Annotated in this window: 104 protein-coding genes, 2 tRNA genes and 1 pseudogene (2 of these 107 cut by a window edge); 48 read left to right on the top strand and 59 right to left on the bottom strand. The window is 58.3% G+C overall.

The genetic code is table 11. The features are described from left to right. The 10 genes from ubiE to WG29040_RS03990 form a co-directional block, all read left to right on the top strand. On the top strand, window positions 1-501 hold the 3' portion of the coding sequence (gene ubiE, locus WG29040_RS04035; RefSeq protein ID WP_003438744.1) for a bifunctional demethylmenaquinone methyltransferase/2-methoxy-6-polyprenyl-1,4-benzoquinol methylase UbiE. The gene continues 270 nt to the left of window position 1, outside the view; the window shows 501 of its 771 coding nt (coding positions 271-771); its start codon lies off the left edge, out of view; its stop codon occupies window positions 499-501. Continuing rightward, window positions 501-1,124 (top strand): SCP2 domain-containing protein, encoded by a 624-nt coding sequence (locus WG29040_RS04030; protein ID WP_127195701.1) that lies wholly within the window; start codon window positions 501-503, stop codon window positions 1,122-1,124. Before ubiE ends, WG29040_RS04030 begins: the two co-directional genes overlap by 1 nt. After that, a complete protein-coding gene (gene ubiB / locus WG29040_RS04025; RefSeq protein WP_127195700.1) occupies window positions 1,121-2,725 on the top strand; it encodes a ubiquinone biosynthesis regulatory protein kinase UbiB in 1,605 nt (534 codons plus the stop codon). The genes WG29040_RS04030 and ubiB overlap by 4 nt, the downstream gene beginning before the upstream one ends. A gap of 89 nt (window positions 2,726-2,814) precedes the next feature. Continuing rightward, window positions 2,815-3,216, top strand: coding sequence for a phosphoribosyl-AMP cyclohydrolase (gene hisI / locus WG29040_RS04020; RefSeq protein ID WP_003438738.1), 402 nt, complete (start codon window positions 2,815-2,817; stop codon window positions 3,214-3,216). Beyond that, window positions 3,209-3,541, top strand: a complete 333-nt coding sequence (locus tag WG29040_RS04015; protein WP_003438737.1) for a phosphoribosyl-ATP diphosphatase — start codon at window positions 3,209-3,211, stop codon at window positions 3,539-3,541. The genes hisI and WG29040_RS04015 overlap by 8 nt, the downstream gene beginning before the upstream one ends. A gap of 22 nt (window positions 3,542-3,563) precedes the next feature. Then, on the top strand, window positions 3,564-3,842 hold the full coding sequence (locus WG29040_RS04010) for a twin-arginine translocase TatA/TatE family subunit (protein ID WP_003438734.1): 279 nt from the start codon (window positions 3,564-3,566) through the stop codon (window positions 3,840-3,842). Window positions 3,843-3,852: 10 nt separating this feature from the next. Then, window positions 3,853-4,269: a Sec-independent protein translocase protein TatB gene (tatB, locus tag WG29040_RS04005; protein ID WP_127195699.1), complete on the top strand. Its 417-nt coding sequence runs from the start codon at window positions 3,853-3,855 to the stop codon at window positions 4,267-4,269. Window positions 4,270-4,273: 4 nt separating this feature from the next. Then, on the top strand, window positions 4,274-5,074 hold the full coding sequence (gene tatC, locus WG29040_RS04000; RefSeq protein WP_003438731.1) for a twin-arginine translocase subunit TatC: 801 nt from the start codon (window positions 4,274-4,276) through the stop codon (window positions 5,072-5,074). Continuing rightward, the gene (locus tag WG29040_RS03995) at window positions 5,071-5,781 is read left to right on the top strand and encodes a 16S rRNA (uracil(1498)-N(3))-methyltransferase (protein WP_010656296.1); all 711 of its coding nucleotides are present in this window, start codon (window positions 5,071-5,073) and stop codon (window positions 5,779-5,781) included. The genes tatC and WG29040_RS03995 overlap by 4 nt, the downstream gene beginning before the upstream one ends. 244 nt (window positions 5,782-6,025) lie before the next feature. Next, window positions 6,026-7,942: a methyl-accepting chemotaxis protein gene (locus WG29040_RS03990; protein ID WP_127195698.1), complete on the top strand. Its 1,917-nt coding sequence runs from the start codon at window positions 6,026-6,028 to the stop codon at window positions 7,940-7,942. 44 nt (window positions 7,943-7,986) lie between these two features. On the opposite strand, the gene WG29040_RS03985 is transcribed toward WG29040_RS03990, so the two are convergent. The 15 genes from WG29040_RS03985 to hutC all read right to left on the bottom strand — a co-directional run bounded on the left by WG29040_RS03985 (window position 7,987) and on the right by hutC (window position 26,961). Further along, window positions 7,987-8,721, bottom strand: a complete 735-nt coding sequence (locus tag WG29040_RS03985; RefSeq protein WP_003438721.1) for an amino acid ABC transporter ATP-binding protein — start codon at window positions 8,719-8,721, stop codon at window positions 7,987-7,989. Next, a complete protein-coding gene (locus WG29040_RS03980; RefSeq protein WP_372238774.1) occupies window positions 8,714-9,673 on the bottom strand; it encodes an amino acid ABC transporter permease in 960 nt (319 codons plus the stop codon). The genes WG29040_RS03985 and WG29040_RS03980 overlap by 8 nt, the downstream gene beginning before the upstream one ends. A gap of 103 nt (window positions 9,674-9,776) precedes the next feature. Next, on the bottom strand, window positions 9,777-10,574 hold the full coding sequence (locus WG29040_RS03975; protein WP_003438717.1) for a transporter substrate-binding domain-containing protein: 798 nt from the start codon (window positions 10,572-10,574) through the stop codon (window positions 9,777-9,779). A 274-nt stretch (window positions 10,575-10,848) separates the two neighbouring features. Then, window positions 10,849-13,401, bottom strand: coding sequence for a glucans biosynthesis glucosyltransferase MdoH (gene mdoH, locus WG29040_RS03970; protein ID WP_003438715.1), 2,553 nt, complete (start codon window positions 13,399-13,401; stop codon window positions 10,849-10,851). Then, a complete protein-coding gene (locus WG29040_RS03965) occupies window positions 13,394-15,115 on the bottom strand; it encodes a glucan biosynthesis protein G (RefSeq protein ID WP_127195696.1) in 1,722 nt (573 codons plus the stop codon). The genes mdoH and WG29040_RS03965 overlap by 8 nt, the downstream gene beginning before the upstream one ends. A 231-nt stretch (window positions 15,116-15,346) precedes the next feature. Next, entirely contained in the window at window positions 15,347-15,784 is a 438-nt protein-coding gene (gene dtd, locus WG29040_RS03960; RefSeq protein WP_010656300.1) for a D-aminoacyl-tRNA deacylase, read from the bottom strand. Continuing rightward, window positions 15,781-16,752 (bottom strand): prolyl aminopeptidase, encoded by a 972-nt coding sequence (gene pip, locus WG29040_RS03955; RefSeq protein ID WP_003438707.1) that lies wholly within the window; start codon window positions 16,750-16,752, stop codon window positions 15,781-15,783. The genes dtd and pip overlap by 4 nt, the downstream gene beginning before the upstream one ends. 148 nt (window positions 16,753-16,900) lie before the next feature. Continuing rightward, window positions 16,901-17,701 (bottom strand): N-formylglutamate deformylase, encoded by an 801-nt coding sequence (gene hutG, locus WG29040_RS03950; protein ID WP_127195695.1) that lies wholly within the window; start codon window positions 17,699-17,701, stop codon window positions 16,901-16,903. A gap of 11 nt (window positions 17,702-17,712) precedes the next feature. Then, a complete protein-coding gene (hutI, locus tag WG29040_RS03945; protein WP_127195694.1) occupies window positions 17,713-18,918 on the bottom strand; it encodes an imidazolonepropionase in 1,206 nt (401 codons plus the stop codon). 27 nt (window positions 18,919-18,945) lie between these two features. Then, window positions 18,946-20,346: an amino acid permease gene (locus WG29040_RS03940; RefSeq protein WP_010656302.1), complete on the bottom strand. Its 1,401-nt coding sequence runs from the start codon at window positions 20,344-20,346 to the stop codon at window positions 18,946-18,948. Between the two features lie 74 nt (window positions 20,347-20,420). Then, entirely contained in the window at window positions 20,421-21,953 is a 1,533-nt protein-coding gene (hutH, locus tag WG29040_RS03935; RefSeq protein WP_003438698.1) for a histidine ammonia-lyase, read from the bottom strand. A 69-nt stretch (window positions 21,954-22,022) separates the two neighbouring features. Beyond that, window positions 22,023-23,492, bottom strand: coding sequence for a cytosine permease (locus WG29040_RS03930; protein ID WP_003438696.1), 1,470 nt, complete (start codon window positions 23,490-23,492; stop codon window positions 22,023-22,025). 141 nt (window positions 23,493-23,633) lie between these two features. Next, a complete protein-coding gene (gene hutU, locus WG29040_RS03925; protein ID WP_060781838.1) occupies window positions 23,634-25,331 on the bottom strand; it encodes a urocanate hydratase in 1,698 nt (565 codons plus the stop codon). Between the two features lie 344 nt (window positions 25,332-25,675). Then, the gene (locus tag WG29040_RS03920; protein WP_003438691.1) at window positions 25,676-26,254 is read right to left on the bottom strand and encodes a HutD family protein; all 579 of its coding nucleotides are present in this window, start codon (window positions 26,252-26,254) and stop codon (window positions 25,676-25,678) included. Beyond that, complete coding sequence (gene hutC / locus WG29040_RS03915; protein WP_165439545.1) at window positions 26,251-26,961, bottom strand: histidine utilization repressor; 711 nt, start codon at window positions 26,959-26,961, stop codon at window positions 26,251-26,253. The genes WG29040_RS03920 and hutC overlap by 4 nt, the downstream gene beginning before the upstream one ends. Window positions 26,962-27,106: 145 nt before the next feature. Between hutC and WG29040_RS03910 the strand changes: the two genes are divergently transcribed. Further along, entirely contained in the window at window positions 27,107-28,471 is a 1,365-nt protein-coding gene (locus tag WG29040_RS03910) for a formimidoylglutamate deiminase (RefSeq protein ID WP_127195693.1), read from the top strand. Between the two features lie 65 nt (window positions 28,472-28,536). On the opposite strand, the gene WG29040_RS03905 is transcribed toward WG29040_RS03910, so the two are convergent. Beyond that, window positions 28,537-30,480 carry an ATP-dependent DNA helicase RecQ gene (locus tag WG29040_RS03905; protein WP_127195692.1) on the bottom strand — a complete coding sequence of 648 codons (1,944 nt, stop codon included), beginning with the start codon at window positions 30,478-30,480 and terminating at the stop codon, window positions 28,537-28,539. A 260-nt stretch (window positions 30,481-30,740) separates the two neighbouring features. Between WG29040_RS03905 and WG29040_RS03900 the strand changes: the two genes are divergently transcribed. Together WG29040_RS03900 and WG29040_RS03895 are read left to right on the top strand one after the other, a co-directional pair. Continuing rightward, window positions 30,741-31,778 (top strand): S8 family peptidase, encoded by a 1,038-nt coding sequence (locus tag WG29040_RS03900; RefSeq protein WP_127195766.1) that lies wholly within the window; start codon window positions 30,741-30,743, stop codon window positions 31,776-31,778. A gap of 114 nt (window positions 31,779-31,892) precedes the next feature. Continuing rightward, a complete protein-coding gene (locus WG29040_RS03895; RefSeq protein WP_003438683.1) occupies window positions 31,893-32,243 on the top strand; it encodes a DUF1493 family protein in 351 nt (116 codons plus the stop codon). Between the two features lie 66 nt (window positions 32,244-32,309). Here WG29040_RS03895 and WG29040_RS03890 read toward each other — a convergent pair whose 3' ends face one another. The 3 genes from WG29040_RS03890 to WG29040_RS03875 form a co-directional block, all read right to left on the bottom strand. Further along, complete coding sequence (locus WG29040_RS03890; protein ID WP_003438681.1) at window positions 32,310-33,851, bottom strand: phosphoenolpyruvate carboxykinase; 1,542 nt, start codon at window positions 33,849-33,851, stop codon at window positions 32,310-32,312. Window positions 33,852-34,030: 179 nt separating this feature from the next. Continuing rightward, window positions 34,031-34,933, bottom strand: coding sequence for an Hsp33 family molecular chaperone HslO (gene hslO / locus WG29040_RS03880; protein WP_003438680.1), 903 nt, complete (start codon window positions 34,931-34,933; stop codon window positions 34,031-34,033). Between the two features lie 208 nt (window positions 34,934-35,141). Further along, the gene (locus tag WG29040_RS03875; protein WP_003438678.1) at window positions 35,142-35,549 is read right to left on the bottom strand and encodes an RNA-binding S4 domain-containing protein; all 408 of its coding nucleotides are present in this window, start codon (window positions 35,547-35,549) and stop codon (window positions 35,142-35,144) included. 256 nt (window positions 35,550-35,805) lie between these two features. Between WG29040_RS03875 and WG29040_RS03870 the strand changes: the two genes are divergently transcribed. Together WG29040_RS03870 and rimK are read left to right on the top strand one after the other, a co-directional pair. After that, window positions 35,806-36,288, top strand: coding sequence for an ATP-dependent zinc protease (locus tag WG29040_RS03870; RefSeq protein ID WP_003438674.1), 483 nt, complete (start codon window positions 35,806-35,808; stop codon window positions 36,286-36,288). Beyond that, window positions 36,285-37,190, top strand: a complete 906-nt coding sequence (gene rimK / locus WG29040_RS03865; protein WP_003438671.1) for a 30S ribosomal protein S6--L-glutamate ligase — start codon at window positions 36,285-36,287, stop codon at window positions 37,188-37,190. The genes WG29040_RS03870 and rimK overlap by 4 nt, the downstream gene beginning before the upstream one ends. A 65-nt stretch (window positions 37,191-37,255) precedes the next feature. Here rimK and WG29040_RS03860 read toward each other — a convergent pair whose 3' ends face one another. Together WG29040_RS03860 and ompR are read right to left on the bottom strand one after the other, a co-directional pair. Then, window positions 37,256-38,569 (bottom strand): ATP-binding protein, encoded by a 1,314-nt coding sequence (locus WG29040_RS03860; protein WP_003438670.1) that lies wholly within the window; start codon window positions 38,567-38,569, stop codon window positions 37,256-37,258. Window positions 38,570-38,680: 111 nt separating this feature from the next. Then, window positions 38,681-39,421: a two-component system response regulator OmpR gene (gene ompR, locus WG29040_RS03855; protein WP_003438667.1), complete on the bottom strand. Its 741-nt coding sequence runs from the start codon at window positions 39,419-39,421 to the stop codon at window positions 38,681-38,683. 357 nt (window positions 39,422-39,778) lie between these two features. Between ompR and WG29040_RS03850 the strand changes: the two genes are divergently transcribed. The 3 genes from WG29040_RS03850 (at window position 39,779) to gshA (ending at window position 44,273) form a co-directional block, all read left to right on the top strand. Further along, complete coding sequence (locus WG29040_RS03850; RefSeq protein ID WP_003438664.1) at window positions 39,779-42,103, top strand: Tex family protein; 2,325 nt, start codon at window positions 39,779-39,781, stop codon at window positions 42,101-42,103. Further along, window positions 42,100-42,483, top strand: coding sequence for a PaaI family thioesterase (locus WG29040_RS03845; RefSeq protein WP_003438660.1), 384 nt, complete (start codon window positions 42,100-42,102; stop codon window positions 42,481-42,483). Before WG29040_RS03850 ends, WG29040_RS03845 begins: the two co-directional genes overlap by 4 nt. 206 nt (window positions 42,484-42,689) lie before the next feature. After that, a complete protein-coding gene (gene gshA / locus WG29040_RS03840; protein ID WP_010656312.1) occupies window positions 42,690-44,273 on the top strand; it encodes a glutamate--cysteine ligase in 1,584 nt (527 codons plus the stop codon). A 54-nt stretch (window positions 44,274-44,327) separates the two neighbouring features. On the opposite strand, the gene argA is transcribed toward gshA, so the two are convergent. Both argA and argE read right to left on the bottom strand, forming a co-directional pair. After that, entirely contained in the window at window positions 44,328-45,626 is a 1,299-nt protein-coding gene (gene argA, locus WG29040_RS03835) for an amino-acid N-acetyltransferase (RefSeq protein WP_003438654.1), read from the bottom strand. A 156-nt stretch (window positions 45,627-45,782) separates the two neighbouring features. After that, window positions 45,783-46,925: an acetylornithine deacetylase gene (argE, locus tag WG29040_RS03830; protein WP_003438651.1), complete on the bottom strand. Its 1,143-nt coding sequence runs from the start codon at window positions 46,923-46,925 to the stop codon at window positions 45,783-45,785. 156 nt (window positions 46,926-47,081) lie between these two features. On the opposite strand from argE, the gene WG29040_RS03825 reads away from it, so the two are divergent. After that, window positions 47,082-48,470, top strand: a complete 1,389-nt coding sequence (locus WG29040_RS03825; RefSeq protein WP_003438648.1) for an inorganic triphosphatase — start codon at window positions 47,082-47,084, stop codon at window positions 48,468-48,470. 49 nt (window positions 48,471-48,519) lie between these two features. Here WG29040_RS03825 and WG29040_RS03820 read toward each other — a convergent pair whose 3' ends face one another. The 4 genes from WG29040_RS03820 to WG29040_RS03805 form a co-directional block, all read right to left on the bottom strand. Beyond that, window positions 48,520-49,089, bottom strand: coding sequence for a lipocalin family protein (locus tag WG29040_RS03820; protein WP_003438640.1), 570 nt, complete (start codon window positions 49,087-49,089; stop codon window positions 48,520-48,522). A gap of 19 nt (window positions 49,090-49,108) precedes the next feature. Further along, window positions 49,109-49,363 (bottom strand): outer membrane protein assembly factor BamE, encoded by a 255-nt coding sequence (bamE, locus tag WG29040_RS03815; protein ID WP_003438636.1) that lies wholly within the window; start codon window positions 49,361-49,363, stop codon window positions 49,109-49,111. 191 nt (window positions 49,364-49,554) lie between these two features. Continuing rightward, entirely contained in the window at window positions 49,555-50,565 is a 1,011-nt protein-coding gene (locus WG29040_RS03810) for a class 1 fructose-bisphosphatase (RefSeq protein WP_003438633.1), read from the bottom strand. Window positions 50,566-50,799: 234 nt separating this feature from the next. Next, a complete protein-coding gene (locus WG29040_RS03805; protein ID WP_003438630.1) occupies window positions 50,800-53,247 on the bottom strand; it encodes a glycogen/starch/alpha-glucan phosphorylase in 2,448 nt (815 codons plus the stop codon). 265 nt (window positions 53,248-53,512) lie between these two features. On the opposite strand from WG29040_RS03805, the gene WG29040_RS03800 reads away from it, so the two are divergent. After that, on the top strand, window positions 53,513-53,950 hold the full coding sequence (locus tag WG29040_RS03800) for a YkgJ family cysteine cluster protein (protein ID WP_029612548.1): 438 nt from the start codon (window positions 53,513-53,515) through the stop codon (window positions 53,948-53,950). Window positions 53,951-54,496: 546 nt separating this feature from the next. On the opposite strand, the gene typA is transcribed toward WG29040_RS03800, so the two are convergent. Together typA and thiI are read right to left on the bottom strand one after the other, a co-directional pair. Further along, complete coding sequence (gene typA / locus WG29040_RS03795) at window positions 54,497-56,317, bottom strand: translational GTPase TypA (RefSeq protein WP_003438614.1); 1,821 nt, start codon at window positions 56,315-56,317, stop codon at window positions 54,497-54,499. 139 nt (window positions 56,318-56,456) lie between these two features. After that, on the bottom strand, window positions 56,457-57,911 hold the full coding sequence (gene thiI / locus WG29040_RS03790) for a tRNA uracil 4-sulfurtransferase ThiI (protein ID WP_029612550.1): 1,455 nt from the start codon (window positions 57,909-57,911) through the stop codon (window positions 56,457-56,459). Window positions 57,912-58,244: 333 nt separating this feature from the next. Here thiI and glnA point away from each other — a divergent pair, with 333 nt between their 5' ends. The 4 genes from glnA (at window position 58,245) to ntrC (ending at window position 62,897) form a co-directional block, all read left to right on the top strand. Continuing rightward, the gene (gene glnA, locus WG29040_RS03780; protein ID WP_003438610.1) at window positions 58,245-59,651 is read left to right on the top strand and encodes a glutamate--ammonia ligase; all 1,407 of its coding nucleotides are present in this window, start codon (window positions 58,245-58,247) and stop codon (window positions 59,649-59,651) included. Window positions 59,652-59,869: 218 nt separating this feature from the next. Further along, on the top strand, window positions 59,870-60,157 hold the full coding sequence (locus WG29040_RS03775) for a hypothetical protein (RefSeq protein ID WP_127195691.1): 288 nt from the start codon (window positions 59,870-59,872) through the stop codon (window positions 60,155-60,157). Between the two features lie 224 nt (window positions 60,158-60,381). Further along, the gene (glnL, locus tag WG29040_RS03770) at window positions 60,382-61,467 is read left to right on the top strand and encodes a nitrogen regulation protein NR(II) (RefSeq protein WP_003438604.1); all 1,086 of its coding nucleotides are present in this window, start codon (window positions 60,382-60,384) and stop codon (window positions 61,465-61,467) included. Beyond that, complete coding sequence (ntrC, locus tag WG29040_RS03765; protein ID WP_010656315.1) at window positions 61,464-62,897, top strand: nitrogen regulation protein NR(I); 1,434 nt, start codon at window positions 61,464-61,466, stop codon at window positions 62,895-62,897. The genes glnL and ntrC overlap by 4 nt, the downstream gene beginning before the upstream one ends. 407 nt (window positions 62,898-63,304) lie before the next feature. On the opposite strand, the gene WG29040_RS03760 is transcribed toward ntrC, so the two are convergent. Then, entirely contained in the window at window positions 63,305-63,742 is a 438-nt protein-coding gene (locus WG29040_RS03760; protein WP_010656316.1) for a hypothetical protein, read from the bottom strand. On the opposite strand from WG29040_RS03760, the gene WG29040_RS03755 reads away from it, so the two are divergent. After that, window positions 63,741-64,196 carry a tRNA (cytidine(34)-2'-O)-methyltransferase gene (locus WG29040_RS03755; RefSeq protein ID WP_003438595.1) on the top strand — a complete coding sequence of 152 codons (456 nt, stop codon included), beginning with the start codon at window positions 63,741-63,743 and terminating at the stop codon, window positions 64,194-64,196. The genes WG29040_RS03760 and WG29040_RS03755 overlap by 2 nt on opposite strands. Before the next feature lie 148 nt (window positions 64,197-64,344). Here WG29040_RS03755 and secB read toward each other — a convergent pair whose 3' ends face one another. The 3 genes from secB to WG29040_RS03740 are packed head-to-tail and all read right to left on the bottom strand — an operon-like array spanning window position 64,345 to window position 65,542. Continuing rightward, window positions 64,345-64,830, bottom strand: a complete 486-nt coding sequence (gene secB / locus WG29040_RS03750) for a protein-export chaperone SecB (protein ID WP_003438592.1) — start codon at window positions 64,828-64,830, stop codon at window positions 64,345-64,347. A 41-nt stretch (window positions 64,831-64,871) separates the two neighbouring features. Further along, window positions 64,872-65,126, bottom strand: a complete 255-nt coding sequence (gene grxC / locus WG29040_RS03745; protein ID WP_003438589.1) for a glutaredoxin 3 — start codon at window positions 65,124-65,126, stop codon at window positions 64,872-64,874. Between the two features lie 2 nt (window positions 65,127-65,128). Continuing rightward, window positions 65,129-65,542, bottom strand: coding sequence for a rhodanese-like domain-containing protein (locus WG29040_RS03740; RefSeq protein ID WP_003438586.1), 414 nt, complete (start codon window positions 65,540-65,542; stop codon window positions 65,129-65,131). 148 nt (window positions 65,543-65,690) lie between these two features. Between WG29040_RS03740 and gpmI the strand changes: the two genes are divergently transcribed. The 4 genes from gpmI (at window position 65,691) to WG29040_RS03720 (ending at window position 70,811) form a co-directional block, all read left to right on the top strand. After that, entirely contained in the window at window positions 65,691-67,226 is a 1,536-nt protein-coding gene (gpmI, locus tag WG29040_RS03735) for a 2,3-bisphosphoglycerate-independent phosphoglycerate mutase (RefSeq protein ID WP_003438583.1), read from the top strand. Window positions 67,227-67,391: 165 nt separating this feature from the next. Next, window positions 67,392-68,678 carry a murein hydrolase activator EnvC gene (locus tag WG29040_RS03730; protein WP_127195690.1) on the top strand — a complete coding sequence of 429 codons (1,287 nt, stop codon included), beginning with the start codon at window positions 67,392-67,394 and terminating at the stop codon, window positions 68,676-68,678. Window positions 68,679-68,713: 35 nt separating this feature from the next. Continuing rightward, the gene (locus WG29040_RS03725) at window positions 68,714-70,027 is read left to right on the top strand and encodes a S41 family peptidase (protein WP_003438574.1); all 1,314 of its coding nucleotides are present in this window, start codon (window positions 68,714-68,716) and stop codon (window positions 70,025-70,027) included. Window position 70,028: 1 nt separating this feature from the next. Beyond that, window positions 70,029-70,811 (top strand): divergent polysaccharide deacetylase family protein, encoded by a 783-nt coding sequence (locus WG29040_RS03720; RefSeq protein ID WP_003438572.1) that lies wholly within the window; start codon window positions 70,029-70,031, stop codon window positions 70,809-70,811. A 140-nt stretch (window positions 70,812-70,951) separates the two neighbouring features. Here the strand turns inward: WG29040_RS03720 and WG29040_RS03715 are convergent, their stop codons facing one another. The 7 genes from WG29040_RS03715 to WG29040_RS03685 all read right to left on the bottom strand — a co-directional run bounded on the left by WG29040_RS03715 (window position 70,952) and on the right by WG29040_RS03685 (window position 76,728). Then, window positions 70,952-71,707 (bottom strand): ABC transporter substrate-binding protein, encoded by a 756-nt coding sequence (locus tag WG29040_RS03715; RefSeq protein WP_010656320.1) that lies wholly within the window; start codon window positions 71,705-71,707, stop codon window positions 70,952-70,954. Window positions 71,708-71,770: 63 nt separating this feature from the next. Next, window positions 71,771-72,541 carry an imidazole glycerol phosphate synthase subunit HisF gene (gene hisF / locus WG29040_RS03710; RefSeq protein WP_003438568.1) on the bottom strand — a complete coding sequence of 257 codons (771 nt, stop codon included), beginning with the start codon at window positions 72,539-72,541 and terminating at the stop codon, window positions 71,771-71,773. Window positions 72,542-72,551: 10 nt separating this feature from the next. Continuing rightward, the gene (hisA, locus tag WG29040_RS03705) at window positions 72,552-73,289 is read right to left on the bottom strand and encodes a 1-(5-phosphoribosyl)-5-[(5-phosphoribosylamino)methylideneamino]imidazole-4-carboxamide isomerase (RefSeq protein ID WP_003438566.1); all 738 of its coding nucleotides are present in this window, start codon (window positions 73,287-73,289) and stop codon (window positions 72,552-72,554) included. Between the two features lie 111 nt (window positions 73,290-73,400). Further along, complete coding sequence (locus WG29040_RS03700; protein WP_003438564.1) at window positions 73,401-73,658, bottom strand: DUF2164 domain-containing protein; 258 nt, start codon at window positions 73,656-73,658, stop codon at window positions 73,401-73,403. Further along, window positions 73,658-74,296, bottom strand: coding sequence for an imidazole glycerol phosphate synthase subunit HisH (hisH, locus tag WG29040_RS03695; protein ID WP_003438562.1), 639 nt, complete (start codon window positions 74,294-74,296; stop codon window positions 73,658-73,660). The genes WG29040_RS03700 and hisH overlap by 1 nt, the downstream gene beginning before the upstream one ends. Then, window positions 74,296-74,889, bottom strand: a complete 594-nt coding sequence (gene hisB, locus WG29040_RS03690) for an imidazoleglycerol-phosphate dehydratase HisB (RefSeq protein ID WP_003438561.1) — start codon at window positions 74,887-74,889, stop codon at window positions 74,296-74,298. The genes hisH and hisB overlap by 1 nt, the downstream gene beginning before the upstream one ends. A 177-nt stretch (window positions 74,890-75,066) precedes the next feature. After that, entirely contained in the window at window positions 75,067-76,728 is a 1,662-nt protein-coding gene (locus tag WG29040_RS03685; RefSeq protein ID WP_003438560.1) for an OFA family MFS transporter, read from the bottom strand. 294 nt (window positions 76,729-77,022) lie between these two features. Here WG29040_RS03685 and WG29040_RS03680 point away from each other — a divergent pair, with 294 nt between their 5' ends. The 6 genes from WG29040_RS03680 (at window position 77,023) to WG29040_RS03655 (ending at window position 82,320) form a co-directional block, all read left to right on the top strand. Beyond that, the gene (locus tag WG29040_RS03680; RefSeq protein WP_127195689.1) at window positions 77,023-79,236 is read left to right on the top strand and encodes an AsmA family protein; all 2,214 of its coding nucleotides are present in this window, start codon (window positions 77,023-77,025) and stop codon (window positions 79,234-79,236) included. After that, the gene (gene mutY / locus WG29040_RS03675; RefSeq protein ID WP_003438558.1) at window positions 79,233-80,300 is read left to right on the top strand and encodes an A/G-specific adenine glycosylase; all 1,068 of its coding nucleotides are present in this window, start codon (window positions 79,233-79,235) and stop codon (window positions 80,298-80,300) included. The genes WG29040_RS03680 and mutY overlap by 4 nt, the downstream gene beginning before the upstream one ends. Further along, window positions 80,297-80,569: an oxidative damage protection protein gene (locus WG29040_RS03670; protein WP_003438557.1), complete on the top strand. Its 273-nt coding sequence runs from the start codon at window positions 80,297-80,299 to the stop codon at window positions 80,567-80,569. The genes mutY and WG29040_RS03670 overlap by 4 nt, the downstream gene beginning before the upstream one ends. 104 nt (window positions 80,570-80,673) lie before the next feature. Beyond that, a tRNA-Phe gene (locus WG29040_RS03665) sits at window positions 80,674-80,749 on the top strand. Window positions 80,750-80,914: 165 nt separating this feature from the next. Further along, window positions 80,915-81,385, top strand: coding sequence for a hypothetical protein (locus tag WG29040_RS03660; RefSeq protein WP_003438556.1), 471 nt, complete (start codon window positions 80,915-80,917; stop codon window positions 81,383-81,385). A gap of 59 nt (window positions 81,386-81,444) precedes the next feature. Continuing rightward, window positions 81,445-82,320 carry an alpha/beta fold hydrolase gene (locus tag WG29040_RS03655; RefSeq protein WP_127195688.1) on the top strand — a complete coding sequence of 292 codons (876 nt, stop codon included), beginning with the start codon at window positions 81,445-81,447 and terminating at the stop codon, window positions 82,318-82,320. An 804-nt stretch (window positions 82,321-83,124) separates the two neighbouring features. On the opposite strand, the gene WG29040_RS03640 is transcribed toward WG29040_RS03655, so the two are convergent. The 3 genes from WG29040_RS03640 to WG29040_RS03630 form a co-directional block, all read right to left on the bottom strand. Continuing rightward, window positions 83,125-84,417, bottom strand: coding sequence for an arsenic transporter (locus WG29040_RS03640; protein ID WP_003438542.1), 1,293 nt, complete (start codon window positions 84,415-84,417; stop codon window positions 83,125-83,127). A gap of 19 nt (window positions 84,418-84,436) precedes the next feature. After that, window positions 84,437-84,790, bottom strand: coding sequence for a metalloregulator ArsR/SmtB family transcription factor (locus WG29040_RS03635; protein WP_003438539.1), 354 nt, complete (start codon window positions 84,788-84,790; stop codon window positions 84,437-84,439). Window positions 84,791-84,866: 76 nt separating this feature from the next. Then, a complete protein-coding gene (locus tag WG29040_RS03630; RefSeq protein ID WP_003438536.1) occupies window positions 84,867-85,115 on the bottom strand; it encodes a DUF1272 domain-containing protein in 249 nt (82 codons plus the stop codon). A gap of 207 nt (window positions 85,116-85,322) precedes the next feature. Between WG29040_RS03630 and WG29040_RS03625 the strand changes: the two genes are divergently transcribed. Further along, window positions 85,323-85,928, top strand: a complete 606-nt coding sequence (locus WG29040_RS03625) for a biliverdin-producing heme oxygenase (RefSeq protein ID WP_127195687.1) — start codon at window positions 85,323-85,325, stop codon at window positions 85,926-85,928. Next, entirely contained in the window at window positions 85,925-88,198 is a 2,274-nt protein-coding gene (locus WG29040_RS03620) for an ATP-binding protein (RefSeq protein WP_127195686.1), read from the top strand. Before WG29040_RS03625 ends, WG29040_RS03620 begins: the two co-directional genes overlap by 4 nt. A gap of 12 nt (window positions 88,199-88,210) precedes the next feature. Here the strand turns inward: WG29040_RS03620 and gltS are convergent, their stop codons facing one another. The 4 genes from gltS to gabP form a co-directional block, all read right to left on the bottom strand. Next, window positions 88,211-89,419, bottom strand: coding sequence for a sodium/glutamate symporter (gene gltS, locus WG29040_RS03615; RefSeq protein WP_003438528.1), 1,209 nt, complete (start codon window positions 89,417-89,419; stop codon window positions 88,211-88,213). A 58-nt stretch (window positions 89,420-89,477) separates the two neighbouring features. Further along, entirely contained in the window at window positions 89,478-90,416 is a 939-nt protein-coding gene (hutG, locus tag WG29040_RS03610; RefSeq protein ID WP_127195685.1) for a formimidoylglutamase, read from the bottom strand. A 20-nt stretch (window positions 90,417-90,436) separates the two neighbouring features. Then, a complete protein-coding gene (locus tag WG29040_RS03605) occupies window positions 90,437-91,162 on the bottom strand; it encodes an IclR family transcriptional regulator (protein WP_003438523.1) in 726 nt (241 codons plus the stop codon). A 190-nt stretch (window positions 91,163-91,352) separates the two neighbouring features. Further along, complete coding sequence (gene gabP / locus WG29040_RS03600; protein WP_010656840.1) at window positions 91,353-92,744, bottom strand: GABA permease; 1,392 nt, start codon at window positions 92,742-92,744, stop codon at window positions 91,353-91,355. A 535-nt stretch (window positions 92,745-93,279) separates the two neighbouring features. On the opposite strand from gabP, the gene WG29040_RS03595 reads away from it, so the two are divergent. From WG29040_RS03595 to WG29040_RS03575, 5 genes are read left to right on the top strand one after another with little or no spacing between them, the layout of a single operon-like run. Next, complete coding sequence (locus tag WG29040_RS03595) at window positions 93,280-94,053, top strand: ABC transporter ATP-binding protein (RefSeq protein WP_003438521.1); 774 nt, start codon at window positions 93,280-93,282, stop codon at window positions 94,051-94,053. Window positions 94,054-94,066: 13 nt separating this feature from the next. Beyond that, window positions 94,067-94,819 (top strand): transporter substrate-binding domain-containing protein, encoded by a 753-nt coding sequence (locus WG29040_RS03590; protein WP_003438520.1) that lies wholly within the window; start codon window positions 94,067-94,069, stop codon window positions 94,817-94,819. 58 nt (window positions 94,820-94,877) lie between these two features. Next, the gene (locus WG29040_RS03585) at window positions 94,878-95,570 is read left to right on the top strand and encodes an ABC transporter permease (RefSeq protein WP_003438519.1); all 693 of its coding nucleotides are present in this window, start codon (window positions 94,878-94,880) and stop codon (window positions 95,568-95,570) included. Beyond that, window positions 95,570-96,259, top strand: a complete 690-nt coding sequence (locus WG29040_RS03580) for an ABC transporter permease (RefSeq protein ID WP_003438518.1) — start codon at window positions 95,570-95,572, stop codon at window positions 96,257-96,259. The genes WG29040_RS03585 and WG29040_RS03580 overlap by 1 nt, the downstream gene beginning before the upstream one ends. After that, the gene (locus WG29040_RS03575) at window positions 96,240-97,463 is read left to right on the top strand and encodes a methyltransferase (protein WP_127195684.1); all 1,224 of its coding nucleotides are present in this window, start codon (window positions 96,240-96,242) and stop codon (window positions 97,461-97,463) included. Before WG29040_RS03580 ends, WG29040_RS03575 begins: the two co-directional genes overlap by 20 nt. Window positions 97,464-97,501: 38 nt before the next feature. Here WG29040_RS03575 and uraH read toward each other — a convergent pair whose 3' ends face one another. Together uraH and WG29040_RS03565 are read right to left on the bottom strand one after the other, a co-directional pair. Next, complete coding sequence (gene uraH / locus WG29040_RS03570) at window positions 97,502-97,912, bottom strand: hydroxyisourate hydrolase (RefSeq protein ID WP_127195683.1); 411 nt, start codon at window positions 97,910-97,912, stop codon at window positions 97,502-97,504. A gap of 32 nt (window positions 97,913-97,944) precedes the next feature. After that, window positions 97,945-98,424 carry a heme-binding protein gene (locus WG29040_RS03565; protein ID WP_127195682.1) on the bottom strand — a complete coding sequence of 160 codons (480 nt, stop codon included), beginning with the start codon at window positions 98,422-98,424 and terminating at the stop codon, window positions 97,945-97,947. Between the two features lie 135 nt (window positions 98,425-98,559). Between WG29040_RS03565 and WG29040_RS03560 the strand changes: the two genes are divergently transcribed. After that, the gene (locus tag WG29040_RS03560; protein WP_010656843.1) at window positions 98,560-99,234 is read left to right on the top strand and encodes a heavy metal response regulator transcription factor; all 675 of its coding nucleotides are present in this window, start codon (window positions 98,560-98,562) and stop codon (window positions 99,232-99,234) included. Next, entirely contained in the window at window positions 99,227-100,606 is a 1,380-nt protein-coding gene (locus tag WG29040_RS03555) for a heavy metal sensor histidine kinase (RefSeq protein ID WP_127195681.1), read from the top strand. Before WG29040_RS03560 ends, WG29040_RS03555 begins: the two co-directional genes overlap by 8 nt. Here the strand turns inward: WG29040_RS03555 and WG29040_RS03550 are convergent. After that, entirely contained in the window at window positions 100,555-101,307 is a 753-nt protein-coding gene (locus WG29040_RS03550) for a DUF72 domain-containing protein (protein ID WP_127195680.1), read from the bottom strand. The genes WG29040_RS03555 and WG29040_RS03550 overlap by 52 nt on opposite strands. Next, window positions 101,304-101,735 (bottom strand): DNA methylase, encoded by a 432-nt coding sequence (locus tag WG29040_RS03545; protein WP_127195679.1) that lies wholly within the window; start codon window positions 101,733-101,735, stop codon window positions 101,304-101,306. The genes WG29040_RS03550 and WG29040_RS03545 overlap by 4 nt, the downstream gene beginning before the upstream one ends. 147 nt (window positions 101,736-101,882) lie before the next feature. Between WG29040_RS03545 and WG29040_RS03540 the strand changes: the two genes are divergently transcribed. The 4 genes and pseudogenes from WG29040_RS03540 (at window position 101,883) to WG29040_RS03520 (ending at window position 105,616) form a co-directional block, all read left to right on the top strand. Beyond that, window positions 101,883-101,958 (top strand) — tRNA-Thr (locus WG29040_RS03540). Between the two features lie 172 nt (window positions 101,959-102,130). After that, window positions 102,131-103,453: an integrase arm-type DNA-binding domain-containing protein gene (locus WG29040_RS03535; protein ID WP_127195678.1), complete on the top strand. Its 1,323-nt coding sequence runs from the start codon at window positions 102,131-102,133 to the stop codon at window positions 103,451-103,453. Window positions 103,454-104,364: 911 nt separating this feature from the next. Next, window positions 104,365-105,344: pseudogene (locus WG29040_RS03525) on the top strand (integrase domain-containing protein). After that, a complete protein-coding gene (locus tag WG29040_RS03520) occupies window positions 105,341-105,616 on the top strand; it encodes a hypothetical protein (RefSeq protein WP_127195676.1) in 276 nt (91 codons plus the stop codon). The pseudogene WG29040_RS03525 and the gene WG29040_RS03520 overlap by 4 nt, the downstream one beginning before the upstream one ends. Window positions 105,617-105,924: 308 nt before the next feature. Here the strand turns inward: WG29040_RS03520 and WG29040_RS03515 are convergent, their stop codons facing one another. The 8 genes from WG29040_RS03515 to WG29040_RS03475 all read right to left on the bottom strand — a co-directional run. Continuing rightward, complete coding sequence (locus WG29040_RS03515; RefSeq protein ID WP_127195675.1) at window positions 105,925-106,611, bottom strand: HIT family protein; 687 nt, start codon at window positions 106,609-106,611, stop codon at window positions 105,925-105,927. Beyond that, window positions 106,604-108,346: a prenyltransferase/squalene oxidase repeat-containing protein gene (locus tag WG29040_RS03510; RefSeq protein WP_127195674.1), complete on the bottom strand. Its 1,743-nt coding sequence runs from the start codon at window positions 108,344-108,346 to the stop codon at window positions 106,604-106,606. Before WG29040_RS03510 ends, WG29040_RS03515 begins: the two co-directional genes overlap by 8 nt. Window positions 108,347-108,348: 2 nt before the next feature. After that, window positions 108,349-109,395, bottom strand: a complete 1,047-nt coding sequence (locus tag WG29040_RS03505) for a hypothetical protein (RefSeq protein ID WP_127195673.1) — start codon at window positions 109,393-109,395, stop codon at window positions 108,349-108,351. Window positions 109,396-110,807: 1,412 nt separating this feature from the next. Next, entirely contained in the window at window positions 110,808-111,557 is a 750-nt protein-coding gene (locus WG29040_RS03495; RefSeq protein ID WP_177412919.1) for an amino acid ABC transporter ATP-binding protein, read from the bottom strand. Between the two features lie 14 nt (window positions 111,558-111,571). Then, on the bottom strand, window positions 111,572-112,231 hold the full coding sequence (locus WG29040_RS03490) for an amino acid ABC transporter permease (RefSeq protein WP_010656847.1): 660 nt from the start codon (window positions 112,229-112,231) through the stop codon (window positions 111,572-111,574). Between the two features lie 10 nt (window positions 112,232-112,241). Next, window positions 112,242-112,889, bottom strand: a complete 648-nt coding sequence (locus tag WG29040_RS03485) for an amino acid ABC transporter permease (RefSeq protein WP_003438446.1) — start codon at window positions 112,887-112,889, stop codon at window positions 112,242-112,244. 62 nt (window positions 112,890-112,951) lie between these two features. Continuing rightward, complete coding sequence (locus WG29040_RS03480; RefSeq protein WP_127195672.1) at window positions 112,952-113,740, bottom strand: ABC transporter substrate-binding protein; 789 nt, start codon at window positions 113,738-113,740, stop codon at window positions 112,952-112,954. 156 nt (window positions 113,741-113,896) lie between these two features. Next, window positions 113,897-115,343, bottom strand: the end of a protein-coding gene (locus WG29040_RS03475) for an aminotransferase class III-fold pyridoxal phosphate-dependent enzyme (RefSeq protein WP_127195671.1). The gene runs 1,601 nt beyond the window's last position; 1,447 of the gene's 3,048 nt are visible here — the last part of the coding sequence; the start codon falls outside the window, past its right edge; its stop codon occupies window positions 113,897-113,899.

Raw genomic sequence — 115,343 nt, 5'->3', positions numbered from 1 at the left:
GGCCCGACCGGCCAGGTAGTGCTGGCAGATATCAACGCCTCCATGCTCAAGGTTGGCCGTGACCGCCTGCTGGACAAAGGTGTGGCCGGCAATATCGAGTTCGTTCAGGCCGACGCTGAAAAGCTGCCGTTCCCGGACAACCACTTCGATTGCGTGACCATCGCCTTCGGCCTGCGCAACGTGACCCACAAGGAAGACGCATTGCGCTCCATGCTGCGGGTACTCAAGCCGGGCGGGCGCTTGCTGGTGCTGGAGTTCTCCAAACCGACCAACCCATTGATGTCCAAGGTTTACGATGCTTATTCGTTCGCCTTCATGCCGATGGTGGGCAAGCTGATCCTCAATGACCCGGAGAGCTATCGCTACCTGGCCGAGTCGATCCGCATGCACCCGAACCAGGAAACACTGAAGTCGATGATGGTCGAGGCCGGGTTTGACCGGGTGACCTATCACAACATGACTTCAGGCATCGTTGCGCTGCACCGCGGCATCAAGCCCTGATGTTGCTCCGCGGCCTTCTCGCCAGCGTCGAAAACGGCGTCAATCGCATTTTGCGGCTGGACAGCACGGCCATGGCGCGCTTGCAGCCTTTGACCGGCAAAGTGATTGCTGTCGAATGCGCGGCTCCGGCATTGCAGCTGTTTATCCTGCCCAGCGATGAAGGCCTGCTGCTGGCCACCCAATGGGCTGCCGATGCCGATTGCACCCTGCGTGCACCTGCTGCCAGCTTGATGCGTCTGGTCCTGAGCAAAGACAAGACCGCCGTGCTGCACAGCCCTGAAGTAGACCTTGAGGGCGACAGCCACGTGTTGATGGCGCTTGCCCAGGTGCTGCAAGACCTGGAGCTGGACTGGGAGTATGAACTCTCGCACTGGCTCGGACCGGTTGCCACGGCACTGATCGGCGGTCATTTGCGCAGCCGCGCCAACTGGTATCAGCAAGGGTTCGCCAGCCTTAATCAGAATCTGGCCGAATACCTCAGCGAAGAAGCCCGCACCTTGGTCGGAGAACGTGAAGCGCAAGCGCGTTTTGACGAACTCGACCAACTCAAACTCGACCTGGACCGCCTTGAGGCGCGCTTTGAGCGCCTTGGCCGATCCCTCAATTCCAGCGATAACGCATGAAGCTGCTTGCCATACGCCGTTTGTTCCGCATCCAGCGCGTCGTCATTCGCTACCGCCTTGATGACTTGCTGTTCGCCCTGCCCTTGCCATGGTGGATGCTCTCGCTGCGCTACGCGCTGCCGTGGCGCTGGTTCCCGCGCAAGAAGCTGGAGCTGAGCCGGGGCGCTGCGCTGCGCCTGGCGCTGCAGGATCTGGGACCGATCTTTATCAAGTTCGGGCAAATTCTCTCGACCCGTCGCGACTTGCTGCCCGAAGACATCGCCGACGAACTGATGCTGTTGCAGGATCGCGTACCGCCGTTCGACCCGCAGGTAGCGGTCAAGCTGATCGAAGAGCAACTTGGCGCCACCATCGGCGAAGTGTTCAGCCGTTTCGACATCGAACCCCTGGCCTCGGCCTCGGTGGCCCAGGTTCACTCGGCCAAGCTCAAGACCGGCGAAGAAGTTGTGGTCAAGGTCGTACGCCCGGGCCTCAAGCCAATCATCGGTTCAGACCTGGCCTGGCTGTTCATTCTGGCCAGGGTTGCCGAACGCCTGAGCGCTGACGCCCGCCTGCTGCACCCGGTGGATGTAGTCAGCGATTACGAAAAAACCATTTACGACGAGCTCGACCTGTTACGTGAAGCGGCCAACGCCAGCCAGCTCAAGCGCAACTTCGAAGGCTCGCCGATGCTTTACGTGCCGCAGATCTACTGGGACTGGTGCCGGCCCAAGGTTCTGGTCATGGAGCGCATCTACGGGGTTCAGGTCACTGACCTGAAAACCCTCGCCGATCAGCGCACCGACATGAAGATGCTGGCCGAACGCGGGGTCGAGATTTTCTTCACCCAGGTTTTTCGTGACAGTTTCTTTCACGCCGACATGCACCCCGGCAACATTTTTGTCAGCACAGTCAGCCCGTGGAGCCCGCAATACATCGCCATCGACTGCGGCATTGTCGGCAGCCTGACCCCCGAGGACCAGGACTACCTGGCGCGCAACCTGTTTGCCTTCTTCAAGCGTGATTACCGGCGGGTGGCGCAGTTGCACATTGATTCGGGCTGGGTACCGGCGCACACCAAGCTCAACGAGTTTGAGGCGGCGATCCGTACCGTATGCGAGCCGATTTTTGAAAAACCGCTGAAAGAAATTTCCTTTGGCCAGGTGCTGATGCGCCTGTTCCAGACCGCGCGGCGCTTCAACATGGAAGTCCAGCCACAGCTGGTGCTGCTGCAAAAAACCCTGCTCAACATTGAAGGGCTGGGGCGTCAGCTGTACCCCGACCTCGACCTGTGGAGCACCGCGCAGCCGTTCCTTGAACGCTGGATGCGTGAACGGGTGAGCCCGAAAACCCTGTTGCGCAACCTGCACAGCCAGGTCGAGCAGATCCCGCATCTGGCGGGCATGACCCGCGACCTGCTGGAACGCATGTCGCAGCCCCATAGCAAAAATCAGCGGCTGATGGTCAGCGAACCCCGGGACAGCTGGTTCCTGCGTCTGCTGGGTGCCGGGCATCTGGCCGCCGGGGCCCTGCTGGCCAGTGTCGGGCCGCTGCACACCCTCAGCTACTGGCCGGCCGGTATCTTGCTGGCAGTGGGCCTGTATCTGATCGTACGCAGATAACCTGCAGGAGCTAGCTCTGTCCTGCAGGAGTTCTAGCCACTCTCTGGCGAGGCTGGCAAACTGTTAAATCGCTACGCGCGGAGTCGAACATGAACAACTGGCTGGACGAGATCAAATGGGACAGCGACGGCCTGGTGCCGGCGATTGCCCAGGACCATAAAACCGGGCGCGTTTTGATGATGGCCTGGATGAACCGCGAAGCCCTGAGCCTGACCGCCACCGAGAACCGTGCCATTTACTGGTCACGTTCCCGTGGCAAGCTGTGGCGCAAGGGTGAAGAGTCGGGCCACGTACAAAAGCTGCATGAAATGCGCCTGGACTGCGACGCTGACGTCATTATCCTGATGGTCGAACAAATCGGTGACATCGCCTGCCATACAGGTCGTCAGAGCTGCTTCTACCGCGTGTACGAAAACTCCGGATGGAAGACCGTCGATCCGGTGCTTAAAGACCCGCACGCCATTTATCACGCAGGACACTCCAATGACTGACACCTTGAGCCGCGTAGCCCGGGTACTCGAAGAGCGCAAAGGCGCCTCGCCGGACAGTTCGTATGTCGCCAGCCTGTACCACAAGGGTCTGAACAAGATTCTGGAGAAGGTCGGCGAAGAGTCGGTCGAAACCATCATCGCAGCCAAAGATGCGGCCATCAGCGGAGATTGCAGCGATGTCATCTACGAAACCGCCGATCTATGGTTCCACAGCATGATCATGCTCGCCCAGTTGGGTCAGCATCCTCAGGCCGTACTGGATGAACTGGAGCGTCGCATCGGTACCTCCGGCCACGTGGAAAAAGCCTCACGGCCATCCGCTTAAACTTTTTTGCAAGGAACTCATCATGGGCATTTTTGACTGGAAACACTGGGTCGTCATTCTGGTAGTTGTGGTCCTGGTCTTCGGCACCAAAAAACTGAAAAACCTGGGCACTGACGTGGGCGAATCGATCAAGGGCTTTCGCAAAGCCATGAACGACGACGAGAAGCCTGCCGAACCGGTAGTGCCGCCTGCACAGCCAACGGCCGCACCGCAGCCACACACCACTTCGACCCTCAACGAGCCGCACACCATTGACGTGCAGGCCCAGAAAGTCGAAGAGCCGACCCGCAAAGACGTGTGAGCCAAAAATAATGTTCGGTATCAGCTTCAGTGAACTGCTGCTCGTCGGCCTGGTGGCCCTGTTGGTGCTCGGCCCCGAGCGCCTGCCGGGAGCAGCACGCACGGCGGGGCTGTGGATCGGCCGCTTGAAACGCAGCTTCAATGCGATCAAACAGGAAGTTGAGCGTGAAATCGGCGCCGACGAAATTCGTCGGCAACTGCACAACGAGCACATCCTGTCGATGGAAGAAGAAGCCAAGAAGATTCTGGCCCCGCTCCAGCCGCCTGTGCCACCTGTGATGCCGACCCAGCCTTTGGCCGCACCTGCGCAGCCGGAGCCTGCAGAGCCGCCGGCCCCTGCTCCGGTCAGCCTGAGCAAGACCGAGTCCGGGCCTGCGCCTCAACCGGCAGTGCCACACGACCCTACCCTGCCACCGCGAGCCCCCTAAGCGCATGAGCGATAAGCCTGAACACGACCAGCCAATGCCGCTGGTTTCGCATCTGACCGAGCTGCGCACCCGCCTGCTGCGCTGCATCGCCGCGATTTTTCTGATCTTCATCGGGTTGTTCGCCTTCACCCAGCAGATCTACACCCTGGTTTCCACGCCATTGCGTGAATACCTGCCGGTGGGCGCCACGATGATCGCCACCGACGTGGCATCGCCGTTCCTCACACCGCTCAAGCTGACCATGATGGTGTCGCTGTTTATAGCGATCCCGGTGATCCTTCATCAGATCTGGGGCTTTATCGCCCCCGGCCTGTACAAGCACGAAAAGCGCATTGCCGTGCCGCTGCTGATCTCCAGCATCTTCCTGTTCTACGCCGGCATGGCGTTCGCCTATTTCCTGGTGTTCCCGCTGGTGTTCAAGTTCTTCGCCTCCGCGACACCGGAAGGCGTGGCCATGATGACCGACATCAGTAGCTACCTTGATTTCGTCATGACCCTGTTTTTTGCCTTTGGCGTAGCCTTTGAAATCCCGGTGGCAGTGGTGCTGCTGGTATGGATCGGAATTGTCGACGTCAAATACCTGCGCAAAATCCGGCCGTACGTGATTATCGGCTGCTTTGTAGTCGGCATGATCCTGACCCCCCCGGACATCTTCTCCCAGACCCTGCTGGCGATTCCGATGTGGATGCTGTTTGAAATCGGCATTCTGTTCGGCAGCCTGATCAGCAAAAACAAGCGTGGCGATCACCCGGACGAACAGCCCGAGAACGACAGCAACGCCCAGCCGCCAGCACCGCAAGCGTGAACCTGCTGCTCCTCGAAGAGGCTGATTTCATTGCCGCCGATCGCGTGATCCTGCGCGATCGGCGCCTGACTCACATGCAGGAAGTGCACCGTGCGGCAGTGGGCGACAACCTGCGGGTCGGACGCATCGGCGGTTTAATGGGCAGCGCCGAACTGGTGCGCCTGGAGGCCAAAGAAGCCGAACTGGTTATCCACAACCTCGACCAGCCGCCGCCCGACAAACTGCCCCTGACCCTGTTACTGGCCCTGCCGCGCCCGAAGATGTTGCGCCGGGTCCTGCAGACAGTTGCCTCGATGGGCGTGCCCAGGGTGGTTCTGGTCAACAGTTACCGGGTCGAAAAAAGCTTTTGGCAGACCCCGTTTCTGGAGCCCGAAGCAATTCGCGAACAGCTGATTCTGGGGCTGGAGCAGTCCCGCGACAGCGTGCTGCCTGAAATCATCATCGAAAAACGTTTCAAGCCGTTTGTCGAAGACCGCCTGCCACAGCTGGTCGAAGGCACACTGGGCCTGGTTGGCCACCCCGGTGATTACCCCGCGTGCCCACGCGGCCTGGATCAAGCCGTGACCCTGGCTATCGGCCCGGAAGGCGGCTGGATTCCGTACGAAATCGACCTGCTGGCCAAAGCCGGCCTGCAACCGGTGCAACTCGGCGCGCGCATCCTGCGGGTCGAAACCGCCGTCACCGCCCTTCTCGCCCGGCTGTTCTGAGCCCTGCCACCTAGTCGCTGACTATGAGCGAGGCTGCGCCCCCCCCGGGGCCAGCTTCGCAGCCATCGCAGCCTCGTTCCTCGGCGACTACGAAGTTGCGCTGCGGGTTTGAGGCCTCGGTCACACATTCAACACCCCCCGCTTCAGTTCCCCTGCGCCACGCCGATGCCCTGATACCCGTGAAGAACGCAAAGCAATGGACGGCTTCCCGTCAGGCTGCTCGCGTCATAAAAGGAGTTTCATCATGTACCGTCAACTGGCCAGACTACTGGGCAATATCGGTGTTAATCGCAAGCTGGGCCTGGGATTTGGTCTGGTGCTGGTTTTAACAGTGCTGATAAGCGCAATCGGTTGGAAGGGTCTGGTTTCAGTGATCGACCGCGGTGACAAGCTGGCCAACATATCAAAGACCATCGAGCTGACCAAAGACCTGCGCATTGCACGTCTGGACTACGAGCGGGACAAGGGTGAAAAAGGCAACGCCGAGGTAAATGGCCAGTTGACCGCCCTGGACCAGACGCTGGACCTGTCGCGCCGCCAGCTCACCGATCCTGCGGAGCTGGCCCTAGTCGAGCAACAGCTCGCCGCGGTGGCCGAATACAAAAGCGCATTCGCCGACTCCGGGCTGGCCACTCAAGCACGTGAAGCCAACCGCGTACTGCTCGGCAGTACCGCCGACAGCGCCGTCGCCAGCGTTGCAGACATTGAGCAGACCTTGCTGCAAAGCGACAGCCTGGCGCAGTACAAGAGCGTCATCGAACTGCAAAAACTGCTTCAGCAAGCCAGGTTCCAGGTGCGTGGCTACACCTATAGCGCCAGCCCCGAGGCCGAGCAGCCCGCCCTGGATGCCATCGACCATGCGCTCAAAGAACTCGACAGCCTGCCCGCCAGGCTCCCCGACGAACATCTGAGCCACTTGCAGCAAGCCACGCTGGCCATGCAAAACTATCGGGCCGCCGTGACCGGCTTTCGCGATGCTCAAGTCGCCAGTGCCCGGGCGCTGACGCGCATGCAGCAGCAAGGCAGCACCCTGATCGATCTGAGCCAGAAGCTTTCGACCCTGCAAACCGAAAAACGCGATCACGACAGCCAGCAGGCCGAGAACCTGCTCATAGGTTGTACATTACTGGCGCTGGTACTGGGCATCATTGCTGCCTGGGTTATTACCCGGCAGATCGTCATCCCGCTGCAGCGCACGCTCAAGACCGTTGAATGGATCGCCGCAGGCGACCTGAGCCATGACAACCCCACCGCTCGCCGCGACGAGCTGGGGCAATTGCAGCAAGCCGTGCAAAGGATGACCGAAGGTCTGCGCGAACTGATCGGGGGCATCAGCGATGGCGTGACCCAGATTGCCAGCGCGGCCGAAGAACTCTCAGCCGTGACCGAACAGACCAGTGCCGGGGTCAACAGCCAGAAAGTCGAAACCGATCAAGTCGCTACCGCCATGCACGAAATGGCGGCAACGGTGCAGGAAGTGGCGCGCAATGCCGAAGAGGCCTCAGAAGCCGCGGTTGTTGCCGACCAGCAGTCCCGTGAAGGCGACAAAGTGGTCGGTGAAGCCATTGCCCAGATCGAGAAACTGGCGATTGAAGTGGGCCACTCCACCGAAGCCATGGATCATCTCAAGCGCGAAAGTGACAAGATCGGCAGCGTGCTCGATGTGATCAAGTCGGTGGCCCAGCAAACCAACCTGCTGGCGCTCAATGCCGCCATCGAGGCCGCCCGCGCCGGTGAGGCAGGCCGTGGCTTTGCGGTGGTAGCCGACGAGGTACGCAGCCTGGCGCAGCGCACGCAAAAATCCACCGAAGAGATCGAAGAGCTCATTGAAGGCCTGCAAAGCGGTACCCGGCAGGCCTCCAGCAGCATGGACAGCAGCCGTATCCTGACCGACAGCAGCGTTGAACTCACCCGTCGTGCAGGCGAAGCGCTGGGCAGCATCACCCGCACGGTGTCGACCATTCAGGGCATGAACCAACAGATTGCGGCGGCCGCCGAACAACAAAGCGCCGTAGCTGAAGAGATCAACCGCAGCGTGCTGAATGTGCGTGACGTGTCAGAGCAGACGGCAGCGGCAAGCGAAGAGACCGCGGCGTCCAGCGTTGAGCTGGCGCGCCTGGGTGCGCACCTGCAGGCGCTGGTGGCACGCTTCAAGGTCTGAAGTCTGATAACCCTGCAGGAGCGAGCCCCTGCAGGGCTGGGGTTTTACAGCACCTGACGCAGGAACGCCTGGGCCCGCAGGTCTTTGGGCGAGTTGAAGAAGTCTTCCGGGGCGGAATCCTCCAGCAGCTTGCCGTGATCAAAGAACAGCACGCGATTGGCCACTTCACGGGCAAAGCCCATCTCGTGGGTCACACAGACCATGGTCATGCCTTCACGGGCCAGGGTCTTCATCACGTCCAGCACTTCGCCGACCATTTCCGGGTCAAGCGCCGAAGTCGGCTCGTCGAACAGCATCACCTTGGGTTCCATCGCCAGGGCGCGGGCAATTGCCACCCGTTGCTGCTGGCCGCCCGATAGCCGCGACGGATACTCGTCAGCCTTCTGCCCGATCCCGACCTTCTCCAGCAGAGCCCGGGCCTTGGCCTCGCGCTCGGCCTTGCCGCGCTTGCGCACGACCTTCTGCGCCAGACACAGGTTTTCGAGCACGGTCATGTGCGGGAACAGGTTGAAATGCTGGAACACCATGCCGACTTCACGGCGATAGGCGTTGACGTCAGTTTTCGGGTCGGCCAGGTCCAGACCGTCGATGCTGACCGAACCGGAGTCGAACTCTTCCAGGCCGTTGAGGCAGCGTAGAAAGGTCGATTTACCTGAGCCCGAAGGCCCAATCACCACCAGCACTTCGCCTTTGGCCACTGTGGTGCTGACATTGTCTACCGCACGGACGACTTGCCCGCGGGTATCGAAGACTTTTACCAGTTCGCGAACTTCAATCACTTTGCGCAAGCCTCCGCTCAAGCCGGCTGGCCAAATGCGACAGCGGCAGGTTGATCAACAGGTACAGGCCCGCCACGCAGAACAGAATCTCGAACGGCGAAAACGAAGTGGTGATGACTTCACGGCCACTTTTAAGCAACTCGGTAATCGCAATCACCGACACCAGAGAGGTGTCTTTTACCAGACTGATAAATTGCCCGGCCAAGGGTGGCAGCACGCGCTTGAAGGCTTGTGGCAGAACCACGTGACGCATCGACTGGCTGGCATTGAGACCCAGCGAGCGCGCCGCTTCGTCTTGCCCGCGGGCTATGGATTGCACGCCCGAGCGGATGATTTCGGCCACATAGGCACCGGTAAACAGCGACAACGCGGCAATACCGGCAAACTCGCGGGACAGGTTGAGCACGGTGCCGATAAAGAAGTAAAAGATAAAAATCTGTACCAGCAGCGGCGTGCCACGAACCAGTTCCACATACAGGGTCGACAGATCGCGCAGGGTCGGGTTTTTCGACAACCGGCAGAGCCCGGTGGCCAGGCCGATCAGCAACCCCAGCACACCGGATACCAGTGACAGCCAGACGGTGGTCCACAAGCCCCAGAGCAGCGGGCCTGCCGCCCAATGACGATTGACCCCCACCACATCGCCTTCGGCAACATCGTCACCTTCGGCCAGTTGCAGGCTGTTGTCGGCCACGGTCAGACGCTGTTCGGCGCCATCGTCACCTTTCAGCACCACTTCGGTATTGTCGCCCTTGCGCACCAGCTCAATCAAGGTGGAGGTTTCGGCTGCCCGCTGGGCTTCTTCAGCCTGGTAGGCGAAGTACTGCGGGACTCGATTCCAGCGCCATTCGTAGGACATCAGCGAGGTGGCGTAGTACAGACCGCCCGCCAGACCGATGAGCACCAGCACGGTCAATACGTGCCAGGGCCACTGGGGTTTTTTTTGTTTGATCACTTTCAGGTTCCACGTTTTGTGTCGCTAGGGAGGCCGTCAATCGCGGGCAGGCTCGCTCCTGCAGGAGTTAACGCAAATGCTCGCGATTGAAGAGTCGGCCTTATTCCATGTCTTTGAGCCAGGCAGTGTCTTTGAACCACTTGTCATGGATGCGATCGTAGGTGCCGTCTTCGTGGATCTGGTGCAGGAAGTTGTTGATGTAGTTGATGCTGTCGTAGTCGCCTTTCTTCAGACCGAAGGCCAGCGGCTCGTAGGTGAATGGCTTGTCGAGGAACACCAGCTTGCCGTTACCGAACTTGTTGACGGCCACAACGTTGTACGGGGCGTCATAGATAAACGCATCGGCCTTGCCGTTTACCACGTCCAGTACCGCTTCCGGTTCGTTGTCATAGCCGTGGTACTGGGCTTTTGACATCAGTTTGCGGGCGACGATTTCACCCGTGGTGCCGATCTTCGAAGTCAGGCGGTATTGCGGGTCGTTGAGGTCTTTGTAGGACTTGACCTTGTCTTCCAGTTCTTTGCGAATCAGCAGGGTCTGGCCCACAACAATGAAGGGTTCGCTGAAATTGAGGCGCAGGTTGCGCTCCTGGGTCAGGGTCATGCCGCTGCCGATCATGTCGAACTTGTTGGTCATCAGGGCCGGGATGATGCCGTCATAGCCGGTGGACACCAGTTCCAGTTTGACGCCCATGGACTTGGCCATGGCTTTGAGCAGATCAACTTCGAAGCCAATGATCTGACCGCGTTTGTTAGTCATTTCGAACGGCATGTAGGTCGGGTCCATGCCCACTTTCAACGTACCGCGCTTGACCGCGTCCTCGATTGCGCCTGCATGAGCGGCGCTCACCGCCAGCAGTGCAGTGACACCGCACAGCAGTTTTGACAGAAACTTCTTCATCATCAACTCCCCTCGACCTGCTTATAAAGGTGTTGGCCAGCGGCGGGCTCGATTCAAAAAGCCAATAAAGCCGGGCACTCACCCATTCGGAGACGGATGCTAACTCACAGAAGGGTTATGAGACGAGTTTTGCGATAGAAAAGCGCGACAGGCGGGGGGGGGTGCAGGCAGGTGTGATTTATAGCGGGTGATCTGTGTGGCAGCCGGCTTGCTGGCGATGCTATCGCGGACAAGCCTGCTCCCACAAAAGCAGGAGCAGGTTGCTCGCGTTAGATCATGCTGCCGGTTGCAGGGGCAGCAACGGCGCGTGAGGATCGGCCGCAACCGATTCACGCCAGGCGTTCAGCCAGTCTTCGTGGCCTTCGCTCCATACCAGCGCATGCAGGCGGCCCAGTGCAACCGGGTCGCTCAACAACGCCATGCGCTCGTTATTGTTCAGACCCTGAGGCCCGACCTTGAGAGCATGACGCACGCGCTCGGCCCGCAGCCATTCAATCGGCTCGGCGGCACGGTGACGCGAGGTCGCCAGGCCACAGGCCAGGGCGTTCTGCTGCGGATCAACCACGGCCCGGACAAAGCCGTCATGCAGCGCGCGGTAGCGGTTCTCGTGGGTGTACTCGGCGGTAGCCGACAACTCACGGGGCGGCGCGTATTCCTCAGGAATCAGGAACAGGCTTTCGTCACGGGACTTGAGGCCCAGCTTGACCCGGCTGGAAATCACCGACACCGGAATCGACAGCATCAGCGAACCGACAATCGGCACCAGCCACCACAGAAAGCTCGGATTCAACCACAGTACCAACCCGGCCCAGGCCGCACCCAGCAGGGTTTGCGGGCCATGCCGGCGAACGGCTTCGCTCCATGGGGTGGAGTCATCGTCGCGTTGTGGCGAGTTCCAGGTCGCAGCCCAGCCAAGGAACGCAGCCAGTACAAAGCGGGTGTGGAAGATCATGCGCACCGGTGCCAGCAGCATCGAGAACAGCATTTCCAGCAACATCGACAACGTGACCTTGAACTTGCCACCGAACTCTTTGGCGCCCTTGGCCCAGATCAGAATGATGCTGAGCAATTTAGGCAGGAACAAAAGCACGATGGTGGTCGAAAACAGCGCCACGGCCTTGTCCGGGTGCCATTGTGGCCACAGCGGATACAACTGGCGCGGTTCCATGAAGTACTGCGGTTCCATCAGCGTGTTGACCGCCAGCAAGGCCGTCGACAGCAACAGGAAGAAGAACCACAACGGTGCTGACAGATACGACATCACACCCGTCAGGAACACCGCGCGATGCACCGGGTGCATACCCTTGACCAGGAACAGGCGGAAGTTCATCAGGTTACCGTGGCACCAGCGACGGTCACGCTTGAGTTCGTCCAGCAGGTTTGGCGGCAGTTCTTCGTAGCTGCCCGGCAAGTCGTAGGCAATCCATACGCCCCAACCGGCACGACGCATCAACGCGGCTTCAACGAAGTCGTGGGACAGGATCGCCCCCGCAAAAGCCCCTTTACCCGGCAGCGGCGCCAGGGCGCAGTGCTCGATAAAAGGTTTCATGCGGATGATTGCGTTGTGGCCCCAGTAGTGGGATTCACCCAGCTGCCAGAAGTGCAAACCGGCGGTAAACAGCGGCCCGTATACCCGCGTCGCAAATTGCTGCATGCGTGCATACAGGGTATCCATACCCGACGCCCGTGGCGCGGTCTGGATGATGCCGGCGTCTGGCGTGGCTTCCATCAAGCGCACCAGGCTGGTCAGGCATTCGCCGCTCATGACGCTGTCGGCGTCGAGCACCACCATGTACTTGTAATCGCCGCCCCAGCGACGGCAGAAGTCGTCGAGGTTGCCGCTTTTACGTTTCACACGACGGCGCCGACGGCGATAGAAAATCCGCCCGAAGCCTTCTGTTTCGCGGCACACATCCAGCCAGGCCTGTTGTTCGGCAACACAGATATCAGGATCGTTACTGTCGCTGAGCACGAAGAAGTCGAAGCGATCCAGATCACCGGTGGCGGCGACCGACTCGTACGTAGCCCGCAGGCCCGCAAACACGCGGGTCACGTCTTCGTTACAGATCGGCATCACCAGCGCCGTACGCGCCTGCTCCGGGATCGGCTCATTGCCGGCACTTTTACCGGAAATGCGGTATTTGTCATGCCCGGTCAGCAATTCCAGAAAGCCCATCAAGGCCGTCCAGAAACCCGCCGAAACCCAGCAGAACAGAATCCCGAACAAGATCAGGATGCTGGTCTGCAAGGCATACGGCAGCACTTGCTGCGCGGTCTGCATCAATGGCTGGTGCAGCACTTCATCAAGGTCGACGAAGGCCCAGCCCTGATACGGCATGATCCCTTTCATGTACCAGCCGGCGACGATGGTCTGACCCAGCATCAGGACCAGCAGGATGTAACGGCGGATCGAACCCACCGTACGCCAGCGGGCCTTGGGCAGCACCCGCTCGTCGATTACCGGCTTGGGCGGATTGCTGCGCCCGGTCAAACGACGCCAGCCACGCACCAGAATATTGGTCCGCCACGGCTCGGGCACCACTTTGGTACGGCGAATCGGCGGTGTGGCCTTGAGCATCACCCGGCCGCTGGCGTCGAGGGCGAGCATTTCTGCTTCCTCGAGCTCAGCTGCCGAACTCAGGTTAAGCCGCGTGCCCACCGAAGCCTGGGCGGCCTCGGCAGCATCGATGTCCGATTGCGCCGACAAACGCGCGTGCAACTCGGCGAACGAGGTGCAGCTCGCCAGTTCGGCGCGCTGCTCATCGTTCAGTGGCAAGTGCGCCAGATACTCGCCGAGCGAGTCTGGCCGGGCTTGAGCGTTACTCATCGGCGGGCAACTGGTAGCTCCAGGTCTCGGTCAACACTTTCTCAGTCTTGACCGGTTCTGGCGTGGCCGGTGCAGCTTCGGCTTCAGGCGCCTTGGCGTTGTGCTCTTGCTTGTCCTTGACCTTGGCCGCAGCTTTTTCAGCTTTGGTGACAGGCGCTGCAGGTTTGGCCGCCGGGGTTTCTACATCCTGGACCAGTGCCGCACGCATTTCCGTGGCCTTGCTCGGGTCTTTGATTTTCATCCGCAGGGTCAGGCGCCAGCCTTTGGTCTCAGGGTTGTAACGTACGTTGTTTTCAACCAGGTCGGCATTGTCGCCGACACTGACCTGGCTACGCACAGGGGTATTTTCAGGCAGTTTTGCAAGCGACGGGCCTTCGAAATCGACCAGGTACGCCACGCTGCCGTCCGGCTGACGGATCAGGTTGGACTGCTTCACGTCACCAGTGGAACGCAAGGTCTGCTTGACCCACGCGCTGTCCGTCGGGTGCAGGGCAGCCTCATCCAGGGTCCAGTGCATGCGGTAGGCGAAATCAAACGGCTTGAGCGGCTCTGGCTGTGCTTCCGGGCTCCAGAACGCAACGATGTTGTCGTTGGTTTCGTCGGCAGTCGGAATTTCCACCAGGTTTACAGTGCCCTTGCCCCAATCACCCTGTGGCTCGATCCAGGCGCTCGGGCGCTTGTCGTAGCGGTCATCAAGGTCTTCGTAGTGGCTGAAGTCGCGACCACGTTGCAGCAAGCCAAAGCCCAGCGGGTTTTCAACCGAGAAGTTGCTCACCGACAGGTGTTTCGGGTTGTTCAGTGGACGCCAGATCCACTCGCCATTGCCGGCATGGATCGCCAGGCCCGACGAATCGTGCAGTTCGCGACGATAGTTGAGGACCTTGGACGGCTGGTTGGCGCCGAACAGGTACATGCTGGTCAGCGGAGCGATGCCCAGCTTGCCCACTTTGTCACGCAGGAACATTTGCGCCTTGACGTCCACCACTGTGTCCATGCCCGGACGCAGGGTAAAGCGGTAAGCACCGGTCGCACGCGGCGAGTCAAGCAAGGCGAAGATCACCAGATGCTTGTCGTTCGGCTTGGGCTTCTCGATCCAGAATTCGGTGAAACGCGGGAACTCTTCGCCCGATGGCAATGCAGTGTCGATTGCCATGCCACGCGCCGACAGACCATAGATCTGGTCTTTGCCCACTACGCGAAAGTAGCTCGCGCCGAGCATGGTCATGATTTCGTCCTGCTTGTCCGCCTTGTTGATCGGATACAGCACGCGGAAACCCGCCCAGCCGAGATTTTCGGTGGCCTTGGGGTCGAACTTGACGTCACCGAAGGAGAAACGGCTCGGGTCGTACTTGATCTCTTCGACCTTGGTGGCAGTCACTTCATTGATTTTCACCGGCGTGTCGAAATGCATGCCCTGGTGATAGAAGGACAACTTGAACGGGGTTTTATCCCCGGCCCACTGGGCTTTGTCGCGGTTGAACTGAATTTTTTGGTAGTCCGCGAACTTCATGTCACGGAACTCATTAGGCAAATTGCTGCGTGGCGCTTGGTATTTCTGTTCAGCCAGGGTCTTCGCCTCGGCCGCCACGTCATCCAGACTGAATGCCCACAGTTGACCCGCACCGAACAAGCAAAAGAGCGCAGAGCCCGTCACCAGTGCGTTGCGTAACCGCTTGGCAGACATTTTTGGTGCATTAATTGGACTAACAATCACGAGCAAACCTCGCCGAAAACAGATGATGAAACCAACGGCCAGCGATCTAAATGCCAGGTTGGCGAGCACTCTTCCGACAGCCAAAGGGATGAATGATTCCCCAAGACAGTAGGACAAGACTCTATGTAGCGCAGGATTATCTAGTAGGCCGCGTTACAACGCATCTAGTCTCAGCAAGTATTTATCGCTAAAACCCCCTGTTTTCGGACGAAAACGAGGTTTTTCGGGTTTTTATGTATGTAACAAAAATGTAACCGGGCCGTCGTTGACCAAATGCACCTGCATATCGGCTCCAAAGCGGCCCGACTCGACATTTGGATGCAGACGTTTGGCATCGTTTAACAGGTGATTGAACAGCGCCTCGGCCTGCGCAGGGGGCGCTGCCGTGGAGAAGCTCGGGCGCAGGCCGCTTTTGGTATCGGCCGCCAGGGTGAACTGCGAAACCAGCAGCAAACCGCCGCCGATATCGGCCAGCGACAGGTTCATTTTGCCCTCGGCATCACTGAACACCCGGTAGTTGAGCAATTTGTGCAGCAACTTGGCGGCATTGGCTTCGGTGTCACCCGGCTCGACGGCGACCAGCACCAGCAAGCCCTGATCGATGGCACCGACAGTTTCTCCGCCAACCTCTACCCGTGCGCTGCTGACCCGCTGTAACAGCCCCTTCATGCTTCGTCGGGCTGCAAGCGCAGCAGACGGCGGGCCATTTGCTCGGTGGCACGCACCAGCGCGTCAGTAATACCGGGTTCGGAGGCCACATGCCCGGCCTCCCGAATCACTTGCAGCTCGCTGTCGGGCCAGTTCTTGTGCAGCTCCCAGGCATTGTCCAGCGGGCAGATCATGTCGTAACGACCGTGCACTATTACACCCGGCAGGTGGGCAATCTTGTGCATGTCGCGGATCAGCTGGTTGGACTCCAGAAACGCATTGTTCATGAAGTAATGGCACTCGATCCGGGCAATCGACAGGGCCCGGTGCGGATCGCAGAAGCGGTCGACCACTTGCGGGTTGGGGCGCAAGGTAGCAGCACGCCCCTCCCAGGCCGCCCACGCCTTGGCCGCATGCATCTGGGCAATCTGGTCATTACCGGTCAGGCGCTTATGGAAAGCCGTCAGCAGGTCATGACGCTCTTCTTCGGGGATCGGCGCGACATACTCTTCCCAGTAATCCGGGAAAATCCGGCTGGCACCCGACTGATAGAACCATTCGATTTCTTGTGGGCGGGCCAGAAATATTCCGCGCAGGATCAGGCCCTGTACGCGTTCGGGATGGGTCTGCGCGTACGCCAGCGACAGGGTCGAGCCCCATGAGCCGCCAAACACCACCCACTGCTCGATACCCAGGTACAGACGGATGCGCTCCATATCTGTGACCAGATCCCAGGTGGTGTTGTTTTCGAGGCTGGCGTGAGGGGTCGAACGCCCGCAACCGCGCTGATCGAAGGTAATGATGCGGTACAGGTTGGGATCGAAATAGGAGCGGCTATTGGCATCGCAGCCCGACCCTGGCCCGCCGTGGACAAACAGCACCGGCAAGCCGTCCGGGGAGCCACTTTCATCAATGTAGAGCACATGCGGCTCGTCCACCGCCAGTTCATGCCGGGCGTAGGGTTTGATCTGCGGGAACAAGGTCTGCATTACGCACTCCATGTGGGGCTGAAAAAATGTTGCCGTCTGGCATCATAAACCCGATTGCTGGAATGAGCATGCGCAGATGAATACGCCGAAAAACTCGCAGCAGCGAGCTTTTCCATCCATTGGCAAGCTCGCTCCTGCAGGGTTCAGATCAAGCGTAGCGCTGCTGGCCCCACTGGATGATCCGCGCCAGCAATTGCTTGAGCACTTCCTGAGTCGGCGCTGCCAGATCCTGGCGATATTTGAACGGCTCGAACTCTTCCATGTAGGTGCTCTGCGCCAGCTCCAGCTGCACGGCGTGGATGTTATCCACAGGGCTACCGTAATGACGGGTGATGTGGCCGCCTTTGAAGCGCCCGTTCAGCACGTGACTGTAGGCCGGATGCTCGGCGCAGATCGCTTGCAGATCGCTGGCCAGGGCCGGGTCGCAACTGGCGCCATTGAAGGTCCCCAGGTTGAAGTCCGGCAGGCGACCGTCAAACAGGTGCGGCACCTGGGAGCGGATCGAGTGCGCGTCGAACAGCAGTGCATAGCCAAACTCATCCTTGAGGCGCTTGAGCTCCTGCTGCAAGGTCTGGTGGTAAGGCTTCCAGATGTGCTCCAGATAGGTCGCCCGTTCTGCCGCCGACGGCACCTGCCCCTCGCGAAACAAGGGTACTCCGTCGAACAGTGTGGCCGGGAACAGACCGGTGGTTGCCCCCACGTACATCGGCGCATCGTCTTCGGGGCGATTGAGGTCAATCACATAGCGCGAATACTCGGCCGCCAGGGTGCTGGCCCCCAGATCGGCAGCAAAGTCGTAAAGCTGCGGGATATGCCAGTCGGTATCCGGCAGGCTTTGTGCTTCGGGAATCAGACCGGCTTTAACGGCCGGGGTCAGCTTCAGGCCGGCGTGGGGCATGCTGATCAGCAATGGCACGCGACCCTGTTTGAATGTCAGAACCTTATCCACAAGCGTTTCTCCTAAAGCTCAACGTCGGCGCCATTGCGCACGACGCGTTTATCCAGATCACCACCCAGCCAATAGGCCAGGTCTGCCGGCCGATCGATGTTCCAGGCCACAAAATCGGCCACTTTGCCCGGTTCCAGCGAACCGTGGGTCTGGCCCATGCCCAATGCCGTTGCAGCGTGCTGTGTAACCCCGGCCAGAGCTTCTTCAGGGGTCATGCGGAACAGGGTGCAGGCCATGTTCAGCATCAGGCGCAGCGACAGACCTGGCGACGTGCCGGGGTTGAGGTCGCTGGCGATGGCGATTTTAACCCCGTGTTTGCGCAAGGCATCCATGGGCGGCAGTTGAGTTTCGCGCAGGAAATAGAACGCACCCGGCAACAGCACCGCCACAGTGCCCGATTTGGCCATGGCGATGGCGTCGTCTTCGGTCATGAACTCCAGATGATCCGCCGACAGCGCCTGATAGCGCGCCGCCAGACTGGAACCGTGCAAGGACGACAGTTGCTCGGCATGCAGCTTGACCGGCAACTCCAGCGCCTGCGCCACCTTGAACACCCGCTCCACCTGTTCAGGGGAAAACGCCAGGTATTCGCAGAACGCATCCACCGCATCCACCAGCCCTTCAGCTGCCAGCGCCGGGAGCATTTCGCTGCAGATATGCTGGATGTAGTCATCAGCCCGGTCTTTGTATTCCGGCGGCAAGGCGTGGGCCGCCAGACAGGTGCTGCGCACCGTCACCGGCAACTCCTGGCCGAGGCGACGAATCACCCGCAGGATTTTGCGTTCGCTCTCAAGGCTCAGGCCGTAACCGGACTTGATCTCGACGCTGGTCACACCGTCTCGCAACAGACAGGTCAGACGCTGACGGGCACTGGCAAACAACTCATCTTCACTGGCAGCACGGGTCGCCCGCACGGTACTGGCAATGCCACCACCGGCGGCAGCGATTTCGGCATAGCTCACACCTTGCAGGCGCTGCTCGAACTCGCCGCTGCGGTTACCGCCAAAGACCGTATGCGTGTGGCAATCGATCAGCCCCGGGGTGACCCAGGCGCCTTGCAGTTCTTCGGTCCGGGCGTACTCGCCCACTGGCAATTGCAGACGCGGTCCGATCCACTCAATGAAGCCCTCACGGGTCACGATGGCCGCATCCTCGATGATTGAGTACGTGCCATTGGCCATGGTCGCGACATTGCAGTGTTGCCACAGGGTTTTCATTCGCTCACTCCGTCAATGATCAAAAACTCAGGAAAGCTCGGGAGCTTCTTCAACCGCAGCGCCGGCAGCCGGTTTTACCCACAGCAGGTAAGCCACCACCAACAGCACAATCCAGACCGCACCCACCATCAACGCCGCCTGAGTTTCAGGGAAGTAGCCCAGCACGCCGAAGATAAACACCATGAACACGATGGCGGCAATGGGTGCATAGGGCCAGAACGGCACCGGAAACTTGAGCTCGGCCACTTGTTCACGGGTCATGGAGCGGCGCATGGCTACCTGGGTCACCAGAATCATCAACCATACCCACACGGTGGCGAAGGTCGCAATCGAGGCGATAACCAGGAAGATGTTTTCCGGGATCAGGTAGTTAAGCAGCACACCGGCCAAAAGTGTGACCCCCATGACCAGAACGGTCATCCACGGCACACCGTGACGGGAAATTTTGGCAAAGCCTTTAGGCGCCTGCCCCTGCTGGGCCAGACCGAACATCATGCGGCCTGCGCCGAAGATGTCGCTGTTGATTGCCGACACGGCTGCCGAAATCACCACGATGTTGAGGATGGTAGCCGCCGAGCTGATGCCCAGGCTGTCGAAAATCTGCACAAACGGACTGCCCTGGCTGCCAATCTGGGTCCATGGGTAAATGGCCATCAGCACAAACAGGGTCAGCACGTAGAACAGCAAAATCCGCAACGGGACCGCGTTGATTGCCTTGGGAATGACGCGCTGCGGATCTTTGGCTTCGCCGGCAGTGATGCCGATAATTTCAATGCCGCCAAACGCAAACATCACCACTGCAAACGAAGCGATCAAACCGCCGATGCCGTTGGGCATAAAGCCGCCATAGGCCCAGAGATTGCTGATCCCGGTTGCGGCTGCGTCCGTGCTGGAGGTTCCGATGCCAAACAGCATGATGCCGAAACCGCCCAGAATCATTGCCACAATGGCGGCAACTTTGAGCAGCGACAGCCAGAACTCCATTTCACCGAAGACTTTGACGCTGCACAAATTCAACCCGCCGATCAGCAGCACGATGCCCAGCACCCAGATCCAGCGCGCCACTTCGGGAAACCAGAAGCCCATATAGATACCGAAGGCGGTGATATCGGCCAGACACACGATGATCATCTCGAAGGCATAGGTCCAGCCGAGGATAAAGCCGGACATCGGCCCCAGGTAGGTACTGGCGTAATGACCGAACGAGCCGGACACCGGATCGCGCACGGCCATTTCCCCCAGTGCGCGCATCACCATGAAGACCGCGGCGCCACCAATCAGGTACGCCAGCAGCACAGCAGGTCCAGCCATTTGGATGGCAGCGGCTGAACCATAAAAAAGACCCGTTCCGATCGCTGAACCCAGCGCCATAAAACGGATGTGACGGGCCGATAGCCCGCGCTTCAAACCTTGAGTTTGACTTTGCATTTCGCGTCCCTAGTTATTTTTGTCGGCGAAAACAGATACGCAGAGCGCTCAACGAGCGCTCTGCGTTTTTTGGGTTACAGGCTTGGAAGAACGTTGGCAGGCACCAGCTCATTCAGACAGCGCGAGGCCAGCAACTGCATGGCGGCTTCGATATCCGGGGCGAAGAAGCGGTCTTTTTCGTAGAACGCGACCTTGCTACGCAAAGTGGTACGGGCAATTTCAAGCTTGACCGAGGTTTTCAGGCCATCACGCAGATCAAGCCCCTGGCACGCCGCCAGCCACTCGACCGCCAGCACGCCACGGGTGTTCTCGGCCATTTCCCACAGACGCTTGCCTGCAGCCGGAGCCATCGAGACGTGGTCTTCCTGGTTGGCCGAGGTGGGAATGCTGTCGACGCTATGGGGATGGGCCAGTGCCTTGTTCTCGCTGGCCAGGGCCGCAGCCGTCACCTGAGCGATCATGAAGCCGGAGTTGACGCCACCATTGGCCACCAGGAACGGCGGCAGTTGCGACATGTGCTTGTCCATCATCAACGAGATACGGCGCTCGCTCAGCGAACCGATTTCTGCAATGGCCAGGGCCATGTTGTCGGCCGCCATGGCAACCGGCTCGGCGTGGAAGTTGCCGCCCGAGATCACGTCGCCCTGCTCGGCAAACACCAGCGGGTTGTCCGATACGGCGTTGGCCTCAATGCCCAGCACTTCGGCGGCCTGGCGGAACTGGGTCAGGCAGGCACCCATCACTTGCGGCTGGCAACGCAGGGAGTACGGGTCTTGCACCTTGTCGCAGTTTTTGTGCGACTCGGACACTTCGCTGCTGGTGCCCAGCAGATCACGGTAGATCGCAGCGGCGTCGATTTGCCCGCGCTGGCCACGTGCGGCATGAATGCGCGGGTCGAACGGCGAGCGCGAACCCAGTACCGCTTCCACCGTCAGGCCGCCGCAGGCCATGGCGGCGGCAAACAGGTCTTCACCTTCAAACAGGCCGCGCAGCGCGTAGGCAGTCGACACCTGAGTGCCGTTGAGCAAGGCCAGCCCTTCCTTGGCCGCCAGGGTCAGCGGCTCAAGGCCAGCCTGCTTCAAGGCCGCAACGGCATCCAGCCATTGACCTTTGTAGCGCGCCTTGCCTTCGCCCAGCAGCACCAGGGACATATGGGCCAAAGGCGCCAGATCGCCCGATGCACCCACCGAGCCTTTTAGCGGGATGTGCGGATAAACCTGGGCATTGATCAAGGCGATCAAGGCGTCGATCACTACGCGGCGAATACCGGAGAAACCACGGCTCAGGCTGTTGACCTTAAGCACCATGATCAGGCGCACCATGTCATCGCTCAACGGCTCGCCGATACCGGCCGCATGGGACAGCACCAGCGAACGCTGGAGGTTTTCCAGGTCTTCGCTGGCAATTTTTGTCGAAGCCAACAAACCAAAACCGGTATTGATGCCATAGGTGGTGCGGTTCTCGGCAAGGATTTGCTCGACGCAGGCCACGCTGGCATCAATCTGCGCCGAAGCGCTTTCGTCCAGACTGAGGGTTACCGGCTGCTGATAAATGTCACGCAGTTGGGCAAGGCTCAGTTGACCGGGGATCAGGTTTAAACGGTTCACATTAATGCTCCTTTGAAATTCTTGTTGGCTGCCAGTCACTGCGGGCTTTTTCAAATTGATGTTTGCAGGCTAAATCGTCGCCGGCACTACGGGCAGCACAGCTGCCGTATGGGCGGGCTCATGGGTTTGGGCCGGTAAAATCAGGTGCTCGGGAACCGGCCGCGCCCACTTCCTTGCAGCCCAGTAATACAGGGCTGCAGGCACGACCAGACCGATGATCCAGGAGATATCGGTGCCGCCCAGGCTATCCACCAGCGGGCCGGTGTAAAAATGGGTCGACATAAAAGGCATTTGAATCAGCACGCCAAACACATAGACGCTCAAGCCAACCCGGTTCCAGCGGCCATATCGACCCTCGGGGTTGGACAGCGCCGGGATGTCGTAGCGCTCTTTGGTAATGCAGTAGAAATCCACCAGGTTGATCGCGCTCCAGGGCGTAAAAAACGCCAGCAGGAACAGGATAAAAGCGGAGAAATCCTTGAGGAACGAGTCTTTGCCCAACAGAGCCAGGGTGGTGGCCATGGCGACCATCACCAGGATGTAGAGCAGACGCACGCCACCGGGAATCCGCCGGCTGCCGCGAAAGCCGCTGACGATGGTGGCGATGGACATGAAACTGCCGTAGGCATTGAGCGTGGTGATGGTCACCTTGCCGAAGGCCACGGCGAAATACAGCAACGCCGCCACAATGCCGGTGCCGCCCAGTCCGACAATGAACGACACTTCGTGGTGGGCAAATTGCGAGCCCGCCAGAGCGGCAGCCAGAACGCCGAACACCATGGCAATCTGGGCACCAATGACGGAACCCAGACTGATCGCCCAAAAGGTTTTGACCGGTGAAGTTTTGCTCGGCAGGTAGCGCGAGTAATCCGCCACATAGGGGCCAAACGCAATTTGCCACGAGGCGGACAGCGAGATCGCCAGCAAAAAGCTGCTGATGGAGAAATGCTTGTTGGCCAACAGCGCGCCAATGTCATTGCCGGCCAGCAGTTTGTAGAACAGATAGATGAAGGCAATCACCCCCAGCACACTGGCGATCCGGCCAATGCCGTGAATCACCCGGTAACCGAAGATGGTCAGGATCACGATAAAACCGGCAAAGGCGACAATGCCGATCCAGTCTTCAACATGCAGCAACTGGGCAATCGCTTGACCGGCCAGCAGCGAGCCGCTGGCCGAAAACCCGATATACATCAGGCACACCAGCACCAGCGGCACCACCGCGCCATACACCCCGAACTGCACACGGCTGGAGATCATCTGCGGCAAACCCAGTTGCGGACCCTGGGCACCGTGCAGCGCCATTACCGCGCCACCGAGCAATTGCCCGACAAACAGGCCGATCAGCGACCAGAACACATCGCCGCCCAGCACCACGGCCAGCGCGCCCGTCACAATCGCCGTGATCTGCAGGTTGGCTCCCAGCCACAAAGTGAATTGACTGATGAGCCGACCATGACGCTCGGACTCGGGAATGTAGTCGATCGAGCGTTTTTCGATCAGCGGTGTTGCGCCTGCACGATCATCATTAACAGCCATGTGCCCCACCTCAAATAAAGGAAAACGGGATGTGCTCTGAATTTGGCTCGCCAGCGATGCAAACACCTCACTGCATCAGTTATTGCGAGGTGCTCTGATCGCTGGCAAAGCCAGCGCCCACATTTTTTGCTGCCAGCCGGATCAGCCGTTGATCATCGGCAGGTTCAGGCCCTGTTCGTTGGCGCAGTCGATGGCGATGTCGTAGCCGGCATCGGCATGGCGCATCACGCCGGTGGCCGGGTCGTTGTGCAACACGCGGGCAATGCGCTCAGCTGCTTCGTCGGTGCCATCACACACAATCACCATGCCCGAGTGCTGCGAGAAGCCCATGCCTACGCCGCCGCCGTGGTGCAAGGACACCCAGGTCGCGCCACTGGCAGTGTTGAGCAAGGCGTTGAGCAGTGGCCAGTCGGATACGGCATCCGAGCCATCTTTCATCGATTCGGTTTCGCGGTTCGGGCTCGACACTGAACCGGAGTCCAGGTGATCGCGGCCGATCACGATCGGCGCTTTCAGCTCGCCGCTACGCACCATTTCGTTGAACGCCAGGCCCAGCTTGGCGCGCTGGCCCAGGCCAACCCAGCAGATACGCGCCGGCAGACCCTGGAAGCTGATGCGTTCGCGTGCCATGTCCAGCCAGTTATGCAGATGCGCGTCGTCGGCGATCAGCTCTTTGACCTTGGCATCGGTCTTGTAGATGTCTTCTGCATCGCCAGACAGAGCAACCCAACGGAACGGGCCTACACCGCGGCAGAACAGTGGACGTATATAGGCCGGTACGAATCCCGGGAAGTCGAAGGCGTTTTCAACGCCGACTTCTTTGGCCATTTGACGAATGTTGTTGCCGTAGTCGAAGGTTGGAATGCCGGCCTTCTGGAACGCCAGCATGGCTTCAACGTGTTCGCCCATCGAAGCCTTGGCGGCTTTGACCACGGCAGCCGGATCGGTCACGGCGCGGTCGCGGTACTGTTCCCAGGTCCAGCCTTTTGGCAGGTAGCCATTGAGCGGATCGTGGGCGCTGGTCTGGTCGGTGACCATGTCCGGGCGCACACCACGACGGACCATTTCGGGCAGCAGTTCGGCAGCATTCCCGCACAGGGCTATGGAGATGGCCTTGCCTTCAGCGGTGTATTTCGCGATACGGACCAAGGCGTCGTCCAGGTCGACGGCTTGCTCGTCGACATAGCGGGTGGCCAGACGGAAGTCGATGCGGCTCTGCTGGCATTCGATGTTCAACGAGCAGGCACCCGCCAGGGTCGCGGCCAGTGGCTGCGCACCACCCATGCCACCCAGGCCTGCGGTCAGTACCCACTTGCCTTTAAGGCTGCCGTTGTAATGCTGACGGCCGGCTTCGACGAAGGTTTCGTAGGTGCCTTGCACGATGCCCTGGCTGCCGATGTAGATCCAGCTGCCGGCGGTCATCTGGCCGTACATGGCCAGGCCTTTGGCGTCGAGTTCGTTGAAGTGTTCCCAGGTGGCCCAGTGCGGTACCAGGTTGGAGTTGGCGATCAGTACCCGCGGCGCGTTGCTGTGGGTCTTGAACACGCCGACCGGCTTGCCCGACTGCACCAGCAGGGTTTCGTCGTCGTTGAGGTTGGTCAGGCTTTCGACGATTTTGTCGTAGCACTCCCAGTTACGCGCTGCACGCCCAATACCGCCATATACCACCAGTTCGGTCGGGTTCTCGGCCACTTGCGGGTCGAGGTTGTTCATCAACATCCGCAGCGGAGCTTCGGTCATCCAGCTTTTGGCAGTGAGCTGGGTACCGCGGGCGGCGCGGATTTCACCATCACGATGACGGGTAAACGCAGCTGGCGATTTAGGGGTAGTTGAAGTCACGGGTAACTCCTCAGCGATGGGCAGATGCGTCGGGGACAAGAGGGTCGACGCACACTTATGTACTTGTACATACAAGCATATGCAAGTAAGCGGCCAAGGTGCGATATCAGCCCGTGAAATTTAAGTATTCGAAGCTGCAAGGCACGAAAATCAAGGCGATGAGTGATGAAGGATTTTTTTGCAGGGAGTAAAGGGCAAAGCGCAGGGATGTTACTGAAGCGGGGTTTTTGCGTCTTTTTGGGGCGTTCGGTAACAAGATGGGGCGCAGCAATGACTCAAACCTTGCAGGAGCGAGCTCTTGGTGCCGCATTCAAGAGCTCGCTCCTGCAAGGTGTATGTGCGGCTTAGATCCCGCTCAACTCAATCACACAGCAGCGCCCGGTTACCGTGATTTCCAGCAGTTCACTGTTGTCGTTCAGCTGCAGGCAGTCATAACGCCCCAGGTGTTGCTGCTGAGTGTTACCCGGGCAGACATGGACTTGCTCATCGACAGCGAAAACCAGCAGGGTCCGGGCCGAGCTGAAGAAACGCTGCGGTGTTACCGCGTCCAGCCACTGCAGGCGCGCACTGTAACGATCCGGGGCGTAGATCAGGTTGAAGTCGCGGATTGGTCCGTCAATCAAGGTGCAACTGACCGCGCTGTCACCTTTGAATGCATAGGCATCGAACGGCAACAGGGCCCGGGTGCTGGCGCCATCGACCTGCAGGTTCATGCCCGCGCCTTGCAGCACGCTGATAATTCGCTGATAGCCATCGAAGCGGGAAAATCCGCCCGACTCACCAATATCGGCAATCGACAGGCGCCAGCCGAAACCTTCAAGGCCTTCCCCGGCGTCACGGGTAATTTCTTCGGTGCTGCCGCCGCCGTTTTTCCACGGCATGCGCGGGTAATCAACAGCGCGTAAAACTTTCAATTCATTCATTTACTGAAGCGTCCTTCCAGGCGATGGCGGGAACCGGGGTGGATCAACCGGGCGGCGGTAACAGGCTGACGCCCGGACCAGGTGCGGCGGCGGATCAGCAAGCAGGGTTCGCCGGGTTCGATTTGCAGCAGTTTGCACTCTTGGGAGTCAGCCAGAATCGCTTCGACAATGTGCTCACCCTCGGTCAGGGGTGCGACCTGGGACAGGTAGGCGTAGGGCGTTTGCAAAGTGAAGTCTTGCTTCAAGTAGTCCGGCGCCACCTGGGCATTGACGAAACGGTCCTCAATTTGCACGGCAATTTCGTTTTCGTAATGCACGATCAATGAGTGAAACACCTTCTGCCCTTCGCGCATGTCGAGCACGGCCGCGCGCTCTGAACCGGCAAGCTCTTCACCCAGGCTGATCACCTTGCAGGAGTGCCGGTGCCCGCGAGCGGCGATTTCATCGGCAATGTTATTCACTTCAAACAAGGCCGACTGGGTTTTGGGCTCGGCGACAAAGGTGCCGACACCTTGCATGCGCACCAGCAGGCCGTCGGCGGTCATTTCACGCAGCGCACGGTTGATGGTCATGCGGCTGAAGCCCAACTGGCTGACCAGTTCGCTTTCAGAGGGCACGCGGTAATGCGGAGGCCAGTTCCCGCTCTGGATTTGCTGGGTGATCATCTGCTTTACACGGGCGTATAGCGGGGCCGGGCTATCGCCCATGTGGGCGGCCAGCGGGGACACGACAGGCGGAGTCGACACAGGCAATCCTTGTTTATGAGTTAGGGGCTTAGATTGCCGGAGTTTACCGAGCAGGCAAACGTCTGTATATGTATATACAAATAACAAACCATGGGATGCCGAACCAATGTCCGTCTTCTTTGCCGAGCGTGCGCTGTTACCTACAGGCTGGGCGACCAATGTCCGAATCGAGGTGGGTGCCGATGGCCGCCTGACCCGCATCCAGGCCAATGCCGACGCCCACGGCGCCGAACGCTTGAGTGGCCCGCTGCTGCCGGGCATGCCGAACCTGCACTCGCACGCGTTCCAGCGCGCCATGGCCGGGCTGGCCGAAGTCGCGGGCAATCCCGATGACAGTTTCTGGACCTGGCGCGACCTGATGTATCGGCTGGTCGGCAAAATCAGCCCCGAACAGCTCGGCGTCATTGCCCGGCAGCTGTATATAGAAATGCTCAAGGCCGGCTACACCTCGGTTGCCGAGTTTCATTACGTTCACCATGACCTCACGGGCCAGCCCTATGCCAACCCGGCAGAGCTGGCACTGCGCATCAGCGAAGCGGCCCGTTCGAGCGGGATTGGCCTGACCCTGCTCCCTGTGCTGTACAGCCACGCCGGTTTCGGCGGCCAGGCGCCCAATGAGGGTCAGCGACGCTTTATCAACAGCACCGAGCAATACCTGCAACTTCAGCAACAGTTAAAGCCGCTGCTGGCACAACAACCGGCCCAGAACCTGGGCCTGTGTTTCCACTCGTTGCGCGCCGTGACCCCGCAACAGATCCACGATGTACTGGCTGCCAGCGACACCACCTGCCCGGTGCATATCCATATCGCCGAGCAGCAAAAGGAAGTCGACGACTGCCTGGTCTGGAGCGGCAAGCGCCCTATCCAGTGGCTGTATGACAACGTCGAGGTTGACCAGCGCTGGTGCCTGGTACACGCCACCCATGCCGATGCGGATGAAGTACGTCTGATGGCACAAAGCAAAGCGGTGGCTGGTTTGTGCCTGACCACTGAAGCCAACCTGGGTGACGGGATCTTTCCTGCGGTGGATTACCTGGCCCGGGGCGGTCGCCTGGGGATTGGCTCGGACAGCCACGTGTCATTGAGTGTGGTCGAAGAGTTGCGCTGGCTGGAATACGGCCAGCGCTTGCGTGACCAACGCCGCAACCGGCTGTATCGCAGCGATCAGCCCATGGTCGGGCGCACACTCTACGACGCGGCCCTGGCTGGCGGCGCCCAGGCGATGGGCCAGCCGGTAGCAGGTCTGGCCGTAGGCCAGCGCGCAGACTGGCTGGTGCTCGACGGCAAAGACCCGTACCTGGCCACTGCCCAGGACGACGCCATTCTCAATCGCTGGTTGTTTGCCGGTGGCGACCGCCAGGTGCGCGACGTACTGGTGAATGGCCAGTGGGTGGTCCGCGACGGCCATCACGCCGATGAAGAAGCCAGCTGCCGCGACTTCACCCGGGTATTGCGCGAGCTGTTGGGCTGACGGAGCGAGGTTGCCTGTAGGAGCGGGCTTGCTCGCGAGCTCTTTCAACCGCCGACAGCTCGCTCCTACAATGATTCTGGGCCTTGATGTTGCGCGGCCCATTCCCGCACCTCGGCATAGGGGTAGTTTTCCAATGCCGCAAACCCGGCAATCCCCCGGGCTTTCATTTTGGTAAACAACGGCACGCTGATCCCGCATAAAAACCGGGTCAGGCGTTCCGGCGGGGGATAACTTGCGGTGAATTCCTGATGCCTGTGGATAAAAGCAGCGCACAGCGCTTCAAAGTTTTTATCCACAAGCGGCGCCAGCGCGGGGGGTTCAGGCAAGCGCGCGACCTGCCCGGCACACACCGAGCAATGCCCGCATTGTTGCGGTGCCTGCCCGTCACCGAAGTAGTGCGCCAGGCGATAGCTCAGGCAGGTGTCACTGGCGAACAATGCCAACATGGCGTGAATGCGCACAATCTCGCCACGCTCATGGGCTGTGAAGTACTCATGCAGCTCCATGCTCAGCGCCTCGACGTCAAACTCTGTCAGCAACAGGCTGTAAACCTCGGTCATCTGTTTGCTTTCAAGCTCGATCCAGCCCTTTTCCTGGAAATAATCCAGTGCTTTGACCACCCGGTTACGGTCGGCCTGATGCTGGCTGTACAGGGTGTCGAAATTGACCGTGGCCCAGGTGCGGGCACGACTGGAGGTCTGGATAATGGCCGAGACAAACTGCTGGCGCTCACCCTCGAATCTGGCCAGCAGTGCATCGGGCTCAATCAGGAACTTGAAACGGTACTCGGCAAAATACGCATAGCGCGGAGCAATCAGGCCACGCAATTCCAGCTGCACCAGCAGGGTCTTGAGCGGAAGCTGGCGAATATTGCTCTGATCGGCCAAAGGCCCCAGCAAGAATTCCCACTGCCCTTCGGGGATGGCTGCACGCAGTTCTTCAAGCACACAGCGAATGCCCTGCAACTCTGGGGTGTCGCCGTACACAAAATTTTCCAGCACGTTGAGACTGTCACGATTGGCCAGAACCAGGCAGTCCGATGGCTGGCCATCACGCCCGGCGCGACCGATTTCCTGACTGTAGTTTTCGATCGACTTGGGCAAGTCGAAATGCACTACGTTGCGGATGTCGCTTTTATCGATGCCCATGCCAAAGGCGATGGTGGCCACGATGCAATTCAATTGCCCGCCCATGAACTGACGTTGAATGCCCTCGCGCTGATCGTGGGGCAAACCGGCGTGATAAGCGTTGGCGCTGATGCCGTTCTGGTTCAGATGCGCGGCGATCTGCTCCGCAGTCTTTTGCAGGGTGACGTAGACAATGCTCGGCTGGCCGCTGCGCTCGCCCATCCATTGCACCAGGCGCTGGCGCTTGGCGGCCCCGGTGACCGGCTCGACCCACAGGTTGAGGTTGGCGCGATAGAAACCGGTGGTGATCACATCCGCCTCGGCGATCGCGAATTTGCTCTGCATGTCGGCAATCACGTTGGGCGTGGCCGTTGCCGTGAGCAGCAAGGCTTGCGGGATGTTGAACTGACGCTGGTAGTCCGGCAGCTTCAAGTAGTCCGGGCGAAAGTTATGCCCCCACTCGGAGATACAGTGGGCCTCGTCCACAACCAGTAACGAAATCGGCACCTGCTGCAAAAAATTGCGAAAACGCTCGTTCTTCAGACGCTCAACCGAAATCATCAGAATCTTCAATTCACCCGCTTTGGCCCGGGCCATGACCGCACTGGCGTCATCACGGCTTTGCGCCGAATCAATGCTGGCGGCGGCAATGCCATGGCGCTGTAAAAACGCCAACTGGTCCTGCATCAGCGCCAGCAGCGGCGACACCACCAGCGTCAGGTGCGGCAGCAGCAAGGCCGGCAGCTGGTAGCACAGCGACTTGCCCGAGCCCGTCGGAAAAATCGCGGCCGCAGAACGCCCGGCCAGCACGGCACTGATCGCCGCCTCTTGCCCGTCACGAAACTGTGGATAACCGAAAACCTGTTCCAGGGTGTTGTGCATAACTGTCACTCCATTGACCGCTGCAAAGCGCAAAACTCTAACCCGAGCCGTGCAGTCGATCGAGAAAAGGCAGCAGGCTTGACGCCACAAATTGATACAGAGAAAACCTGCACGCCTGGACAAAACCACAGACATTAACACGCCTGACCCGACCTGCCGCACGCAGCGACACCACGGGTATTAACCATGGAATTTATCCACAAAAGGACCCACCCATGCCTGAGGCGTTACCCCATCACCGGAATAAAGCATCGATGTCCATGCTGCAGCGCACCACTCTGCTCGTCCTGCCCGTACTCCTTCTGGGCTGCGTCACACCAGCGCCCGCGCCGCCGGAACTGGACACAAGTGTCTTTGAAACAACTGAATACCTCGCACAGAAAGCCCTGCCGGTGGTCAAGGCCTCGACGCTCTATGCCCGGGGCGGCACCGGCCAGAACGTCAAGGTTGCCTTGATTGACTCGGGCATGAACGACACCCTTTCCGAGTTCCGCGGGCGTATTGCCGACCCCGGCCATGACTTTGTGCGCAAGCAACCGGGCACCGTCGACATCAAGGGCCACGGGACACAAATGGCCGGCATTATCGCCGCCAACAAAGACGACAAAGGCATGCATGGCATTGCTTTCAACGCCCAACTGATCCCCATGCGCTTTGGCGACGACAAGGAGCCGTTCTATTTCGACACTGAAATTGCCCGGGCGTGGCAACTCAGCCATGACAAGGGCGCACAAATCATCAGCAACTCATGGGCCAACCCGATTGAAGCCAACACCAATGAAGCCATTATTTATGAACGCCTGATGGGCGACTCCCTGGCAGCTGCCAAAAAGCTGGTGGCGGACGGCGCCGTCTTGGTGTTTTCCACCGGTAATGAAGTCAAGCGCGAACCCCTCGCCGAACCGGGCCTGCCCGCGCTGTACCCCGAACTGGAACCCGGCTGGATTGCGGTCATGGCCCTCAAGAGCGACGGCACTGCCATCAACCAGAAATCCAACTACTGCGGTCTGGCAGCACGCTGGTGTATTGCAGTACCCGGGGGCGACAGCGGGGATGGCTTGCTCACCACACGCGAGGACGGCAGCTATGGACCGACTATCGGAACCTCTCCTGCCGCGGCGCTGGTCAGTGGTGCCCTGGCAGCCCTGCAAAGCCGTTACCCGCAGATGACCCCGCAACAGTTGCGCGAGCGCTTGCTCAGCACGGCCAATCGCAGCGGCATCTATGCCAACAGCGAAGCTTACGGGCAAGGCTTGATGGATCTGGAGGCCGCTTCGCGTCCCGCCCCCGGCCAGTAAAGTGAGGACGCCGGCCCACTGGCTAAAGACCCATGGGCCTGCGTACCGTCTTGAGGTATTTTGCTGCTCACCCAAAGCCGATCTCGCCCAAACTGCCATACGGAGACTGCCGCCATGAAACTCGCCGCCGACCTGCCTGATAACCCGACCTTGCGCGAGCTGGTGCAACTGCTGCATGAAGAAATCGGCCTGCCGGAACACAAGACTGTCAGCCTGAAGACATCGATCAACCTTGACCTGGGCTGTAACGGCAGCGACGCCCTGCATTTGATGGAAGTCCTCGAGGAGCACTTCGGTCTGGACCTGGCGGACTACGATGCCTACCGCTATTTCCAGCCGGCAGGCAACGATCCGCATTTCAAGCGCGATGCCAAGGGCCGGGGCAATAAAGTGCCCCTGACCATCGGCATGCTGTACGCGGCGATAAACAGCGGGCAGTGGGACACGCACACCCTGGAAGGCTAAATTCCAGGCAGAAAAAAGCCGCCCTTGCAGGCGGCTTTTTCGTGGATCAAACAGCTGACCGCAAGCTTACAGCTTAGGGCCGGCAGCCTTGATCGCGTCGCTGACGTCGAACTTCTTGAAGTTCTCTACGAACAGGCCGGCCAGGGCTTTGGCAGCTTCGTCGTAGGCAGCTTTGTCAGCCCAGGTGTTACGCGGGTTGAGCAGCTCGGTGTCAACGCCCGGTACGGTCAATGGCACGTCGAGGTTGATGGTGTCCAGGTGCTCGGTTTCTGCACCGATCAGAGCGCCGCTCTGGATCGCTGCAATCACGCCGCGGGTAGTCGGGATGTTGAAACGCTTGCCAACGCCGTAGCCGCCGCCGGTCCAGCCGGTGTTAACCAGGTAAACCTTGGAGCCGAAACCACGGATGCGCTTGATCAGCAGCTCTGCGTATTCGCCAGCCGGACGCGGGAAGAACGGTGCGCCGAAGCAGGTGGAGAAAGTCGACTTGATGCCGCTGCCCGAACCCATTTCAGTCGAGCCCACCAGTGCGGTGTAGCCGGACAGGAAGTGGTAAGCCGCCTGCTCTTCGCTGAGGATCGAAACCGGAGGCAGTACGCCAGTCAGGTCGCAGGTCAGGAAGATCACAGCGTTTGGCTCGCCGCCCAGGTTCTTCTCGGAACGCTTGGCAACGTGCTCCAGCGGGTAGGCTGCACGGCTGTTCTGGGTCAGGCTGACGTCGGCATAGTCAGGGTGCTTGGCGTCGTCGATGACAACGTTTTCCAGCACCGCACCGTGCTTGATGGCTTTCCAGATAACCGGCTCGTTCTTCTCGGACAGGTCGATGCACTTGGCATAGCAACCGCCTTCGATGTTGAACACCACGCCTTCGCCCCAGCCGTGTTCGTCGTCACCGATCAGGTAACGGCTTTCATCGGCGGACAGGGTGGTTTTACCGGTACCGGACAGGCCGAAGAACAGAGTCACGTCGCCTGCTTCACCGATGTTGGCGGCGCAGTGCATCGGCAGCACGTCGGCAGCCGGCAACAGGAAGTTCTGTACCGAGAACATGGCTTTCTTCATTTCACCGGCGTAACGCATACCGGCGATCAGCACTTTTTTCTGGGCGAAGTTGAGGATCACGCAACCGTCGGAGTTGGTGCCGTCACGCTCTGGCACGCATTCGAAGTTGGCCACATTGAGCACTTGCCATTCTTCACGACCGGCCGGGTTGTACTGAGCCGGGTTGATGAACAGGCAACGACCGAACAGGTTCTGCCAGGCAGTCTGGGTGGTCATCTTCACGGCCAGGTAGTGGTCTTCGGAAGCACCTACATGAACGTGGGAAACGAAGTGTTCCTGCGCATTGTTGAACGCCTCGACGCGGTCCCACAGAGCATCGAACTTGTCAGCCGGGAACTTGCGGTTGATCGCGCCCCAGGCAATGGCAGCCTGAGTAGTCGGCTCTTCAACAATGAAGCGGTCAGCTGGCGAACGGCCTGTACGGTGGCCTGTTTTAACTACCAGTGCGCCATTGTCGGCAAGCTCGCCTTCACCACGGCTCAGGGCTTCTTTGACCAGATCGTCGATGCTCAGATCGGTGTACACGGCGTTATTAGCTTGCGTCATGAGGTTCCCCGTCGGCCATTGGCCGAGTGCGCCAAACGTTTTGTAGTAGAAAAGTTTGCACTACTACCGCGAAAAAAGTGGGGCGGATTATGCCAGAAATGCCCAAAAAAAGTAGGGCCCACCTGTCAGAACCGCGCAAGAACGGGGTTTGACAGGTGTTTCACCTGGGCTGAAACGTTTTAGTGATGAGTGTCGGAAGGCGACTTTACACCGGCACCGGAGAACAATTGGTCCACATCGGCAGCATCGAACAGGTAGCGCTCATTGCAGAACTGGCAGTCGATTTCGATATGGCCGCCATGTTCGGTGACCAGATTCTGCGCATCTTCAAGACCCAGGCTGGTCAATGCAGTGCCCGAGCGCTCACGGGAGCAGCTGCATTTGAAAACAACGGTTTCGTCGTCAAACAGGCGCACGGTTTCTTCGTGGTACAGGCGATGCAGGATGGTTTCGTTGTCCAGACTCAACAATTCTTCAGCCTTGAGGGTATCGCCCAGCGCCAGCAATGTGTTCCAGCTGTCTACGCGCTCATCTTCATCTTTGGTTTTGTCGGCCGGCAGTTGCTGCAGGAACATGCCGCGGGCACGTTTGCCATCCGCGACCAGCCAGAAGCGGGTCGGCACTTGCTCGGACATGACAAAGTAGTTGGTGAAACAGTCCGCCAGGGTTTCGCCGTTCAGATCCACAATGCCCTGGTAACGCTTGCCAACGGTCGGATCGATAGTAATGGCCAGTACGCCGTTGGGCAGCAGGTCTGCAAGGGTCGCATCCGGGGCAATCCGCTCGGCGTCAAAACGGGCAATACCGCGAATTTCACGGTCGCTGGTGCACTCGATCATCAGCAGCGGTACCGGACCTTCAGAGCGCGCCTGCAGGCTCAGAAGACCATCGATTTTCTGGTTGCCCACCAGCAACGCAGCCGCTGCCATCAGCTCACCCAGCAACTGCTGGACCGGCAGCGGATAATTATGTTTGGCCAGCACTTCAGCGTAACTGTGCTCCAGCGAAGCCAGCTCGCCGCGGGCATCACAGGTGTCGAACATGAAGCGTTGGGTGGCATCGGTTTTGTTTAAGTCGGACATAGGAATAAGATTCTAAAAGTGGTTACTAAATGTGTTCGAGCCTGTAAACAGACTGCAGATATTAAGGCTAATAGCCCTATATGGCGTCACACATGAATGGTTACAAGCCCCCGGCTAGCCAGACACGACGCACGGTCGGTGAGCCATTGACGGCCAGGCAGCCCTTGGGGGAGCCAGGCTCCCACAAGGGTTGATATAGGGCACAGAGCTAATCCGCGGCGCCAGAATCATGAAACTGATGCAACTGGCGGCGTTGTTTCTTGGTTGGTTTACCATCGCTGATAATGCCCATCGCCCCCGATTTTCGCATCGCTGCCAGGCTTTCGCGCTTGGCAATGCTCTGTCCGGTTTCGGCGTACAGCAGTTGCGCTTCAGGAGCGCCGCGGCGCACCACCGACAAGGCTTTGACCTCCACAGTACGCTCTTCGAGCCCTACACGGATTTGCAGCTCGTCGCCAATCCGTGGCTCTTTGCTCGGTTTGCAGCGCTCACCACGGCAGTGCACCTTGCCGCTCTCAATGGCGGTCTTGGCCAATGCACGGGTCTTGTAAAAACGTGCAGCCCATAGCCACTTGTCCAGACGGACCTTGTCGTCCTCTTCCTGTTTCTGCGCCATTGGAACCCCCTTCACCAGATATTCGGAACTGTACTACGTCTTTTGATGATCCAAAGAAGGAACCCGCTCGATAGAATTCCGTCTGCTGCAATACCTGTGCTGAAAACACAGCACAGCGTACGCGCAGATAACTGTCGCCATTTACCGGATATTCTGCGTGAATACCGACTTTATGCTTTCGAATCGGCGTTCGCCGATTGTTTTACCTGCAGGGTCTGCCCTGCGGCCTGGATACGTTAATCGCCGGTTACTTATATTGAAGACTTTTGACCATTTGACCGTTGTCGGTCTGCGCGAGTGGGTGGCGCTTCCCGATCTGGGAGTCGCGGGCCTGCGGGCGAAAATCGACACCGGTGCCAGTACCTCCAGCCTGCACGCCACTGAAATCGAGCCGTTTGTGCGTGATGGTGTCGAGTGGGTACGTTTCAATGCCCATTTGGGAACGCTGGTACAACTACGCCACCGCCGGTGCGAAGCGCCGCTGGTGGCGATAAAAACCATTAAAAGCTCCAACGGCCATACCCAGGTGCGTTATGTGATCCGCACCGGCCTGGCACTGGGTGATCGGGTGTGGTCGGTGGAGTTCACCCTCGCCTGCCGCAAATCCATGCGTTACCGCTTGCTGCTGGGCTCAAAAGCGCTGATCGACGGCCAGTTGGTGGTCAATCCAGAGCTTAAATACGTACAAGACAAGCCGGTGTTTCCGGTCACTACTACCTCTGCCACAGGTGTTGCATGAAGATCGCTGTGCTGTCGCGTAACCCGCGTCTGTATTCCACTCGTCGTCTGGTTGAAGCCGGTATCGCACGAGGCCATGAAATGGTAGTGATCGATACCCTGCGCGCCTATATGAACATTGCCAGTCATAAGCCGCAGATCCATTACCGCGGCAAGCCGCTGGAAGGCTTTGATGCGGTGATCCCGCGCATTGGTGCGTCAGTCACGTTTTATGGCTGCGCGGTATTGCGCCAGTTCGAAATGATGGGGGTTTTCCCGCTCAACGAATCGGTGGCAATCGCCCGCTCGCGAGACAAGTTGCGCTCGCTGCAACTGTTGTCGCGCCGCGGCCTGGGCTTGCCGGTGACAGGCTTTGCCCACTCGCCGGATGATATTCCGGACCTGATCGAGATGGTCAATGGTGCACCGCTGGTGATCAAGGTACTGGAAGGCACCCAGGGTATCGGCGTGGTGTTGTGTGAAACCGCCACCGCGGCCGAGTCTGTGATCGAGGCTTTCATGGGCCTCAAACAGAACATCATGGTGCAGGAGTACATCAAGGAAGCCGGCGGTGCGGATATCCGCTGCTTCGTGGTGGGTGACAAGGTGATTGCGGCCATGAAGCGCCAGGCCAAGCCCGGTGAATTCCGCTCCAACCTGCACCGCGGAGGCAGTGCCAGCCTGATCAAGATCACCCCGCAAGAACGCATGACCGCCATTCGTGCGGCCAAGGTCATGGGGTTGAGTGTGGCCGGGGTCGATATCCTGCGCTCCAACCACGGCCCGCTGGTGCTGGAGGTGAATTCCTCGCCCGGGCTGGAGGGGATCGAAACCACCACTGGCAAGGATGTGGCCGGGCTCATCATTGAGCATCTGGAAAAAAACAGCACGCCCCACATGACCCGGACCAAAGGGAAAGGTTGAAAGCAGCCACCCCTGACAACTCTGCAGGAGCGAGCAAGCTCGCTCCTGCAGACAGGTCGAAGGCTTTAAACCGCCCCTCTGGGCAACATCAGGCCCAGCGGCAATCGCACCCGGGCCTCAAGGCCTCCGCCGGCACGGTTACGCAGTTCAACATTGCCGCCGTGCATGGAGGCGATGCGCTTGACGATGGCAAGGCCCAAACCTGTCCCCTTGCCGCCACGCGCACGGTCACCGCGGATAAACGGATTGAAGATGTCTTCAAGCTCTGAAGGGTCGATGCCCGCCCCCCGGTCCATCACACTCAGCACCACATACGGCGCACTGGTGTCGCCGGAGACGTAGGCGGCCACTTCCACGTTATCCCCCGCATGGTGCAAGGCATTGCCGATCAGGTTATTGAGCAAGCGCTTCATCGAGACCCGACGCAGCGCAAACGGCTGAATCGGCTGCAGGCGCAAACTCACTTGATGTTCGTTCTGGTTGTAAGGCGCCACGACTTCACGAATCAGTTCACACAAATCGACCTCTTCGACCGGCTCATCGCGCCCGTCACGGATAAAGGCCAGGAACTGATCAAGAATCGCGTCCATATCTTCAATGTCGCGCACCATGTCGTCGGACAGGTCGCTGTGGTTGCCCATCAGCTCCAGAGACAGGCGCAAGCGGGTCAACGGCGTTCGCAGGTCGTGGGACACCCCGGCGAGCATCAGTTCGCGTTCACGGCCAGCCTGCTCCACATCTTCTGCCATTTGATTGAAGGCGCTGTACACCTCGGTCATTTCGCTCGGTGTATCACTGATCGGCAGCCGTACACTGCGCCCCTGCCCCAGTTGCCGGGCGGCATAAACCAGACGCTTGAGCGGCTGGTTGAGCTGACTGACGAATATCCATGCCGACGCCGTCGATAACAGGCCGATGGCCAGGAACCAGCCCAGCACACTCCAGATTTTCTGTCCGCGTAACGGGTGCGGGTACAGCGGCACTTTCAGCCAGCCATCGCCAAGGCTCGGGGCACGTACCCACAACGCGGGCGGCGCATGCATGCGCAAGCGAACTTCGGTATCGGCACCCAGCTCTGCCTGCATCTGGCGCTCATAAATCTCACTGTACGGCCAGTGCTGCTCGCCTTCAGGTACGCCACCGCCGACCACCCGGATCAAACCGGCCGCATCGGCAATTTTTTCGCGATTTTCTTCATCGGCTGCCCAATAGGCGCGCAGGGTCAAAGCCACGCCATGGCTGTACTGGCGGTCGACCAGCATGTCTTCGTTCATCAGCAGATAAACCAGGGTCAGGGCCTTGGAGAACAGTACGACAATGAGGACCAGCCACAGGGTGCGGGAGAAAAAACTTTGGGGGAACCACAGAGGGGTTTTCATAGACAGCCGTCTTAACACTTTGCAGGAGCGAGTTGTGAGGCTCGCAAAATTTGGAATCGCGAGCCTTCGGGCATCCGGGTACCGGAAAGGCTCGCTCCTACAAATGATCCGTCACTTGGTCGCGTTGCCGTCCGGCACGAACACATAGCCTACGCCCCAGACAGTCTGGATATAGCGCGGTTTGGACGGGTCAGGTTCGATCATGCGGCGCAAGCGGGAAATCTGAACGTCGATGGAACGCTCCAGGGCATCCCATTCACGGCCACGGGCCAGGTTCATCAGCTTGTCGCGGGTCAACGGCTCGCGGGCATGCATGACCAGCGCTTTAAGCACGGCGAACTCGCCGGTGGTGAGCATGTGAACTTCATCGCCACGCTTGAGCTCGCGGGTTGCCAGCGACAACTCGTAATCACCGAAGGTAACGCTTTCGTCTTCGCTGCCCGGTGCACCCGGTACCGGCGCTGCCTGACGACGCAATACCGCACGCACCCGCGCCATCAGCTCGTCAGGGTTGAACGGCTTGGCCAGATAATCGTCCGCGCCCAGTTCCAGGCCCTTGATGCGGCTCAGTTCGTCACCTTTGGCGGTCAGCATGATGATCGGCACACGGTTGCCCGCAGCACGCAGGCGGCGGCAAGCGGACAGCCCGTCTTCACCGGGCAGCATCAGGTCCAGCACCACCAGGTTGAATACCTCGCGGGCCAGCAAACGGTCCATTTGTTCCACATTCGGCACAGCGCGGGCGCGATAGCCCTTGCTGACGAAGAAACGTTCCAGCAGGCTGCTCAGCCCCGGATCGTCGTCAACGATGAGAATTTTTTCGCCTTCTGCCGCTTGTGCAATGCTGCTCATTAGATGCTCCTGTGATCTCGGCGCGCATTATGGCTTAGCTGCTGTCATGCGCATGGAGTGCATTGTTAGCAGATTTTTCCTCCGCGAACAGCACGCAGACCAATGTGCGCCGTAGCGTAGCCCCCTGAATTCGGGAACGCTGGTTATAATGCGCCGCCTTTTGTGTCGGGCAACCTTGGATTTTCAAAGATCGCGCCAGAATTTATTTTTTCAAGTCCTGGCGTAATGTGCTGATTTCGCGGGTCAACAGGCCGCCCTTTTGGCCCAGGCAGCGGCCCCGTTAAGGTCGCTCAACCAGCCTCGCAAGCCAAGAAACCCGGGCATGCGAGCCTGCTTCACAATTTGTCAGGTGGTTTTATGGACAGCATCAACAGCCGCATCGCCGAAGAACTTGGCGTGCGCCCGCAGCAGGTCGAAGCGGCCGTCGCGCTTCTGGATGAAGGCTCCACCGTACCCTTCATTTCCCGCTACCGTAAGGAAGTGACCGGCAGCCTGGATGACACCCAGTTACGTCATCTGGAAGAACGCCTGCGCTACCTGCGTGAACTCGACGAACGGCGTATCAGCATCCTCGCCAGCATCGAAGAACAAGGCAAATTAACCCCGGAACTGGCCCGCGACATCAAACTCGCCGAGACCAAGACCCGCCTTGAAGACCTGTACCTGCCGTACAAACAGAAGCGCCGCACCAAGGGTCAGATCGCCCTGGAAGCGGGCCTGGGTGAACTGGCAGACGGCCTGTTCAACGACCCGACGCAAACCCCTGAAATCGAAGCAGCACGTTTTGTCGATGCTGAAAAAGGCGTGGCAGACGTCAAGGCAGCACTCGACGGCGCCAAGTACATCCTCATGGAGCGCTTCGCCGAAGACGCCAGCCTGCTGGATAAACTGCGCAGTTTCCTGAAACAGGAAGCGATCCTCAGCGCCCGGGTGATTCCCGGCAAAGAAGAGGAAGGCGCCAAGTTCCGCGATTACTTCGAACACGACGAGCCGCTCAAAAGCATGCCGTCGCACCGCGCGCTGGCGATTTTCCGTGGCCGCAACGAAGGCATTCTCAGCTCCTCGCTTAAAGTCGGCGAAGAGCTGCCGGGCACCATGCACCCCGGCGAAATGATGATCAGCGAGCGTTTCGGCCTGCAAAACCAGAACCGCCCGGCTGACAAATGGCTGGGCGAAGTGGTGCGCTGGACCTGGAAGGTCAAGCTTTACACCCACCTTGAAACCGACCTGCTGGGTGAGTTGCGCGACGGGGCAGAAACCGAAGCCATCAACGTGTTCGCCCACAACCTGCATGACTTGCTGCTGGCCGCACCTGCAGGCCCGCGCGCAACCCTGGGCCTGGACCCGGGCCTGCGTACCGGCTGCAAGATTGCCGTGGTCGATGCCACCGGCAAAATGCTCGAATACGCCACCGTGTACCCGCACGTGCCGCACAACAAGTGGGATCAAACCATCGCCGTCATGGCCGCCCTGTGCGCCAAGCACTCGGTCGAACTGATCGCCATCGGTAACGGTACCGCCAGCCGCGAAAGCGACAAGCTGGTGATTGACCTGATCAAAAAATACCCGGCCCTGAAAGTCACCAAAGTGATGGTGTCTGAAGCCGGTGCTTCGGTGTACTCGGCGTCAGAACTGGCCGCCAAGGAATTCCCCGACCTCGACGTATCGATCCGTGGCGCGGTGTCGATTGCCCGCCGCCTGCAGGATCCGCTGGCAGAGCTGGTGAAAATCGATCCTAAATCCATCGGTGTCGGCCAGTACCAGCACGACGTATCCCAGCTCAAGCTGGCACGCGGCCTGGACGCCGTGGTTGAAGACTGCGTAAACGCCGTGGGCGTTGACGTGAACACCGCATCGGTGGCGCTGCTGGCCCGCATCTCGGGGCTCAATGCCACACTGGCGCAAAACATTGTCAGCCATCGCGATGAAAACGGCGCGTTCAAAACCCGCGCGGCACTGAAAAAAGTCAGCCGTCTGGGCGAAAAAACCTTCGAACAGGCTGCCGGTTTCCTGCGGGTAATGAATGGCGACAACCCGCTGGACGCTTCTGCGGTTCACCCCGAGGCCTACCCGCTGGTCAAGCGCATTGCCTCGGACACCGAGCGCGACATTCGCTCGCTGATCGGCGACGCGAGCTTTCTCAAGCGTCTTGATCCGAAGAAATTCACTGACGAAACCTTCGGCCTGCCGACGGTCACCGACATTCTCCAGGAGCTGGAGAAACCTGGCCGCGATCCGCGTCCCGAGTTCAAGACTGCCGAGTTCCAGGAAGGCGTCGAAGACCTCAAGGACCTGCAACTGGGGATGATTCTGGAAGGCGTGGTGACCAACGTGACCAACTTCGGTGCCTTCGTCGATATCGGCGTCCATCAGGACGGCCTGGTGCATATTTCGGCCCTGTCCGAGAAATTCATCAAGGACCCGCGTGAAGCCGTAAAAGCCGGTGACGTGGTCAAGGTCAAGGTCATGGAAATCGACATTCCACGTAAACGCGTGGGTCTGTCGATGCGCATGAGCGACACCCCCGGCGAGAAGATCGACGGGGCTCGTGGCGCGCGTCCGGGTTCGGCACCGCGCCAGCAAAACACTGCGCCGCGTAAGGAAACCGTGGCTGCGGCCCCGGCCAATAACGCGATGGCATCGCTGTTTGCCAACGCCAAACAGTTGAAAAAACGCCCATGACGCTCCCCGACGGCCTGACCCAAAGCGCCTTCAGCGAGCTGATCGGTTGCCGCGTGCAGTCGGTGCAAGACGGTATTGCGCAGGTTGCACTAAGCCTGGAACCGCAACTGCGCAACCGGGGCGGCAAACTGCACGGCGGGGTTTTGTTCAGCCTGGTGGATATCAGCATGGGGCTGGCGTGTTCCAGCGTCCATGGCTTTGACCAGCAGAGCGTGACCATCGAGTGCAAAATCAACTACATCCGGGCAGTGTCCGAAGGCGAAGTACTGTGCATCGCCAAAGTCATTCACCCCGGAAGGCGCACCCTGGTCGTCGAGGCAGACGTGCTGCAAGGCGACAAACTGGTGGCGAAAGCCCAAGGCACCTTCGCCGTCCTGTAGCCGCCGGCAGGTGAATTGAGTTAATTTCGGCGCTGCAAGGGGCAACAGGCCCCGATGCAGTGCCGGAATTCGCTTGAAGCGCCGGGACCGAAACAAAGACGGGCGACACATTACAAGCCAGGCGACAACGCCAGTTTCAACTTCACCCTTGTAGACCGTCCTGACCACCCCCATATTGGGGCGACTGACGCGTGAAGGAATCCAACTTGAGCCAACTTCTCAACCGCCGCCTGGCTCTGCTCAGCGAGCGCGCTAACCTCTCACTGCTGGAGCAGTGCCTGCACGGTATCGAGCGCGAATGCCTGCGCGTTACGGCCAATGCCCGCCTGGCGCAGACCCCGCACCCCGAAGAACTGGGCTCGGCACTGACCAACGATCAAATCACCACCGACTATTCCGAGTCGCTGCTGGAGTTCATCACCCCGGCCCTGCCTGATCCGGCAGAGACGCTGGCCAGCCTCGACAAGATTCACCGTTTTGCCTACAGCAAACTCGGCAACGAGTACCTGTGGAGTCCTTCGATGCCGTGCCCGTTGCCGGCCGAAGAAGATATTCCGATTGCCTACTACGGCACCTCCAACATCGGACAGCTCAAGTACGTGTACCGCAAGGGCCTGGCCCTGCGTTACGGCAAGACCATGCAGTGCATCGCCGGCATTCATTACAACTTCTCCCTGCCTGAAACACTGTGGCCGGTGCTGATGAAGGATGAAGGCTTTGTTGGCACCGATCGCGACTACCAGTCCAACGCCTACATCGCGTTGATTCGTAATTTCCGTCGTTACAACTGGCTGCTGATGTACCTGTTTGGCGCTTCCCCTGCGCTGGATGCGGGTTTCCTGCGCGGCCGTTCCCATCAGCTGGAACAGCTGGATGCCGATACGCTGTACCTGCCCTACGCCACCAGCCTGCGCATGAGCGACCTGGGTTACCAGAGCAACGCCCAGGCCGGTCTGACGCCCTGCTACAACGACCTCAACAGCTACACCGACAGCCTGCGCAAAGCTGTGGCCACGCCTTACGCGCCCTATGTCGAGATCGGCACCCACAAAGATGGCGAATGGGTGCAGCTCAATACCAACATCCTGCAAATCGAAAACGAGTACTACTCCAACATCCGCCCCAAGCGCGTGACCTACACCGGCGAACGGCCGATTCAGGCCCTGGTGTCCCGTGGCGTGCAGTATGTTGAAGTGCGCTTGCTCGACATCAACCCGTTCCTGCCCGTGGGCATCGATTTGCCTGAAGCACGTTTTCTGGATGCGTTCCTGCTGTATTGCGCGTTCCAGGAAAGCCCGCAATTCGACAATACGACCTGCAGTGATTGCTCATCGAACTTCCTCAGCGTGGTCAAGGAAGGTCGCCGTCCGGGCCTGCAATTGCAGCGCAATGGCCAGCCGGTCGACATGAAGGAATGGGCGGCAGAACTGCTGGAACAGATCGCGCCACTGGCCGCACTGCTCGATGCAAGCCATGGCGGCGACGCCCACAGCAAGGCGCTGGACGAACAGCTGGCGAAGGTCAATGACGTGTCACTGACGCCTTCAGCCAAAGTCCTGGCCAGCATGATCGAGCACAAGGAAAGCTTCTCCCAGTTCTCGATGCGCCAAAGCCTGGCCCATGCCGAGTTCTTCCGTAACGAACCGCTGAGCGCTGAAGACCAGGCGGCATTCGAAGAAAAGGCCCGCAGTTCGCTGGTACAGCAAACCGAACTGGAACAGAACGAAGTCGGGGATTTTGATTTGTTCGTCGCCTCGTATCAGGCGAGCATTCTGGCAATAAGTAACTAAAAGCCCTTACCCGGCCCTGTCCTTTGAGACGGGGCCGGGGTGAGGGAGCGCGGGTTACAGCGCCTTCTCGAATATCTTGGAATTACGCTGAAAGTTGTACAGCGACGCACGCGCTGCCGGCAGTCGCTCGACGCTGCTCGGCTCAAAGCCACGTTCGCGGAACCAGTGGGCCGTGCGGGTGGTCAGCACGAACAGGGTTTTTAGCCCCTGGGCCCGGGCACGGTTTTCGATGCGTTCCAGCAGCTCGTCACCACGACGGCCATGGCGATACTCAGGATTCACCGCCAGACACGCCAGCTCCCCCGCATCCGAATCGGCAATCTGATACAGCGCCGCACAGGCGATGATCATGCCTTCACGCTCAACCACACTGAACTGCTCGATCTCGCGCTCCAGCACTTCGCGCGAGCGGCGTACCAGAATGCCCTGCTCTTCCAGCGGGCTGATCAGGTCGAGCAAACCACCCACGTCTTCAATCGCCGCTTCGCGGGTCACTTCGAATTGTTCCTGGGCCACCAGCGTACCGCCGCCGTGACGGGTAAACAGTTCGGTCAGCAACGCGCCATCTTCGGCGTAGCTGACGATATGGCTACGGGCCACGCCGCCACTGCAGGCCTCGGCAGCCGCCTCCAGCAGCTCGGCCTGATAATCGCTACCCAGACGCTTCATGTGCGCCGGTACCTGTTGCGGACGCAACTCACGGACCAGATGCCCGGTCTCGTCGAGCAGGCCCGATTCGGCACCGAACAACAGCAGCTTGTCAGCCCCCAGGTCGATAGCGGCGCGGGTAGCGACGTCTTCGCAAGCCAGGTTGAAAATCTCCCCTGTCGGCGAGTAGCCCAACGGTGACAACAGCACGATCGAGCGCTCGTCCAGCAGGCGGTTGATGCCCTTGCGGTCGACCCGGCGCACTTCGCCGGTGTGATGATAATCCACACCCTCGAGCACACCGATCGGACGCGCCGTGACCAGGTTGCCGCTCGCCACCCGCAGGCGTGAACCCTGCATCGGCGAAGAGGCCATGTCCATCGACAGGCGCGCTTCAATGGCAATTCGCAGCTGGCCGACGGCGTCGATTACACACTCCAGGGTCGGCGCATCGGTAATGCGCATGCCTTGGTGGTAACGCGGCACCAGGCCACGGGCTTCAAGCCGGCTTTCGATTTGCGGGCGCGAGCCATGGACCAGCACCAGCCGCACGCCCAGGCTGTGCAACAGCACCAGGTCGTGAACTATGTTGCCAAAATTGGAATGCGCCACACCGTCGCCGGGGAGCATGACGACGAATGTGCAGTCGCGGTGAGCATTGATGTAAGGGGAAGCATGACGCAGCCAGTTAACGTAATCGTGCATAACCAGAGCCTGTAAAAAAATGAGCAGCCTGAAAAGGGCAAAAACAGCGAACGCACAACGGGCTGGTGGTTATCGTCGAAACATACTTGGCAACACGCGTGTTCTCCTTGTGTATGGAAATGGCGAGAAGCTGGCTTGCCAGCCCCCACCTTTTTGCTAGGTCAGGCAATAGTGTCCGATCAGCTGACTCAATAGACGAACTGTCGGCTGCAAACGTGACATTTCCAGGTGTTCTCCCGGTTGATGGGCGCAGGCGATGTCGCCGGGGCCCAGCACTATGGTTTCGCAGCCAAGTTGCTGAAGATAAGGCGCTTCGGTACCAAACGCCACTGCTTGCGCGCGATGCCCGGTGAGGCGCTCGGCTACCCGCACCAATTCAGCGTCGGCAGCCTGTTCAAATGGCGGCACACCACCGGCAATCGGCGCGAAGTCGATCTGCACTTGATGCCGCTCCGCCAATGGCTGCAGCTTGCTGCGAATGATTGCCCGCAGCTCGTTCGGGTTCATGCCCGGTAAAGGCCGCAGGTCAAACTCCAGCGAACACTGACCGCAAATCCGGTTGGGATTGTCGCCACCGTGAATGCAGCCAAAGTTCAGGGTCGGTTGCGGCACGCTGAACTGCGGGTTGCGAAACTCGTTGAGCCATTGCTGGCGCAGGCCTTTAAGCTCGCTGATGGCATCGTGCATGGCTTCCAGCGCACTGTGGCCCAGGTCAGGGTCCGATGAATGGCCGCTGCGCCCCAGAATATCGATGCGTTCCATCATCACGCCCTTGTGCATGCGGATCGGCTTGAGCCCGGTAGGCTCCCCGATCACGGCAGCGCGCCCGAGGGGACGTCCGGCTTCGACCAATGCCCGGGCGCCTGCCATCGACGTTTCTTCGTCGCACGTGACCAAAATCAGCAGTGGCTGTTTGAACGGCTGATCAAGCAGCGGACGTACAGCCTCGATCACCAGCGCAAAAAAACCTTTCATGTCACAACTGCCAAGGCCTACCCAGCGATTGTCGACTTCCGTCAGCTTCAGTGGATCGGTCTGCCACAGCGCTTCGTCGTAGGGCACGGTGTCGCTATGCCCCGCCAGTACCAGCCCGCCGGGGCCGCTGCCAAAGCTGGCGAGCAAATTGAACTTGCCCGGATTGACCTGCTGGATATCGCAGTTGAAACCCAGCTCGGCGAGCCAGGTCGCCAGCAAGTCGATCACCCCTCGATTGGATTGATCCAGATGGGGCTGGGTGCAACTGACCGACGCGGTGCCGATCAAGGCAGCGAACTGCTCTTTCATGGAAGGTAAAGGCATGCGCTGACTTCCTGTTGGCTGGGCGAGGCCCATCATAGAGCCATCCAGCAGGCAGAATAAACCCGTGCGACGCGCCGGGGCGGCTTGTCCTGTACACTGCACGGCCTTGGCAGCCACACTTTTCCCGGCTGCGCACCGATCCTGGATTTTCCGGCCATGCAAAAAGAAACTGAAATCAAACTCCGCGTCAGCCGCGAAACCCTCGCCGCCTTGCGCGAGCACCCACTGCTGAAAAAGCGCAACAAAAGTGGCTGGGAAAGCCGTGAGTTGTTGAACCAGTACTTCGACACGCCTGAGCGCGACCTGGCCAAGGCCAAGGTTGCCCTGCGCCTGCGCCGTGATGGCGAAGAAGTTATCCAGACCCTCAAGACCCGCGGCCAGAGCATTGCCGGGCTGTCGGAGCGTAACGAATACGACTGGAAGCTGGCGAAAGCCAAGCTCGACACCAAAAAACTCGACGGCGAATGCTGGCCCGAAGAGTTGGCCGAGCTGGACAAGAAAACCCTGAAACCGATCTTCACCACAGATTTTGTCCGCGAACGCGCTGAAATTTCCTGGGGCCGCGGCAAAGCCAAGGTCGTGATCGAAGCGGCGCTGGACTTCGGCCACGTGATTGCCGGCAAGCAGAAAGAAGAAATCTGCGAGCTGGAACTCGAACTGCGCGAAGGCGAGCCGGCTGCATTGCTGGAACTGGCAGCCGAGCTGGCCGAGAAGCTGGCCCTGATGCCATGCGACATCAGCAAGGCAGAACGCGGCTATCGCCTGTTCGACGCCAACAGCTATGCCGTCAGCCTGCCGGCACCTGTTCTGACCCCGCAAACACCGCTGGACGACGCCTTTGCTGCGCTGGCCTGGCACCTGTTGGGCAGCAGCCAGCGTCTGGCCGAGCAGTACCGTTTCAATGGCCACTGGCGTTTGCTGCAAGACTGGGTTCAGCAACTGACTGACCTGCGGGCACTGGTCAGCAGCCTGGGTCAGGCCGCACCACGTCAATCCACCAGCGCGTTGCGTGCCGAACTCGATGCCTTGCTTGAAGACTGGCGCCCGCTGGTACAAATCGGCCAGGACGACGAAGACGTGCGTAAAGCCGCGCCGGAGCAGTTCCTGGAAGAGCTGGAAGATCCACGCTGGGGTCAGTTCTCGCTGAACACCTCGCGCTGGTTGATGGCCCGCAGCTGGACCATTGATCGCGGCACAACCCGTGGCAATCGCCAGGGTGCTGCGCAGCTGGCCAGCTGGTTGCCGCGTCTGCTGTCGGACGAAGCCATCGCCCTGCGTCTGAACCGCTACCAGCAACAACCCGAAGATCTGGCCGAGCAACTGCCACGCATCGAACGGATTCAGGCATGGCTGCGCCTGGCGCGTAACGTGCTGGAAATCCCGGAAATCGATCGTTTGTACGGCGAAATGAACAAACTGCAGGAACTGGCCAACCAGCCAATCTCTGAAGATGCCGAGAGCAACGACTTGCTGCTCAACGCTCGCAAGCAGCAAGCGATTGCGGTGTACCAGAACCGCGCGTGGAAAACCCTGCTGCGCGGCTAAGTACCCGGCCTCTGCAGGAGCGAGCTTGCTCGCTCCTGCAGCTGCAGCCCTACTTCGTGCCTTTGGGCATGTCCGCGTCAGGGGTACGCCAGATCAACCGTGTGGTGTCATAGCCCTGTTGTTGAGCCTTGTTCAGCAACTCCTCACGGGTTTGCTGATCGATCTGCGGCTTGCGTGACAGCAGCCACAAATAACGCCGGTCCGGATTACCCACCAGCGCCGTGCTGTAGCCATCCCCCAGGTACAACACCCAGTAATCGCCCTTGGTCACCCCCGGCAGCAGGGATGACACCCAGTTGTCGAACTCGACCCACAGCTTGTCGGTTTTCCCCGCAACCTGGGGCGTCGCTGTGCCCGTGGCTTCTTCCCACTTGCCTTCTGCAGTCCGGCAACGGTTCAGTACTGCAACGTTACCGTCCGGCTTGAGACTGTAGTGCGCCTCGGATTGTGCACAGTTGCGCTGGAAGAACATCGGCAACCTTGCCTGTTCGTACCAGGTGCCCTGATAACGCTTGAGATCGACGCTTTCGACGGTTTTGGGGGCCAGCGAATCAGTGTCGGAAGTGGCGCATCCGGCCAACAGCAGCGCAGCGCCAAGCGAAGCTAAAAGACCTTTCATCGCAAACGCTCCTTAGTCCTTACTTCAGACCCTGACCCGAGAAGATCAGTACTTTATCGCCCGCATATTGCACGCTGATAAAGCTGGTCTTGTCACCCCAGGTGCAGCTCGACATACCCAGTGCACCGGAACAATCGGTCGGGCTACCCAAGAGTTTTTCGACCTCGGCCTTGGTCATGCCGGCCGACAGTTTTGCGTAATTTTCCTGATTGACCTTGCTGCATGCCGCCAGCAAAACGCAGAACGACAACATCGCCAAAGAACGCAACTTCATGGAAAAGCTCCTGATTGAGAAAGTCGGCCGAGCCGCCTGATGCAAGCTTAGAAGAGAAAAGTGCGGGGTGGTTCCCGGAGGGCGGGGGATTTGTTCCAGGGCCGGAAACAACTGTAGGAGCGAGCTTGCTCGCGAGCTGTTTTGAAAAGCTCGCGAGCAGGCTCGCTCCTACAGGAGGGTAACGCGGGGTTTTACTTGGCGTGGTACGAGGTCACGCGCGCCACTTCTTCTTTCGAACCCAGGAACACTGCTACACGCTGGTGCAGGCCTTCCGGCTGGATGTCGAGGATGCGCTGGTGGCCGTCAGTGGACGCACCACCCGCCTGCTCCACCAGGAACGACATCGGGTTGGCTTCGTACATCAGACGCAATTTACCCGGCTTGGACGGCTCGCGGCTGTCGCGCGGGTACATGAACAGACCGCCACGGGTCAGGATCCGGTGTACGTCGGCAACCATCGCGGCAACCCAGCGCATGTTGTAGTTCTTTTCCAGCGGCCCTTCTTCGCCAGCCAGCAACTCGTCGACGTAGCGCTGTACCGGAGCTTCCCAGTGACGCTGGTTGGACATGTTGATGGCGAATTCCTGAGTGGTTTCAGGAATGGTGATGTCTTCGTGGGTCAGCACGAAGCTGCCCATTTCGCGATCCAGAGTGAAGCCTTTGACGCCGTCACCCAGGGTCAGTACCAGCATGGTCTGAGGGCCGTAAATGGCATAACCGGCCGCTACCTGTTGTGTACCTGGCTGCAGGAAGGCCTTTTCATTCAAAGGCTCGTTCTGGGTCAGATATTCGTTCGGGCAACGCAGTACCGAGAAGATAGTGCCGACCGGCGCGTTGATGTCGATGTTCGACGAACCATCCAGCGGGTCGAAAACCAGCAGGTAGGCGCCTTTCGGGTATTTGCCCGGAATCTGGTAGGCATTGTCCATTTCTTCGGACGCCATGCCGGCCAGGTGACCGCCCCATTCGTTGGCTTCGAGCAGGATTTCGTTGGAAATCACGTCGAGTTTCTTCTGCACTTCACCTTGTACGTTTTCAGTGCCCATGCTGCCCAGAACACCACCCAGGGCGCCTTTGGACACGGCGTGGTTGATCTCTTTGCAAGCACGCGCCACCACTTCGATGAGGAAACGCAAATCAGCAGGAGTGTTGTTGCTGCGGGTCTGCTCGATCAAATAGCGACTCAGGGTAACGCGGGACATGTAAGGCTCCGAACAATGGGGAGGGGGCGAAAAACCCGCGCAGTTTAACGCGTGTTGCCGTGCAAATCTTCTAATCAGACTCAGAACCGGCCGAGCGGGTTCAGCTGAATCCTTAAATCAGGCAAAAATCTGTAGCCGCTGCCGCAGGCTGCGATACGTCCCGCAGGGGCCTGGCTCTTGAAAGCACGGGCCCGGCGGTCTCGATCGCAGCCTGCGGCAGCGACTGCAAGCGCTCTACATGGCTTTCCAGATTTCAGTCGCATACTCGCGAATGGTCCGGTCCGAGGAGAACCAGCCCATGCGCGCGGTGTTCAGTACCGCCTTGCGCCACCAGGCGTCCGTGTCATGCCACAGGGTTTCAACCCGCATCTGGGCCGCCCAGTACGCATCGAAATCGGCACAGACCAGAAACCGGTCGTAATCAATCAGCGAATCGACAAAACCGGTGTATCGCGCCGGGTCATCGTGGGAGAAGACCCCGCCGCGTATGGCCTGCAATACATCATCAAGTCGATGTGAGGCTGCAATATCGGGCCCGGCGTGAAACTCGCCATTACGCTTGCGGGCTTCGACCTGCTCCGCACTGAGGCCGAAAATAAACATGTTATCGGCCCCCACCCGTTCGCACATTTCCACGTTGGCTCCGTCCATGGTGCCGATGGTCAGCGCCCCGTTGAGACCGAACTTCATATTGCTAGTGCCCGATGCCTCATAGCCCGCAGTGGATATCTGCTCGGACAAGTCAGCTGCCGGAATGATGCTCTCGGCCAGGCTGACGTTGTAGTTGGGGATAAATACCACTTTGAGCAGGCCGCGCACGGTCGGGTCGTTGTTCACAGTACGGGCAATATCATTGGCCAGTTTAATGATGAGCTTGGCCTGCTCATAACTGGCCGCCGCCTTGCCCGCGAAAATCTTGACCCGGGGTACCCAGTGGTTGCCCGGTTCGGCACGAATGGCCTGGTACAGCGCAACGGTGTGCAACAGGTTGAGCAGTTGGCGCTTGTACTCGTGAATCCGTTTGACCTGCACATCGAACATCGCTTCAGGATTGACCACCACCCCCAGCCGCTCATATATGAGCGCTGCCAACGTGCATTTGCTTTGCAGACGCTGCTCGGCGAATTGCTTGCGAAAATCTGCGCGCTCGGCAAAAGGCTCCAGCTTGATCAGCTTGTGCTCGGTTTCATCGAGGACATCAGGCCCCAGCGCGTTAACCAGCATCACGGTCAATGGCGGATTGGCCTGAAACAGCCAGCGGCGGAAGGTAACGCCATTGGTCTTGTTGTTGATCCGGTCCGGGTAAAGCTTGTGCAACTCGGAGAACACCGTGCTGCGCATCAACTGCGTGTGCAGTCCGGAAACGCCGTTGACACTGTGGGAACCGAGAAACGCCAGATTGCCCATCCGCACCCGGCGGCCATGCTCTTCTTCAATCAGGGACACGGCACGCAGCACATCGAAATCATGCACCCCCTGGTTGCGCAGTGAGTCGATGTGATAGCCGTTGATCAAGTAGATGATCTGCATATGACGCGGCAACATGCGCTCCATCAACCCCACAGGCCAGGTTTCAAGCGCTTCGGGGAGCAGGGTGTGATTGGTGTACGACAAGGTATCGACGGTGACTTTCCAGGCCGTCGGCCACTCGATGCCGTGTTCATCAACCAGGATGCGCATCAGTTCCGCAACGGCGATCGAGGGATGGGTGTCGTTGAGCTGGATGGAAACATGCTCGGCCAGATTCAGCAGCGTGTCGTGAACGTGCAGGTGTCTGCGCAACAGATCCTGCAGCGAAGCCGAGACAAAGAAAAACTCCTGGCGCAAGCGCAGTTCCTGCCCGGCCTCGTTGCTGTCTGCCGGATACAGCACACGGGAGATGCTTTCGGCACGCACCACCTCGGCCACTGCACCCAAATGGTCACCGGCATTGAAACGCCCCAGGTTCAAGTCATGCAGGGCCCTGGCCCGCCACAGGCGCAAGGTGTTGACACTGGCACCGCGCCAGCCGACGACGGGTGTGTCATAGGCGATGGCCCGCACCGTCTCGCTGGGTTCCCAGACCTGGCGTGACTGGCCGTGTTCATCCTGCCGGGTTTCAACCGCTCCGCCAAAACCTATCAAGTACGTCACTTCGGCGCGCTCAAACTCCCACGGGTTGCCGAAGTCCAGCCAGTTCTCGGTTTGCTCTTGCTGCCAGCCGTCGACGATGCTCTGGCGGAACAGTCCGTGCTCATAACGGATGCCGTAGCCGTGGGCGGCAACGCTCAGGGTGGACATGCTTTCCATGAAACAGGCAGCCAGCCGACCCAGCCCGCCGTTGCCAAGCGCCGCATCGGGCTCCAGCAGGCGGATACGTTCCAGATCGACCCCAAGCCCGGTCATCGCCTCACGCGCCACCTCCAGCAGCCCCAGATTGTTCAGGCTGTCATAAAGCAGGCGACCGATCAGAAACTCCAGCGACAGGTAATACACCCGCTTCTGATCCTTGCGATAAATCTGCCGCGTGTGGTCCATCCAGTGCTCGACCATATGGTCGCGGGCAGCCAGTGCAATGGCTTCAAACCAGTCATGGTCAAACGCGTGTTCCGGGTCCTTGCCCACCGCGTAAGTCAGTTTGGCTACTACGGCGGCCCGAAAAGCCGCCACCTGTGCGTCACGAACAAGCGGTTCCTGGGGCATCGATACAACCTCGAGCGAGATGGAGCGATTTGAAGAACGGGTGGATCCAGCCTAGACCTTTCGACAGGAACTAAACGCTTTGATTCGGGCTTTTATGGCGGTTTCCATAAAAAAAACTGACGAAATGAACATTGCCCCAAAACGATGCGCATACGAGAAAGGGCGCCTTAAAACATGGCCCTGATCGAAAAACCGGCAAATGGTTGTTCACAGATTCACCAACCCCGGTATGATCGCGCGCCCTGATGCACGCCGGAAAACAAGCCTGATGAAGTCCAACCTGATCGCCGCCGCGGAAATCGACCGTATCGATACCTGGGCCAAATACTCCGCGCCCATGTGCGGCTCCTGCATTTCCAGCTGCTGCACGCTGCCGGTGGAGGTCAAGATCAAAGACCTGATCCGTATCGGCATCGTCGATGAGTTCGAGATGGGCGATCCGCCGAAGAACATCGCCAAGCGCCTGCAGAAAGAAGGGATCGTGGAGCGCTTCAACCAGAAGTCCGGGATTTTCACCCTGCAGCGCATGAGCAATAACGACTGCCTGTACCTGGATCGCAAGTCGCGCATGTGCACCATTTACGAAAAGCGCCCGGACACTTGCCGCAATCACCCGCGGATAGGTCCGCGCCCGGGTTATTGCGCCTATGTGCCCAAAGCGGTTGAACGCAAAAACAGCAGCGAGAAGCTGATGGTGTTTTAACCCGAAGGGGCGGCTTGCGGCGATGATAATCCTGCAACCCGCCCCATCGCTGGCAAGCCAGCTCCCACAAGGCCTGCACTGCACCCAATACCTGTGGGAGCCGGCTTGCCGGCGATGCTTACCCTGCAACCCGCCCCATCCCTGGCCTGCACTGCACTGCACCCAATATCTGTGGGAGCCGGCTTGCCGGCGATGCTGACCCTGCAACCTGCCCCATACCTGGCCTGCGCTGCACCCGATACCTGTGGGAGCCGGCTTGCCGGCGATGATGATCTTGCAACCGGCCCCATCCCTGGCCTGCACTGCACCCATTACCTGTGGGAGCCGGCTTGCCGGCGATGCTGACTCTGCAACCCGCCCCATCCCTGGCAAGCCAGCTCCCACAAGGCCTGCACTGCACCCAATATCTGAGGGAGCCGGCTTGCCGGCGATGCTGACTCTGCAACCCGCCCCATCCCTGGCCTGTGCTGCACTCAAATCCCGGACACAAAAAAACGCCCCCGACCGCAAGGCCGGGGGCGTTTTTTATTCAGCTAAATAAATAGCTTATTTGCTGCTTTTCTTGCTGGCGCGGGTACGCTCGCTTTCGCCCAGGATCTTCTTACGAAGACGGATGGACTTAGGAGTCACTTCGCACAATTCGTCTTCTTGAACGAATTCCAGAGCTTGCTCCAGGGTGAAGCGGATAGGCGGAACCAAAGCGATGGTTTCGTCTTTACCCGAAGCACGCATGTTGTCGAGCTTCTTGCCTTTGGTTGGGTTAACGCCCAGGTCGTTGTCGCGGCTGTTGATGCCGACGATTTGACCTTCGTACACGTCTTCACCGTGACCCAGGAACAGTTTGCCGCGAGCCTGCAGGGTTTCCAGCGAGTAAGTCAGAGCCTTACCGGTAGCAACCGAAACCAGAACGCCGTTCTGACGGCCGGACATGTCGCCCGACTTCATCACGTCGTAACGGTCGAAGATCGAGGTCAGGATGCCAGCGCCCGAAGTCAGAGTCAGGAACTCGTTACGGAAACCGATCAGGCCACGTGCAGGGATGTTGTATTCAAGACGAACACGGCCCTTGCCATCCGGAACCATGTTGGTCAGATCGCCTTTACGGATACCGATCTGTTCCATGATTGCGCCCTGCGATTCTTCCGGCAGGTCGATGGTTACGTTTTCGTACGGTTCGTGCTTAACGCCGTCAACCATGCGGATGATTACTTCCGGACGACCAACACCCATTTCGAAGCCTTCGCGACGCATGGTTTCGATCAGTACCGACAAGTGCAGCTCACCACGACCCGACACTTTGAACTTGTCAGCGGTGTCGCCTTCTTCAACGCGCAGAGCAACGTTGTAGAGCAGTTCTTTGTCCAGACGTTCCTTGATGTTACGGCTGGTTACGAACTTGCCTTCACGGCCGCAGAACGGCGAGTCGTTAACCTGGAAGGTCATCGAAACGGTAGGTTCGTCAACAGTCAGCGGCTTCATCGCTTCGACGTTCAGTGGGTCGCACAGAGTGTCGGAGATGAACAGCTGGTCGAAGCCGCTGATGCAGACGATGTCGCCGGCAGCTGCTTCTTCAACGTCGATACGGTGCAGACCGTGGTGACCCATCAGCTTCAGGATACGACCGTTACGGCGCTTGCCGTCAGCATCGATAGCCACAACCTGGGTGTTCGGCTTGACGCGACCACGAGCGATACGGCCAACGCCGATGATGCCCAGGAAGCTGTTGTAGTCCAGTGCCGAGATTTGCATCTGGAAAGGACCGTCACGGTCAACTTTTGGAGCCGGAACGTGGTCAACAATCGCCTGGTACAGCGGGGTCATGTCTTCAGCCATGTCGGTGTGGTCAAGACCAGCAATACCGTTCAGGGCAGAGGCGTAAACCACTTTGAAGTCCAGCTGTTCTTCGGTAGCACCCAGGTTGTCGAACAGGTCGAAGATTTGATCCAGAACCCAGTCCGGACGCGCGCCTGGACGGTCAACCTTGTTGATAACCACGATTGGACGCAGGCCGGCTTCGAAAGCCTTCTTGGTCACGAAACGGGTTTGCGGCATAGGGCCGTCTTGAGCGTCAACCAGCAGCAGAACGGAGTCAACCATCGACATCACGCGCTCTACTTCACCGCCGAAGTCGGCGTGGCCCGGGGTATCCACGATGTTGATGTGGTAGCCGTTCCAGTTGATAGCGGTGTTCTTGGCAAGAATGGTAATGCCGCGCTCTTTTTCCTGGTCGTTGGAGTCCATCACGCGCTCGTCGTTGAGCTCGCCGCGTTCCAGAGTGCCGGATTGACGCAAGAGTTTGTCTACCAGGGTGGTTTTACCGTGGTCAACGTGAGCAATGATGGCGATGTTACGTAGATTTTCGATCACTTGTGTATCTCGATCAGAGGATTCGGTGTGCTGACAGGTCGTGGCAGCGATTAACAGTAGAGTCAGGTCAAGCCGTTACAACTTGACCTCGGCGTCGGGGGGCCGGTGACGCAGGCCACAGGCATACAGCCCCGGGCTCTTAGCTCGGTCGATAAACGCGCACATTGGCATGCCCCTCACTGAGCAAATGGTGAGCATGCAGGCGACTCATCACGCCTTTGTCGCAATACAACAGGTACTGACGGGTGTCATCCAGTTCCTTGAAGCGGCTGTTCAAAGCATAAAACGGCAACGCTTGTACTTCGATGCCAGCCAGTTCCAGCGGTTGATCTTCCTGAGCATCCGGGTGACGGATGTCAATCACGATCTGGCCCGCCAGCACTTCGCTGACTTCTTCGACTTGCAAGTCCTGGCCCAACTCATCGATCACCCGATCAATCGGCACCAGTTTGGCCCGCTCCAGCGCACGCTCGAGCACGGCCATATCGAACTGTTGTTCTTCGTACTCCACGCGGTTGCGTTTGGCGTGGGTCTTGGGGTTGACCGAAATCACCCCGCAATATTCAGGCATGTGCTTGGCAAAATCGGCCGTACCGATTTCAACCGCCTGATCAATGATGTCCTGCTTGTGGCTAGCGATCAGCGGACGCAGAACCAATTTGTCAGTAGCCGAGTCGATCAGCGACAAATTGGGCAGGGTCTGGCTCGAAACCTGGGAAATCGCTTCACCGGTAACCAGCACTTCGATATCGAGCCGCTCAGCGATACGGGTTGCAGCGCGCAACATCATACGCTTCAAAATGACGCCCATATGACTGTTATCGACTTTGCCGAGAATTTCCCCCAAAACTTCTTCGAAAGGAACGCTGACAAACAGCACGCGCTGGGAGCTGCCGTACTTCTTCCATATATAGTGCGCGACTTCCATCACGCCCAGTTCGTGGGCACGCCCGCCGAGGTTGAAGAAGCAAAAGTGGCTCATCAGGCCGCGGCGCATGATCTGGTAGGCGGCAACAGTGGAGTCGAAACCACCGGACATCAACACCAGGGTCTGCTCCAGCGAGCCCAGCGGGAAACCGCCGATGCTGTCGTGCTGGCTGTGAATCACAAACAACCGTTGGTCGCGAATTTCGAAGCGGACTTCGATTTCCGGTTTTTTCAGGTCGATTCCTGCCGCACCGCATTCACGACGCAGCTTGCTGCCGACGTATTTCTCGATTTCCATCGAGGTAAACGGGTGCTTGCCGCCGCGTTTGCAACGCACGGAAAAAATCTTGCCCGCCAGCGCATCGCCGAAGTGCAGTTTGCACTTCTCGACCACGTCATCGAAGTCACCCAACGGGTACTCGTCGACCTGCAGGAAATGCGTGATGCCCGGCATGCAGCTCAGGCGCGCAGTCATCTCCTTCAAGGCTTTGGGGTCGGTCACGCGCGTTTGCAGCTCGATGTTGTCCCACACGCCCGTCACCACCACAGCCGGGTCCAGATCGCGGAGCACAGCGCGGATGTTTTTAGCCAATTGGCGGACGAAACGCATCCGAACCGGACGGCTCTTAATAGTGATTTCGGGGAAGACTTTAACGATTAGTTTCATGAAAACAGCGCGCGAGCAGCCTGCCAAAAAAGGGGGGCGCGGATTATAGCGGAAATTGCTCAAGGTTTAACCAGTTATCGTACAAACGGTTTTCGATGCACCAAAACAGGTCAAAAGCGTCGGTTTTCGCTTCATTTGAGTGCGGCAAGACGCCTTAATCGGTAGTCTGCGGCCCTTATCTGCTTGAGATTGGGGCATTACGCCCAAGTCGGGGCACTGGCATGCAATTTGCTCCCTTGTGAGGCAGGTTGCCTTGGCAGAGTATTCGCGCCGGCATCAACCACCTTTAACGGGCTCTCCACTACCTAGCCCGAAGCCACCCCGGAGGACACTATGTCGAAGTCGGTTCAACTCATCAAAGATCATGACGTCAAGTGGATTGATCTGCGCTTCACTGACACTAAAGGCACTCAGCACCACGTGACCATGCCGGCCCGTGATGCGCTGGATGAAAACTTCTTCACCGACGGCAAAATGTTCGACGGTTCCTCCATTGCTGGCTGGAAAGGCATCGAAGCGTCCGACATGATTCTGCTGCCGGACGACAGCACTGCCGTTCTGGACCCGTTCACCGAACAGCCAACCCTGATTCTGGTGTGCGACATCATCGAACCCTCGACCATGCAAGGCTACGATCGCGACCCGCGCGCCATCGCCACCCGTGCCGAGGAATACCTGAAGTCCACCGGTATCGGCGACACCGTATTTGTAGGTCCGGAGCCAGAGTTCTTCATCTTCGACGAAGTGAAGTTCAAGTCCGACATCTCCGGTTCCATGTTCAAGATCTACTCCGAACAAGGTTCGTGGATGTCCGACCAGGACGTGGAAGGCGGCAACCGTGGCCACCGTCCAGGTATCAAGGGCGGCTACTTCCCGGTTCCTCCGTTCGACCACGACCACGAAATCCGTACCTCCATGTGCAACGCCATGGAAGAAATGGGCCTGGTCATCGAAGTGCACCACCACGAAGTGGCAACTGCCGGCCAGAACGAAATCGGCGTGCAGTTCAACACCCTGGTGAAAAAGGCTGACGAAGTTCAGACCCTGAAGTACTGCGTACACAACGTGGCAGACGCCTACGGCCGTACCGCTACTTTCATGCCCAAGCCTCTGTACGGCGATAACGGCTCGGGTATGCACGTTCACATGTCCATCTCCAAAGATGGCAAGAACACCTTCGCAGGCGAAGGTTATGCCGGCCTGTCCGACACCGCCCTGTACTTCATCGGCGGCATCATCAAGCACGGTAAGGCCCTGAACGGCTTCACCAACCCGGCCACCAACTCCTACAAGCGTCTGGTACCAGGCTTCGAAGCTCCGGTAATGCTGGCCTACTCGGCTCGCAACCGTTCCGCTTCGATCCGTATTCCTTACGTGTCGAGCCCTAAGGCGCGCCGTATCGAAGCACGTTTCCCGGACCCGGCAGCCAACCCGTACCTGTGCTTCGCAGCACTGATGATGGCTGGCCTGGACGGTATCCAGAACAAGATCCACCCGGGCGACGCAGCTGACAAAAACCTGTACGACTTGCCGCCTGAAGAGGCCAAAGAGATCCCGCAGGTTTGTGGCAGCCTGAAAGAAGCCCTGGAAGAGCTGGATAAAGGTCGTGCGTTCCTGACCAAAGGCGGCGTTTTCAGCGACGACTTCATCGACGCTTACATCGCACTGAAAAGCGAAGAAGAAATCAAGGTTCGCACCTTCGTACACCCACTGGAATACGAGCTGTACTACAGCTGCTGATCCAGCAACGCCTGCCCGTGCAGGCGTTACCAAGAGGCCTCCTTCGGGAGGCCTTTTTTATGCCCGGCACTTTATCCCTGGCGCCGATTGCGCGGTCACAAAAATTCCGACAGGAACGGCTGCCATTGACCCGGCCGAGAAAGGCCCCGTCCTACATTAAAGCCATCAGCACTGCCCCAGAATGACCGCCTTTTCTTCCCACGGAATGGCGGCCTGCGATGATGCCGAAAGTACTGTTGCTGCTTGTTTTTGCCCACCCGGCTGGCGCGCAGGTCTATCGCCAGGCCCCCGACAACGCCAGCTTGATCTTCAGCAACGTACCCCTGGCAGGAGTCCAGGCAGAGCCGATATCCGTGCAACCCGCAAACCGGATCGCAGCATTCAAGTATTCGCCGACCTTGATCCCCCCCTCCATGCTGTTGCCCGAACAAGCGCCCGGGCCAGCGATCAAACCTGATCGCGACCCGCATCGTCAGGCGGTACAAGACCGTCTCGCAGAGAACTGAATCTATTCAGCAAATCTGCACTATATTGGTGCAACAACAGAGCGAAGACACACTTGCCAGCCCAATTTGGTTCAAAACGACTCACTCCAAGCGCATAAACGCCATCTAAAAGGGCTGCAACCCCCTATTTCAGGCGAATAACGCTTCTTTTCGGAGCCTTGGTTTGTTTTTTGCATTTTCCTAGTCTCAGCGCCTCACCCGCGCATGCAATCCGGGATCGGCCCATGACCATCAGTGATGCCCTGCACCGACTGCTACTCGATAATCTGACCACAGCCACACTGCTGCTCAATGCCGACCTGCGTCTTGAGTACATGAACCCGGCGGCGGAAATGCTGCTGGCCATCAGTGGCCAACGCAGTCATGGGCAATTCATCAGTGAACTGTTCACTGAGTCCACCGAAGCCTTGCACTCGCTGCGCCAGGCGGTTGAGCAAGCGCACCCGTTCACCAAGCGCGAAGCCATGCTGACTTCGCTCACCGGCCAGAACCTAACGGTGGACTACGCCGTGACCCCGATCCTGAGCCACGGCAGCACCATGTTGCTGCTTGAAGTGCACCCCCGCGACCGGCTGCTGCGTATCACCAAGGAAGAAGCCCAGCTGTCCAAGCAGGAAACCAGCAAGATGCTGGTGCGCGGCCTGGCCCATGAAATCAAGAATCCGCTGGGCGGCATTCGCGGGGCGGCCCAGTTGCTGGCCCGCCAGCTACCCGATGAAAGCCTGCGGGACTACACCAACGTCATCATCGAAGAAGCCGATCGCCTGCGTAATCTGGTAGATCGCATGCTGGGTTCCAACAAACTGCCATCGCTGGCCATGACCAATGTGCATGAAGTGCTGGAGCGGGTGTGCAATCTGGTCGAGGCCGAAACACAGGGCAGCATCACGCTGGTGCGCGACTACGACCCGAGCCTGCCCGACCTGCTGATCGACCGTGAACAGATGATTCAGGCCGTGCTCAATATTGTGCGTAACGCCATGCAGGCCATTGGCAGCCAGAACGAGCTGCGCCTGGGCCGCATCAGCCTGCGTACCCGGGCCATGCGCCAGTTCACCATCGGCCATATCCGCCATCGACTGGTGACCAAAATCGAAATTATCGACAACGGCCCGGGCATCCCCCCCGAGCTGCAAGACACTCTGTTCTTTCCAATGGTCAGCGGCCGCCCTGACGGCACCGGGCTGGGACTGGCCATTACCCAGAACATCATCAGTCAGCACCAGGGATTGATCGAGTGTGAGAGCCACCCCGGCCACACACTCTTCTCGATCTTTCTACCACTGGAACAAGGAGCCGCATCGACATGAGCCGAAGTGAAACCGTGTGGATCGTCGACGACGACCGTTCTATCCGTTGGGTCCTGGAAAAAGCCTTGCAACAGGAAGGCATGACCACACAAAGTTTCGACAGCGCCGACGGGGTGATGAGCCGCCTCGCCCGCCAGCAGCCCGACGTGATCATTTCGGACATTCGCATGCCCGGGGCCAGCGGTCTGGACTTGCTGGCCAAGATTCGCGAACAGCACCCCCGCCTGCCCGTGATTATCATGACCGCCCACTCCGACCTCGACAGTGCGGTGGCGTCCTATCAGGGCGGCGCGTTCGAATACCTGCCCAAGCCGTTCGACGTCGACGAAGCCGTGTCCCTGGTCAAGCGTGCCAACCAGCACGCCCAGGAACAACAAGGCCTGGCCGTCCCTCCAGCGCTGGCACGCACGCCGGAAATCATCGGTGAAGCCCCGGCGATGCAAGAGGTGTTTCGCGCCATTGGCCGGCTTAGCCACTCCAACATCACGGTGTTGATCAATGGCGAGTCGGGCACCGGTAAAGAGCTGGTGGCCCACGCCCTGCATCGCCATAGTCCGCGCGCAGCATCGCCCTTTATTGCGTTGAATATGGCGGCCATCCCCAAGGACCTGATGGAGTCCGAGCTGTTCGGCCACGAGAAAGGTGCCTTCACCGGAGCCGCCAACCTGCGGCGCGGCCGGTTCGAGCAAGCCGATGGCGGAACCCTGTTTCTGGACGAAATCGGCGACATGCCCGCCGACACCCAAACGCGCCTGCTGCGGGTCTTGGCCGATGGCGAGTTCTACCGGGTCGGCGGTCATACGCCGGTCAAGGTCGATGTGCGGATCATTGCCGCCACCCACCAGAACCTCGAAACCCTGGTCCAGGCCGGCAAGTTCCGTGAAGACCTGTTCCACCGTCTGAACGTGATCCGCATTCATATCCCGCGCCTGTCGGACCGTCGCGAGGATATCCCGACCCTGACCCGCCACTTTCTCAGCAGCGCCGCGCAAGAGCTGTCTGTCGAGCCCAAGCTGCTCAAGGCCGAGACCGAGCAATACCTGAAAAACCTGCCATGGCCGGGCAACGTGCGCCAGCTGGAGAACACCTGCCGCTGGATCACGGTGATGGCCTCGGGCCGCGAAGTGCATATCAGCGACTTGCCACCCGAGCTGCTGAACCTGCAGCAGGACACGTCGCCGGTCACCAACTGGGAACAGGCCCTGCGTCAGTGGGCTGATCAGGCGCTGGGCCGGGGTCAGTCCAACCTGCTCGACAGTGCCGTGCCGACGTTTGAACGGATCATGATCGAGACCGCCCTCAAGCACACCGCAGGCCGTCGTCGCGATGCAGCCGTGCTGCTGGGCTGGGGCCGCAACACCCTGACCCGCAAGATCAAGGAGCTGGGGATGAAGATTGATAGCGACGAGGATGACAGCGACGAGGCATGACTCGGCGGCGCGATGATGGGGGAGCCGGCTGGCCAGCGATGGCACCCCTGTGATCGGCCTGAACGATCGCGAGCAAGCTCGCTCCTGCAGGACCGCACCAGCTTCAGGCAACACGCACTATTTGCGTGCACAGCTCTGGATCAATGGTTACAGCAACATCGGCAACCCAAAACAGCAGTCCCAGAAAAGCCCCGGATTCCGGGGCTTTTGCATATCAAGGAAAAAAATCAGGCAGAAAAACCAGAACTGGCATGCACCCTGCAATAACCCTGATAACGCTTTAGGGGACCTTGATACAGGCAGGTCAAGACTCCCCACTTTTACACCCGCAGCCTTGATGCCTTATGCATCGAGGCGCACAACGATTTTGGGGAACCGGTACAGGCAGGCCGCAATTCCCTCTTTTATTACTCCCGCAGGTTTACCTGCAGTCGCCAGCGCCCGTCCCGGGACGCTCCGGCCCAGTCGCCCTGCAGCGCACGGGCCGCCACCAAGGTCAGCAGCAACCCGCCATCGGTATGCCGTAGCCGCCAGTTCACCACCTTGTCACCCAGCTTTAACTGGCCGTTCTGCGGCTTGCCCCTGGCATCGAACAGCAACCCCAGCGTGCCATCAACCAGCTCGCCATGCAGCTTGGGCTCATCGCTGAACCACACCACCAGCGCACCGGGCAACACCTCCACTTGCTGCAGCTCAACCGGCACAGGCGCGGTCAAACGCCCGATCATCATGCCCACCATTACACCGACTATCACCAAAGAACCTAAAACCCGTGGCCATAGTTTCGGCCGCGGGTCTTCTTCAGGCGTAGAATGCTGCCTATCTTTAAGTTCGGAGCCGTGCATGTTTCACGTCATCCTTTTTCAACCAGAAATTCCGCCGAATACCGGCAACATTATCAGGCTGTGCGCCAACAGCGGCTGCCACCTGCATTTGATCGAGCCTATCGGTTTTGAGCTGGACGACAAGCGCTTGCGCCGGGCCGGGCTCGATTACCACGAGTACGCGCCGCTCAAGCGCCATGCCGATCTGGCCAGTTGCCTCGAAAGCCTGGGCCATCCGCGACTGTTCGCCTTTACCACCAAAGGTTCACGGCCGTTCCACGACGCCCGGTTTGCCGAAGGCGATGCCTTTATCTTCGGCCCGGAAAGCCGGGGCCTGCCGCCAGAAGTGCTGGATGCGCTGGACGGCGACCACCGCCTGCGTCTGCCGATGCGTGAAGGTTGCCGCAGCCTGAACCTGTCCAACACCGTGGCCGTGGCTGTGTACGAGGCCTGGCGCCAGCTGGACTTCAAGTAATACGCAAAAAAACCTGTAGGAGCGAGCTTGCCTCGCGAGCTGTTGGCCCATGGAAAAGCTCGCGAGCAAGCTCGCTCCTACAGGTTGCCTTTGGACAAGGGCAATAAAAAAGCGCCATCAAGGCGCTTTTTTATTGGGCATCGACTGTTTATTGAACAGTCGGGCTGCCTTCTTCCTGCATGCGCTGCAATTCTTGCGCGTACAGGGCATCGAAGTTCACCGGAGCCAACATCAACGCCGGGAACGAGCCACGGGTAACCAGGCTGTCCAGGGTTTCACGGGCGTACGGGAACAGGATGTTCGGGCAGAACGCGCCCAGAGTGTGGTTCATCGACGCCGGATCAAGGTTTTTGATCAGGAAGATGCCAGCCTGCTGAACTTCAGCAATGAACGCCACTTCGTCACCGTTTTTCACGGTAACCGACAAGGTCAGGACCACTTCGTGGAAGTCGCCTTCCAGCGGCTTTTGACGGGTGTTCAGATCCAGGCCAACGCTCGGCTCCCACTGCTGACGGAAGATCGCCGGGCTTTTAGGGGCCTCGAACGACAGGTCGCGCACGTAGATACGCTGCAGGGAAAATTGTGGAGCGGTGTCTTCATCGCTAACAGCAGCGGTGTTCTGTTGGTCAGTCATCACAGATCCTTGTTGATCTTGGGGCTTATAGAGAATGAGAGTCAGACGTTCAGCAGCGCATCCAATTTACCTGCGCGCTCCAGGGCAAACAGGTCATCGCATCCGCCAACGTGTTTCTCGCCAATCCAGATTTGCGGCACCGACGTACGACCTGCCTTCTGAGCCATTTCGGCCCGTACTTGAGGCTTGCCGTCGACCTTGATTTCTTCAAAGGCTACACCCTTGTTTTCAAGCAAAGCCTTGGCTCGGATGCAGTAAGGGCAATAATCGCTGGAGTAAACGGTGACCTTGGACATATTTACTTCACCACTGGCAGGTTGTCGGCGCGCCAGCTGCCAATGCCGCCGGACAGTTTGGCAGCGTTGTAGCCGGCCTTGAGCAGCTCACGGGCGTGGGAGCCTGAATGCTGGCCCTGGGCATCAACCAGGATAATGGTCTTGCCCTTGTGCTTGTCCAGCTCGGCAATGCGCGCCATCAACTTGTCTTGCGGAATATTCAGCGAACCCACGATGTGGCCGGCGGCAAAGTCTTTTACCGGGCGAATATCAATCACCACGCCTTCGTCGCGATTGACCAGACCGGTCAGTTCGCCCGTGCTGATGCTGCGCCCGCCTCGGCTCATCTCGTGGGCGATCAACAGCGCCAACAGGATGACAAACGCGCCTACAAGCAGGTAGTGAGAAGTCGCAAATGCAATCAGGTGCTCAACCATCAGAAGGTTCCAGGGTCGTAAAATGTGGGCCAGTATACACAGCCGCCTTGGTCGGCCAAACCCCGCCCGGCGGTGACGTCACATGAACTTCGCTTTAAACTGCGCGTCTTCTTCACACCTTCCAATAAACCAGCCACAAGTGGGATCTATGACTACCACGCCTAAACCTTTGGTCCTGATCATCCTGGATGGCTTCGGTCACAGTGAAAGCCACAAGGGCAACGCCGTCTATGCGGCCAAAAAACCGGTGCTCGACCGTCTTTGCGCGAGCATGCCAAACGGCCTGATTTCAGGCTCGGGCATGGATGTCGGTCTGCCAGACGGCCAAATGGGCAACTCCGAGGTTGGCCACATGAACCTCGGCGCCGGCCGCGTGGTGTATCAGGATTTCACCCGCGTCACCAAGTCGATCCGCGACGGTGAGTTCTTCGAGAACCCGACCATTTGCGCCGCGGTCGACAAAGCCGTGGCTGCAGACAAGGCCGTGCACATCATGGGCCTGCTGTCCGAAGGCGGCGTTCACAGCCACCAGGACCACCTCGTGGCAATGGCCGAACTGGCTTTCAAGCGCGGCGCCGAAAAAATCTACCTGCACGCGTTTCTCGATGGTCGCGACACTCCGCCAAAAAGTGCAGGTTCGTCCATCGAACTGCTAGACACGGCCTTCAAGGCCCTGGGCAAAGGCCGTATCGCCAGCCTGATCGGGCGCTACTTCGCCATGGACCGCGACAACCGCTGGGACCGCGTATCCCAGGCCTACAACCTGATTGTCGACGGCAAGGGCGAGTTCAACGCCGCCACCGCCCAGGAGGGCCTGGAAGCTGCCTACGCCCGTGGCGAGAGCGACGAATTCGTCAAAGCCACCACCATTGGTGAGCCGGTCAAGGTCGAAGACGGCGACGCCGTGGTCTTCATGAACTTCCGTGCCGACCGGGCCCGCGAACTGACCCGCGTATTCGTTGAAGACGATTTCAAGGAATTCGAACGTGCACGCCAGCCGAAACTGGCCGGCTTCGTGATGCTGACCCAATACGCCGCCAGCATCCCGGCGCCTAGCGCATTTGCTCCCGGCAGCCTGGAAAACGTACTCGGCGACTATCTGGCGAAAAACGGCAAAACCCAGCTGCGCATTGCCGAAACCGAAAAATACGCCCACGTGACCTTCTTCTTCTCCGGTGGCCGCGAAGAACCGTTCCCGGGTGAAGAGCGCATTCTGATCCCGTCGCCGAAAGTGGCGACCTACGACCTGCAACCGGAAATGAGCGCACCCGAAGTCACCGACAGGATCGTCGATGCCATCGAGCACCAGCGTTACGACGTGATTGTCGTTAACTACGCCAACGGCGACATGGTCGGCCACAGCGGTGTATTCGATGCTGCGGTCAAGGCTGTTGAATGCCTGGATGCCTGTGTCGGCCGCATCGTCGAAGCGCTGGACAAGGTCGGTGGCGAAGCCCTGATCACCGCCGACCACGGCAACGTGGAGCAGATGTCCGACGACACCACTGGCCAGGCGCACACCGCCCACACCTGTGAACCGGTCCCGTTCATCTATGTAGGCAAGCGTGCATTCGAGGTCCGTGAAGGTGGCGTATTGGCCGACGTGGCACCGACCATGCTCAAGCTGCTGGGCCTGGCGCAGCCGCAAGAAATGACCGGCAAGAGCATTTTGCTCGACGCTTAAAGCCATGCACCTGCAGGAGCGAGCTTTCAAGGCTCGCGAGCAAGCTCGCTCCTGCAGGAATTTCGCGTACAGGATCTGCAGCTACTATTTCACTTCCATCCATTTCTTATAGGTAACGATGGCGGGCATACTAGGCCGTCCCGTTCCCCAGGTGTCGCCCGCCCCATGCTTCGCGCCCTTATAGCCCTGACCCTCGCATGCCTGCTCCAACCGGCGTTTGCCGACGAGCGCGCACAAACCCAACAACAGCTGGAAGCTACCCGCCAGGACATTGGCGAGCTAAAAAAACGCCTTGGCCAGCTTCAGCAAGAACAATCCGGCGTGCAAAAAGACCTGCGCGGTACCGAAACCGAAATCGGCAAGCTGGAGAAGCAGGTAGAAACCCTGCAAAAAGAACTAAAAAAGAGTGAAGGCGAGCTGCTGCGCCTAGATAGCGAGAAAAAAAAACTCCACAGCGCAAAACTTGAACAGCAACGCCTGATCGCCATTCAGGCCCGTGCCGCCTATCAGGGCGGACGTCAGGAATACCTGAAGATGCTGCTCAACCAGCAAAACCCCGAGAAGTTCGCCCGAACCCTCACCTATTACGACTACCTGAGCCAGGCCCGCCTGGAGCAGCTCAAGAGTTTCAACGAAACCCTGCGCCAACTGGCCAATGTCGAAGCCGACATCAACTTGCAACAGGCCCAGTTGCTGACCCAGAAAAGCAGCCTCGATGAGCAGCGCGCCGCACTGGATAAAGTCCGTGCAGAGCGCCAGCTAGTGCTGGCCAAACTGAATTCCGACGTTAAAGACCGCGATCAAAAGCTGCAGGCTCGCGAGCAGGATCAGGCCGATCTGGCTAAAGTCCTCAAGACCATTGAAGAGACCCTCGCCCGCCAGGCCCGTGAAGCCGAGGCAGCTCGGCAAAAAGCCCTGATTGCCCAGCAGGAAGCAGAGAAGAAACGTCAACGGGAGGCTGAAGCGGTTGCCACCGACGCCCCGCGCAAACCGGTCAAATCGACGCCGGGCGCCCTGGTTTCGAGTGCCGGTGTGTCCTACGGCGGACCTTTTTCTCAGGCACGGGGCAAACTTCCATGGCCAGTTGATGGTCGATTGCTTGCGCGCTTCGGTGAAAGCCGTGGTGATGATGCCCGTACCAAGTGGGACGGGGTGATGATCAGCGCCGGTGCAGGCACCCCGGTGCATGCGGTACATGGTGGTCGCGTAGTGTTTGCCGACTGGCTGCGCGGCGCCGGCCAGCTGGTGATTCTGGACCACGGCAACGGCTACTTGAGCCTGTATGGCCACAACCAGACACTGCTCAAGTCGGCCGGCGATATCGTTAAAGCCGGAGAGGTGATTTCTACCGTCGGTAACAGCGGTGGTCAGGCGACCCCCGCACTGTATTTTGCTATTCGTCAGCAGGGCCGCCCCAGCGACCCTGCACAATGGTGTCGCGCTCAAGGATGAGCCCATCACTTTTAAAACGTAGGAGTTCGTTCAACATGCAGCATTTGTCCCGCCTCAACTCGCTGGCCCTGATGATCGCTCTGGTGATCGGCTCGCCTCTGGCATTTGCTGCCGAGCCGGCTGCTCATCCGGTGCCTGCCAACAGCGCCAAGGCGCCACTGCCGCTGGACGAGCTGCGCACATTTGCCGAGGTCATGGACCGGATCAAGGCTGCGTATGTTGAACCTGTGGATGACAAGACCCTGCTCGAAAACGCCATCAAGGGCATGCTCAGCAACCTTGACCCGCACTCCGCGTACCTGGGCCCTGAAGACTTCGCCGAACTGCAAGAGAGCACCAGCGGCGAATTCGGCGGGCTTGGCATCGAAGTCGGCTCCGAAGACGGCAATATCAAGATCGTCTCGCCAATCGACGACACCCCGGCGAGCAAGGCCGGGATTCAGGCCGGCGACTTTATCGTCAAGATCAACGGCCAGCCCACCCGTGGCCTGAGCATGACCGAGGCGGTCGACCTGATGCGCGGCAAGATCGGTCAGAAAATCACCCTGACCCTGGTGCGTAATGGCGGCACGCCGTTCGACGTGACCCTGACCCGCGCCAACATTCAGGTCAAAAGCGTCAAGAGCCAGCTGCTTGAAGACGGCTACGGCTATATCCGCATTACCCAGTTCCAGGTCAAGACCGGCGAAGAAGTCGCCGCCGCGCTGTCCAAGCTGCGTCGGGACAACGGCAACAAAAAACTCAAGGGCATCATTCTCGACCTGCGCAACAACCCGGGCGGAGTCCTGCAATCGGCCGTTGAAGTGGTGGATCACTTCATCACCAAGGGCCTGATCGTTTACACCAAAGGCCGCATCGCCAACTCCGAGCTGCGCTTCTCCGCGACCGGCAAAGACCTGAGCGAGGGCGTTCCGCTGGTGGTGTTGATCAACGGCGGCAGCGCCTCGGCATCAGAAATCGTCGCCGGTGCCCTGCAGGACCAGAAACGTGGCGTGGTGATGGGTACCACCAGTTTCGGCAAAGGCTCGGTGCAAACCGTACTGCCACTGAACAATGACCGCGCACTGAAGATCACCACCGCGCTGTACTTCACCCCCAACGGCCGTTCGATCCAGGCCCAGGGCATCGTGCCGGACATCGAAGTCAGCCGCGCCAAGATTACCCGCGAGCAAGACACCGAGTACTACAAAGAGGCCGACCTGCAAGGTCACCTCGGCAACGGTAACGGCGGTGCAGACAAGCCCAGCGGTTCTGGCCCCAAAGCCAAGCCGATGCCGCAGGATGACGACTTCCAGCTGAGCCAGGCCCTGAGCCTGCTCAAAGGCCTGAGCATTACGCGCGGCAACTGAGATGCGTTTTTCGTCGCTGCTTGCCCTGCTCTGCTGCCTGACCGGTGCCGCCCACGCGGCGCCGGCCAGCCCGGCCGCAACACCGCACAAGGCTTACCTGAGCCTGATCATTGATGACCTTGGGCAAAACCTGCCACGGGACCGCCGCGTGCTGGCGTTGCCCGGCCCGGTCACCACCGCCGTGATGCCCGACACCCCCCATGCCGCCGAATTTGCCCGTGAAGCCCACAAGGCCGGCAAGATCGTCATCTTGCACATGCCCATGGACCCGGCGACCGGCCCGTTTGCCTGGCACCCCGACTTGCCGATCGACGAACTGGCAAAGCGCCTCGAGGCTGCCTTCAAGGCCGTGCCCTACACCAGTGGAATCAACAACCACATGGGCAGCCGCATGACCTCACAGCCACAGGCCATGGCCTGGCTGATGGAAAACCTGCAGCAACGGCACAAGTTCTTCGTCGACAGCCGCACCAGCGCCCAGACGGTCGCCGCGGCCCAGGCGCAGAAGATTGGCCTGGCCAGCGTGTCGCGGGATGTATTTCTGGACGATGTGCGGACCGAAGAGGCGATTGCCGTTCAACTGCAAACTGCGATCAAGCTGGCGCATAAACAAGGATCGGCGGTGATGATCGGTCATCCCTACCCCCAGACCCTTGCCGTACTTGAACGCGAACTGCCCAAGCTCAAGGCCCAGGGCATTGAGTGGATCGACATCAGGCAAATGATCGGCGTGCGCAGCAACAAGGCCATGGCCGGACACGGCAAGGACGGGGTTTACCGCTAAGCCCCCTGCCCTGCCTGCCTTCCACCCTACCTACCTCCCTGTAGGAGCGAGCTTGCTCGCGAGCTCTTCAATGCAAAGCTCGCGAGCAAGCTCGCTCCTACAGATCAGATCAGATCAGGTCAGGTCAGGTCAGGCCAGGCTCAGAGGTATTTGTCGCTGATCTTGTCGACCACACCTTCGGCCCGCAACTGATCCAGGGCTTTCTGCAACCTGGCCACCACCTCATCCGGCACCTCTTTATTCAACGCCAGATAAAGCTGCGCCTGATTGAAACGCAGTACGGTCTTGAACCCCGAAATACCTACCTGACGCGCCAAAAATCGGCCTGCCGGATCACCTGTGGCCCACAGGTCAATCTGACCGGCCTGCAGCTTTCTGGCGTTGTCCTGATCGCGCAGCACAATCACCGGCGCCATCCCTTTTTCTTCCAGGGCCAGGGCAATGGCATCACCCTTATAGGCGCCTACCTTGTACTGCCGGGCCTGCTCAAGGGAGGTCAGGGTAATAGGGCTATTGGCCCGGGCCAGCAACACCCAGTCATCCGGGCCGATGGGCCCGACCCATTTGAACAAGGCTTCGCGCTCAGGGATCCGGGCCGTGACGAACACGCCATAATCGGGATTATCCAGGGCAAGGTGATAGATGCGCTCCCAGGGGAAACGCAGGGTCATGCTGTAACCGATATCGGCCCGTTTGAAGGTTTCGCGCAGAACTTCGACGGCAATGCCTTCCAGGTTCTGGTTCTGGGCAAAGTTCTTGCCGTTCTTGGCCATGTTGTACGGCGGGAAGTTTTCAGTCAGCAGCACCAGCGAGTAACGCGAAGTATCAGCTGCAAAAACAGCACTCGTCAGGCACAGGGCAGAAGTGGCGAGAGCGAGCAACAAAGGTTTGAACATGACAGACGACCTAAATCCATGGCGTGCCCAAGAGTGCCGTGGGCCCGCCATGCTGTCCAGTGCCTAGCGCACCACAATCCCGCGCTCAGCCATGTAGGCCTTGGCCTCTGGCACGGTGTATTCGCCAAAGTGGAAAATACTCGCCGCCAGTACCGCGCTGGCATGGCCCTCGAGGATGCCGTCCGCCAGGTGCTGCAGGTTGCCGACACCGCCCGAAGCGATCACTGGAATGCCCAGCGCATCGCTGATGGCACGGGTCACGCCCAGGTCGAAGCCGCTTTTCATGCCGTCCTGATCCATGCTGGTCAGCAGGATCTCACCGGCCCCCAGGCCTTCCATCTTCATCGCCCACTCGACTGCATCGAGCCCGGTCGGCTTGCGCCCGCCATGGGTGAAGATTTCCCAGCGCGGGGTTTCGCCCGGCAAGGAAACCTTCTTCGCATCAATCGCCACCACGATGCACTGGGAACCAAAATGCTGCGCCGCCTCCCCCACGAACTCGGGGTTGAACACCGCTGCAGTATTGATCGAGACCTTGTCGGCACCGGCATTGAGCAAGTTGCGAATGTCTTGAATGCAACGCACGCCACCGCCCACGGTCAGCGGGATAAACACCTGGCTGGCCATGCGCTCGACGGTATGCAACGTGGTGTCACGGCCGTCGACGCTGGCAGTGATGTCGAGAAAGGTAATCTCGTCGGCACCCTGCTCGTCATAGCGACGGGCAATTTCCACCGGGTCACCGGCATCGCGAATGTTCTCGAACTTGACGCCCTTGACGACCCGGCCGTTATCCACGTCCAGGCAAGGGATGATGCGTTTGGCCAGCGCCATGCCGTTCTCCTCAGGCCTTGTAGGCGTCGCAGAAGGCTTGCGCCTCAGCCACGTCCAGGGTGCCTTCGTAAATCGCACGGCCGGTGATGGCACCGACGATACCGGGCGCTTTGGCGTCCATCAGGGCTTTGATATCACCCAGGTTATGGATACCGCCCGAAGCGATCACAGGAATGCTGGTGGCTGCTGCCAGGGCCGCGGTGTAGCTCACGTTGCAGCCCTGCATCATGCCGTCTTTGGCAATGTCGGTATAAACGATGGCCGATACGCCGTCAGCTTCAAAACGCTTGGCCAGGTCGATGACCTGAATGGTGCTCACTTCAGCCCAGCCATCAGTGGCGACGAAGCCGTCCTTGGCGTCCATGCCGACAATGATTTTGCCGGGGAAGGCGCGGCAGGCTTCAGCCACAAACTCAGGGTTCTTCACGGCTTTGGTGCCCAGAATCACGTAGCTGACGCCAGCCTTGACGTAATGCTCGATGGTTTCCAGCGAGCGGATGCCGCCACCGATCTGGATCGGCAACTGCGGGTAGCGCCTGGCGATGGCAGTCACCACCTCGCCATTGACCGGCATACCTTCGAAGGCGCCGTTCAGGTCAACCAGGTGCAGGCGGCGGCAACCGCCCTCTACCCATTTGGCGGCCATGCTCACCGGGTCATCGGAGAACACGGTGGAGTCTTCCATACGGCCCTGGCGCAGACGTACACAGGCACCGTCTTTAAGATCGATAGCGGGGATAATCAGCATGCTTTTTCCTTCGTCAAAAGAGCTGCAAGCGTTGAGCTTGAAGCTGCAAGAAAGAGCGGAGTGCGATCTTGCCCCTAACTTGCAGCTTGAAGCCTGGAACTTGCAACTGACTCAATTCTTTTCGAGTGCCCACAGGTCGCTTTCGATGCTCTCGAACCTCTCTTTGAGGTGCGTCTGCACATCGAAAATCGCGCGATTGTAGTAATGCGGCGCGATTTCGCGGGTGAACAGTTCAAGGATTTCAGCCGCTTCAAATGAACCCAGGTCCAGTTCGAAGCGGTCCTGCATAAAGCGTTTGATCTTGCTGTTGGCTTCGTTCTCTTGCTCGGGGGTGAGCGTGAGAATCGGCGGCTTCTTGCGAGGCGCCATTACCAGCGTCCGTCCCAGGCCGCGAAATTTTCCAGCAGTTGCAAGCCGTGGGTATGGCTCTTCTCTGGATGGAATTGCACCGCGAAACGCGAGCCGTCAGCCAGCGCGGCCGCAAAATCGACGCCGTAGTGCCCGCCACCGACCACCTGGCGAGGATTGCCCGCCGCAATGTAGTAGCTGTGGACGAAATAGAAGCGCGACATGTCAGGGATACCATGCCACAGAGGGTGATCGACCTTCTGCTGCACTTCGTTCCAGCCCATGTGCGGCACCTTGAGGTGCTCGCCGTCTTCGTGCAGATCCTTGCCGAAAAACTTCACCTGACCGGGAAACAGGCCGATGCAATCAACCCCACCGTTCTCTTCGCTGCTGTCGAGCATGGCTTGCATGCCGACGCAAATCCCGAGAAAAGGACGGTCCTGGCTGACTTCACGCACCAGCGAGTCGAAACCCAGGCGACGGATTTCGGCCATGCAATCCCGAATGGCGCCCACACCGGGGAACACCACGCGGTCAGCTTCGCGAATCACATTGGCATCGCTGGTAATCAGTACCTTCCCGGCGCCAACGTGCTCCAGCGCCTTGGCCACCGAGTGCAAGTTACCCATGCCGTAATCGATCACCGCCACTGTCTGCATCAGAGCACGCCCTTGGTCGACGGCATTTGCCCGGCCATACGTTCGTCCAGCGCGACAGCCATGCGCAGCGCGCGGCCGAATGCCTTGAACACGGTTTCGATCTGGTGGTGGGTGTTGGTGCCGCGCAGGTTGTCGATGTGCAGGCTGACGTTGGCGTGGTTCACGAAGCCCTGGAAGAACTCCTGAAACAGATCGACATCGAAGCCGCCCACGGTGGCGCGGGTGTATGGCACGTGCATTTGCAGGCCCGGACGGCCCGAAAAGTCGATGACCACGCGCGACAGCGCTTCGTCCAGCGGCACGTAGGCGTGACCGTAACGGGTCATGCCTTTTTTATCGCCGACGGCCTGGCTGAAGGCCTTGCCCAGGGTAATGCCAACATCCTCGACGGTATGGTGATCGTCGATATGCAGGTCGCCTTTGCACTCGATGTCCAGGTCGATCAGCCCGTGTCGGGCGATCTGGTCGAGCATGTGCTCAAGAAAAGGAACGCCGATATCGAATCGGGCCTTACCGGTACCATCCAAGTTGATCGAGGCTTTGATCTGGGTTTCCAGAGTATCGCGCTCGACTGACGCCTTACGTTCGGCCATCACCAGCTCCGCAAAATCATTGGGCGAAAAAGGTGGCCATTATAGGCACGGGTCAGGCAAACAGAAACATGGAAGGGAATATGACTGACGGACAGAGTCATTCGGTAGGAGCGAGCGTGCTCGCGAGCCCTTTAAAAGCTCGCGAGCACGCTCGTTCCTGCGGGTCAGGCAGCGGTATTAATGGAACAACACCGCAGTCTTCTGCACTGTCACCCACACGCCCCACAGCAGCGGAATGCCCACTGCCAGCCAGGCGGCGATGACCAGCGGCAGACTGCCGGAGGCCGCTTTCCACTCCAGCGAGGTGCTGGCATCGGCGCCCTTGTCGTGCCCCAGCGCCTGTTCGGCCGCCAGTTGCGCGTCAGTCATGAAGTACTTGTCAGCCACCGGGCGTACCAGCAAGTTGCAGATAAAGCCCAGCACCAGCAGGCCGGCGAGGATATACAGGGTGATGTCGTAGGCCGCCGCACGCTCGACCCCGATGCTGAGCTGGTACTCACGCAAATAGTTGACCAGCACCGGCCCCAGCACACCTGCCGCAGCCCACGCAGTCAACAGCCGACCGTGAATCGCCCCCACCATCTGCGTACCGAACAGATCCGCCAGGTAAGCCGGCACTGTGGCAAAGCCGCCGCCGTACATCGACAGGATGATGCAGAACGCGGCCACAAACAGTGACACGTTGCCCAGATGGCCCAGGTTCGGAATCAGCGCATACAAGGCAAAACCCAGGGCAAAGAACACAAAGTAGGTGTTTTTACGCCCCAGGTAATCGGAGAACGAAGCCCAGAAGAAGCGCCCGCCAATGTTGAACAGGCTCAACAGACCGGTAAAGCCGGCCGCAATCGCCGCGATTTGCGCCAGCTGCGCCGCATCCAGCTGGCTGAATGTCAGGTCATTACCCAGCAATTTGCCCGCGAACACTTCCTGCAACAACGGTGAAGCCATACCCAGAATGCCGATACCGGCAGACACGTTCAGGCACAGCACCAGCCACACCAGTGCAAACTGCGGGGTTTTCCAGGCAACACTCACATGTACATGGCGCTGGGTAATCATCGCATTGGCGGCTTTTTTCGCCGGCGCAGTCCAGCCCTCAGGCTTCCAGCCGGTAGGCGGCACGCGGTACGACAAGGCACCACCAATCATGAACACGAAGTAAATCGCGGCCATGACTACAAAGCTCTGCCACACGCCCACGCCGTCCGGGCCGGCAAAATGGCCCATCAGCGCAGCGGCCAACGGCGCGCCCACCATGGCGCCACCGCCAAAACCCATGATCGCCATACCGGTCGCCATGCCGCGCTTGTCCGGGAACCACTTGATCAGCGTCGACACCGGCGAGATATAGCCCAGACCTAGACCGATACCGCCAATTACCCCCGAGCCCAGCCACATCAGCCAGATCTGGTGGGTATAAATGCCCAGTGCGGAAACCAGCAGGCCACCACACCAGCACAATGCCGAAACCACACCGGCCTTGCGCGGCCCGGCATGTTCAAGCCAGCCGCCCCATACAGCTGCCGAGCAGCCGAGGAAGATGAAAAACAGGGTGTAGATCCAGCCGAGCATGGAGATCGGCCAGTCACATTGCGAAGAGAACACCTGGGCGATAAAACTCATGTCCGGCGCACAAGCCACTGGCGCAGTCACGCCCAGGGCTTTGGACAGCGGCAGCCAGAACACGGAAAACCCGTAGGCCATGCCGATACACAAGTGAATGGCCAAGGCGGCCGGCGGAACCAGCCAGCGGTTGAAACCGGGCCTGGCGATGATGCGCTCCTTTGACAGGAACGCAGGCTTTGAGGCAAGACTGCCTTCAGCGGTGCTGGTACTCATTATTGTTTCCCCCATGGATGAAGTGCTCCCCGGACGCGCGGAACCCCCGACTTTGGTGCCCTGTAGCACGAGTCATTTTTTGTAGGATTCATTTCAAGGCGCGACAATGCGCCGCAGAAGGCCCGAAAAACAGCCGAAGATTACCACTTGAACACAGGAAAATGCCCACGCTGATGCCGTGTTTGCTCAGCGGACCGATCCGGCACTATCCACCCCCAGTCGGCCTGCCCGTGACGCTATACTCTGCGACCAACTTTAAAATTTCCCTTCACTCAGACTTACAAGGACTCGCCCATGAAAGCGTTCGGCAAAATCCTGGGTCTGGTGCTTCTCGGATTGTTGCTGATCATCGTGGCTCTGGGCTTTGCTCTGAGCCATCTGTTCGATCCCAACGACTATAAAGACGAGATCCGCCAGATAGCCCGCGACAAAGCCCACATTGAGCTCACGCTCAATGGCGACATCGGCTGGAGCCTCTTCCCCTGGCTCGGTCTGGAACTGCACGACGCCAGCGTCGCCACCCTGGCGGCACCTGACAAACCCTTTGCCGACCTGCAAATGCTGGGTCTGTCAGTGCGCGTACTGCCACTGCTGCGCAAAGAAGTGCAGATGAGCGATGTGCGGGTCGAAGGCCTGAACCTGCGCCTGACCCGGGACAAGGACGGCCACGGCAACTGGCAGGACATCGGCAAGCCGGCACCTGCGGGCGTGAGTACCGAGACCCCGGTCGCCAGCACTGAAACCGTGAGCAAGCCGGACAGCGTCAGCCAGCCGCTGAAACTGGATATCGACAGCCTGACCGTGAACAACGCCCGGGTTGAGTACAACGATGAGCAAAACGGCCAGCAATTCAGCGCCGAAAGCATCCAGTTGAGTACCGGCCCGGTTCACGAAGCCACCAGCACCCCGGTCAAACTCACTGCGTTTCTGGGCACCAACAAGCCGGTGATGCGGGTCAAAACCGAAGTCGACGGCAAGCTGCGGTTTGACCGTGTGCTCAAGCGCTATCAGATCGAAGACCTGAAAGTGGTGGGCGAAGCCTCAGGCGAGCCGCTGCAAGGCAAGACCATGACCTTCGCTGCCCAAGGGCAGATACTGGTGGATCTGGCAGCCAACGTCGCCGAATGGAGCGGCCTGAAGATATCAGCCAACCAACTGCGCGCCCTGGGTGAACTCAAGGCCAATAATCTGGACAGCACGCCACAGATCAGCGGTGGCGTGTCGATTGCCCAGCTCAACCTGGCCACCTTCCTCGACAGCATCGGCCACACTCTGCCGCCAATGGCACCGGGTAGCCTGAGCAAAGTCGAACTGGTCAGCCGCCTCTCCGGCAGCCCCACCAGCCTGGCCTTCGACGAACTCAACCTGAAAGTCGATGACAGCAGCTTCACCGGCCGTATCGCCATTGAAGACTTCGCCAAACAAGCCCTGCGCATTCAGCTCAAAGGCGACACGTTCGACGCTGATCGCTACCTGCCGCCCAAATCGGCCGAGGCCAGCAGCGCCAGCGCCGCACGTAAAACAGAAGTGCAAGGCAACGAAGCCGGCGCATTGGCCGCATCAGGCGATACGCCATTGCCAGAGGCTCCAACCAAAAGCGGCTGGAGCACGACCAGGATCATTCCTGTCACGCGCCTCAAGAAACTGGACCTGGATGCCGATCTCAGCTTTGGCCAGCTGACCGTAACGAAACTGCCGATCCAGAACGCAGCCCTCAAGGTCAGTAGCAAAGACGGCCTGCTCACTCTGCAGAACCTCAGCGGCAACCTCTACAAAGGCACGTTCGCCGCCAACGGCAGCCTCGATGTACGTCCGATGCTGCCACTGGCCAACCTGCAAACCCGGATCAACAACGTACCGGTGGAAAAAATCCTCCAGAGCCAGGGTCAAAAACCGCCGGTGACCGGCCTGTTGACCCTCAACAGCAACGTTACAGGCAGCGGCGACAACCAGAACGCGCTGGTTCAAAGCCTCAACGGCACGGCAAGCTTTGTGCTCAACAACGGCGTGCTGCTCAACGCCAACCTTGAACAACAGCTGTGCAAAGGCATCTCCGTGCTTAACCGCAAAACCCTGAGCGGCACGCCACCGGGCAAAGACACTCCGTTCAAGGAACTCAAGGGCAGCCTGGTATTCCGTAACGGCGTGGCCAGCAACCCGGACATGATCGTGCGCATTCCCGGCATGAGCGTAAAAGGTGATGGCGACATCGACCTGCGCGTGCTGGGCATGGATTACCGCATCGGTATCACCATTGAAGGCGACACCCGCGCCATGCCGGACCCGGCGTGTCAGGTCGGCAAGAACTTTGTCGGCATCGAACTGCCATTGCGCTGTCGCGGTCCGCTGGAGCTGGGCGCCAAGGCCTGCCGTCTGGACAAGGAAGGCCTGGGCAAAGTCGCCGCCAAAGTGGCGGGCAATAAAATCAGCGAGAAGCTTGAAGAGAAACTCGGCGACAAGGTAAGCCCGGAACTCAAAAACGCCCTCAAGGGGCTGTTTAACCGATGAGAGACGAGCAATTTTCTGTGGCGGTACTGGACTGGTATGACCGCCACGGCCGCCACGACCTGCCCTGGCAACAGGGCATCACCCCATACCGGGTATGGGTCTCGGAAATCATGTTGCAGCAGACCCAGGTCAGCACTGTGCTCAACTACTTCGACCGGTTCATGGCCTCTCTGCCTACGGTCCAGGCCCTGGCCGCCGCCCCGGAAGACGAAGTGCTGCACCTGTGGACCGGGCTGGGCTACTACACCCGTGCGCGCAATTTGCAGAAGACCGCGAAAATCGTCGTCGCTGAATATGGCGGCGAATTCCCGCGGGATGTCGAAAAACTGGTGGAGCTGCCCGGCATTGGCCTGTCCACTGCCGGTGCGATCGCCAGCCTGAGCATGGGCCTGCGTGCACCGATCCTCGACGGCAACGTCAAGCGGGTGCTGGCGCGCTATACGGCGCAAGAGGGATATCCCGGCGAACCCAAGGTTGCCAAACAGCTGTGGGCCACCGCAGAGCGCTTCACTCCCCAGGACCGGGTCAACGCCTATACCCAGGCGATGATGGACATGGGCGCCACGCTTTGCACTCGCAGCAAGCCCAGCTGCCTGCTGTGCCCCCTCGAAAGCGGCTGTGAAGCGCACTTGCTGGGCCTGGAGACCCGCTACCCGATCCCCAAGCCACGCAAGACCATCCCGCAAAAACGCACCCTGATGCCAATGCTGGCCAATGCCCAGGGGGCGATTCTGCTGTACCGCCGCCCCTCAACCGGGCTGTGGGGCGGACTCTGGAGCCTGCCCGAACTGGATGACCTGAAAGACATCGAACATCTGGCACTGCAGCACGCCCTGACGCTGGGGCTGCAACAGGAACTGCCCGGCCTTACCCACACCTTTAGCCATTTCCAGCTGGCCATCGAACCCTGGCTGGTCCACGTCGAAGAGTCCGGCCATCACGTGGCCGAGGCCGACTGGCTCTGGTATAACCTCGCCACCCCGCCGCGCCTGGGCCTTGCCGCCCCGGTCAAGAAGCTGCTCAAACGCGCAGCCGAGCTATTGAATCCAGGAGAGTCGTCATGACCCGCACCATCATCTGCCGCAAGTACAAAGAAGAACTGCCCGCTCTTGAGCGCGCTCCGTTTCCGGGCGCCAAAGGCCAGGACATTTTCGATCACGTCTCAGCCAAGGCATGGGCAGACTGGCAAAAACACCAAACGCTGCTCATCAACGAGAAGCGTTTGAACATGATGAACGCCGAAGACCGAAAATATTTGCAGGGCGAAATGGATAAGTTCTTCAGTGGCGAGGAATACGCACAAGCTGAAGGCTATGTTCCGCCGACCGAATAATCCCCGGTTTTATTGGGTTTGGCCCGTAAGCGACGGTAATAGTTAAATATTTTTCAAAAAAGTGTTTGACGGATAATCGAAAAAGGCTTCTAATGCGCCCCGTTGCCCAGATAGCTCAGTCGGTAGAGCAGGGGATTGAAAATCCCCGTGTCGGCGGTTCGATTCCGTCTCTGGGCACCACATTCAGCATTGATGTGGTGTTCGCACCACCTCAAAGCAAACAAGAAACCCGCCTAGTGCGGGTTTTTTGTTGGGCGCGATTTATACCCGGTGGCGCCACCTCTCTTGGCGATTGCAAAGAGATGGGGTTCAATCCTCTCCTCAGCCTGCAAAGGACACACCTTCATGGCAACGCCAAAGAAACAGCAAAAGCACGCGCAGCGGGCCAAATCCAAAGCCAAACAGAACCGCGTCGGCAAACCGGCCAAAGCTTCGGCTGCGACCCTGATCGACAATCCGTTCGATGACGTAAAAATCGACCTCAGCACCTTCAACTTCCAGGACATCCTCGACAACGGCTTTGACCCGGCCGATTACGACGATCTGTTCCAGGTCATGAAGGCCGCCGAAGCCATCAACCTGCAAACCATGTGCACGGTGTTCCTGCAATACCCGGTACTGGAGCTGGTGATCTCGGAAGAGGAAGAAGAACCGGCGACCGACTTCCTGATGGGCCTGCTGATCGAGTACCGGATTGCCATCCATGGCGACGATGAAGACAGTGCCGTGGCCTGGATCGAAACCCCGGCATTCCACAAAGCCTACGTCGAAGCTTCGCGCCTGCTGCAGGAACGCAGCACCCGGAGCGCCCACTGACAGCTGCCCTGCCCCGACCTGTCAGCCGGGCATTCACCGAGCCTGCTGCTGACGGTTACTTGCTGGGCGGTCTTGAATGGCGCCAGCCCGCGGCGGATGCCACGCGCGCCGTCGTCATCATCAACGCCGCCACCTCGGTGCGCTGCAGCTACTACGCGCGCTTTGCCGAGTATCTGTTCAGCCATGGCATGGACGTGATGCTGTTTGACTACCGCGGCATCGGGGCTTCGCGCACAGGATCACTGCGCGGCTTCAAGGCCTCGTGGTCGGACTGGGGATCGCTGGACTTTGAAGCCCTCCTCAAGCGCGCACAGCGCGAATGCCCGGGCCAGCCGATCGATGTGGTCGGTCACAGCTTTGGCGGCTGTGCAGTGGGCCTGGCGGCCTCAGGAGCGGTTATTCGCCACGTAGTGACAGTGGGGGCGCAATTTGCCTGCTGGCGCGACTATGCGCCGGCACAGCGCTGGCAGATGTTCGCCAAGTGGCACGGGGTCATGCCGCTGCTCACCCGGCTCTGCGGCTTTTTCCCCGGTACCCGCCTGGGCTGGCTCGAAGATACCCCGGCAGGTGTGGTGCGGGACTGGGTGACCTGCAGCACGCACTACGGACAACTCCCCAGCGCTCGCCAGCTTGCCACCCTGCCCTTTGCCTCAGTAAGCGCCAGAACCCTCGCCATCAGCCTTAGCGACGATCCGTTCGGCACCGTAGCGGCCATCGAGCGCCTGCTCAGCCATTTCAGCGCCAGCTCCCGCACACATTTGCGCATCAGCCCCGAAGATATCGGTGTAACAGAGATCGGCCATTTCGCGTATTTCCATAGCCGATTCCAGGACAGCCTGTGGCCGATTGCCCTGCAATGGTTACAGGCCGGAGAGTTGGCGAACGATGTACCCGGCGCCATACACCCGCCCCTCCGGACGCAAAAAAACCTGTAGGAGCGAGCTGTTGGCTGATTGAAAAGCTCGCGAGGCAAGCTCGCTCCTACAGCGCCAGCCCCCGCATACATTTGCGCATCAGTCCCGAAGATATCGGTAATGGTTACAGCCGGAAGAGCTGGCGAACGATGTACCCGGCGCCATACACCAACCCCTTCCGGACGCAAAAAAACCTGTAGGAGCGAGCTTGCTCGCGAGCTGTTGGCGGACTGAAAAGCTCGCGAGGCAAGCTCGCTCCTACAGCGCCAGCCCCCGCACACATTTGCGCATCAGCCCCGAAGATATCGGTAATGGTTACAGACAGGAGAGCTGGCGGACGATGTACCCGGCGCCATACAACAACCCCTCCGGACGCCAAAAAACCTGTAGGAGCGAGCTTGCCTCGCGAGATGTTGGCGGACTGAAAAGCTCGCGAGCAAGCTCGCTCCTACAGCGCCAGCCCCGCACACATTTGCGCATCAGCCCCGAAGATATCGGTAATGGTTACAGCCGGAAGAGCTGGCGAACGATGTACCCGGCGCCATACAACACCCCCTCCGGACGCCAAAAAACCTGTAGGAGCGAGCTTGCCTCGCGAGCTGTTGGCGGACTGAAAAGCTCGCGAGCAAGCTCGCTCCTACAGCGCCAACCCCGCATACATTTGCGCATCAGCCCCGAAGATATCGGTAATGGTTACAGGCAGGAGAGCTGGCGGACGATATACCCGGCGCCATACAACACCCCTCCGGACGCAAAAAAACCTGTAGGAGCGAGCTTGCAACGCAAGCTGTTGGCGGATTGAAAAGCTCGCGAGCAAGCTCGCTCCTACAGGGGGCTGCCTCCCAATCGCACGGCCAGTGCCGCCAAAGTGATCAAGAGCACCGGTAACGTCAGCACGATCCCGACCTTGAAGTAGTAACCCCAGCTAATGCGGATCCCCTTGCGCGCCAGTACGTGCAGCCACAAAAGAGTGGCCAGACTGCCGATGGGGGTGATTTTTGGCCCCAGGTCGCTGCCGATCACGTTGGCGTAGATCATGGCGTCCCTGATCACCCCGCTAGCGTTGCTGGCGTCAATGGACAGGGCTCCGATCAGTACGGTTGGCAGGTTGTTCATCACCGATGACAGCAACGCTGCCAGCAGCCCCGTCCCCAGGGTCGCGCCCCACACACCGTAGCGGGCGAAGCCGTCGAGCCAGCCCGCGAGGTAATCGGTGAGCCCGGCGTTACGCAGGCCGTAGACCACCAGGTACATGCCCAGGGAAAAAATCACGATTTGCCAGGGGGCTTCCCTGAGCACTTTGCGGGTGGAGATTTTGTGCCCGCGAGCCGCGATGCCCAGCAACAAAGCCGCGCACAGGGCCGAGATGGCACTGATGGGAATCCCCAGCGGTTCCAGGGCGAAACAGCCCGCCAACAGGATCCCCAGTACCCACCAGCCCGCCACGAAGGTGGCTTTGTCATTGATGGCACTGGCCGGATCAGCCAGCTGCGCAGGGTCGTAGGCGGCGGGAATGTCGCGCCGGAAATACCACAGCAGCATGCCCAGCGTGGCAGCCACGCTCACCAGGTTGACCGGCACCATCACCGCGGCGTACTGGTTGAAGCCGATTTTGAAGTAATCCGCCGAGACGATATTGACCAGGTTCGACACCACCAGCGGCAAGCTCGCGGTGTCGGCAATGAAGCCGGCCCCCATCACAAATGCCAGGGTCGCCGCCGGTGAAAATCGCAGCGCCAACAACATGGCGACCACGATCGGGGTGAGGATCAGCGCCGCGCCGTCGTTGGCAAACAATGCCGAAACCAGGGCCCCAAGCAACACCATGCAAGCGAACAAACCTTTACCGCGGCCCCTGCCCCAGCGCGCCACATGCAAGGCCGCCCAGGCAAAGAACCCGGCTTCATCGAGCAACAGGCTGATGATGATCAGCGCCACGAAAGTGCCCGTGGCATTCCAGATGATCGCCCATACAACAGGCACATCGCCCGGCTGCACCACACCAAAGATCAGGGCCAGCAACGCACCCAGAGAAGCGCTCCAGCCCACCCCGAGCCCTCGGGGCTGCCAGATGACCAGCACAATCGTGAACACAAAAATTGCAACTGCAGCCAACATAAAACTCTCCCGACCCGGCTTAGCAGCAGCGGTTGCGTTGAGGGCGATCGCCCATGGCTGCAAGGCGCAGCATATCGTCGCGCAGCCATTGGCCGTTGGCGTTCAGGGTGGTGTCGAGAACCGCCACGACCCACTGCGGCAGCGCCGGATTCAGCCGGTAATAAACCCACTGGCCCTGACGCCGGTCCAGCAGCAGCCCGCTGCTGCGCAATTGCGCCAGATGCCTTGAGATTTTGGGCTGGCTGTCATTCAGCGCGCACATCAGCTCACACACGCACAGCTCACCTTCTTGCACGATGAGCAGCGCCGAGCGCATGCGGGTGGCATCAGCCAGACATTTAAAAATCGCCGGAGGGGAAAAATCGTCCGTCATCTCGCATCGCCTTGCATATGGGAATCCGAATATATGAATTTCCATATGTAATAACAACCAGGATAAACCGCTCAGGTCAGTTGCGGGTGCTGCATCCTTCAGGCTTGTTCACTCGGGTTTTGGATGCAGGGTTGTTGCCCAGCTTGTTGTCCGGCCGACGCGGCCGCACCACCAACTCGCCGCCGCAGTTAGGACAAAGACCGCCCAGCTTTTGCTCCGAACAGGAGGCGCAAAACGTGCATTCGAATGAACAGATCCGCGCAAGGGACGAATCAGGCGGAAGGTCACAATCACAGCATTCGCAATTGGGGCGTAATTCGAGCATGAGCACCTCGGCTGGACGAAAACATTCGTTGTTGCAGTTAAGACGCTTCCAACAAAAAGCCAATCGTTAATTTGCGCGTAAAAATGCCGGAGCTGTGCGTGAGATCAAAACCTTCTATCTGAATGAATGGCACTTTTTGATTTTCACGCCTTCATATCTTGATCAGCGCTCCTTTCAAAGCGTACACAGAGAGCCCCGTCACACGGCATGCCATACGAATCCAGCTCCCCGCCAACGCCTTCGGTTTTGCACGAGCTCCGCTCCGGCACCCAGACCCTGCATGTCGCGCTTGAGAAGCGCCTGCCGTTTTTCTCGGACAGCCTTGACCTGCAACGTTACACACGCTTGCTGGCGGCCTATTACGGGTTCTACCAGGCCATGGAGAGCAGGCTTGCAAACAGCCCCTTGATCCCGCCGGGCTTTGACCTGCACGCACGCCTAAAGACTCAGGCCCTGGAGCAAGATCTGCAGGCCCTGGGCATCAATCCCGGGACACTCTCGCTGTGCCCGACCCTGCCGCAGTTGAACAGCGAAGCCAGTGTGCTTGGTGTTTTATATGTGCTTGAGGGTGCCACGCTGGGCGGCAATATCTTGCGCAAACAAATATCCGAGCGCCTGGGGCTGCAAGCCCATGACGGTGGCGCCTTTCTCTATGTATATGGCGAAGCCACCGGCCGCAACTGGAAATCGTTCCTGGAGTTTCTCTGCGCAATGCCGCTGGACGCCGGGGCACGCGCCGAGGCCGTCAAGGCGGCCTGTTTTACTTTCAGCTGTTTCGAGCAATGGTTAGAACGTCAGGAGGTGTTGTTATGAACCCACTGGATACTGAAGCTTTTGAAGTCTTGCTGGCCAACTGCGCTGACGAGCCCATTCGTTTTCCGGGGGCCATTCAGCCCCACGGTATTTTGGTGACCCTCTGCGGTCCCGAGCTGCTCATCCAGCAGGTCAGTGCCAATGTCGAGACGCTGTTCGGCATGCTGCCTGCAGCCCTGTTGAATCAACCGCTGTCGATGCTGACCGGCCCGCAGGCAGCCGCCGCGGTGCAACAAGCCAGCCACTTCGTCGAGCAAATCGATATGCCGCCACTGGAGCTGAATCTGCAGGGGCTGACCTGGGAGGGCTTGTTACACCGCAGCAACGGCACCCTGATTCTGGAACTTGAGTTAAAGCCCGATGAAACCGAGCTCAACAGCACGATGGCCAAAGTGCGCAACCTGAGCCGCGTACTGCAACGCCTGCAGGCGGCCAGGACACTGCCCGCGCTGTACGAAATCTGCGTCAGCGAGATTCAGGCCCTGACCGGGTATGACCGGGTACTGATTTACCACTTTCATGAAGAGGGTCACGGCCAGGTCATCGCCGAAGCCTCAGCCCCTGCGATGGAGCTGTTCAACGGCATGTTCTTTCCGGCCTCGGACATCCCGGTGCAGGCGCGCGAGCTGTATCGCACCCATTGGCTGCGCATCATTCCCGACGCGGCCTATGAGCCGGTACAGCTGGTCCCCAAACTGCGCCCAGACACGGGGCAAGCCCTGGACCTCAGCGGAGCAGCCTTGCGCAGCGTGTCGCCGATCCACTGCCAATACATGCAGAACATGGGCGTACTGTCTTCGATGAGTATCTCCCTGATGGATGGCGAACGGCTCTGGGGCCTGATCAGTTGCGGTCATCGCACCCCCCTGCATGTGCCGCACGAGCTGCGCATGGCGTGCCAGACTATTGGCCAGGTCCTGTCCTTACAGATCAGTGCCTTGCAAACCCTGGAAATCAGCCGCCAGCGAGAAGCAAAAATAGACGCTCTGGTGCACCTGAACAGCGCCATGGAGCAAGGCCCGGAAAATGTGTTCGACGGTCTGGCACTGGAGCCACGGTTGTTGATGGAACTGACCCGGGCCAGCGGTGTAGCCATCATCGAAGACAAAGTGCTGCACCGTTATGGCCAATGCCCGCACCCCGAACAAATCCGTGATCTGTACCGATGGTTCAAGCAATCCGGCGACCCTGTATTTTCCACCCACAGCCTGTCGACGGTTTATGCCCCGGCCACCGAGTACAAGGACGTCGCCAGCGGCCTGTTGGCCATGTGCCTGCCCAAGCCTGTGGACAATGCCGTGCTGTGGTTTCGCAGCGAGATCAAAGAAAGCATCCCGTGGAGTGGCGACCCGAATAAACCTCTGAACCTGGAACGCAGCGCTACCGGTTTGCGACTTAGCCCGCGCACCTCGTTCGAGCTGTGGAAAGTCGAGGTGGACGGTATCTGCGAAAAATGGAGCCACGGCGATTTGTTCGCAGCCAACGACCTGCGTCGCTCGGCACTGGAAAACGACCTGAGCCGTCAGGTTCTGCGCGAGCAGCAGGCGGTACGGGCGCGGGATGAGTTGGTGGCGGTGGTGTCACACGACTTGCGCAACCCCATGACCATCATCTCCATGCTGTGCGGGATGATGCAGAAAACCTTCAGCAGTGACGGCTCCCATGCTTCACGGCGCATCACAACCGCCATCGACACCATGCAACAGGCCACCAGCCGCATGAACATCCTGCTCGAAGATTTGCTCGATACGTCCAAGATAGAAGCCGGGCGCTACACGATCTCCCCCCAGTCACTGGACGTGACCCAGATCTTTGAAGAAGCGCTGTCGTTGCTGACGCCATTGGCCACCGACAAGGGGCTCGAGCTGACCTTCCACTCAGAGCCCGATCTGAAAATCCATGCCGACCCCGAGCGTCTGTTCCAGGTGCTGTCGAACTTGATCAGCAACGCGATCAAGTTCACCCCTGCTCAAGGCACCATCAAAGTGGCCGCCATAACCAGCGGAGACGACATTGTGTTCAGCGTATGCGACTCCGGCAAAGGCATCCCGGCCGAGCAACTGCCGCACATCTTTGAACGCTACTGGACGGCGAAGGAAGGAAATACCTCTGGCACTGGCCTTGGGCTGTACATCTCTCAAGGGATCATCAAGGCCCACGGCGGCCTGTTGAGTGCACAAAGCACCCTGGGCCAAGGCAGTGAATTCCGCTTTACCGTGCGCCGCGTAGAGCCTGTCGAAGGCAGCCAGCTCCCACAAGAGCTGGCCTGACATCACCTGACCTTAGCTGAACGCGTTGATAAACCAGGTGATCATGGGGATGGCCACAATGTCGATCAGCACTGCGCCGCATAACGGCACGATGATGAAGGCCTTGTAGGAGAACACTTTGTAGTGGTCACAGATGGCACCCATGTTGGCCACGGCATTGGGTGTCGCTCCCAGACCGTGCCCCATGAAGCCTGCACACAGGACTGCAGCGTCGTAGTTGCGGCCAAACAGGCGGAACAGGACGAACACGCAGAGCAGGATCATGATCACCACTTGCACCACCAGGATCACCAGCAGCGGCAACCCCAGCTTCTCCAGTTCCCAGAACTTGAGACTCATCATGGCCATGGTCAGGAACATGCCCAGGCTCACGTCGCCAATGGTGCTCACGGCATGATCGGGCATCTCTACAGCCTGGGTGCGGTCATTGATATTGCGCAGAATGATGGCCACGAACATCGCGCCCACATAGCTCGGCAGTACGATGCCCAAATGCTGTTGCAAGCTGCCGCCCAGCCAGAAGCCCAGGACCATGATCACCACGATGCAGGTCAGCAACCGCAGCAAGGTCGCAGCATCCAGAGCCGCCGGCGGGGTGTGGACCACTTCTTCGAAAGCCTTGAGGTTGCCCACTTCCTCCGCCTTGACCGTCAATTTGTTGCGCTCGATCAACCAGCGCGCCAGCGGACTGCCCAGCAAACCGCCGGCCACCATGCCGAAGGTCGCGGCCGCCAAAGCGGCAGTGGTCGCGCCTACCGCACCGAGGTTCTCGGCAATCGGGCCGAACGCGGCCGCGGCACCGAAACCACCTTCCAGCGACACCGCACCGGCCATGATCCCCAGCAACGGGTCGATACCCAGCAGCTTGGCCACGCTGACACCCACCACGTTTTGCACCAGGGCCAGGCCCCAGCACGCACCCAGGTAGATAAACAGCAACTTGCCGCCCTTGCGCAGCAGCCCCAGGCTGCCCCCCAGGCCGACGGTGGTGAAAAACGCCACCATCAACGGCGTTTGCAGGCTGGTATCGAGGGTCAGGTCGAGCAGTTGCCGATCACGTAACAGCCAGATCACCAAGGCAAAACCAAAGCCGCCAATCACCGGTGCCGGAACACAGAGTTGGCGCAGCCAGTAGCTGCGTTTTTTCAATTGGGCACCCAGGCCCAGCAGGAGCAGCGCGAGAGCAAGGGTGCTCAACGCATCCAGTTCGAATGTCAGCATGGCGAATTTCTCTTTTTCTTATGATTCAACAAGCGGTTTCAGGGATATACGGAAAAACTCAATCAATCAGGCTGGCGAGCAGACGCGCGCCGATACGGGCGGTTCGGTTATCGGTGTCCAGGCTCGGATTGAGCTCGGCAATGTCGGCCATGCGCAATTTGCCGCTGGCTTTGGCATGGCGTACCAGATGCTCGACGATCTGCATGTCCACCCCATGGGCAGACGGCGCGCTGACCCCGGGCGCCTGGCTGGCGGGCAAAACGTCAAGACAGATGGTCATGTAGAGGTGGTCGACCTCTTGCAAAAATTCGTCGATCAGGGCTTCGCAGGCAGAGATGTCCCAGCTGTTCATCTGCCGGTCGAGGCGGTAACGCACCTTCAGTTGCTCGGCCTGTTCAAACAGCGCAGCGGTGTTATTCAGCTGGCTGACGCCCAGGCAACAGTAGGTAAAGGGCATGTCGGCACGCTGGCAATACTCGGCAATCTGCCGGAAAGGAGTGCCCGAGCTGCTTTGCCCGGCATGCCGCAAATCAAAGTGGGCATCGAAGTTCAGAACCCCGATCCGCGCCTGCGGACTGCGCTGACGCAAGTGATCGGCCAGACCGCTGAAGCTGGCAAAAGCGATTTCATGGCCGCCACCCAACCCCAACGGCAAGTGCCCCTGGTCGAGCAGGAAGCTGACGTGGGAGGCGTAGATCTGCTGTGCGCCTTCAAGGTCGCTGTCGGTACAGCCCACATCGCCCGCGTCATACAGCGGCGCCTGGCCGTGCCAGGCCAGATTGGCCAGGGCCTTGCGCAAGGCCGGCGGCCCCAGGCGGGCACCGGTGCGGCCTTGATTGCGCTTGACCCCTTCATCGCAGGCCAGTCCGATCAGTGCCGCGCCCGCAGGCTGGCTCCGGGCAAAGGGCTTGACCCATTGATGCCAGCGCAGTGCGCCCTGCCCTTCGGCAGCGTCTACGCGGCCTGTCCACACCTGCATCTCGGGAACCATGGTCATGCTTGAAACTCCAGTCAAATTCAGTCGAGCCGGGCGCTCAGGCGCAGCGCTACATCCTGGGTCCAGCGGATCAGGCGTTCACTGCGGTGTTGTGCCCGGATGGCCGGGGCCATGAGGCTGATAGCACCCAGCAGGCGATTGCGGCTGTCGACCACCGGCGCACTGACGCCCCAGATGCCGTCGTCAATTTCACTCAGGCTCACGGCATAGCCGGTCGCGCGAATCTCGGCAAAATTGCGCTGATAAGTGGCGATTTCTTCACTTTCGATGCCCTGCGCCTGAAGAATCGGCAGGCTTTGTGCCTCATCCATGTACGCCAGTAACACCCGTGCCGAAGCACCGACCAACAGCGGCTGGGCCAGCCCTTTCTGGTAACAGCAGCGCAGCGGTTGCGGGCTGTCGACCAGCTCGATGCAAATCGCCTGACCATTACTCGGCACCATCAATGCCACGCTTTCCTGGCTCTGTTCGGCCAGGCGCTTGAGTTCAGCCTTGGCCAGCGTCACCAGCACGGCTTCGCGATCGAACTTCTTGGCCAGCTGCAAACAGGCAGGCCCCGGCAAATAGCGGCCCTGACCGTTTTCTTCGGCCAGGCCCCAGCGCAACAGGGTCTTGAGGTGTCGATAGGTGCTGCTGAGCGGCTGTGACAGCTGCTCGGACAGTTCTTTGGCGGAGATCGCCTCGCCGGATTGCCCCAGAGTGACGAGGATCTGCAGCAAACGATCAGTGGGCGTGTTGTAGTTCATATCGGCCTCATGCTCTTGCGGGCATGGTGCACGGAGTTTCCCATTAGCTGAAACTTGATTCCCACTGAGTGGGAAAAATCCGCCAGATAACGATCAGCGGTAAGCAATTCACCTGCTTGCGCCCACAAAAAAGGCCGCCATCCTGAGGGATGGCGGCCCGCTGTACTGAAGGTGGAACGCCGTCCTGGCGTCAGTTCAGTACGGGTGCCCCCAACTTCTCGATACGTCGGCGACGTGCCACCAACAGGCCCGCCACTACCACCAGAATGCTCAGCAAACCGGTGGCCATGATTTCAACTCGATGCGCTTCCTGGAACAGCATGATGGTCAGGATGGCGACGATAAACACGATGACCGCCCAGGTCAGGCCCGGGAACAGCCACATTTTGAAGGAGATGGTCTCACCCTGCGCCGTACGCTTCTGACGCATGCGCAGTTGCGAGATGGCAATCACCAGGTACACCAGCAGCGCAATGGCGCCGGAGCTGGCCAGCAGGAACTCGAACACGGCTGCCGGTGCGACATAGTTGGCAAACACGGCCAGGAAGGCTGCACCGGTAGACATCATCACCGCCCAGTAAGGGGTGCCGCTGGCGTTGGTACGCTTGGCAGCCGCCGGCGCATCACCGCGTTTGCTCAGGGAGTAGAGCATGCGCGACGAGGTGTAGAGGGCCGAGTTCAGGCAGCTGGTAACCGCGATCAGAACCACGATATCGACGATCAGCTTGGCATTCGGAATGCCCATGCGATCAAGCACGGTCTGATAGGAGCCGAACTGGGCCAGGCCCGGATCGTTCCACGGCACCAGTGCCACAACGATGAAGATCGACACCAGGTAGAACAAGCCGATACGCCAGATCACCGAGTTGGTGGCCTTGGTGATCTGCTTGCTCGGGTCTTTGGATTCAGCCGCCGCGATGGTCACGATTTCCGTGCCCATGAACGAGAACATGGTGGTCAGCATGGCGGCCAGCACAGCGCCCATGCCGTTGGGCATAAAGCCCATATTGTCCACCAAATGCGAAACGCCGCTGACCTGACTGTTTGGCAGCAGGCCGAAAATCGCCATTAGCCCCAAAATGATGAAGCCGATAATCGCCAGCACTTTGACCAGCGCAAACCAGAACTCGAATTCGCCGTAGTTCTTGACGCTGAACAGGTTGGTCGCGGTCAGCAACAGAGTGATGACCAGGGTAAATACCCAGATCTCCGTACCGGGGAACCACGCATGCAGGATGGTGCCGGCGGCGACGGCTTCCAGCGGGATGACCAGCACCCAGAACCACCAGTACAGCCAGCCAATGGTGAAGCCGGCCCAATGCCCGATGGCACGGTCGGCGTAGGTGGAGAACGAACCGGTGTCAGGGGATGCGACGGCCATTTCGGCCAGCATGCGCATCACCAGCACCACCAACGTACCCGCTGCGGCGTATGCCAGCAGCACTGCAGGACCCGCCTGTGCAATCGCGTGTCCGGAGCCGACAAACAGACCGGCACCGATGACCCCGGCAATCGACAGCATGGTCACATGCCGTGGTTTGAGCCCTTGCTCCAGGCCGTTAGGAGTTTGCGTATTGCTCATTGGGACTACCTTTGCAGTGAAAGCCATTCCGAGCGCCGCGCCTGCTTACCTTCTCGTAAAAAGTAACCAACGGGGCGTTTAGAATTATTTACGCAATAAATGAGCCAAAATGTGACAAGTGCACGGTTTGCGCGGGCTGCATCGATTCATCTCTGGCGTTGCAACCCGTTGAGAGTAATGGCTTTTTGCCAAAGCGTTACCGTAACACTCAGTCACAGGCACCAAAACGCACCAAAAATACTCAAAACTGCCCGTATGGCCCAAAAGCGGTGCGCATCTGTGCCCTTTAGTAGGTTCACGCTTCCAACACAGGGCCAAAGCTGGCAACATCGCGACCTTTTTTAAGCGACACCTGTCTGGCCGAGCGGCAAATTACAGGGTCGGTTGTTGTCCGCGCGACAGTCTGCTGTCGGGATGCGACAAACGGCCACCCTCTCGCCTTTTGTTCCTTTAGAGCAGCTGGTTGCCTTTGTGGCCCTATGCTAGCTTGGCCGCCACACAGCAGGATCGCTCCCGAACACAATGAGGAACGCACATGGCTTTGGCCACGCCCGCGCTTGAAATCCGCAACTTGCATAAACGCTACGGCGAGCTTGAGGTACTTAAAGGTATCTCGCTGACCGCACGCGACGGTGACGTGATCTCGATCCTGGGTTCTTCCGGCTCCGGCAAGTCGACCCTGCTGCGCTGCATCAACCTGCTGGAAAACCCCCATGAGGGCCAGATCCTGGTCGCAGGCGAAGAACTCAAGCTCAAGAAAGCCAAAAATGGCGAACTGGTCGCAGCCGACGGCAAGCAGATCAATCGCATGCGCAGTGAATTGGGTTTTGTATTTCAAAACTTTAATCTGTGGCCGCACATGACCATCCTCGACAACATTATCGAGGCTCCCCGTCGTGTCCTGGGCCAGAGCAAGGCTGAGGCAATCGAAGTTGCCGAAGCGTTGCTGGCCAAGGTCGGCATCGCCGAAAAACGCCATGCCTATCCGTCAGAATTGTCCGGCGGCCAGCAACAACGTGCCGCAATTGCCCGCACATTGGCCATGCAGCCCAAAGTAATCCTGTTCGATGAACCCACATCGGCACTTGACCCGGAAATGGTCCAGGAAGTACTTAGTGTTATCCGCGCGCTCGCCGAAGAAGGTCGCACCATGCTGCTGGTCACCCACGAAATGGGCTTTGCCCGCCAGGTGTCTTCGCAAGTCGTGTTTTTGCACCAGGGCCTGATCGAAGAGCAAGGGTCGCCAGAACAGGTGTTCGACAACCCGGTTTCAGCGCGCTGTAAACAATTCATGTCCAGCAACCGCTAACGGAGCAACACGAATGCAAAACTATAAAAAGCTTCTCCTGGCCGCTGCCGCCAGCCTGGTATTCAGTGCCAATGCCCTGGCTGTTGATAAGTACAAAGTGGGGATCGAAGGGGCCTACCCTCCGTTCAACAACAAGAACGCCAGCGGGCAAGTGGTCGGTTTTGACTACGACATTGCCATGGCCCTGTGCGCCAAGATGAAAGCCGAGTGCGAAGTTGTGACCTCGGATTGGGACGGCATCATTCCCGCACTGAACGCCAAGAAGTACGACTTTATTGTCTCTTCCCTGTCGATCACTGATGACCGCAAACAGGCTGTCGACTTCACAGACCCGTACTACTCCAACAAACAGCAGTTCGTGGCCAAGAAAGGTGTCGATTTCAAAACCGACATTGAATCGCTGAAAAGCAAAAAACTGGGCACCCAGCGCTCAACCCAGGCCGCAACGTGGCTGGAAGATAACGTGGGTGGGGACATCGCCTTGTACGATACCCAGGAAAACGCCTATCTCGACTTGTCCTCGGGCCGTGTAGACGCACTGCTGGCTGACAAGTACGCCATCTATGGCTGGTTGAAGGATGATCCGGCGGGCAAGGACTATGAGTTCAAGGGCAACCCGATCAACGAAGACGACAAGGTCGGCATTGCTTTGCGTAAAGGCGAAAGCGACTTGCGTACCAAGTTGAACCTCGCGCTCAAAGAAATCAAAGAAGACGGCACCTACAAAAAGATCAACGACAAGTATTTCCCATTCAGCATTGAATGACCTGCCTGACCGGCGCGCCGCAAGGCTGCGCCGGTCCCTAGCAAAGCCTGCCTAATTTATGACTATCGACTTATACGGATTCGGCCCGGCGCTTGCCGCTGGCGCGCTGATGACCGTCAAACTGGCACTCACTGCGCTGTGTCTGGGCCTGGTGCTCGGGTTGCTCGGTGCACTGGCCAAAACTTCGTCCTACAAACCATTGCGATGGCTGGGCGGCGCGTATTCGACTCTGGTGCGCGGCGTTCCGGAGCTGCTGTGGGTCTTGCTGATTTACTTCGGCAGCGTGAATGCCGTACGTGCCCTCGGCGAATTCATCGGCATGCCCGACCTCACCCTCAGTGCCTTCGCGGCGGGTGTGCTGGCTCTGGGACTGTGCTTTGGCGCTTACGCCACTGAGGTTTTCCGCGGTGCCATTCTGGCCATCCCCAAAGGCCACCGCGAAGCGGGCCTGGCGCTGGGCCTGTCGAGGCCGCGGATTTTCAGCAAGCTGGTGCTGCCGCAAATGTGGCGTATTGCCCTGCCCGGCCTGGGCAACCTGTTCATGATCCTGATGAAAGACACCGCGCTGGTATCGGTCATCGGTCTGGAAGAAATCATGCGTCAGGCACAGAACGCCGTGACCTTCGCCAAACACCCGTTCACCTTCTACATGGTGGCTGCCGTGATGTACCTGGGCCTGACCGTACTGGCCATGGGTACCATGCATGTGCTTGAAAAACGCGCGGCGCGCGGCTTTGTGAGGAGAACGTAATGCTCCTGGAACTCTTCATCAAGTGGCTGCCCAAGCTGATTCAGGGCGCAACCCTGACACTGGAGCTGACTGCCCTTTCGGTCATCGCCGGTCTGATTGTCGCCATTCCACTGGGTATCGCCCGCTCATCCAGCCTGTGGTACGTGCGTTCGCTGCCCTATGCCTACATCTTTTTCTTCCGTGGCACGCCGCTGCTGATCCAGCTGTTTCTGGTCTATTACGGCCTGTCGCAGTTCGATGTAGTGCGTGAAAGCGTGTTGTGGCCGTACCTGCGCAGCCCGTTCTGGTGTGCGGTGATCACCATGACCCTGCACACCGCAGCGTACATCGCCGAGATCCTGCGCGGTGCAATCCAGGCCATCCCGCCGGGTGAAATCGAAGCCGCACGCGCCCTGGGCATGTCGCGCTTCAAGACCCTGGTGCATATCGTGCTGCCCCGTGCTGCGCGTATCGGCCTGCCGGCCTACAGCAACGAAGTGATCCTGATGCTCAAGGCCAGCTCGCTGGCGAGCACCGTGACCCTGCTGGAACTGACCGGCATGACCCGCACCATCATTTCCCGCACCTACCAGACGGTGGACATGTTCCTGATAGCCGGTGTGATCTATCTGGTGATGTCGTTTGTGCTGATTCAGGGCTTCAAATTGCTGGAGCGCTGGTTGCGCGTCGATGCCTGCCAGGGGCGTTAATCACAAGGGCGAGCCCCTGCTCGCCCGCTTCGAGGCACTGGACAGGTTTTTGCGCGACCACCAGCACCTGTGGCGCCCACGGCCATTCACCGAACTGAATATGCCGTGGGAAGCGCAACATCCCGAATTGGCCCGGTGGCTGCGCGGGCGCTCCCTGCAAGACGCCGAAGCCAGTCACAACCAGCCCCAATACCTGTCTGCCCCCGCGCCGTTCCCGCAACTGGCCGCCACCTCCCTCGCCCTCGGCAGCGTCGAGCGCCTGCCCGGGCAAGCCCTGGCACCGGCCCCCCAGCGCTTGCAAATGGACGTCCCGGGCCGCAAATGGCAGCAAATAGAAGCCTTTGCCCAAAGCCTTGACTTCAGGCAGGCCCCCGTTCACTGGCTGGACTGGTGCGCGGGCAAAGGCCATTTGGGACGCCGGCTGTTAACCGGTGAGCAGCAGCTGACGTGTCTGGAATACGACCCGGCCCTGATCGACGCAGGTCAGGCGCTGAGCCAGCGTCACCACTTGCCGGCCCGGCACGTACAACAGGACGTCCTCGCCCCTGACGTCGAATTACACCTGCGGGCCGACATGACCCCCGTCGCCCTGCATGCCTGTGGTGATCTGCATGTGCGCCTGCTGCAACTGGCCAGCGCCGCGGGTTGTGCACAACTGGCGATCTCGCCCTGCTGCTACAACCGTATCAGCGCCACCCACTATCAGCCGTTATCCACAGCGGCCCGCACCTCGACCCTGCATCTGTCACTGCAGGACCTGAGCTTGCCGATGAGCGAAACCGTGACCGCCGGCAGCCGGGTGCGGCGCCAGCGCGATGAGTCAATGGCGCGACGCCTGAGCTTCGACCTGTGGCAACGCCAGCACCGTCAGTGCGACCAGTACTTATCCACACCCTCGCTGCCCGGAACCTGGCTCAATAAGCCTTTCGCTCAATACTGCCAAGACCTGGCGCAGCTGAAGAACTTATCCACAAACGGCGAAGAAGACTGGCCTGCACTTCAGGCAGCAGGCTGGAAACGGCTGGCACAGGTGCGCAATCTGGAGCTGGTACGCGGGCTGTTCCGCCGCCCGATGGAACTGTGGCTGGTGCTGGATCGGGCCTTGTACCTGAGTGAGCGCGGCTATGAGGTGCAGCTTGGGGAGTTCTGCGACAGCCACCTGACCCCGCGCAATCTGATGTTGCTGGCGCAGCGCTGTGGATAACTTGTGGGAGCCCCGCTCCCACAATGATTGGCTGCGGTTTACGATCCGCGATAGGTCGAGAACCCGTAAGGGCTCAGCAGCAACGGAATGTGATAGTGCTGATCCGCATTTTTCACTTCGAAAATCACCGGAATTTCCGGAAAGAAAGTATCCCGCCCCGCTTTTTTGAAGTACTCGCCGGTTTTGAAAACCACCCGGTACTGACCCGCTTCCATTGCCTGTTTCTCCGGGAACAACTCGCCGATGCGCCCCTGTTCGTTGGTCACACCCTGTGCCAGCGGCTGCCAGTTCTGGCCAACGTATTTTTCCAGGGTTACGTTAACCCCTGGCGAAGGCAGGCCGTTTTCAAGGTTGAGCACATGCACGCTCAAAGGGTTGCCCGCCGCCAGTGCCAGGCTCGATATTGCACTCAGGCTCAAGGCCGTCAAAGTGATTCGCAAAGCTTTCATCGGTCTTCCTCAATGGTTAAAAAACACTCAACTCAGCGTTGAGTCGTCAGGCCAATCTGTTCAGCGGCCTTGATTGCGCAGGCCTCGTCCTGCTCCGCACCACCGGCCCCCGCCACACCCAGCGCGCCCACCAGCTCACCGTCTGCAAACAGCGGCACACCACCGCCCAGCAGCAACAATTCAGCAATGGAGTTGAGGTTCGCAGCTTCGGGATTGCTGCGCGCACGCTCGGCAAACAGACGGGTCGGGGTTTTGCTCGACAGCGCGGTAAAGGCTTTACGCTGGCTGGCCAGCAGGTTGTGCGGGCCTACCGCCTCGGGGCGCATGGCCGTCAGTACGTTGCCACCGCGATCCAGCACGCTCAGCGCACCGGAGCAGTGCTGGAGCGTGGCATCGGCCAGCTGGCGGGCGGTGGCCAGGTCCAGATCAGCATGACGCGCCAGGTTTGGCGCAGACTGGGCCGCACCGGCAACGCCCATCGCAGTCCATAACAGCAAAGTTTTCAGCATCATCGGCAAGCTCCTTAACGAGTGCCGACACCTTAGCCAGAGAGCTCCGTCAAAACCCCGTCAGTTGCATTACAAGTTTGTAATAGGCAATGCCACAGAAGACGCCTAGCCTGTGCAGACGATTGATCGAGGTGTGCGATGCGTTTGTTACTGGTTGAAGATGAAGCCAAGACGGCCGATTTCCTGGCCAAAGGCCTGGGCGAGTCAGGCTTTGCGGTAGATGTGGCGCTGAACGGGCTGGACGGACGCTACTTTGTTGAGCAGCAGGAATACGACCTGATCATCCTGGACGTGATGCTGCCGGGGCTCAACGGCTGGCAACTGCTGCAGTTGATCCGTCAGCGTGGCGCCACCCCGGTACTGTTCCTGACCGCCAAGGACGCCATCGAAGACCGGGTTCGCGGCCTGGAACTGGGGGCCGACGATTACTTGCTCAAACCCTTCGCCTTTGCCGAATTACTGGCCCGGGTGCGCACCCTGCTGCGTCGCGGGCCGTTGCGCGAGGCCGAGTCTTACACCATTGCCGACCTCGAAATCGATGTGCTGCGCCGGCGCGTCAGCCGTGGCGGTCAACGCATCAGCCTGACCAACAAGGAGTTCGCATTGCTGCACCTGCTGGCCAGCCGCCAGGGTGAAGTGTTATCGCGCACCTTGATCGCCTCCCAGGTCTGGAACCTCAACTTCGACAGTGACACCAACATGGTTGAAGTCGCCGTACGCCGCCTGCGCTCCAAGGTCGACGACCCGTACATGCCAAAACTTATCCACACCGTACGCGGTGTCGGCTACCAGCTCGAAGCCCCGGATGAATAGATCCATCGCCTGGCGTCTGGCCCTGGCGATTGCCTTGACCTGCGCTCTGGTGCTGAGTGTGATCGGAGTGTTTCTGTATCGCTCGCTGGCCTCGGAGCTGACATTTCGCGACGATCAGGCACTGCTCGGTCGTCTCGAGCAGGTCCGGGCCCTGCTGCACGACAGCGACAGCCTCGAAGCCCTGCAGGAGCGTCCGCGCCTGTATCAAAACATGCTGGGCAATCTGGACAGTGTGTTGCTGGTCAAACGTAGCGATGGGGGTCGGGTCATCGCCATCAATCCGCATCAGCAAGCACTGCCCGAACTGACACCCATTGCTCAGGATTCGTCGCCGCTACGGTCTGACATCCAGACTGTGGATAACATCGCCTTGCTCACAGGGGTGGCACAAGGCCCGGGTGACGAGCGCTTGATTGTCACCGTCGGCAAACGCCTGCAAGAGCGTGAGCAAATGCTCGCCAGCTACCGGGGGCGTCTGTACATGGCGGTAGGCTTTGGCGCAGTACTCGCCTTCGGCCTTGGCTTGCTGCTGTTGCGACGCGGTCTGGTGCCTCTGCGTGAACTGGCGCAGGCCATGCGCGACATCACCCCCCGCAGCCTCGATCAACGCATGCCCGCCGACAATTTTCCGGCAGAGCTGAAAGAGCCCGTACAGGCACTTAACGCAATGCTGGTTCGCCTCGAAGACAGCTTTGGCCGACTGTCACAATTCTCTGCCGACCTGGCCCACGAAATTCGCACGCCGCTGCACAACTTGCTGGGCAGTAACAGCCTGGCACTGAACCAGCCACGCAGCCCGGACGAGTATCAGGAACTGCTGGCGTCGAATATCGAAGAGTACGAACGGCTGAACCGCATGGTCGAAAACCTGATTTTCCTGGCCCGTGCCGATCACGGCCAACGGCCCCTGCAACTGCAAACCCTGGACTTGCAGACCGTGGGCGAGGAGTTGTGCGATTACTTTGAAGCCTTGGCAGAAGACCGTCAGTTACAGCTGATCAACTCACTGACAGGGGTGCTGAACGTTGACCAGCAGTTGCTGCAACGGGCCCTGGGTAACTTGCTGGCCAATGCCGTGCGCCATGCCGAAGCCGGGACAACCATCACCTTGCAACGCCGTGATGACGCCCAATATTGCTGGGTTGGCGTACATAACCAGGGCCCGCCCATCGACCCGCAACATCTGGACAGACTGTTCGACCGGTTTTACCGCGTCGATCCCTCCCGTGCAGAACCCGGTGACAGCGGCGGGCTGGGGCTGGCGATCGTGCGCTCGATCATGCTGTTGCATCACGGACAGGTGCGGGTACGCAGCGACGCTCAGGGAACGTTGTTTGAGCTGGGGTTCCCGGCGTTGCCCATGAGTGCTTGAAAGGTCAGCGCGTCGTTGATGGCGAAACCGCTGGCCGTGTTATCGAAAATGAACCAGTACTCGGTCGTAGACGCTGCGCCCATGAGCACCTGTTCTGCCAGCGCCCTGAGTCGGGCTACGCCATATTCACTGTGATAAATGCGCGGCGAGCCATGCAGGCGCCAATATTGCACCCCAGGCCACCCGCCCGGTTGAAAGCCCGTGCTTAATACCGCCGGATCAGCGGCAACCCGGCCGATATGCAATGTCTGTAACAGCTCATCGGCCACCAGCCATGAGTCGTTACGCGGCTCCAGCACCAATGAACCTTTGTACCGAAGGCGCACCTCCTGGAAAAACGCCCGTGCAATCTGCGGTTCATACATCAACCCGGGCGGTAATTGCACCAACACACAGCCCAGGCGATCGCCCAACTGCGTGCATTGCGCAAAAAAACTGTCCAGCTCCTCTTCGCAGCTCTGCAAGCGCCGATCATGGGTGATCGATTTGGCTAATTTGACCGAGAATCGGAAGTCCGGCCCTACGCTGTCAGCCCACCGCAGGTAAGTCTGCGCACGGTGGGGCCGGTAAAATGAACTGTTGATTTCGGTGGCCGAAAAGCGCCCGGCGTAACGCTGCAAATGCGTACCGTCACTGGCAAAACGTGGCCAGTATTCACGACCGATGCTCCATCCGGCGCAGCCCACGAAGACGCGGTTCAAAACAACACCGCAGCGGCATCGCGCATAAATATTTCCACAGTCTTGGGCCCCACACCGTCGAATTCCAGCAAGCGACGTTCAAAGGTGTGGCGATCTTTACCGGTACTACAGAGGGCGGCGAATTTACCGTCATATTCATCGAGCAGTTTCCTGGCCAGGGCAGACAGACGGGTGGCGGTAGTTTCGTCGTAACGCACGTAATGTGCCTTACCGAGAATCGACACCAGTTCCCGATGGGAAAGCTGCGCCAGACGCCGGGCCGAGTCACAGCCGTGCTCTTCGACCAGAACCTGATAAGCCCTGGCGGCAATCGGTGCCTGTATTCGCTTGCCCATCAAAAAACTGGCAACGAACCATTTGAACAGGGCGGTCTCATCGCTGGCCTGCAACCTGATGCCCAGATCGTTGGCGGTGATCACTTCAGTCATGACGCGCTCCCTCATCAGCCCTGTGTAGATATGAAAAACACCAGGTGCGGAAGTTCGTTTTTTCGGGTCCGCTGACGCGCGCGTAAAAATAGTCAGTTATCAGGGGTTTACAACTAAAAACATCCGGGTATACTCGTCGCCCATAACGCCGGTATAGCTCAGTTGGTAGAGCAACTGACTTGTAATCAGTAGGTCCCGAGTTCGACTCTTGGTGCCGGCACCATACAAGGTTACAAAGACAGCCAACACAGTCTTTGAAACCACCGAAAAACCCGCCTTCTGGCGGGTTTTTTCGTTTTGGGGTTCCATCGGTTTCCGTTAGAAACTGGTGGATTCCAACCGTTTTAAGGGTAGAGTTTGGGATACAGGTCACTTCGATAAAAGGGAGTACCCTTATGTCGCGCACCACAGCTCCGCTCTCCGACGCAGCTTGCCGCTTGGCAAAACCTACAGACCGCGCCTACAAGCTTTTCGATGGCGATGGCCTCTACCTCCTAGTCCAACCCAATGGCCGCAAAGGCTGGCGGCTCCGTTACGTCAAACCTGACGGACGGGAAGGACTGACCTCGCTCGGCAACTACCCCGTCATTGGCCTCGCCGATACGCGCCGCAAGCGCTTGGAAGTTAAGCGAATGCTGGCGGATGGCGTTGATCCTATAGAGACCAAGCACCAAGCCAAGGCGGAAGCCGTAATCAAAGGCAGAACCTTTGAAAGCGTTGCGCACGACTGGCATACAGAAATGTCGGCCAAGTGGGCACCAGGCCATTCCAAGACAGTGATGAGCCGCCTCAAAACCCACGTATTCCCGCTGATCGGCGCTCGCGCCATTGTTGATCTCGACACCCATGACCTCATGCAGCCCTTGGAAGCGATCAAGAAGCGCGGAACGATTGACGTTGCTTTAAGGGTACAAAACTACCTGCAGAGCATCATGCGCGAGGCAAAGCGCCTCCGGCTTATCACCGCAAACCCTGCTTACGACCTCGAAGGCTTGATCAAAGCCCCGCGGGTGGTACATCGCCCCGCTCTACCCTTATCGCGACTGCCGGAACTACAGGAGCGGATCGACACCTATAAAGGCCGCACACTTACCCGTCTGACGGTGATGCTATCGCTGCATGTGTTTGTACGATCCAGCGAACTGCGTTTCGCCCGCTGGAGCGAGTTCGACCTCAAGCGCGGCACCTGGGAGATACCGGACACTCGACCCGCGTTGGAGGGAGTACCCTTTTCCACAAGGGGTACGAAGATGGCAGGTGATATCCATCTTGTACCCTTATCGCCGCAAGCTGTGGCCTTGCTTGAACAGATCCACGCCTTCACCGGTAAATTCGACCTAGTGTTTGCAGGCGATGCCAAGCCCTGGAAACCGATGTCCGAAAATACCGTGAACAACGCGCTACGGACGATGGGATACGACACCAAAACCGATATCTGCGGGCATGGGTTTCGTTCGATGGCCTGTAGCGCGCTGATTGAGTCAGGGCTGTGGTCCGAGACAGCCATTGAAAGGCAGATGAGCCACAAGGAGCGCAATAACGTCCGTGCCGCTTACATCCACAAGGCCGAGTTCATCGAGGAGCGCAGGCTGATCATGAACTGGTGGAGCCGGTATCTGGAGGCCAACCGGCAGGAGCATGTCACTCCACACGAATTCGCAAACCAGACCGGAGCGAACGTCACTCGCCTAAAAGCAAAACGTGGCGCAACCGAATAAGCGCTCGGTCTTCATATCTCAGTGATCCGCTTGTCCACGCGGGTCCATCCAATCAGGGCTGCAAAGCCGCCCAGTTTGGATGGACCTCACTTAAAAAATCTAAAGCCCACGCAACTGTCTGTGGAAAACCACAGATTTCCACCGGTGGATAATTTCATCCACAGCCGCAGAACTCCCAAAAATTCGAGCCTTGACCCGAATTATCCACAGGCGTAGAAAAGATCTGGCAAATCGCTGTCGCTGACAGCAACCCAGGTAGCCAGAACCTTTAAGGCTACGCCACACTGTGGTGGTTCTCCCAAAGTGCGATTAGCGTCCGGCGGCTCGCACGGTCACAGCGATGTGATGGATGCCTACTTTTTCCAGTGTGCCCACTGCGGCAACTCATCCCCTTTCATAGCTGCCCTGCAGCAACCTATCCGCTTGGCCATTCCCGTGCGCCAATCTGCGTCCGTCTCTTTCTCCCGGAAAGAGACGGGCGCTCCTACCGCTGCTGCAGCCCAACTCGTACAAGGCTTTGCGGCATTCCCCCTCGTGACAATCGGCGTGACAAACACCGAAGTCACCAGCAACAGCGATGCAGATGATGGTGCCGCAGCCCACGGAATGGACTGCACCTGACTGACAGTCAGGCATGCCCCGGTCATCGCTTCACTGCCTTCACCTGACTCAGGATCTCGCGGCATTAGTCTCGTCAGCCAATGCAGCCTCTACCCGCCCACTTCTTCGGAAGTGTTCAGGAGGCCAGATCATGAGATGCCCAAGCTCCCGGCCGTAAGGAGCCGCCAGTCCTGCGTTAGTGGGCAACCCTCACAGGTCGCAGGGGCCTTGATCCCTGATAACACTCAACATTCGTGGCGGGATGACGTGGAGAAGTTTTCAAAAGTTTTGGCTTCGAGAGGGGTTTGATCATGCCACTGGTGGGTAGGCGAGATGGGCGCAATTTTGGCTATGGCCGGCAGCTGAGTTATGCCGGGCCGCAGGCATTGCGACATCTATTTGGCGGAGGGCATTACGGCACAGTCAAGGCGCACAGTGATCGCTGGCAGGCGTTTGTGCGCTGGTGTCGGTCGGAAGATGGGCCGGGGTTTAACGATGCGCGGCAAATTGATCGGCAGACTTTGCTGGACTATGCAGTACATCTGCGTCACCAATTGAACAAGGTGGCCTCGCCATTGCCACCGCGCAGAACCGATTGTCCAGCGTCAACCGGACCATGGCCGCGCTTCGCGGTGATCAGTATGTGAAAGTGCCGAGTCCGAGCAGGGCGCTAGGAATGCAGCGCACCAGTGTTCGCCTCTCGGTGCCGCAAGGCCAAGTCCGCGAACACGTGAAGCGGATTATTGACGTGCTCTGTGAACACCAAATGCCGCGCGCAGCGGCCATCGCTCAGTTGGCGAGAGCCACCGGCATGCGCTTACGCGAGGCCATTTTGGCGGACCTACCGCGTTTAACGCGTGAGGCCGATTACTACGGCAAGATCAACATTCAGGACGGCACTAAGGGCGGCCGCGCCGGTGCATCTGCACCCCGTTGGATTACGGTGGAAAACTATATTCTTGACGCGCTTGAATTTGCAAAGCAGGTGGCGCCTGCAGGAAGCCACAACCTGATTTCTCCGAACGAAAGCTACTTGAGAATTCTGCAGGAAGTCATCCGCCCTGCGCGCGACACAATTCATGCACACAACCTCAAAGGCTTTCATGAACTACGAGCGGCATACGCATGTGAGCGCTACGAGCAAATCACCCAACATTGCGCACCTATCAACGGCGGTGAATGTTGCAAGCTAAATCCGCGCCTTGATCGTGAGGCTCGGAGGCAAATCGGATATGAGTTGGGACACGGTCGGATTGACGTGGTCGCCGCCTACATTGGGGGACGCGCATGAGCAAGCCATTCGATATGAAGCTGTTCTTAGCTGGAGTACTTACTGGATCACACGCAACACGGCAGCGCCATTTGCGGCAGGCAACCATCATTCAGGTTGAAATTGCTGAACGCTGGCAGCGAGAGATGCCTTGGGCTTGGCAAAGAAAGCATGTGGATTGGTTTCTTGAGCATCGCCTAAATCGGCGCAGCGCGGCGACACGTTATTACTATTTGCTGACCGTACGTCTACTCGCTCGACGCTTACAAAAATCATGGGTATTCAAACTTTGATTGAGGAGATAATTTGATATTTTTACTACAAGTTGCGTTGAGCGAAAAGCAGGCGTCGAAAATTAGTAGATCCTTCCAAATCAACAACTAGGTTTTCGTTCAGTCCCCGGAAAATTTCACCAGCTGCATGTGGAAAGCGCTTATTATTGAAAACCGCGTCATAGATGTACGTCAAGGCTGGAAAGGTTAAAATATGAATCGTGATGTTTAGGACTGATAGTTATCACAGCAACAACTCAAATTCGGAAATTATGACATACTATAACTTACGGCAGAAAAATAATGCCCGCCTCCTACGGGCCTTTCCATTAGTTATTGCAAAAACTTATAACATTACACAACTCATTTTTAGGGTGCTGCAAAATGAAAGTATTAAGACGGTCCATCCATGACTTAATGTTTGCGTATTGAGCGTCATTTCTCCAGTTCCAGTGGCTTTGCAGTTTAAGCTGCTCGTGTACAGCTTTTCGAAGATACTGAGCATGCTTATCTTGGTCGAAAGATAAGTATGACTTTTTATCATCTCCAAAAAAAATGTAATCAGGAGTAGGTGCTTTTATATTTATGATTTCTGAAATATTTAAACTCTCTATGTGCTTGAAGTTCAAATCGTTCGCATCAACGGCTGTCGGAATTATGTGTAGGTGAGCGTGATCGACACAGCTCATCAAAGATTTATCGACATCTAATATTCCATGCTCGAAATAGAAAATATAATTTGAGCCCAGCACAGCCTTATAGATTGACTGCAATTCATGAATTATTGCCTCCAGCTCAACAATCTCATCTATTGTAGCCATGCTGAGAGCTGTGTAATGCCTTTTTGGAACTATTAGCAAATGACCAGAAATTAGCGACCCAACACTTGGAAAGATATAAAAACTTAGACTTTCTAGTCTCAGCCTATTTACCCCAATAACGGGCATGATATTCTTGAGATAATAGCTGTTATCTATATCTCCCGCAAACTCTGCGCAATAACTGCATTTATCCATGTAAAATTATTCCTTTAACAAAATCGCACATGGATTTAAACGTGACCTCACTTTTGTCAGACGGTTTACAAATTTCAGTGTGGGTTGCATCAATCACGACATGTTCGCAGTTTGGAATATTTGGGTTTGAAGATTTTTTGTTGACTATTGTCAAGTTGGAGTTTTCCCCATAACTCCTGTGAGAAATTTTGTGTTGCGTGACTAATCGGTGGTATTCACGATTGAGAATGACCAACTCCTTATCGTTATAGAACAAACTTCTTACAGGCTCGGGCCCCAAGAGAAATTGCGAAAGATATAAAAAGTTAGCCAGCCTTGATCCGAGATGAGGCGTGGCTAAAAAAACAACGCCAGCAATACTCTGAAAGTGTTCTGGATTGCTTTGCATTTTAAGTGAAAGCAGAATTTTCTTTATTATTAGACCTCCGAAGCTGTGGCCTATAAGTATGGTTTTTTTCTTGAAGAGACTATTGGTTTCTAGAAGATGCAGAAGATTATTAGTTCTTTCTTCAAGAGACATTCCCTTCCCCATAAAACGCACTGGCGGATTTGCGTATCCCAGCGAGAATACTCTTGTCTTAGTTTCTTCAGACATTCTGGTGGGAAGGTAAAATCCAGTTTTGCTGTTGAGCCAGGTTTGTCTTGCATCCCCTCCTAACCCATGAACAAATATTATATCAATCTCTGACTCGCTGTCGTCCGAGACTTGATAGACCTGAGGATATCTATCGGGGCTTATATCATCATATCTATGATAGATATTTATAGGAGTTTGCGAATACTCAGGACTTTTATTTAGCTCCCCAATTGCCATAATGGTATCGTGCGCACCATAGCTAGTATCCTTGCCATGATCAGTGGTGTCGCCGACAAAATGAACCTCATTAATTATTTTTTTTGTATATTCATCGACAATCTTACAGGGTAATTTTCGCAAATAACCGTTGGCAACAATCGCTCGCACAAACAAATGCATTAACGGGTAGTAAAAAGTTATTCTTCTAGGACTTCCCTCCTCAATTACTGAAACCTCTTCACGGTTCAAACATTCATTCCATGAGGTAGCATTCCCAATTTTACTGAGGGCAAAGTCGATACCCTTTGTTACAACATTAGAGTTTTTGTGTTCAGTTTCTGCCAGCAGGATCAAAGCATATGCCGTAGAGCCCAAGCACTCTCTACCGTTTTGGTCGGGCCAGCCGCCCGACTGCATAGTGTTTCCCAATACATACCTGACACCACGATGAAGAGCAGTGGTCAGCTCCGAAGTGTTAAGTTTTGTGCTCGAAATGGCCCTCAACGCAACGGTCGTGCTTACTATTCTGGAGGGGCTATTTTTGATAAGCCCCCACCCGCCGTCATCATTTTGGGATTCAATCAGCCATTTTAATGAGTCATTGATGACTGTATCGAAGTTAACTGCCTCCGTGTTGCACTTTGAGAGGGCAATACAGGACCAAGCAGTCGCGTCTACCACACCAACTTTATTGACATTAGAAACGAAGGGAAAACTTCCATCTGGACGAGCAAAGGACTTCAGTGTATTTAACGCGCGATATAATTTCCCGAGGTCGAATCCGTTCGACCTAAGTGCAATTAATACTTGCGCTGTTGCTACAATCCCTATTGTTTTATTAGATCTCAGCTCTCGATACCAACCTTCCTGGGTTTTATATATAATCCTATTATTATAAAGATCTTGTATTTTTTTTTCGAGAGTTAACAGGATGCTCAATTTTATTCACCAATTACTTGTCTGAAATATCTATCCATGGGTATAACAGAGTCTTGGGTCGTATTTAGTCTTAGGCAATATTCTTTTATAGCTGCTTGTTTGATTTCATTTGTAGTCTCAAACATAGACGAAATATATCTTTTAGCGTTGCTGCATGCGAACAAGTAGAGTGAAGCAACTGTGTTCGGCGAAGAGTCTTTAGAAGACTGAAGCACACCGATCATTTTACCAGTTTCACTTTCTTGCAAGTCCTTAGCTAAGATTTTCAGAGCGCTCAACTGCTCAGATGGTAGACCCCTAACATATTCGGCTACTTCGTCGATATCTAGAATTCTGGCAGAGATACATTTTTGAATATGCTCTCGAATGCACGATTTTGGAACAAGATTCTGCTTATTGATACTAGCATGATCTATGCACCTAGCAATCTCGTCAGTGATATCGCTTTTTGCCTTAAATTTATCGCCTGACATACAGTCAATTATAATTTTTGGAACCCCGCCTGTACCCAAGGTGCAGTACATGTCTTGGGCTTTTTTCAGCAGTGCTAAGTCTTGTTCGTAGACGTCATGACCATCTACGTAATTTCGCTTTCCTTTCGAACCGACATTCTCATGAGAGCTTGTTATACTCCCTTTTAGTACAACATATAAGTCCGGCTTAGGTAGGCCTAAGGCGCCGTGTTCCATTTCATAAACCCACGCCGAAATATCTTCGCCGCTGCGTATGCTCTGAAAGGTTGCATTCGACAGACTGTATCGGTTTGAAATTACGATGCGACCTGATGCAATAGACGCTTTAATTCTTTCAACGAATTGCATCCTATCTAAGCTAAAAAGCATCGCCATTAATTTTCCTGGCAGACTTCTAGCGTTAATATCCTTATCTCTTCCTGATAGTAATTCTCCTAGCTCTTTACCTATAAAAGACTCATATGCTGGAAAATCATAGGTATCTACGCAATTGCCAAGCTGCGTGAACCTTTCCTTAAGTAAGGATAGTTGAGTCGCCTTTCCTGTTCCATCTATGCCTTCAATCACAATAAACATATCACTAATCTCACCTGGTATGCTTTGGGGACCAAAAAATCTAGGCCTTAGGGCCTATTATCGCATTAAGTTTATTTTTTTGCATTATGAAAATCATTCCGGTTACTGAGAGTTATAAGAGATTTAGTATCGTCAATGTTTTATTGGTTTACCACCTCATTGGTTATGGAGCGCAGTTTGATTATACGGAAAGTAAATTGTGTATCTTGCCTAGCGGACGTCGTCTAATTCGTGCTCATCCATCAGAAAAAACCCCTCGACATACTGATTATGTCGTTACTGGTTACTAAAAATTTTTTAATGTAGCTTTTTGTGCGGCAGTAGAGAAATCTAGGCTTTCAGCTTTTATATAAAGGCACTCTTGTGTAAATATTTGGCGAAAGGGACTATTTAATATTGTAATAGTTCGGAACGTTTTACCATCGCGTGGTTGATTGCCATACGTATGAATGTAACACCTGAGACATACCCGTGAGTCCGTTCAAGGCGCAATCTGACACGGTTAAAAAGCGCCTTATCGAGACTCGTTCACAATATGAAATCTGATCAGAAATTTTTCTGAAGACGATTACCGCAGCGAGTCGTTCATCCGGAACCTCGTGGCAGCTAAGTCGATACATTCCGTGATCAAGGCATCATTCTGACTGAGCAACAAGACGCCGTGCGGACATTTGTGCAGTCGGAGTGCGTAAATCCCTCAGTCGTAGTTGCTCCGACCAACTACGAAAATCTGAACTGATCATCCAATCGGCGGAGGAAAATCTGGAGCAGCGGATACTGATACCCGTGCTCTCGAAGGCACTGCTGGCCCAGACAAATAAGCGGTTAATCTACGCGGACATCGAAGAGCTGGGCAAGGTGGTGACCCACATCGAGAGTCATTCAATGGGTCGAAACAACCGGGCATTTCCCCTAATTCAGGAGCGGCTTAATAACCTCATAGGCTCGTTAACATGATTATAAAAAATGAGGAAAGCAATATTTTGATATTTGAAGTCAAGATGACTTTTAAACCAGCCTAATTCTGAGCGTATAGAGAATTAGATAACCGGCCATCCCGCCCCGACTGCTTATGTCGCTACCTCGCGTACTAAATTTTCATAGCCCCCACGAACCATTCCACAGGCACGAGTGAGGGTCATAGCTCAGGGACCTATAGATACTAGTTTGGTTTTCTCGTATGGAGAACTCTCGGGCTAATGCTTAAGGATAGTTTTAGAGATAGTAATATTTATCTATCAATATAAAATCTATACTACTCATATGTTTATGATTTTTTTCGACTCCTGGTGCCCATACAAGGTTCCAAAGACAGCCAACACAGTCTTTGAAACCACCGAAAAACCCGCCTTCTGGCGGGTTTTTTCGTTTTGGGGTTCCAGGCCTGGCGCTAAAAGGACGCCCGTTAACTGCTAGCTATTGTGCAGATGCTTTTTCAGGAACGACCGGGTTCGCTCCTGAACCGGGTTTTGCAGGATCTCGCCCGGCGCCCCTTCCTCGACCACAACCCCGCCGTCCATAAAGATAATCCGGTCTGCAACTTCGCCTGCAAAACGCATTTCATGGGTGACGATCAACATGGTCATGTTCTCCGCGGCGAGCTGCTTCATGACCAGGTTGACCTCTTCGACCAACTCGGGGTCCAGCGCCGATGTGGCCTCATCGAACAACATGACTTTTGGCTGCATTGCCAGCGCCCTTGCAATGGCAACCCGCTGTTTCTGTCCGCCAGAGAGGCGGGAGGGATACTCATCAAATTTGTCGGCCAGTCCGACTTTTGCCAAATATTCCAGCGCCAGTTCACGCGCGGCTTTTTTCGTCAGTCCCTTGAGCTTTAGCGGGCCCAGCGCAATGTTTTCATATACGGTCAAATGCGGAAATAAATTGAAGTGCTGGAAGACCATGCCCATTTGCTGACGCACGGCATTTATATGCTGTTCATAGGCACGGCCTTTCAATGGCCGGTTAACTTGTTCTCCATCTAACCAGACCTCGCCATCGTTCAGCACTTCCAGGTGATTGATGGAGCGCAGCAGTGTGCTTTTGCCAGATCCACTGGGGCCGATGATGGCGATGATTTGCCCGCGAGCGACACAAAGATCTATGCCCTTGAGTACTTCAAGTGCTCCATATGCCTTACGGGCACCCTTGACCTCAACCATATATGTATTATTGATCATCGTGACATCTCTACTTTCTTTTCGAGAAGATGCAGGCCGGCTTCGAGAACAAGATTGGCCGCGTAATAGATAACCGCCACAGTCAGATAAAACTCGAACGGGCTATAAGTTTCGCTGACTGCCAGTTGCGCGCTGTATACCAGCTCTGCAATCCCGATCATTGACACCAGTGAAGTGTCCTTTAACAGGACAATCAGATTATTTCCCAGCGGCGCAAGGGTCCTGCGCAGTGCTTGCGGCACTATGACGTAACACTGGGTCTGTCCACGGCTGAGACCGATAGAACGGGCACCTTCAATCTGCCCGGGGTCAACCGAGACCACGCCGGCACGTATCACGTCGGCATTGTAGACAGCGAAGTGCAGGCTAAGGCCAATGATCCCGGCCACCGGTGCAGGAATATCGATGCCCACTTGCACCAGACCATAATAAATCACGTACAACTGCAAAAGCAGTGGCGTGCCCATGAGCAGCCACGTCATAAAACGCACGGGCAATGCCACAACTTTGGGGGCATAAAGAACGATCAGTGCAAAGGCGATCCCGGCCAGCAGACTTACTACGCTGGACGTTACAAACATTATTAGCGTCCACCACAGCCCCATCGCCAGCATCTCGGAATAGGGTGTAACGATACTCAGATCCAGGCTTTGCATATGAATGCTCTCACCTTGCTGCGAAGCGATTGTCGAGATAATCCACAATAAATCTGACCGAGTAGACCATCACAATATAAAGCAGTGCCGACACCATAAAGATTTCGAATGGCTTGTAGGTTGAACTGATAAAGCGTTGCGCCGTATATGAAAGTTCAACCACAGAGATCGTCGACACCAGTGCAGACCCTTTAATCAGTGCGACAGCGTTAACCCCCAGCGGCCGGATCATTAACTTTGCAGCTTGTGGCAGGGTGATGAACCATAACGTCTGGCTGCGCCCGAAACCAATTGAACGTGCAGCCTCTTCCTGGCCAGGGTCCACGTTGGAGATGGCGCCACGAATGGATTCCGCCATATAAGCGGCGATGTTCAGGCCCAAACCTATGACACCTGCCGCAAACGGCTCCAGTTCAATTCCGATCTGCGGGCCGCCGAAGTAGATGATGAACAGCTGAACCAGGCAGGGGGTGCCACGAAAAACACTGATGTAGAGCCTTGCCAGCCAGCGAAATATGAGGACTGTGGATAACCGCGCAGCCACCAGCACGATGGCCACCAGAAAACCAAGCAACAGTGCGAGCACGGAGATTTGCACCGTAATCCAGGCCGCCTCCAGGAAAAACGGAAATGTGCGCTGTATGAGAGTCAAATCCATGGGCACGCTCAGAAAAGTCAGATGACTGGCCCGACGACAAGTCGGGCCAGGCTAACGCCGAATCAGCGGATATCTTTGCCAATCCACTGCATCGAGATCTTTTCGTAAGTACCATCGGCGAGCATGTCTGCAAGCGCGCCCTGCAGCGCCGCCTTGAGCTCGGGGTTATTTTTGCGCAGTGCAATGCCCATGCCTTCAATCCCGCCATCGCTCTGCGGTGGCGTAATGATGCGCACCTTCTGCCCGGTTTCCTTGACTGCGACCAGCACCGGAACGCTGTCCATCACTATCGCATCGATACGCCCGGCATCCAGATCGACCAGCATCTCGGGCAGACCTTTATAGGCTCGCACCTTCAGGTTGCCGCGCGCCCTGGCCCATTTATCGTGGGCATCCCCGAGCGTGACGCCAACCACCACATCTTTAAGGTCATCAAGGCTTGTGATCGAAGAGTCATCCTTCACCACGATCGTGCGGCCCGCATGGTAATAGGGCCCCACGAAATCCACGGCCCTCTGGCGTTCCGGGGTAATGGTCATGGAGGCGATAATGGCGTCATATTTTTTCGCCAGCAGACCGGCAATTATCCCGTCGAACGGCGTGGTAATAATCTTCACCTTTACCCCCAGGCGCTCGGCCAGGGCCTCGCTGATGGAGGCATCGAAGCCGACAATCTGGTTCTGCTCGTTGGCAAAGCTGAAGGGAGAGTATTGGCCGCTCATCGCGATACGGATTTCTTTGGAGTCCTGGACCGACGCCAAATCATCGGCCTGAACAGCTGACGTGCAAAACAGGGCCGCAGCCGCAACTGTGGACGCGGCAATCAATTGCTTGAGCTTTGTAGTTAGCATTGGAGGCACCTTGGAAGAATTGTTTTTTATTTTTCTTGGGATTACTCACCCAGCCTTCACCAAAGCTTTGCATAGGTCATTGCGCAAAGCACCCTGCAAGGTGTCAGCCTGACTGACACATTGCCGGAGTTGGCCGACACAATGTCGGCCGAGGATTTACTCAAGTGCAGCCTTAAAGCTTTCGTCCAGAACCTCAAGCAGAAAATCAGCATTGGTCTGACTGAAAATCATCGCCGGGCGCATTTTCAGAACATTGTCATGGGGGCCTTCCGTACCTATCAAAATGCCTCGCTCCCGGGCACCATCGGCGACTTTCCTGGCCAGCGCGGTGGCGGGAACCCTGGTTTTTCGATCCGTGACCAGTTCGATGCCGAGGAACAGCCCCTGGCCGCGCACATCGCCTATGGCCTCGTAGCGTGGCTGCAGCTTGCGAAAGCCATCGAGCAGATAGTTACCCATGGTCAGTGCGTTGAGCTTCAAGTTATCGCGCTCGATCACATCCAGCACCGAGAGCCCTATGGCGCATGAAACCGGGCTGCCGGCAAAGGTATTGAAGTACTCCATGCCGTTGTTGAAGCTGTCGGCAATTTCACGGGTGGTCACCACCGCCGACATGGGATGCCCGTTGCCAATGGGTTTGCCCATGGAGACTGCATCGGGAACCACACCCTGGGTTTCAAACGCCCACCAGTGGCTGCCGACCCGACCAAAGCCGACCTGGACTTCGTCAGCCAGGCACAGACCGCCCTCTGCACGCACCATGGCATAGACTTCTTTGAGGTAGTTTTCCGGGAAGAACAGTTGCCCGGCGACGCTGGGAATGGACTCCGCCAAAAAGAACGCCGGGGCTCTGCCCTGCTTGCGCATGATCTCGATCTGGTCCGCCACGCTTTCAGCGAAACGTTTGCCCAGCTCCTCGAACGGCCAGTCAGCCGCAGCACGGTACGCATCCGGTACAACCGCCTCAAACACATGCTCTGCACGGCCCTTGCCGGCTTTGCGCTTGTACTTGTAAGGGCTGAGGTCGATCAGTTCCTGGGTCGTGCCGTGGTAAGCCCAGTCCAGCACAATCGCATCGTTGCGACCCGTGTGATTACGCGCCATACGGAGCATCAGGCTGTTGGCTTCACTGCCTGAACAACCGAAGGAAGCAACCGCCAGACCTGCTGGTAACGTGGCGGTGAGCCGCTCTGCATACTCCACAATATTGTCGTGCAGGTAACGGGTGTTGGTATTGAGCCGGGCGGCTTGTTGCGACAGCGCTTGCACCACATCCGGATGGGAATGGCCGAGATGGCACACGTTATTGAAGCAATCCAGGTAGGCCCTGCCGAAGTTGTCTATCAACCAGACCCCGTCCCCGCGTACGAACTTGATCGGATCTGAATACGAAATCGACAAGTTAGGCAGCAACAGCTCTTTACGCTTCGCCACAATCTCGGCCTTGCTGCGCCCGTCCTGGCTGTAGGTTTCCGGAGGAATGCCGGCGAGCGCCGACGGGTCGGGGAACACGTCAGCCCAGACCTCAAGATAAGCCCGCTCACCTACGCCGATGAACTCGCTGGCTTGCAACCCGGTGTCAGTGGACATCTGAAAATGCACA

The organism is Pseudomonas sp. PAMC 29040, from assembly GCF_003994535.1.
Taxonomy (GTDB): domain Bacteria; phylum Pseudomonadota; class Gammaproteobacteria; order Pseudomonadales; family Pseudomonadaceae; genus Aquipseudomonas; species Aquipseudomonas paraversuta.
This window is presented reverse-complemented; position numbering and strand designations above follow the sequence as displayed.

What these genes read in the sequence shown, in the direction of transcription:
- WG29040_RS03590 (WP_003438520.1), top strand. Translation starts at nt 94,067, where the DNA reads ATGCAAAACTATAAAAAGCTTCTCCTGGCCGCTGCCGCCAGCCTGGTA.
- gpmI (WP_003438583.1), top strand. Translation starts at nt 65,691, where the DNA reads ATGACTACCACGCCTAAACCTTTGGTCCTGATCATCCTGGATGGCTTC.
- WG29040_RS03670 (WP_003438557.1), top strand. Translation starts at nt 80,297, where the DNA reads ATGACCCGCACCATCATCTGCCGCAAGTACAAAGAAGAACTGCCCGCT.
- WG29040_RS03490 (WP_010656847.1), bottom strand. Translation starts at nt 112,231, where the DNA reads ATGCAAAGCCTGGATCTGAGTATCGTTACACCCTATTCCGAGATGCTG.
- WG29040_RS03520 (WP_127195676.1), top strand. Translation starts at nt 105,341, where the DNA reads ATGAGCAAGCCATTCGATATGAAGCTGTTCTTAGCTGGAGTACTTACT.
- WG29040_RS03755 (WP_003438595.1), top strand. Translation starts at nt 63,741, where the DNA reads ATGTTTCACGTCATCCTTTTTCAACCAGAAATTCCGCCGAATACCGGC.
- hutC (WP_165439545.1), bottom strand. Translation starts at nt 26,961, where the DNA reads ATGGGCGATAGCCCGGCCCCGCTATACGCCCGTGTAAAGCAGATGATC.
- WG29040_RS03715 (WP_010656320.1), bottom strand. Translation starts at nt 71,707, where the DNA reads ATGTTCAAACCTTTGTTGCTCGCTCTCGCCACTTCTGCCCTGTGCCTG.
- WG29040_RS03760 (WP_010656316.1), bottom strand. Translation starts at nt 63,742, where the DNA reads ATGCACGGCTCCGAACTTAAAGATAGGCAGCATTCTACGCCTGAAGAA.
- WG29040_RS03635 (WP_003438539.1), bottom strand. Translation starts at nt 84,790, where the DNA reads ATGACGGACGATTTTTCCCCTCCGGCGATTTTTAAATGTCTGGCTGAT.
- grxC (WP_003438589.1), bottom strand. Translation starts at nt 65,126, where the DNA reads ATGTCCAAGGTCACCGTTTACTCCAGCGATTATTGCCCTTACTGCATC.
- dtd (WP_010656300.1), bottom strand. Translation starts at nt 15,784, where the DNA reads ATGAAGGGGCTGTTACAGCGGGTCAGCAGCGCACGGGTAGAGGTTGGC.
- hslO (WP_003438680.1), bottom strand. Translation starts at nt 34,933, where the DNA reads ATGTCCGACTTAAACAAAACCGATGCCACCCAACGCTTCATGTTCGAC.
- hisF (WP_003438568.1), bottom strand. Translation starts at nt 72,541, where the DNA reads ATGGCGCTGGCCAAACGCATCATCCCTTGCCTGGACGTGGATAACGGC.
- WG29040_RS03680 (WP_127195689.1), top strand. Translation starts at nt 77,023, where the DNA reads ATGAAAGCGTTCGGCAAAATCCTGGGTCTGGTGCTTCTCGGATTGTTG.
- mdoH (WP_003438715.1), bottom strand. Translation starts at nt 13,401, where the DNA reads ATGAGTAACGCTCAAGCCCGGCCAGACTCGCTCGGCGAGTATCTGGCG.
- WG29040_RS03575 (WP_127195684.1), top strand. Translation starts at nt 96,240, where the DNA reads ATGCCTGCCAGGGGCGTTAATCACAAGGGCGAGCCCCTGCTCGCCCGC.
- WG29040_RS03975 (WP_003438717.1), bottom strand. Translation starts at nt 10,574, where the DNA reads ATGAAGAAGTTTCTGTCAAAACTGCTGTGCGGTGTCACTGCACTGCTG.
- ompR (WP_003438667.1), bottom strand. Translation starts at nt 39,421, where the DNA reads ATGAGCAGCATTGCACAAGCGGCAGAAGGCGAAAAAATTCTCATCGTT.
- secB (WP_003438592.1), bottom strand. Translation starts at nt 64,830, where the DNA reads ATGACTGACCAACAGAACACCGCTGCTGTTAGCGATGAAGACACCGCT.
- glnA (WP_003438610.1), top strand. Translation starts at nt 58,245, where the DNA reads ATGTCGAAGTCGGTTCAACTCATCAAAGATCATGACGTCAAGTGGATT.
- WG29040_RS03740 (WP_003438586.1), bottom strand. Translation starts at nt 65,542, where the DNA reads ATGGTTGAGCACCTGATTGCATTTGCGACTTCTCACTACCTGCTTGTA.
- WG29040_RS03640 (WP_003438542.1), bottom strand. Translation starts at nt 84,417, where the DNA reads ATGTTGGCTGCAGTTGCAATTTTTGTGTTCACGATTGTGCTGGTCATC.
- WG29040_RS03660 (WP_003438556.1), top strand. Translation starts at nt 80,915, where the DNA reads ATGGCAACGCCAAAGAAACAGCAAAAGCACGCGCAGCGGGCCAAATCC.
- gabP (WP_010656840.1), bottom strand. Translation starts at nt 92,744, where the DNA reads ATGAGCAATACGCAAACTCCTAACGGCCTGGAGCAAGGGCTCAAACCA.
- WG29040_RS03605 (WP_003438523.1), bottom strand. Translation starts at nt 91,162, where the DNA reads ATGAACTACAACACGCCCACTGATCGTTTGCTGCAGATCCTCGTCACT.
- thiI (WP_029612550.1), bottom strand. Translation starts at nt 57,911, where the DNA reads ATGAAACTAATCGTTAAAGTCTTCCCCGAAATCACTATTAAGAGCCGT.
- WG29040_RS03930 (WP_003438696.1), bottom strand. Translation starts at nt 23,492, where the DNA reads ATGGCTGTTAATGATGATCGTGCAGGCGCAACACCGCTGATCGAAAAA.
- WG29040_RS04030 (WP_127195701.1), top strand. Translation starts at nt 501, where the DNA reads ATGTTGCTCCGCGGCCTTCTCGCCAGCGTCGAAAACGGCGTCAATCGC.
- WG29040_RS03850 (WP_003438664.1), top strand. Translation starts at nt 39,779, where the DNA reads ATGGACAGCATCAACAGCCGCATCGCCGAAGAACTTGGCGTGCGCCCG.
- WG29040_RS03685 (WP_003438560.1), bottom strand. Translation starts at nt 76,728, where the DNA reads ATGAGTACCAGCACCGCTGAAGGCAGTCTTGCCTCAAAGCCTGCGTTC.
- WG29040_RS03560 (WP_010656843.1), top strand. Translation starts at nt 98,560, where the DNA reads ATGCGTTTGTTACTGGTTGAAGATGAAGCCAAGACGGCCGATTTCCTG.
- WG29040_RS03505 (WP_127195673.1), bottom strand. Translation starts at nt 109,395, where the DNA reads ATGTTTATTGTGATTGAAGGCATAGATGGAACAGGAAAGGCGACTCAA.
- WG29040_RS03860 (WP_003438670.1), bottom strand. Translation starts at nt 38,569, where the DNA reads ATGAAAACCCCTCTGTGGTTCCCCCAAAGTTTTTTCTCCCGCACCCTG.
- argA (WP_003438654.1), bottom strand. Translation starts at nt 45,626, where the DNA reads ATGCACGATTACGTTAACTGGCTGCGTCATGCTTCCCCTTACATCAAT.
- WG29040_RS03700 (WP_003438564.1), bottom strand. Translation starts at nt 73,658, where the DNA reads ATGGCGCCTCGCAAGAAGCCGCCGATTCTCACGCTCACCCCCGAGCAA.
- WG29040_RS03940 (WP_010656302.1), bottom strand. Translation starts at nt 20,346, where the DNA reads ATGCAAAGTCAAACTCAAGGTTTGAAGCGCGGGCTATCGGCCCGTCAC.
- WG29040_RS03535 (WP_127195678.1), top strand. Translation starts at nt 102,131, where the DNA reads ATGTCGCGCACCACAGCTCCGCTCTCCGACGCAGCTTGCCGCTTGGCA.
- WG29040_RS03890 (WP_003438681.1), bottom strand. Translation starts at nt 33,851, where the DNA reads ATGACGCAAGCTAATAACGCCGTGTACACCGATCTGAGCATCGACGAT.
- WG29040_RS03875 (WP_003438678.1), bottom strand. Translation starts at nt 35,549, where the DNA reads ATGGCGCAGAAACAGGAAGAGGACGACAAGGTCCGTCTGGACAAGTGG.
- hutG (WP_127195685.1), bottom strand. Translation starts at nt 90,416, where the DNA reads ATGACCATGGTTCCCGAGATGCAGGTGTGGACAGGCCGCGTAGACGCT.
- WG29040_RS03895 (WP_003438683.1), top strand. Translation starts at nt 31,893, where the DNA reads ATGAAACTCGCCGCCGACCTGCCTGATAACCCGACCTTGCGCGAGCTG.
- WG29040_RS03595 (WP_003438521.1), top strand. Translation starts at nt 93,280, where the DNA reads ATGGCTTTGGCCACGCCCGCGCTTGAAATCCGCAACTTGCATAAACGC.
- pip (WP_003438707.1), bottom strand. Translation starts at nt 16,752, where the DNA reads ATGCAGACCTTGTTCCCGCAGATCAAACCCTACGCCCGGCATGAACTG.
- hutI (WP_127195694.1), bottom strand. Translation starts at nt 18,918, where the DNA reads ATGAAAACCCTGTGGCAACACTGCAATGTCGCGACCATGGCCAATGGC.
- hisH (WP_003438562.1), bottom strand. Translation starts at nt 74,296, where the DNA reads ATGCAGACAGTGGCGGTGATCGATTACGGCATGGGTAACTTGCACTCG.
- WG29040_RS03810 (WP_003438633.1), bottom strand. Translation starts at nt 50,565, where the DNA reads ATGTCCCGCGTTACCCTGAGTCGCTATTTGATCGAGCAGACCCGCAGC.
- glnL (WP_003438604.1), top strand. Translation starts at nt 60,382, where the DNA reads ATGACCATCAGTGATGCCCTGCACCGACTGCTACTCGATAATCTGACC.
- WG29040_RS03495 (WP_177412919.1), bottom strand. Translation starts at nt 111,557, where the DNA reads ATGGTTGAGGTCAAGGGTGCCCGTAAGGCATATGGAGCACTTGAAGTA.
- hisA (WP_003438566.1), bottom strand. Translation starts at nt 73,289, where the DNA reads ATGCTGATTATCCCCGCTATCGATCTTAAAGACGGTGCCTGTGTACGT.
- WG29040_RS03920 (WP_003438691.1), bottom strand. Translation starts at nt 26,254, where the DNA reads ATGAATGAATTGAAAGTTTTACGCGCTGTTGATTACCCGCGCATGCCG.
- argE (WP_003438651.1), bottom strand. Translation starts at nt 46,925, where the DNA reads ATGCCTTTACCTTCCATGAAAGAGCAGTTCGCTGCCTTGATCGGCACC.
- WG29040_RS04015 (WP_003438737.1), top strand. Translation starts at nt 3,209, where the DNA reads ATGACTGACACCTTGAGCCGCGTAGCCCGGGTACTCGAAGAGCGCAAA.
- WG29040_RS03555 (WP_127195681.1), top strand. Translation starts at nt 99,227, where the DNA reads ATGAATAGATCCATCGCCTGGCGTCTGGCCCTGGCGATTGCCTTGACC.
- WG29040_RS03580 (WP_003438518.1), top strand. Translation starts at nt 95,570, where the DNA reads ATGCTCCTGGAACTCTTCATCAAGTGGCTGCCCAAGCTGATTCAGGGC.
- WG29040_RS03905 (WP_127195692.1), bottom strand. Translation starts at nt 30,480, where the DNA reads ATGCACAACACCCTGGAACAGGTTTTCGGTTATCCACAGTTTCGTGAC.
- WG29040_RS03805 (WP_003438630.1), bottom strand. Translation starts at nt 53,247, where the DNA reads ATGCCCCAGGAACCGCTTGTTCGTGACGCACAGGTGGCGGCTTTTCGG.
- WG29040_RS03620 (WP_127195686.1), top strand. Translation starts at nt 85,925, where the DNA reads ATGAACCCACTGGATACTGAAGCTTTTGAAGTCTTGCTGGCCAACTGC.
- WG29040_RS03485 (WP_003438446.1), bottom strand. Translation starts at nt 112,889, where the DNA reads ATGGATTTGACTCTCATACAGCGCACATTTCCGTTTTTCCTGGAGGCG.
- WG29040_RS03900 (WP_127195766.1), top strand. Translation starts at nt 30,741, where the DNA reads ATGCTGCAGCGCACCACTCTGCTCGTCCTGCCCGTACTCCTTCTGGGC.
- ntrC (WP_010656315.1), top strand. Translation starts at nt 61,464, where the DNA reads ATGAGCCGAAGTGAAACCGTGTGGATCGTCGACGACGACCGTTCTATC.
- gltS (WP_003438528.1), bottom strand. Translation starts at nt 89,419, where the DNA reads ATGCTGACATTCGAACTGGATGCGTTGAGCACCCTTGCTCTCGCGCTG.
- WG29040_RS03730 (WP_127195690.1), top strand. Translation starts at nt 67,392, where the DNA reads ATGCTTCGCGCCCTTATAGCCCTGACCCTCGCATGCCTGCTCCAACCG.
- WG29040_RS03625 (WP_127195687.1), top strand. Translation starts at nt 85,323, where the DNA reads ATGCCATACGAATCCAGCTCCCCGCCAACGCCTTCGGTTTTGCACGAG.
- WG29040_RS03565 (WP_127195682.1), bottom strand. Translation starts at nt 98,424, where the DNA reads ATGATGCTGAAAACTTTGCTGTTATGGACTGCGATGGGCGTTGCCGGT.
- WG29040_RS03825 (WP_003438648.1), top strand. Translation starts at nt 47,082, where the DNA reads ATGCAAAAAGAAACTGAAATCAAACTCCGCGTCAGCCGCGAAACCCTC.
- WG29040_RS03775 (WP_127195691.1), top strand. Translation starts at nt 59,870, where the DNA reads ATGATGCCGAAAGTACTGTTGCTGCTTGTTTTTGCCCACCCGGCTGGC.
- tatB (WP_127195699.1), top strand. Translation starts at nt 3,853, where the DNA reads ATGTTCGGTATCAGCTTCAGTGAACTGCTGCTCGTCGGCCTGGTGGCC.
- WG29040_RS03585 (WP_003438519.1), top strand. Translation starts at nt 94,878, where the DNA reads ATGACTATCGACTTATACGGATTCGGCCCGGCGCTTGCCGCTGGCGCG.
- hisI (WP_003438738.1), top strand. Translation starts at nt 2,815, where the DNA reads ATGAACAACTGGCTGGACGAGATCAAATGGGACAGCGACGGCCTGGTG.
- tatC (WP_003438731.1), top strand. Translation starts at nt 4,274, where the DNA reads ATGAGCGATAAGCCTGAACACGACCAGCCAATGCCGCTGGTTTCGCAT.
- rimK (WP_003438671.1), top strand. Translation starts at nt 36,285, where the DNA reads ATGAAGATCGCTGTGCTGTCGCGTAACCCGCGTCTGTATTCCACTCGT.
- hisB (WP_003438561.1), bottom strand. Translation starts at nt 74,889, where the DNA reads ATGGCCGAACGTAAGGCGTCAGTCGAGCGCGATACTCTGGAAACCCAG.
- ubiB (WP_127195700.1), top strand. Translation starts at nt 1,121, where the DNA reads ATGAAGCTGCTTGCCATACGCCGTTTGTTCCGCATCCAGCGCGTCGTC.
- WG29040_RS03910 (WP_127195693.1), top strand. Translation starts at nt 27,107, where the DNA reads ATGTCCGTCTTCTTTGCCGAGCGTGCGCTGTTACCTACAGGCTGGGCG.
- WG29040_RS04010 (WP_003438734.1), top strand. Translation starts at nt 3,564, where the DNA reads ATGGGCATTTTTGACTGGAAACACTGGGTCGTCATTCTGGTAGTTGTG.
- WG29040_RS03545 (WP_127195679.1), bottom strand. Translation starts at nt 101,735, where the DNA reads ATGACTGAAGTGATCACCGCCAACGATCTGGGCATCAGGTTGCAGGCC.
- WG29040_RS03720 (WP_003438572.1), top strand. Translation starts at nt 70,029, where the DNA reads ATGCGTTTTTCGTCGCTGCTTGCCCTGCTCTGCTGCCTGACCGGTGCC.
- uraH (WP_127195683.1), bottom strand. Translation starts at nt 97,912, where the DNA reads ATGAAAGCTTTGCGAATCACTTTGACGGCCTTGAGCCTGAGTGCAATA.
- WG29040_RS03725 (WP_003438574.1), top strand. Translation starts at nt 68,714, where the DNA reads ATGCAGCATTTGTCCCGCCTCAACTCGCTGGCCCTGATGATCGCTCTG.
- bamE (WP_003438636.1), bottom strand. Translation starts at nt 49,363, where the DNA reads ATGAAGTTGCGTTCTTTGGCGATGTTGTCGTTCTGCGTTTTGCTGGCG.
- WG29040_RS03845 (WP_003438660.1), top strand. Translation starts at nt 42,100, where the DNA reads ATGACGCTCCCCGACGGCCTGACCCAAAGCGCCTTCAGCGAGCTGATC.
- WG29040_RS03480 (WP_127195672.1), bottom strand. Translation starts at nt 113,740, where the DNA reads ATGCTAACTACAAAGCTCAAGCAATTGATTGCCGCGTCCACAGTTGCG.
- WG29040_RS03820 (WP_003438640.1), bottom strand. Translation starts at nt 49,089, where the DNA reads ATGAAAGGTCTTTTAGCTTCGCTTGGCGCTGCGCTGCTGTTGGCCGGA.
- WG29040_RS03630 (WP_003438536.1), bottom strand. Translation starts at nt 85,115, where the DNA reads ATGCTCGAATTACGCCCCAATTGCGAATGCTGTGATTGTGACCTTCCG.
- WG29040_RS03990 (WP_127195698.1), top strand. Translation starts at nt 6,026, where the DNA reads ATGTACCGTCAACTGGCCAGACTACTGGGCAATATCGGTGTTAATCGC.
- mutY (WP_003438558.1), top strand. Translation starts at nt 79,233, where the DNA reads ATGAGAGACGAGCAATTTTCTGTGGCGGTACTGGACTGGTATGACCGC.
- WG29040_RS03515 (WP_127195675.1), bottom strand. Translation starts at nt 106,611, where the DNA reads ATGGATAAATGCAGTTATTGCGCAGAGTTTGCGGGAGATATAGATAAC.